This is a genomic window from Kocuria sp. PD6, assembly GCF_031844145.1.
GTDB classification, from domain to species: Bacteria; Actinomycetota; Actinomycetes; order Actinomycetales; family Micrococcaceae; genus Kocuria; species Kocuria marina.
Genome location: NZ_JAUZUS010000002.1, coordinates 115,121 through 230,463 on the forward strand (window position 1 = coordinate 115,121; position 115,343 = coordinate 230,463).

96 protein-coding genes, 2 tRNA genes and 2 pseudogenes (2 of these 100 running past the window's edge) are annotated in these 115,343 nt (G+C 68.1%); 42 read left to right on the forward strand and 58 right to left on the reverse strand.

The window, feature by feature from the left end; translation table 11 throughout:
- From Q9R22_RS02085 to Q9R22_RS02095, 3 genes are all read right to left on the reverse strand, one after another.
- Positions 1-530, reverse strand: partial view of a universal stress protein gene (locus Q9R22_RS02085; protein WP_131332120.1) — the 5' portion only. 466 nt of this gene lie to the left of the window's left edge; only the first 530 of its 996 coding nucleotides appear in the window; it begins with the start codon at positions 528-530; its stop codon lies beyond the left edge, outside the window.
- Between the two features lie 110 nt (positions 531-640).
- Entirely contained in the window at positions 641-2,032 is a 1,392-nt protein-coding gene (locus Q9R22_RS02090) for an MATE family efflux transporter (RefSeq protein ID WP_396415658.1), read from the reverse strand.
- Between the two features lie 155 nt (positions 2,033-2,187).
- Positions 2,188-2,544, reverse strand: a complete 357-nt coding sequence (locus tag Q9R22_RS02095) for a universal stress protein (protein WP_131332119.1) — start codon at positions 2,542-2,544, stop codon at positions 2,188-2,190.
- Positions 2,545-2,752: 208 nt separating this feature from the next.
- Here Q9R22_RS02095 and Q9R22_RS02100 point away from each other — a divergent pair, with 208 nt between their 5' ends.
- Genes Q9R22_RS02100 through Q9R22_RS02110 form a run of 3 tightly spaced genes read left to right on the forward strand, consistent with a single transcriptional unit; the run spans position 2,753 to position 5,907 of the window.
- Complete coding sequence (locus Q9R22_RS02100; protein WP_131332118.1) at positions 2,753-3,754, forward strand: tripartite tricarboxylate transporter substrate binding protein; 1,002 nt, start codon at positions 2,753-2,755, stop codon at positions 3,752-3,754.
- Positions 3,751-4,401 carry a tripartite tricarboxylate transporter TctB family protein gene (locus tag Q9R22_RS02105; RefSeq protein ID WP_242670549.1) on the forward strand — a complete coding sequence of 217 codons (651 nt, stop codon included), beginning with the start codon at positions 3,751-3,753 and terminating at the stop codon, positions 4,399-4,401. Before Q9R22_RS02100 ends, Q9R22_RS02105 begins: the two co-directional genes overlap by 4 nt.
- Positions 4,402-5,907 carry a tripartite tricarboxylate transporter permease gene (locus tag Q9R22_RS02110; protein ID WP_064846417.1) on the forward strand — a complete coding sequence of 502 codons (1,506 nt, stop codon included), beginning with the start codon at positions 4,402-4,404 and terminating at the stop codon, positions 5,905-5,907. It abuts the gene before it with no gap.
- Between the two features lie 159 nt (positions 5,908-6,066).
- Here Q9R22_RS02110 and Q9R22_RS02115 read toward each other — a convergent pair whose 3' ends face one another.
- A complete protein-coding gene (locus tag Q9R22_RS02115) occupies positions 6,067-7,524 on the reverse strand; it encodes a benzaldehyde dehydrogenase (RefSeq protein ID WP_131332117.1) in 1,458 nt (485 codons plus the stop codon).
- Positions 7,525-7,707: 183 nt separating this feature from the next.
- Entirely contained in the window at positions 7,708-8,991 is a 1,284-nt protein-coding gene (locus Q9R22_RS02120; RefSeq protein ID WP_131332116.1) for an MFS transporter, read from the reverse strand.
- Between the two features lie 147 nt (positions 8,992-9,138).
- Here Q9R22_RS02120 and Q9R22_RS02125 point away from each other — a divergent pair, with 147 nt between their 5' ends.
- Complete coding sequence (locus Q9R22_RS02125) at positions 9,139-10,377, forward strand: tripartite tricarboxylate transporter TctB family protein (RefSeq protein ID WP_131332115.1); 1,239 nt, start codon at positions 9,139-9,141, stop codon at positions 10,375-10,377.
- A gap of 39 nt (positions 10,378-10,416) precedes the next feature.
- Here the strand turns inward: Q9R22_RS02125 and Q9R22_RS02130 are convergent, their stop codons facing one another.
- Positions 10,417-11,727 carry a glycosyltransferase 87 family protein gene (locus tag Q9R22_RS02130; protein ID WP_131333835.1) on the reverse strand — a complete coding sequence of 437 codons (1,311 nt, stop codon included), beginning with the start codon at positions 11,725-11,727 and terminating at the stop codon, positions 10,417-10,419.
- A gap of 130 nt (positions 11,728-11,857) precedes the next feature.
- Positions 11,858-13,183 carry a glycosyltransferase family 87 protein gene (locus Q9R22_RS02135; protein WP_242670548.1) on the reverse strand — a complete coding sequence of 442 codons (1,326 nt, stop codon included), beginning with the start codon at positions 13,181-13,183 and terminating at the stop codon, positions 11,858-11,860.
- 294 nt (positions 13,184-13,477) lie between these two features.
- On the opposite strand from Q9R22_RS02135, the gene mptB reads away from it, so the two are divergent.
- On the forward strand, positions 13,478-15,040 hold the full coding sequence (gene mptB / locus Q9R22_RS02140) for a polyprenol phosphomannose-dependent alpha 1,6 mannosyltransferase MptB (protein ID WP_131332113.1): 1,563 nt from the start codon (positions 13,478-13,480) through the stop codon (positions 15,038-15,040).
- On the opposite strand, the gene Q9R22_RS02145 is transcribed toward mptB, so the two are convergent.
- Positions 15,037-15,420, reverse strand: a complete 384-nt coding sequence (locus Q9R22_RS02145) for an RNA-binding S4 domain-containing protein (RefSeq protein WP_068466774.1) — start codon at positions 15,418-15,420, stop codon at positions 15,037-15,039. The two genes, mptB and Q9R22_RS02145, sit on opposite strands and share 4 nt — an antisense overlap.
- A gap of 250 nt (positions 15,421-15,670) precedes the next feature.
- Here Q9R22_RS02145 and Q9R22_RS02150 point away from each other — a divergent pair, with 250 nt between their 5' ends.
- Positions 15,671-17,089, forward strand: a complete 1,419-nt coding sequence (locus Q9R22_RS02150; RefSeq protein ID WP_131332112.1) for a gamma-aminobutyraldehyde dehydrogenase — start codon at positions 15,671-15,673, stop codon at positions 17,087-17,089.
- A 31-nt stretch (positions 17,090-17,120) separates the two neighbouring features.
- Positions 17,121-17,915 carry a nuclear transport factor 2 family protein gene (locus tag Q9R22_RS02155; protein WP_064846409.1) on the forward strand — a complete coding sequence of 265 codons (795 nt, stop codon included), beginning with the start codon at positions 17,121-17,123 and terminating at the stop codon, positions 17,913-17,915.
- Between the two features lie 110 nt (positions 17,916-18,025).
- Here Q9R22_RS02155 and Q9R22_RS02160 read toward each other — a convergent pair whose 3' ends face one another.
- A complete protein-coding gene (locus tag Q9R22_RS02160) occupies positions 18,026-18,865 on the reverse strand; it encodes a hypothetical protein (RefSeq protein ID WP_242670547.1) in 840 nt (279 codons plus the stop codon).
- A 160-nt stretch (positions 18,866-19,025) separates the two neighbouring features.
- Entirely contained in the window at positions 19,026-19,409 is a 384-nt protein-coding gene (locus Q9R22_RS02165; RefSeq protein ID WP_131332111.1) for a hypothetical protein, read from the reverse strand.
- A gap of 108 nt (positions 19,410-19,517) precedes the next feature.
- Here Q9R22_RS02165 and Q9R22_RS02170 point away from each other — a divergent pair, with 108 nt between their 5' ends.
- Positions 19,518-20,390, forward strand: coding sequence for an NAD(P)-dependent oxidoreductase (locus Q9R22_RS02170; RefSeq protein ID WP_131332110.1), 873 nt, complete (start codon positions 19,518-19,520; stop codon positions 20,388-20,390).
- Between the two features lie 103 nt (positions 20,391-20,493).
- Here Q9R22_RS02170 and Q9R22_RS02175 read toward each other — a convergent pair whose 3' ends face one another.
- Positions 20,494-20,955, reverse strand: a complete 462-nt coding sequence (locus tag Q9R22_RS02175) for a MaoC family dehydratase (RefSeq protein WP_131332109.1) — start codon at positions 20,953-20,955, stop codon at positions 20,494-20,496.
- 186 nt (positions 20,956-21,141) lie between these two features.
- Between Q9R22_RS02175 and Q9R22_RS02180 the strand changes: the two genes are divergently transcribed.
- The 3 genes from Q9R22_RS02180 (at position 21,142) to Q9R22_RS02190 (ending at position 23,078) form a co-directional block, all read left to right on the forward strand.
- Positions 21,142-21,609 (forward strand): MarR family winged helix-turn-helix transcriptional regulator, encoded by a 468-nt coding sequence (locus Q9R22_RS02180; RefSeq protein WP_131332108.1) that lies wholly within the window; start codon positions 21,142-21,144, stop codon positions 21,607-21,609.
- 121 nt (positions 21,610-21,730) lie between these two features.
- On the forward strand, positions 21,731-22,693 hold the full coding sequence (locus tag Q9R22_RS02185; RefSeq protein ID WP_131332107.1) for a hypothetical protein: 963 nt from the start codon (positions 21,731-21,733) through the stop codon (positions 22,691-22,693).
- 193 nt (positions 22,694-22,886) lie between these two features.
- Positions 22,887-23,078, forward strand: coding sequence for a CsbD family protein (locus Q9R22_RS02190; protein ID WP_035965533.1), 192 nt, complete (start codon positions 22,887-22,889; stop codon positions 23,076-23,078).
- A 225-nt stretch (positions 23,079-23,303) separates the two neighbouring features.
- Here Q9R22_RS02190 and Q9R22_RS02195 read toward each other — a convergent pair whose 3' ends face one another.
- Complete coding sequence (locus Q9R22_RS02195; RefSeq protein ID WP_131332106.1) at positions 23,304-24,662, reverse strand: MFS transporter; 1,359 nt, start codon at positions 24,660-24,662, stop codon at positions 23,304-23,306.
- Between the two features lie 134 nt (positions 24,663-24,796).
- Between Q9R22_RS02195 and Q9R22_RS02200 the strand changes: the two genes are divergently transcribed.
- Together Q9R22_RS02200 and Q9R22_RS02205 are read left to right on the forward strand one after the other, a co-directional pair.
- The gene (locus Q9R22_RS02200; protein WP_311253989.1) at positions 24,797-25,120 is read left to right on the forward strand and encodes a putative quinol monooxygenase; all 324 of its coding nucleotides are present in this window, start codon (positions 24,797-24,799) and stop codon (positions 25,118-25,120) included.
- Between the two features lie 30 nt (positions 25,121-25,150).
- The gene (locus Q9R22_RS02205) at positions 25,151-26,098 is read left to right on the forward strand and encodes an N-acetylglucosamine kinase (RefSeq protein ID WP_242670546.1); all 948 of its coding nucleotides are present in this window, start codon (positions 25,151-25,153) and stop codon (positions 26,096-26,098) included.
- Positions 26,099-26,110: 12 nt separating this feature from the next.
- On the opposite strand, the gene Q9R22_RS02210 is transcribed toward Q9R22_RS02205, so the two are convergent.
- From Q9R22_RS02210 to Q9R22_RS02240, 7 genes are all read right to left on the reverse strand, one after another.
- A complete protein-coding gene (locus Q9R22_RS02210; RefSeq protein ID WP_311253990.1) occupies positions 26,111-27,286 on the reverse strand; it encodes an acyl-CoA dehydrogenase family protein in 1,176 nt (391 codons plus the stop codon).
- Complete coding sequence (locus tag Q9R22_RS02215; protein ID WP_311253991.1) at positions 27,283-28,458, reverse strand: CoA transferase; 1,176 nt, start codon at positions 28,456-28,458, stop codon at positions 27,283-27,285. Before Q9R22_RS02215 ends, Q9R22_RS02210 begins: the two co-directional genes overlap by 4 nt.
- A 130-nt stretch (positions 28,459-28,588) precedes the next feature.
- A complete protein-coding gene (locus tag Q9R22_RS02220; protein WP_311253992.1) occupies positions 28,589-29,185 on the reverse strand; it encodes a hypothetical protein in 597 nt (198 codons plus the stop codon).
- A gap of 50 nt (positions 29,186-29,235) precedes the next feature.
- The gene (locus Q9R22_RS02225; protein ID WP_311253993.1) at positions 29,236-30,483 is read right to left on the reverse strand and encodes an MFS transporter; all 1,248 of its coding nucleotides are present in this window, start codon (positions 30,481-30,483) and stop codon (positions 29,236-29,238) included.
- Positions 30,480-31,121 carry an RNA 2',3'-cyclic phosphodiesterase gene (gene thpR / locus Q9R22_RS02230; protein WP_311253994.1) on the reverse strand — a complete coding sequence of 214 codons (642 nt, stop codon included), beginning with the start codon at positions 31,119-31,121 and terminating at the stop codon, positions 30,480-30,482. Before thpR ends, Q9R22_RS02225 begins: the two co-directional genes overlap by 4 nt.
- Before the next feature lie 9 nt (positions 31,122-31,130).
- Entirely contained in the window at positions 31,131-31,643 is a 513-nt protein-coding gene (locus tag Q9R22_RS02235) for a metallophosphoesterase (protein ID WP_311253995.1), read from the reverse strand.
- Between the two features lie 16 nt (positions 31,644-31,659).
- A complete protein-coding gene (locus tag Q9R22_RS02240; RefSeq protein ID WP_311253996.1) occupies positions 31,660-33,036 on the reverse strand; it encodes an L-serine ammonia-lyase in 1,377 nt (458 codons plus the stop codon).
- Between the two features lie 616 nt (positions 33,037-33,652).
- Between Q9R22_RS02240 and Q9R22_RS02245 the strand changes: the two are divergent.
- Positions 33,653-34,744 (forward strand): annotated as a pseudogene (locus tag Q9R22_RS02245) (S8 family peptidase).
- 121 nt (positions 34,745-34,865) lie between these two features.
- Here Q9R22_RS02245 and Q9R22_RS02250 read toward each other — a convergent pair.
- Positions 34,866-36,941, reverse strand: a complete 2,076-nt coding sequence (locus Q9R22_RS02250; RefSeq protein WP_311253997.1) for a glycoside hydrolase family 15 protein — start codon at positions 36,939-36,941, stop codon at positions 34,866-34,868.
- Positions 36,942-37,201: 260 nt separating this feature from the next.
- Here Q9R22_RS02250 and Q9R22_RS02255 point away from each other — a divergent pair, with 260 nt between their 5' ends.
- Positions 37,202-39,997, forward strand: coding sequence for a hypothetical protein (locus Q9R22_RS02255; RefSeq protein WP_311253998.1), 2,796 nt, complete (start codon positions 37,202-37,204; stop codon positions 39,995-39,997).
- Positions 39,998-40,069: 72 nt separating this feature from the next.
- Here the strand turns inward: Q9R22_RS02255 and Q9R22_RS02260 are convergent, their stop codons facing one another.
- Positions 40,070-41,629 carry an AbgT family transporter gene (locus tag Q9R22_RS02260; protein WP_311253999.1) on the reverse strand — a complete coding sequence of 520 codons (1,560 nt, stop codon included), beginning with the start codon at positions 41,627-41,629 and terminating at the stop codon, positions 40,070-40,072.
- Positions 41,630-41,974: 345 nt separating this feature from the next.
- Here Q9R22_RS02260 and Q9R22_RS02265 point away from each other — a divergent pair, with 345 nt between their 5' ends.
- The gene (locus Q9R22_RS02265) at positions 41,975-43,348 is read left to right on the forward strand and encodes an amino acid permease (RefSeq protein WP_311254040.1); all 1,374 of its coding nucleotides are present in this window, start codon (positions 41,975-41,977) and stop codon (positions 43,346-43,348) included.
- 6 nt (positions 43,349-43,354) lie between these two features.
- Here Q9R22_RS02265 and Q9R22_RS02270 read toward each other — a convergent pair whose 3' ends face one another.
- The gene (locus tag Q9R22_RS02270; RefSeq protein ID WP_311254000.1) at positions 43,355-45,478 is read right to left on the reverse strand and encodes an AAA family ATPase; all 2,124 of its coding nucleotides are present in this window, start codon (positions 45,476-45,478) and stop codon (positions 43,355-43,357) included.
- 679 nt (positions 45,479-46,157) lie between these two features.
- On the opposite strand from Q9R22_RS02270, the gene Q9R22_RS02275 reads away from it, so the two are divergent.
- Genes Q9R22_RS02275 through nadC form a run of 4 tightly spaced genes read left to right on the forward strand, consistent with a single transcriptional unit; the run spans position 46,158 to position 50,852 of the window.
- Entirely contained in the window at positions 46,158-46,865 is a 708-nt protein-coding gene (locus tag Q9R22_RS02275; protein WP_131332094.1) for an NrtR DNA-binding winged helix domain-containing protein, read from the forward strand.
- Positions 46,862-48,193 (forward strand): quinolinate synthase NadA, encoded by a 1,332-nt coding sequence (nadA, locus tag Q9R22_RS02280; RefSeq protein WP_131332093.1) that lies wholly within the window; start codon positions 46,862-46,864, stop codon positions 48,191-48,193. The genes Q9R22_RS02275 and nadA overlap by 4 nt, the downstream gene beginning before the upstream one ends.
- Before the next feature lie 3 nt (positions 48,194-48,196).
- On the forward strand, positions 48,197-49,975 hold the full coding sequence (locus Q9R22_RS02285) for an L-aspartate oxidase (protein WP_131332092.1): 1,779 nt from the start codon (positions 48,197-48,199) through the stop codon (positions 49,973-49,975).
- A complete protein-coding gene (nadC, locus tag Q9R22_RS02290; protein ID WP_131332091.1) occupies positions 49,953-50,852 on the forward strand; it encodes a carboxylating nicotinate-nucleotide diphosphorylase in 900 nt (299 codons plus the stop codon). Before Q9R22_RS02285 ends, nadC begins: the two co-directional genes overlap by 23 nt.
- On the opposite strand, the gene Q9R22_RS02295 is transcribed toward nadC, so the two are convergent.
- Positions 50,849-51,181 (reverse strand): cupin domain-containing protein, encoded by a 333-nt coding sequence (locus Q9R22_RS02295; protein ID WP_131332090.1) that lies wholly within the window; start codon positions 51,179-51,181, stop codon positions 50,849-50,851. The genes nadC and Q9R22_RS02295 overlap by 4 nt on opposite strands.
- A gap of 44 nt (positions 51,182-51,225) precedes the next feature.
- Between Q9R22_RS02295 and Q9R22_RS02300 the strand changes: the two genes are divergently transcribed.
- Positions 51,226-52,689, forward strand: a complete 1,464-nt coding sequence (locus tag Q9R22_RS02300) for a cysteine desulfurase family protein (RefSeq protein WP_242670545.1) — start codon at positions 51,226-51,228, stop codon at positions 52,687-52,689.
- 96 nt (positions 52,690-52,785) lie between these two features.
- Here Q9R22_RS02300 and Q9R22_RS02305 read toward each other — a convergent pair whose 3' ends face one another.
- Together Q9R22_RS02305 and Q9R22_RS02310 are read right to left on the reverse strand one after the other, a co-directional pair.
- Positions 52,786-53,763: a D-glycerate dehydrogenase gene (locus Q9R22_RS02305; RefSeq protein ID WP_131332089.1), complete on the reverse strand. Its 978-nt coding sequence runs from the start codon at positions 53,761-53,763 to the stop codon at positions 52,786-52,788.
- A gap of 179 nt (positions 53,764-53,942) precedes the next feature.
- Positions 53,943-54,563 (reverse strand): superoxide dismutase, encoded by a 621-nt coding sequence (locus tag Q9R22_RS02310; protein ID WP_035962724.1) that lies wholly within the window; start codon positions 54,561-54,563, stop codon positions 53,943-53,945.
- A 162-nt stretch (positions 54,564-54,725) separates the two neighbouring features.
- Between Q9R22_RS02310 and Q9R22_RS02315 the strand changes: the two genes are divergently transcribed.
- Complete coding sequence (locus Q9R22_RS02315) at positions 54,726-55,355, forward strand: N-acetyltransferase (protein ID WP_131332088.1); 630 nt, start codon at positions 54,726-54,728, stop codon at positions 55,353-55,355.
- Between the two features lie 87 nt (positions 55,356-55,442).
- On the opposite strand, the gene Q9R22_RS02320 is transcribed toward Q9R22_RS02315, so the two are convergent.
- From Q9R22_RS02320 to Q9R22_RS02365, 10 genes are all read right to left on the reverse strand, one after another.
- Positions 55,443-56,051: a hypothetical protein gene (locus Q9R22_RS02320; RefSeq protein ID WP_131332087.1), complete on the reverse strand. Its 609-nt coding sequence runs from the start codon at positions 56,049-56,051 to the stop codon at positions 55,443-55,445.
- A 415-nt stretch (positions 56,052-56,466) separates the two neighbouring features.
- A complete protein-coding gene (locus Q9R22_RS02325; RefSeq protein WP_131332086.1) occupies positions 56,467-58,431 on the reverse strand; it encodes an amylosucrase in 1,965 nt (654 codons plus the stop codon).
- Between the two features lie 512 nt (positions 58,432-58,943).
- Complete coding sequence (locus tag Q9R22_RS02330; protein WP_085108219.1) at positions 58,944-59,930, reverse strand: ABC transporter substrate-binding protein; 987 nt, start codon at positions 59,928-59,930, stop codon at positions 58,944-58,946.
- Complete coding sequence (locus Q9R22_RS02335) at positions 59,927-60,604, reverse strand: ABC transporter permease (RefSeq protein WP_131332085.1); 678 nt, start codon at positions 60,602-60,604, stop codon at positions 59,927-59,929. Before Q9R22_RS02335 ends, Q9R22_RS02330 begins: the two co-directional genes overlap by 4 nt.
- A complete protein-coding gene (locus tag Q9R22_RS02340) occupies positions 60,601-61,404 on the reverse strand; it encodes an ABC transporter permease (protein WP_242670543.1) in 804 nt (267 codons plus the stop codon). Before Q9R22_RS02340 ends, Q9R22_RS02335 begins: the two co-directional genes overlap by 4 nt.
- Positions 61,401-62,567, reverse strand: coding sequence for an ABC transporter ATP-binding protein (locus Q9R22_RS02345; protein WP_131332084.1), 1,167 nt, complete (start codon positions 62,565-62,567; stop codon positions 61,401-61,403). The genes Q9R22_RS02340 and Q9R22_RS02345 overlap by 4 nt, the downstream gene beginning before the upstream one ends.
- Positions 62,568-62,595: 28 nt before the next feature.
- Positions 62,596-63,249, reverse strand: coding sequence for a DUF421 domain-containing protein (locus tag Q9R22_RS02350; RefSeq protein WP_165489759.1), 654 nt, complete (start codon positions 63,247-63,249; stop codon positions 62,596-62,598).
- Between the two features lie 3 nt (positions 63,250-63,252).
- A complete protein-coding gene (locus Q9R22_RS02355) occupies positions 63,253-65,217 on the reverse strand; it encodes an ABC transporter ATP-binding protein (protein WP_396415659.1) in 1,965 nt (654 codons plus the stop codon).
- Between the two features lie 29 nt (positions 65,218-65,246).
- Positions 65,247-65,732: a MarR family winged helix-turn-helix transcriptional regulator gene (locus Q9R22_RS02360; RefSeq protein WP_098053845.1), complete on the reverse strand. Its 486-nt coding sequence runs from the start codon at positions 65,730-65,732 to the stop codon at positions 65,247-65,249.
- A gap of 85 nt (positions 65,733-65,817) precedes the next feature.
- Positions 65,818-67,155, reverse strand: coding sequence for an MFS transporter (locus tag Q9R22_RS02365; RefSeq protein ID WP_165489758.1), 1,338 nt, complete (start codon positions 67,153-67,155; stop codon positions 65,818-65,820).
- 42 nt (positions 67,156-67,197) lie between these two features.
- Between Q9R22_RS02365 and Q9R22_RS02370 the strand changes: the two genes are divergently transcribed.
- Positions 67,198-67,890 (forward strand): hypothetical protein, encoded by a 693-nt coding sequence (locus tag Q9R22_RS02370; protein ID WP_311254001.1) that lies wholly within the window; start codon positions 67,198-67,200, stop codon positions 67,888-67,890.
- Positions 67,891-67,968: 78 nt separating this feature from the next.
- Here the strand turns inward: Q9R22_RS02370 and Q9R22_RS02375 are convergent, their stop codons facing one another.
- On the reverse strand, positions 67,969-68,307 hold the full coding sequence (locus Q9R22_RS02375; protein WP_131332081.1) for a hypothetical protein: 339 nt from the start codon (positions 68,305-68,307) through the stop codon (positions 67,969-67,971).
- A 146-nt stretch (positions 68,308-68,453) separates the two neighbouring features.
- Here Q9R22_RS02375 and Q9R22_RS02380 point away from each other — a divergent pair, with 146 nt between their 5' ends.
- The 4 genes and pseudogenes from Q9R22_RS02380 (at position 68,454) to Q9R22_RS02395 (ending at position 73,208) form a co-directional block, all read left to right on the forward strand.
- Entirely contained in the window at positions 68,454-69,284 is an 831-nt protein-coding gene (locus Q9R22_RS02380; RefSeq protein ID WP_131332080.1) for an aldo/keto reductase, read from the forward strand.
- 206 nt (positions 69,285-69,490) lie between these two features.
- Positions 69,491-71,002: pseudogene (locus Q9R22_RS02385) on the forward strand (peptide MFS transporter).
- Positions 71,003-71,248: 246 nt separating this feature from the next.
- Positions 71,249-72,757, forward strand: coding sequence for an APC family permease (locus Q9R22_RS02390; protein ID WP_311254002.1), 1,509 nt, complete (start codon positions 71,249-71,251; stop codon positions 72,755-72,757).
- Between the two features lie 40 nt (positions 72,758-72,797).
- Positions 72,798-73,208: a universal stress protein gene (locus tag Q9R22_RS02395; protein WP_311254003.1), complete on the forward strand. Its 411-nt coding sequence runs from the start codon at positions 72,798-72,800 to the stop codon at positions 73,206-73,208.
- Between the two features lie 147 nt (positions 73,209-73,355).
- On the opposite strand, the gene Q9R22_RS02400 is transcribed toward Q9R22_RS02395, so the two are convergent.
- The gene (locus tag Q9R22_RS02400; RefSeq protein ID WP_311254004.1) at positions 73,356-74,210 is read right to left on the reverse strand and encodes a phosphatase PAP2 family protein; all 855 of its coding nucleotides are present in this window, start codon (positions 74,208-74,210) and stop codon (positions 73,356-73,358) included.
- 337 nt (positions 74,211-74,547) lie between these two features.
- Here Q9R22_RS02400 and Q9R22_RS02405 point away from each other — a divergent pair, with 337 nt between their 5' ends.
- The 3 genes from Q9R22_RS02405 (at position 74,548) to Q9R22_RS02415 (ending at position 79,354) form a co-directional block, all read left to right on the forward strand.
- Positions 74,548-75,804: an ROK family transcriptional regulator gene (locus tag Q9R22_RS02405; RefSeq protein WP_311254005.1), complete on the forward strand. Its 1,257-nt coding sequence runs from the start codon at positions 74,548-74,550 to the stop codon at positions 75,802-75,804.
- Between the two features lie 255 nt (positions 75,805-76,059).
- Entirely contained in the window at positions 76,060-77,490 is a 1,431-nt protein-coding gene (locus tag Q9R22_RS02410) for a sugar porter family MFS transporter (protein ID WP_311254006.1), read from the forward strand.
- 202 nt (positions 77,491-77,692) lie between these two features.
- Positions 77,693-79,354, forward strand: a complete 1,662-nt coding sequence (locus Q9R22_RS02415) for a thiamine pyrophosphate-dependent enzyme (RefSeq protein WP_131332076.1) — start codon at positions 77,693-77,695, stop codon at positions 79,352-79,354.
- A gap of 92 nt (positions 79,355-79,446) precedes the next feature.
- Here the strand turns inward: Q9R22_RS02415 and Q9R22_RS02420 are convergent, their stop codons facing one another.
- Positions 79,447-80,703 carry an MFS transporter gene (locus Q9R22_RS02420; RefSeq protein WP_131332075.1) on the reverse strand — a complete coding sequence of 419 codons (1,257 nt, stop codon included), beginning with the start codon at positions 80,701-80,703 and terminating at the stop codon, positions 79,447-79,449.
- Positions 80,704-80,843: 140 nt separating this feature from the next.
- Between Q9R22_RS02420 and Q9R22_RS02425 the strand changes: the two genes are divergently transcribed.
- The gene (locus Q9R22_RS02425; protein ID WP_242670539.1) at positions 80,844-81,419 is read left to right on the forward strand and encodes a zinc-binding dehydrogenase; all 576 of its coding nucleotides are present in this window, start codon (positions 80,844-80,846) and stop codon (positions 81,417-81,419) included.
- Here the strand turns inward: Q9R22_RS02425 and Q9R22_RS02430 are convergent.
- Positions 81,403-82,077, reverse strand: coding sequence for a DedA family protein (locus tag Q9R22_RS02430; RefSeq protein ID WP_064845497.1), 675 nt, complete (start codon positions 82,075-82,077; stop codon positions 81,403-81,405). The genes Q9R22_RS02425 and Q9R22_RS02430 overlap by 17 nt on opposite strands.
- 133 nt (positions 82,078-82,210) lie before the next feature.
- The gene (lysX, locus tag Q9R22_RS02435; protein WP_131332074.1) at positions 82,211-85,540 is read right to left on the reverse strand and encodes a bifunctional lysylphosphatidylglycerol synthetase/lysine--tRNA ligase LysX; all 3,330 of its coding nucleotides are present in this window, start codon (positions 85,538-85,540) and stop codon (positions 82,211-82,213) included.
- Positions 85,541-85,694: 154 nt separating this feature from the next.
- Between lysX and Q9R22_RS02440 the strand changes: the two genes are divergently transcribed.
- Both Q9R22_RS02440 and Q9R22_RS02445 read left to right on the forward strand, forming a co-directional pair.
- Positions 85,695-86,849 carry an esterase family protein gene (locus tag Q9R22_RS02440; protein WP_131332073.1) on the forward strand — a complete coding sequence of 385 codons (1,155 nt, stop codon included), beginning with the start codon at positions 85,695-85,697 and terminating at the stop codon, positions 86,847-86,849.
- Positions 86,850-86,863: 14 nt separating this feature from the next.
- Positions 86,864-87,556 (forward strand): hypothetical protein, encoded by a 693-nt coding sequence (locus Q9R22_RS02445; RefSeq protein ID WP_131332072.1) that lies wholly within the window; start codon positions 86,864-86,866, stop codon positions 87,554-87,556.
- A 35-nt stretch (positions 87,557-87,591) separates the two neighbouring features.
- Here Q9R22_RS02445 and Q9R22_RS02450 read toward each other — a convergent pair whose 3' ends face one another.
- The 3 genes from Q9R22_RS02450 to Q9R22_RS02460 form a co-directional block, all read right to left on the reverse strand.
- Positions 87,592-88,842, reverse strand: coding sequence for an MFS transporter (locus Q9R22_RS02450; RefSeq protein WP_131332071.1), 1,251 nt, complete (start codon positions 88,840-88,842; stop codon positions 87,592-87,594).
- Between the two features lie 509 nt (positions 88,843-89,351).
- Positions 89,352-90,110 (reverse strand): rhomboid family intramembrane serine protease, encoded by a 759-nt coding sequence (locus Q9R22_RS02455; RefSeq protein WP_242670538.1) that lies wholly within the window; start codon positions 90,108-90,110, stop codon positions 89,352-89,354.
- 103 nt (positions 90,111-90,213) lie between these two features.
- Complete coding sequence (locus Q9R22_RS02460; RefSeq protein ID WP_064845494.1) at positions 90,214-90,759, reverse strand: peptidylprolyl isomerase; 546 nt, start codon at positions 90,757-90,759, stop codon at positions 90,214-90,216.
- A gap of 166 nt (positions 90,760-90,925) precedes the next feature.
- On the opposite strand from Q9R22_RS02460, the gene Q9R22_RS02465 reads away from it, so the two are divergent.
- Positions 90,926-91,831 (forward strand): hypothetical protein, encoded by a 906-nt coding sequence (locus Q9R22_RS02465; protein WP_131332070.1) that lies wholly within the window; start codon positions 90,926-90,928, stop codon positions 91,829-91,831.
- A gap of 158 nt (positions 91,832-91,989) precedes the next feature.
- Here Q9R22_RS02465 and Q9R22_RS02470 read toward each other — a convergent pair whose 3' ends face one another.
- From Q9R22_RS02470 to dnaA, 11 genes are all read right to left on the reverse strand, one after another.
- A complete protein-coding gene (locus Q9R22_RS02470; RefSeq protein WP_131332069.1) occupies positions 91,990-93,285 on the reverse strand; it encodes an Nramp family divalent metal transporter in 1,296 nt (431 codons plus the stop codon).
- Between the two features lie 262 nt (positions 93,286-93,547).
- A tRNA-Ala gene (locus tag Q9R22_RS02475) sits at positions 93,548-93,620 on the reverse strand.
- A 53-nt stretch (positions 93,621-93,673) separates the two neighbouring features.
- Positions 93,674-93,796, reverse strand: coding sequence for a hypothetical protein (locus tag Q9R22_RS02480; protein ID WP_255359867.1), 123 nt, complete (start codon positions 93,794-93,796; stop codon positions 93,674-93,676).
- A gap of 49 nt (positions 93,797-93,845) precedes the next feature.
- Positions 93,846-93,919 (reverse strand) — tRNA-Ile (locus Q9R22_RS02485).
- A 92-nt stretch (positions 93,920-94,011) separates the two neighbouring features.
- A complete protein-coding gene (locus Q9R22_RS02490) occupies positions 94,012-94,494 on the reverse strand; it encodes a DUF3566 domain-containing protein (RefSeq protein ID WP_035962792.1) in 483 nt (160 codons plus the stop codon).
- Positions 94,491-97,217 (reverse strand): DNA gyrase subunit A, encoded by a 2,727-nt coding sequence (gyrA, locus tag Q9R22_RS02495; RefSeq protein ID WP_131332068.1) that lies wholly within the window; start codon positions 97,215-97,217, stop codon positions 94,491-94,493. The genes Q9R22_RS02490 and gyrA overlap by 4 nt, the downstream gene beginning before the upstream one ends.
- A 74-nt stretch (positions 97,218-97,291) precedes the next feature.
- A complete protein-coding gene (gyrB, locus tag Q9R22_RS02500; RefSeq protein ID WP_131332067.1) occupies positions 97,292-99,361 on the reverse strand; it encodes a DNA topoisomerase (ATP-hydrolyzing) subunit B in 2,070 nt (689 codons plus the stop codon).
- Positions 99,362-99,600: 239 nt separating this feature from the next.
- The gene (locus Q9R22_RS02505; protein WP_064845489.1) at positions 99,601-100,194 is read right to left on the reverse strand and encodes a DUF721 domain-containing protein; all 594 of its coding nucleotides are present in this window, start codon (positions 100,192-100,194) and stop codon (positions 99,601-99,603) included.
- Positions 100,191-101,438 carry a DNA replication/repair protein RecF gene (gene recF, locus Q9R22_RS02510; RefSeq protein WP_131332066.1) on the reverse strand — a complete coding sequence of 416 codons (1,248 nt, stop codon included), beginning with the start codon at positions 101,436-101,438 and terminating at the stop codon, positions 100,191-100,193. The genes Q9R22_RS02505 and recF overlap by 4 nt, the downstream gene beginning before the upstream one ends.
- 4 nt (positions 101,439-101,442) lie before the next feature.
- Complete coding sequence (gene dnaN, locus Q9R22_RS02515) at positions 101,443-102,567, reverse strand: DNA polymerase III subunit beta (protein ID WP_064845488.1); 1,125 nt, start codon at positions 102,565-102,567, stop codon at positions 101,443-101,445.
- A gap of 599 nt (positions 102,568-103,166) precedes the next feature.
- Positions 103,167-104,795, reverse strand: a complete 1,629-nt coding sequence (dnaA, locus tag Q9R22_RS02520; protein WP_131332065.1) for a chromosomal replication initiator protein DnaA — start codon at positions 104,793-104,795, stop codon at positions 103,167-103,169.
- Between the two features lie 458 nt (positions 104,796-105,253).
- Between dnaA and rpmH the strand changes: the two genes are divergently transcribed.
- The 8 genes from rpmH to Q9R22_RS02560 all read left to right on the forward strand — a co-directional run bounded on the left by rpmH (position 105,254) and on the right by Q9R22_RS02560 (position 111,724).
- Positions 105,254-105,391, forward strand: a complete 138-nt coding sequence (gene rpmH / locus Q9R22_RS02525; protein ID WP_035962803.1) for a 50S ribosomal protein L34 — start codon at positions 105,254-105,256, stop codon at positions 105,389-105,391.
- Between the two features lie 28 nt (positions 105,392-105,419).
- The gene (gene rnpA, locus Q9R22_RS02530; protein WP_311254007.1) at positions 105,420-105,761 is read left to right on the forward strand and encodes a ribonuclease P protein component; all 342 of its coding nucleotides are present in this window, start codon (positions 105,420-105,422) and stop codon (positions 105,759-105,761) included.
- A gap of 67 nt (positions 105,762-105,828) precedes the next feature.
- Positions 105,829-106,266, forward strand: a complete 438-nt coding sequence (gene yidD, locus Q9R22_RS02535; protein ID WP_064845486.1) for a membrane protein insertion efficiency factor YidD — start codon at positions 105,829-105,831, stop codon at positions 106,264-106,266.
- Positions 106,263-107,243, forward strand: a complete 981-nt coding sequence (yidC, locus tag Q9R22_RS02540) for a membrane protein insertase YidC (RefSeq protein WP_311254008.1) — start codon at positions 106,263-106,265, stop codon at positions 107,241-107,243. The genes yidD and yidC overlap by 4 nt, the downstream gene beginning before the upstream one ends.
- Before the next feature lie 13 nt (positions 107,244-107,256).
- Positions 107,257-107,799: a R3H domain-containing nucleic acid-binding protein gene (locus Q9R22_RS02545; protein WP_206399046.1), complete on the forward strand. Its 543-nt coding sequence runs from the start codon at positions 107,257-107,259 to the stop codon at positions 107,797-107,799.
- A 137-nt stretch (positions 107,800-107,936) separates the two neighbouring features.
- A complete protein-coding gene (gene rsmG / locus Q9R22_RS02550) occupies positions 107,937-108,527 on the forward strand; it encodes a 16S rRNA (guanine(527)-N(7))-methyltransferase RsmG (RefSeq protein WP_311254041.1) in 591 nt (196 codons plus the stop codon).
- A 261-nt stretch (positions 108,528-108,788) separates the two neighbouring features.
- A complete protein-coding gene (locus tag Q9R22_RS02555) occupies positions 108,789-109,649 on the forward strand; it encodes a ParA family protein (RefSeq protein WP_396415660.1) in 861 nt (286 codons plus the stop codon).
- 824 nt (positions 109,650-110,473) lie between these two features.
- The gene (locus tag Q9R22_RS02560; RefSeq protein WP_242670706.1) at positions 110,474-111,724 is read left to right on the forward strand and encodes a ParB/RepB/Spo0J family partition protein; all 1,251 of its coding nucleotides are present in this window, start codon (positions 110,474-110,476) and stop codon (positions 111,722-111,724) included.
- Between the two features lie 156 nt (positions 111,725-111,880).
- Here the strand turns inward: Q9R22_RS02560 and Q9R22_RS02565 are convergent, their stop codons facing one another.
- The 4 genes from Q9R22_RS02565 to Q9R22_RS02580 all read right to left on the reverse strand — a co-directional run.
- Positions 111,881-113,059 (reverse strand): peptidoglycan-binding protein, encoded by a 1,179-nt coding sequence (locus tag Q9R22_RS02565; RefSeq protein ID WP_311254010.1) that lies wholly within the window; start codon positions 113,057-113,059, stop codon positions 111,881-111,883.
- A gap of 152 nt (positions 113,060-113,211) precedes the next feature.
- Positions 113,212-113,547, reverse strand: a complete 336-nt coding sequence (trxA, locus tag Q9R22_RS02570) for a thioredoxin (RefSeq protein ID WP_085107233.1) — start codon at positions 113,545-113,547, stop codon at positions 113,212-113,214.
- An 88-nt stretch (positions 113,548-113,635) separates the two neighbouring features.
- Complete coding sequence (gene trxB, locus Q9R22_RS02575; RefSeq protein WP_131333828.1) at positions 113,636-114,673, reverse strand: thioredoxin-disulfide reductase; 1,038 nt, start codon at positions 114,671-114,673, stop codon at positions 113,636-113,638.
- Positions 114,674-114,775: 102 nt separating this feature from the next.
- Positions 114,776-115,343, reverse strand: partial view of a hypothetical protein gene (locus Q9R22_RS02580; protein ID WP_131333827.1) — the 3' end only. Its footprint extends 1,313 nt past the window's final position; only the last 568 of its 1,881 coding nucleotides appear in the window; its start codon lies off the right edge, out of view; it ends in the stop codon at positions 114,776-114,778.

The following is a 115,343-nucleotide window of genomic DNA, read 5'->3' on the forward strand; positions in this document are numbered from 1 at the left end:
GCCTCGTCGTCGGAGACGCGCACGTCCTTGCCGTCCCGGCCCTCCTCGCGGGCGATTTCCGCGTCCGAGTCGTCCTCGTGGGTTCCGGGCGGGACCACGATCACGGGCACGGGGCTGTGGGCCGCCACGGCCGCGGAGACCGAGCCCAGCCGACCCCGCAGGGCATCGCCCTTGCCGCGCTTGCCCATGACCACCAGGCACGCGTCCTTGGCGGCGTGCAGGACGGCCCGAGCGGCGTCGCCCTCGCCCAGGACCTTGCGGATCTCGACGTCCGGGGCGTGGGAGCGGGCGTACTCCCCGGCGGCCTCGAGATGGGATTCGCTCTCCGCCTTCACGGCGTCGTGGAAGCGCTGTTCCAGGCCTGGATCCCCCACGACCGCGACGGGGAACGCGCACAACAGGCGCACCGGGACTTTGCGGGCGGCCGCCTCCGTGAGGGCACGGTCGAGGGCGCGCAGCGCGATCTCGGAACCATCAATACCCACCAGGACGGGAGCGTTGGACGAGGTGTTCAGAACGTCGTTGTTCATACCTCCAGGATAGTCTCCGCACCCTGCAACGGCGCGGTCCACCACGCGATTTCAGGCCTGTGACGACGCCGCACGGAGCCTCCTGGCGCCGGGCCGGCTCCGCGGGCCGCTCACGCCATCGCGAACATCCACCGGTCCCCGCGGATGCGCAGACCCAGGGTCACGGCACGGGCGCCCATGTACCCGCCCGCGTACGCAACCCAGAGCCACGCCGCGCCCGCGGTGCCGCTCCCACCCCGTTCGAGAACGAGCCACAACAGGGGCGCGTACACGACCAGGTTGATGACCCCGGCCAGGGCGAGATAGCGAGCGTCGCCGGCGCCGATCAGAACGCCGTCGAGCACGAACACGAATGCCGCGAGGGGCTGACCCACGGCCACGACGATCAACGCGACCCCGAAGATCACCTGGACGTCCCGCGACGAGGTGAAGAGGAAGCCCAGGTGCGGCCCGAGCAGACCCACGATCACGCCCGTGACCACGCCGAAGCCCAGACCCCACCGGATCAGTCGATGCATGAGCCTCCGGACATGTTCGCGTTCCGAGCGCCGTTGCAGGTCCCGGGCGCCGAGTTCCTTGCCCAGCAGCGCCTGGGCGGCGATGGCCAGGGCGTCCAGTGCGAAGGCCAGGAAGTTGAAGATCGTCATGGTCAGTTGGTAGGCCGCGAGGTTCTCGGCCCCCTGCGCCGTGGCCACCACCACGGTCACCAGGATCGCGGCGCGCAGGGACAGGGTGCGCAGCATGAGCCATGTCCCCACCGTGAGGTGCGTGCGCACCCCGGCCCAGGACGTCGCGAGGCTCACGCCGCGCCGTCGGAACTGCCGGGTGAGCATGATCAGGTACGTCACTGCCATGGCCCACTGCGTGATGCTCGTGCCGATCGCCGCGCCCGCGACGCCCAGCTGCGCGCCGTACACGAGCGCCACGTTCAGCCCCGCGTTCACGGCGGCGCCCACGCCCGCGATCACGAGCGGGGTGGTCGTGTCCTGCAGACCTCGCAGCACACCCACGGCGGCCAGCACGATCAGCATGGCCACGAGTCCGGGCAGGGACCACAGCGCGTACGACGTCGCGTGCTCCAGCACTTCGCCCTCCGCACCCAGGGCGCGCAGCAGGGGACGAACGGCCACGGCGCCCGCCGCGGCGAGCAGCACCCCGAGACCCGCGGCGGTCCACAGCCCGTCCCGACCCACGCGCAGGGCATCGGCGAGTCTGCCGCCACCCACGTGCCGGGCCACCGCGGGGGTGGTGCTGTAGGCCAGGAAGACCATGAGTCCCACGACCGTCTGCACCACCGTCGCGGCGATCCCTACCCCCGCGAGCTGCGCCGTGCCCAGGTGGCCGATGATCGCCGAGTCCGCTAGCAGGAACAGCGGCTCCGCGATCAGCGCTCCGAACGCCGGGACGGCGAGCGCGAGGATCTGGCGGTTCAGGCTCTTCCCGCCCGCGGTCTTGGACGGGGTCCCAGGATCCGACGGCGTTGCCGGACCCTCGGGCGTCACGGGCTCCTCGGAAGCTGCGGGGCCCCCGCGGTGGAGACCTCCGGGATCGGGCTCCGAGGGGCGGGCGTCTTGGGGCGCGCGGGGGTTCGGGTGTGAGCGGAAGGAAGGCACCGCACCAGGGTAAGGGGATCAGTCACCCGCCGAGGCGGGCAGGGTCAGCGTCCCGGAGCGGGTTTCACCGCGATCACGGGGACGGCGGATTCCAGGATGATCTGCTGCGCGGAAGAACCCAGGAAGATCTTGCCCGCGGGGGACCGCCGTCGGACCCCCACCACCACGGCGTCGATCTCCGCGCGGTTGGTGGCGTCCACCAGATCCCCCACGGCATTGCGGCTGCGGGCGGCGGCATGCTCCACGCTCGCGCGCTCATACGGGATCGCGGACAGATCCGGCTCGTTCCCGTCCACGGGGAACACCACGAGGTCGGTGTCGCGACGCCGGGCTTCCTGCACGGCGAAGTCGCGGGCGGCGTGACCGGCCGGAGTCTCGGCGGCGGCAAGGATGATGGCCATGGGTCCTCTTCTCTGTGCGCGATCCATCTGGGGGCAGGTTCCGGGGCGGGGCGAGATCACCCCCGGGCGGTGAACCGGTGCCGGCTCGGTGAATCCCGGGGTCCGCGTCGGTACCGCCTCCCACGTGGGGGTATGTGTATCCTCAGTCACACTTCTCGCGGCCCCGTGGGCGCGGGAATCCCCCTTACCGCGAATCCCGGGAGAATCCATGAGCTCCACCCACTCCCCCGACCGCCGCACGTTCCTGACCTACGGTCTCGGGGGACTCGTGGCCCTGGGGACCATCGGAACCGCGACGGCGGGGTCCATCGCATCGGCCTCCGGCGGCAACGACCTCCGTTCGTCGCTGACCATTATCGCCCCGGCGGCCGCGGGCGGCGGGTGGGACACCGTGGCCCGGGAGATGCAGCAGGCCCAACGGGCCAACGGCATCGTGAACAACACCCAGGTGGTGAACATCCCGGGTGCCGGCGGGACCATCGCGCTCGGGAACCTGGAGATCCTCTCCGGCAAGGCCAACAACCTCATGGTGGGTGGCACGGGTCAGTTGGCGGCCACCATCCAGTACGACTCCGCCACCACCTACGCGGACGTGAATCCCCTGGCCGTGGTGGTGGAGGAGTACGACGTGATCGTGGTCCCCGGCGATTCCCCGTACACGTCCCTGAAGGAACTCATGACGGCGTGGGCCAAGACCCCCGGCAAGGTCCCGTGGACCGGAGGCGGTTCCTTCGACCAGCTGGTCGTGACCGAGATGGCGATCAGTACCGGGTTGGCACCCAAGGACATGATCTACGTGTCCTCGGACGGCGGCGGTGAATCCACCCAGGCCCTGCTCAACGGCACGGCGGCCGCCGCGGCCAGCGGGTACCCGGATTCCATCGACCAGATCGAGTCCGGGCGGTTGCGGGCCCTGGGCATCGTGGCCCGCGGACCCGTGCCCGGGGTGGAGATCCCCACGACCGTGGAGCAGGGCTTCGACGTCACCCTGGCCAACTGGCGCTTGCTCGTGGCACCGGGTGGGATCACGCCGGAGGAGAAGACCGAGCTCGAGACCATCGTGCGGGAAACGATCGCCACACCGCAGTGGCGGGAGGCCATCGAACGCTTCAACTGGAACGAGAACGTGATCACGGGCGAGGAGCTCACCCGTTTCCTCGCGGACGAGAAGACCCGCATCCAGGGCCTCTACAAGGAGTTGGGACTGTGACATCACAGGTGACCGGGTCGACCCCGGCGTCCGCACCACCCCCGCAGGAGGCGCCGCCCTCCGCGCACCGGTCGCTGCTGTCCGAGCTGACCATGCCCTTGGTGCTCGCGGCTTTCGCGACGTACCTGCTGGTGGGCATGCTCAGCATGTCCGTCCCGGAGTCGGTGGACTTCCCCGGGCCCCGGTTCTTCCCGGCCGTGGTGACGGCCGTGATCTACGCCCTGGTGATCGTGGAGGTGCTCTCGATCCTGCGCCGCCGGTCCGCGGACCGTTCCCCTGGAGGCCACCCGACGACGTCGACGGGCAGCACCGCGCACACCTCCCCCGCCGATGACGACGCCGCACCCTCGGCGGACGATGCCGGCTACGAGTTCGTAGGTGCCTACGAGCCCGCCACGCCCCAATTCTCGTGGCGGTCCTTCGCCTGGGTGGTGGGCGGTTTCCTGGTGTTTGCACTACTGCTCGAGTTCCTGGGGTGGATCATCGGCGCCGCCGTACTGTTCTGGTGCGTGGCCCGCGGCTTCGGCTCCACCCGCCCGCTGTTCTCACTGGTCGTGGGGCTGACCGTGAGTTCCCTCGCGTACATCGCCTTCGACATGGCCCTGGGACTGTCCCTGCCCTCCGGCCTCCTGGGGGGTGGGTTCTAGATGGAGACCCTCTCGCTGTTGCTGGACGGTTTCGCCGGGGCGCTCACCCTGCAGAACCTCTTCTGGGTGGTGCTCGGATGCTTCCTGGGCACCGCCGTGGGTGTCATGCCCGGCCTGGGGTCCTCCATGGCCGTGGCGCTGCTGCTGCCCGTGACGTTCGCCCTGGATCCCACCGCGGCGTTCATCATGTTCTCCGGCGTGTATTTCGGCGGGCTGTTCGGGGATTCCACCATGGGCATCCTCATGAACACCCCGGGGCAGGCCTCGGCCATCGCGTCCACGTTCGAGGGCCACAAGATGGCGCTCACCGGCAGAGCCCCACAAGCGCTCGCCACGGCGGCCATCGGGGCGTTCATCGGTGGTTTCGTGGCGTCCGTGGTGGTCGTGTTCTTCGCACCCTTCCTGGCCGAGTTCTCCACCCAGTTCGGTCCGGCGGAGTTCTTCGCCCTGGCCCTGTTCGCGTTCGTGGCCACGTCCTCCGTGGTGACGGACTCCGCGGTCAAGGGTTTGCTGTCCCTCGCCCTGGGACTGGGGATCGCCGTGGTGGGTATCGACTCCGTGACCGGCATCCCGCGGTTCACCATGAACTCCCCCTACCTCTTCGACGGGATCTCCCTGGTGACCGTCACGGTCGCGGTGCTCGCGCTGGGTGAGGTGATCTATTTCGCCACGACCGCCCGGTTCCAGAGCCAGGGAAGGATGCTGAAGGCCCAGGGGCGGCCCTGGTTGAGCCGCAAGGAACTGCGGGAGGCCACCCCGGCATGGTTGCGCGGCACGGCCATCGGCTTGCCGTTCGGCGTGGTCCCGGCCGGCGGCGCGGAGATCCCCACGTTCCTGGCATTCGGCGCGGAACGCAAGCTGGATCGGCGTCGTCGCGACCCGCAATTCGGCAAGGGCGCCATTCGAGGTCTTGCCGCACCCGAGGCCGCGGGCAACGCCACCACCGGTATGGCCATGGGTGCGCTGCTCGCGCTGGGCCTGCCCATCTCCGCGACCGCCGCCATCATGCTCGCCGCGTTCCGGCAGTACGGGCTGCAACCGGGACCGCTGCTGTTCGAGCGCGCCCCTGATCTCGTGTGGGCGCTGTTGGCCAGCTTCTTCATCGCGATGATCGTGCTGCTGATCATCAACCTGCCGTTCGCGATGGTGTGGGCCAAGCTACTGCTCATCCCGCGCCCGTACCTGTACGCGGGCATCACGGTGTTCTGCGGCCTGGGCATCTACGCGACGTCCGGCTCCACCTTCGACCTGCTCATGCTCCTGGGCGTGGGACTCGTCGGCTTCTTGATGCGTATGCATGATTACCCGCTCGCGCCGCTGATCATCGGGATGGTCCTGGGTCCGCTCGCGGAGACGAGCCTGCGGGACGCCCTGATCAGCGCGGACGGTGACGCCTCGGTCCTGGTGAGCGGTCCGATCGTGCTCGTGCTCTACGGGGTCCTGGTGATCATCCTGCTCCTGACACTGCGCAGCAAAGTCACGAGCCGCACCCGCAGGGACGTCTGAGCCGACTCATCTCCGGGTAAACCCCACCCTCTCCCAAGTGCGGGTGCACTGATTTCGCTGAGCTAAAACACGCAAACCCCTCTCAGAGGGTGGTTCGCTGCTTTAGCTCAGCAAAATCACACGCCGTCGCGATCCTCGGAGCCGGGCGGGATTGCCCGATCAGAACGGGTACTGCGGGATCTCCGGGCTGAGGGTGACCCATTGCAGCTCGGTGAACGCCTCGACGTTGGCGTCCGCCCCACCGAAGTGCACGCCCGTGCCGGAGGCCTTCATCCCACCCATGGGGGCGGTGGCCTCGTCCATCACGGTCATCTCGTTGATGTGGATCTTCCCGGCCGTGACGCGGTCCGCGACCTTCATGGCCTCCCCCACCTCGCCCAGGATCGACAGGGACAGCGCGTACTCGGAGGCGTTGGCCAGCGCCACGGCCTCGTCCACGGAGGACACCGCGATCACGGGTGCCACCGGGCCGAAGATCTCCTGGTTCCACGCCGGCATCTCAGGGGTGAGATCAGTCAGCACCGTGGGGCGATAGAACAACCCGTCGTGGGTGGCACCCGCCCGGATGGTGGCGCCGGCGATCACCGATTCCTGGACCTTGGAGTCCACGGACTTCAGCTGCTTCTCGTCGATGATCGGGCCCAGGTGGACCTGTCCCTCGGAGGGGTCGCCCACCACGAGGGCGTCCGCCTTGTCCGCGAGTCGCTGGACGTATTCCTCGTAGACATCCCGGTGCACGATGTGCCGACCCGTGGTCATGCACACCTGACCCTGGTGGAAGAAGGTCCCCATAGCACCCACGCTCGCGGCCAGGTCCAGGTCGGCGGAGGGCAGCACGATCATCGCGTTGTTGCCACCGAGCTCCAGGTGCGTGCGCTTGAGATGCTGGGCACCGGCCGCGCCCACGTGCCGCCCCGCCTCGGTGGAACCCGTGAAGGACACGATCCGGACCTCGGGTGCGTCCACGGCGGCCGCACCGGCGTCCCCGCCGCCGGGCAGCACGTGCAGCACACCCTCGGGAAGCCCGGCCTCCTCGAAGATGCGTGCGATCAGCACTCCGCCGGTCACGGGCGTGCGCGGGTCCGGCTTGAGCAGCACCGCATTACCGAGCGCGAGCGCGGGTGCCACGGAACGGATCGAGAGGATCAGGGGGAAGTTGAACGGGGAGATCACCGACACCACCCCGGCGGGCAGACGCCGTGCGAGCGACCAGTGCGGGTCGTCCGAGGCCAGCACCTGGCCCTTCGCGTGCGTGGGCAGCGCGGACGCCTCGAAGCATTCCTGCGCGGCCACGTGGGCCTCCATCCCGGCCTTGGGCTGGATGGCGCCGGTCTCGCGCACGACCCAGTCCACGACCTCGGCAGCGTGCTCCTCGAACAACTGCCCCGCCCGGCGCAGCACGGCCGCGCGCTCGGTGGGCTTGAGCGCTGCCCAGGACTGCTGGGCCGACGACGCCGCGGACGCCGCCCGGTACACGTCCTCCGGCGTGGCCGCACCCACGTGACCCAGGACCGCTTCCGAGGCCGGGTTCAGCACCGTGATGGGCTCACCGGAACCCTCCGTCCACTCCCCGTCGAAGATCTTCCCGTCCCATCGGCCGTCCTCGAGAATCGCCATGTCCCTTACCTCCTGGTGTGCCACGTGATGGATCTCCATTGTGCGGGAGCCGGCCCCATCCAGACCACGGGCCGGGTGATATCCGCGGCCCGCGAACGGCATGGGAGTGAGCGGGCGACCCGAGGGTGCGCGAGCGGCGTCGTCGTCCCCGAAGACGAGCCCCCTCGAGGAAGGCGCAGACGGTCAGGGTTGCGGGTCGCGGGCGTCGTAGCGCATGAACCCGGGGAACATCCGCATGAGCAGCAGCACGAGCAGGAAGCAGATCACGGCACCCACCAGGGCGGCGAACCCTGGACCGAGCCACTGGCCGCCGGTGCCCATCGCGGCGTCGCCCAGGCGAGGGCCGCCCGCAACCACCACGATGAAGATGCCCTGGAGCCTGCCGCGCAGCGAGTCGGGGGTGGCCGCCTGCAGGATGGTGGTGCGGAACAGCATGGACACCGAGTCCATGACCCCCGCGGCCACGAGCACCAGGCAGGACATGACGAGGGGCCACGCGGTGTCCCGGCCCCAGCCGCCGGAGGCCACCAGGATCACCGCACCGAACGCCATGATGCACACGGCCCACGCGGCCACGGCGGCAGCACACCCGCGACCGTGGTGATTGATGCGAATAAATGTTCCCGAGAAGACTCCCGCGAGGACGGATCCCGACGCGAGCGCCGCGGTGAGCAGCCCCACCGTGAACTGGTCCCCGCCCAGCGCGGACGCCCCCAGCACGGGGAACAGCGCGCGGGGCATGGCGAAGATCATGGCGGCCAGGTCCAGCAGGAACGTCATGCGCAGGTTGGGGCGGGTGGCCAGGAACCGGAACCCCTCCACGACGGAACGGAAACCGGCCTTGCTCGTGGCGCCGTCCTCCCCGGGGATGGGCGGCAGGGGTGGCAGTTTGTACATGGCCCACAGGCTCACGGCGAAGCTCAGGGCGTCCACCGTGTAGGCCCACCGGAAACCCAGTCCGGCCACCGTGAGCGCGCCCAGCAGCGGGCCCACCATGAGGCACGAGCCCATGGTCAGTTGGAACAGGGCGTTGGCGGCGGGCAGTTGTCGCATGGGGACCAGGCGCGGGACGATCGCACCGCGCACGGGCTGGTTCAGTCCCTGCGCGAAGGAGTGCAGGGCCACGATGCCGTAGAGCACCGCGACGCTCGCAATGTCCAGCCACGCGTGCGCGGCCAACGCCACGGTCATGATGAACAGGCCGAACGTGGTCCACAGGCCCGCCGAACGCCGGTCGGTGGCGTCCCCGATGCTGCCCCCGTAGAGACCTGCGATGATCAGGGGCACGAGCGCGAAGAAGCCCACCATCCCCACGGCGAACGTGGATCCGGTCAGCTCGAACACTTCCAGGCTGATCGCGATCACGGTGAACTGGCTTCCGAGCATCGACAGCGTGGACCCGATCCACAGTCGCCGGAAGGCGGGGATGTCCCGCACGGGGGCGATGTCGAGCAGGAAACGGGCCACGGGTCGATCCTAGGGGCAGGTGGGGGTGCGCACCTCACCCGTCACGATGCAAGTACGGCCCGTGCGTCCCACCCCTGAGTCCTCGTGCGTGTCCCCCGCACCACATACCCTGGGAGCACCCTTTTCCCCGGGATCACAGGAGTCCTCATGCGCACACGCGAACAGCGCCGGGCCGCGCGGTCGGCCCGCGGTTGGCCGCGGTTGCGAGTGCACGCCGTGCGCAACGGGGTGGGAGCCGTGATCCTCGGGGCGCTTCTCCTGTGGGTAACCCACGGACCCTTCCGTTTCGAGAACTTCCCGGCCGGGGACGTGGCCTGGGTCTGGCGTGTGATCGCCCTGGTCGTGGCGGTAATGCTGCCCTACGTGCTTCTGACCATGGGCGTGTATCTACTGGTCGCCGGCTTTCTGGCGACCAATAGGGCGGCGTTGGCCGCCGGGCGCGCCCGCACCGTGGTGCTCGAGCCCGAGGACCCGGAGGATCCCCCGGTCACCACGCACCGACTCTCGGAGCACACTCCCCCGGGCGTGAAGATCCGGGCCCACACGGTGCACGGTTGTCGTCACGACAACCGCTACACCCGTGATCTCCTGGGTTTACTGCCCATTCAGTCGCCAGCGGCCCTCGCGCCCCTGGGGACGGGGATCGTGGCGCTCATCGCGGCCTCAATCTACTACTCCACGGGATACGCCGAACCCGCCGCCGTCCTGCTGCTGGGCGTGCTCTACCTCGGCTGGAAACTCTTCCGGGGTTGGCGCAGCCACCGCGTCTTCGCGGACACGCCGTGGCAGGCGCCGCGGGAAGTCGACACCGGTTCCGTCCCGCGTGTCACCCCGCTGCGGGACCAGGACACCGCACACCACCCCGTCACCCGGGTCTCCTACGTCACGGACGACGACGCCGCGGCGCCGCACGTACGGGAGCGAGCGGCGCCGTCGTCGTACGAGGTCGACGACCCGGAGGAGCCGTACGAGACCACCGACGAGCTGCCCGTGATCGAGAAGATCCGCGACCGGTATACCGAGCCCCGCCGGATGAGTGCGTCGCAGCGACGGTTGGCGGAGCGGGCGGAGCGCGAGGCGATCCGGCGGAGGCTCCCGCGCGTGGTCGAGGCCGAACGGGCGGACACGCACGCCACCGCCCCCCGGGTGGTACGTGATGCGCAGCGCACCGACCCGCGGGACGTCTATGAGACGGATCCGCAGGGGGAGGCCGCGGAGCAGGAACAGCAACGGCTCAACCAGAAGCGCTACGAGGACCACATGCAACGCCACCGCGACAAGCGGGAGGACCGGTTGCGCAATGCGGAGGCCCGGCAGCCCGAGGAGGCGCCCTCGCTGTGGGGGTACGCCAAGAACCGGCTCACGAGGCGCGGGGACGACTCCTAACGCTCAACGACCGCCACGGGGAGCTTCTCCGGCGTGTGGCTATCGTCGCGGGGATGACTTCTTATCTTCGGCGCTTGGCTCCTCCGCATTCAACACAGTGGCACCGGGCCGGGCCCCGGCCGCCGCGGGCGCACCCAGCTGCCAGATCCGCCGCACGGTCCAACCCAGGAGGATCACGAGCAGCACGTTACGCAGGGTCAGCACCCCGGCCATGACCGGGTTCGCGTGGATCAGCGGCGTGTAGAACAGCGGGTAGATCACGAACGTGGTCGCCGCGATGCCCAGGGTCAGTAAGGCCGGGATGCGCCACCGGACGCGATCGTGCAGCAGACCCACCATGATCACCGGGGCCAGCCAGATCATGAACTGCGGGGAGCCCACCTTGTTGAACACGATCAGCACGATGGTCAGCAGCAAGGATCCGGCGTGAACCAGGCGCGCCCTGTCCGCACCGCGCCGCAGTGCCCGGATGAGCAGCACCGCGGCAATGAGAACGGCCATGAGCAGCAGCGGCTGCATGAGGGAAGCCATGACCTCCACACCGGGACCGTAGACCTCGGTGGAGTTGATCGCGGTGTTGTCCGCGATCCGGGAGTCGGCGAGCCCCAGGACAGCGGCCCACACCCACGGCGTGGAGAACGTGGCCTCGAGCTGCATCCCGCGGGAGCCTTGGTTGAGCAGGAAGTCCGCGATCCGCTCGATCCCGCCGAGCACCAGCACGCCCAGCACCACGAACAGCGTGACCACCACGCCCGCCGTGATGATGCGCACGCGCTGTTTGAGCGCGATGACCATGGCCAGCAGCACCGCGGCCGGCCACACCTTGATCCACGTGGCGATGCTCAGCAGCGCCGATCCCACCACCGGATGGCGCACGGCGTAGAGCAGGCCGATGAACACGATCGGCGCCGCCACACCCTCCACACGCGCGAAGCTGAGGTACCCCAGGAACACGGTGAAGACGACCCACCACCACCCGGCCAGCACACCGCTGCGCGGGGCGCGGTGGAGGAGGAACCACATGGCCACGGCGTTCAACGCAGTGATCATGAGCGTCCACGCCAGAAGGTAGAGGTCGTAGCCCGCGATCCTCGGGAACATGATGGGCACCTGTGCGAGCACGGGGTAGACCCACGGGCTGACGGGACCCTGGTCGGGCGCGTTGTACCCGGCCATCGCCCATTCGCGATACTGCTCGGTGTCACTGAACGCCCACCCGTGCAGGAAGAACGTGGCCATCCAGCACAGGAAGTACACGTGCACCACCGCGAAGCCCACCCACACGGCGGCGGGGCGGTTCAGCCACTCCTGCGGACGACGGCGCTGCGGCCCGGGCCGCGCGCCCGTCACCGAGTGAGCGGCGTCGTCGGCAGAGGCAGCCTCGGGGTGCGCCGTGGCTCCGCCAGTGGGCGCCGCGGGGGCACCCGTGCGCGGCACCGAGGTGCGGTGGGCGTCCCAGGGGGCGGGAGCCGCGTCGTCATCAGGCGTGCGGGCCGGCAACCGGGCCTCCCTTCGCGGCGGAATTGGCGGGCCCGGTGGACCCCAGCCGGTACAGCCCGCGCGCGGACCACCACAGCAGGACCACGAGCAGCAGGTTGCGCAGGGTCAGCACGCCGGCCATGACGGGGTTGTTGTGGCTCAGCGCGGTGTAGAAGAGCGGGTAGACGAAGAACGTGGCGATCGCGATCAACACCGCGAGGAACGCCGGGGTGCGCCACACCTTCCAGTTGTGCACCAGGCCCACCGCGATCACGGGGCCCAGCCACACCATGAACTGGGGCGAGCCCACCTTGTTGAACACGATGAAGGCCGTGACCATGGTCAGCGAACCCGCGAGGAACAGGGCCGTGCGGTCCAGGGCACCGGCGTGCACGCCGCGACGCAGCCCGCGGGCGATCAGCACCACGACCACCACGGCGGCCACCACGAACAGCGGCTGCATGAGCCGGGACATCACGTCCGAGCCGGGGCCGCTGACCTGCATCGAGTTGATGTCCGTGTTCATGTACATGCGGGAATCACCCACGCCCAGCACCGAGAGCCACAGCCACGGGGTGCTGAACGTGGCCTCGAGCTGCATGCCACGGTCGCCCTGCTGGGTCATGAAGTCCGCGATCTGGCGCGGTGATCCGGACACGAACGCGGCCGCCGCGGCGAACAGCGTGACCAGGATCCCGGCGAGCAACACGGCGCCGCGGCGTCGTGCGGCGGTCAACAGGGCGATCACGACGGCGGCCGGCCAGACCTTGATCCACGTGGCCAGGCTGAGGATCGCGGAGGCCACGAACGGGCGGGACACCCCGTAGACCAGGCCCAGCAGCACGAGCGGGGCCGTGAGACCGTCCACGCGCGCAAAGCCCAGCCAGCCCATGAGCAGGATGAACACGAGCCACCACCAACCAGCGGGCAGGGCGGCGCGGTTACGACCCCAGTCGGTCAGCTTGCCCATGGCCACGGCGTTGAGCACCGCGATGATGAGCACCCACAGGAAGAAGTACGGGCCCGGGCCCGCGATGCCCGCGAGTCCCATGGGGATCTGCGCGAGCACGGGGTACACCCAGGGGCTGGGACCGTACGCGATGTTGCGGTCGTCGAAACCCGCTTCCGCCCACGCGCGGTAGATGTTGGTGTCGCTGAAGGCATTGCCCTGCAGCGAGACGATCAGGGCAAAAATCAGGAAGCCCACGTGCACCAGCAGGAACCCCACGAGCAGCGCGCCCGGTGTCATCAGACGATCCTGCGCGGCGCGGGGGAGCACGGCGTCCCGTGCCCGGGTGGCGGCCGTGAAATATCTCTCTGTGGGCACGGATGAGGTCCTTGTCCGAATGCGCGCGGGATTCTGTTCTGGTCCGGGGGTGTGCACTGGTCCTGTTCGGGGGCGTGCGGCGCCCGAGGGTCCCGGCGCCTCGGACATACCGGTTCCGATTCTATGGGGAACCACTCCGGGGACCGCATACGGCGCCATGATGCGCTCACCCCGCCCCCAGGGAACCCCCAGAACGCGCACTGTTCGAGTGCAAACCGTCCTGTAAAGTCAGGGGTCGGAGCCGCTGGACACCTCGGCTCGCCCACCACTGGTTGGCTGAGGGGGCTGGAATCCATGACCGCGACCGGTTCTCGCCCCTCTCCCGCGCACACCGGTTCCACCGCCAAGAATGATTCGCGCGCCCACATGGCGATCATCCAGGGCGTCATTGGTTCGCTCATGATGCTCGTGGGTTCCGTGGGGACCGGGTGGATCGCCAACGGCTCCCCCATGGTCCGGCACCCCCTGGTCATCGAACTGCGCGTGAACGTGTGGGGCGTGTACGGGTGCACCGTGCTGCTCACCGTGGGCGCCATGCTGCTCATCCGGTCGTGGTTGCGCCTCGGTCAACGCTTGCGGGGATGGCCGCACGGGTCGTTGCGCACCGTGATGATCGCCGTGATCGCATGGTCCCTGCCCCTGTTCCTCGCCGTTCCCATCTACTCGCGGGACGTGTACGCGTACATCGGTCAGGGCCGGTTGATGCTGGCCGGCAAGGACCCGTACGTGGAGGGGATCTCCTCGCTCGACAACTGGTTCATGCTGGGCGCGGATCCGGAATGGGCGGAGGCCCGCACCCCGTACGGCCCCTACTTCCTGTGGATCGCCGCCGGGGTCGTCCGGTTGACCAACGCCCAGCCGGACGCCTCCGTGATGCTGTTCCGGGCGGTGGCGTACGTGGGAGTGGTGCTGTGCATGATCTACGTGCCCAAGCTCGCGCGCCTGCACGGGATCAACGGGGCCCGGGCTCTCTGGATCGCCGTGGCCAACCCGCTGTTCCTCATCAGCTTCGTGGCCAGCGCCCACAACGACGCACTCATGGTGGGCCTCGCCGTGGCCGGCGTATACGCCGCGGCCACGAAATATCCCCTGATGGGCATACTTCTGGTCACGGGATCCATCGGGATCAAACCCATCACCATCCTGCTGCTGCCGTTCATCGGTCTGCTCTGGGCGGGCAAGGGTGCCTCGTGGCCGCGGCGGTTCGTCATCTGGGCGGCTACCGCGCTCCTCAGTTTCGGGATCCTCGCGGTGAGCGGTTACGCGGATAACCTCGGTCTGGGCTGGGCCTGGGCCCTGTTGGACCCCACCCCGGGGTACACGGGGTACTCGCCGTCCGGGTTCCTGGGACAACAGGTGGAGCGCGTGGGAAACTTCTTCGGCCAACCGGGGGACGCCCTCGCATCGGTGTTCCGTCAGGTGCTGCAGTACGCGGCCATCGCCCTGGTCCTCGTGCTGATGTTCGTGGGCGGGGACCGCAGGATCGTGCGGCGGATGGCCCTCGCGTTCTCCGCCGTGGTGCTGCTGTCCCCCATCATCCAGCCCTGGTACATCCTGTGGCTCATCCCCCTGCTGGCCGCGACTGGCATCAAGGACAACTGGCAGATCCGCATCCTGTACATCGTGATCACGTTCTTCGTGGTCTTCGGTGCCCAGGACCAGCTGTCCGTGTGGCCGTTCATCGACCTCAGCGTGAGCGTGTCCCAGGTGGCGTTCGTGATCACGGTGGCCTTCACGCTCTACCTGGCGCTGATCGATCCCCGCACCCGCACCCTGCTGACCCACGGTGGGTTCCGGGGCTGGGTGGATCCCGGCCCCCCTCAGGTGGCCGCGGGTACGACGGCGCACAAGGACTAACGCAGGCCCCTGAGCCTTTCGAGCTCGCGGCGGTCCTTCTTGGTGGGCCGCCCCGCCCCACGGTCCCTGCGGGCCACCGGCACGCTGAGTTCCGCGGGCCGCGGCGGGGAGTGGTCGATGTAGCACTGGGCCGCCGCGGGGGCGCCCACACGCTTGACGATGAGCTTGGTGACCTGGAACTCCTGCTGCCACCCCGGGCGGCGCACACTCACCCGATCCCCCACCCGCACCGGCTGGGCGGCCTTCACGGGGGCGCCGTTGAGCCGCACGTGTCCCGCGCGGCACGCGGTCGTGGCGGCCGAGCGGGTCTTGAACAACCGGACCGACCACAACCACACATCCAGACGGGCGCTACCGGGTTCGTTGGCTGGGGCGTTCATGGGGTCCACGGTACTCGGGGACGACGATGTCGCCCCCGCCTGCCCCCAGTGGGGTCAAGGGATCACCCGGGTCCTGAACCATCACCAAACCGTCCCTGTGCTGGTTTCGTCGCGCACACGGGAACCCCCGGCTCTTTGTGAGCAATCTCATACCTCGGTCGGTACGGTGGGAGTGGGGCTTCACAAGGACGTGAGCCCCGAAGCCTCTGCGAAAGACGCAGAGGCAGTTGAGAACGGGGGTTGAGCACTCATGCTCAAGAACTTCATCAACAACACCTATGTGGAATCCGCATCCGAGGAATCCTTCGACCTGGTCAACCCGGCTACCGGTGAGGTGACGGAACAGTCTCCCAACTCGAACGAGCAAGATGTGAATGCCGCGTACGAGGCAGCCGCTAAAGCATCGAAGACATGGGGGCGCATGACCCCCGGTGCGCGACAACTCGCCATGCTGCGCATCGCCGACGCCCTCGAAGCACGGGGGTCCGAACTCGTGGACGCGCAATCTCGCAACACGGGCCAACCCAAGTACCTGATCCAGTCCGAGGAAGTCGATGTCTCCGCGGACCAGATCCGCTTCTTCGCCGGCGCAGCCCGCTTGATGGAGGGCCTCGCGAGTGGCGAATACATGGAGGGTCTCAACTCCGTGATCCGCCGGGAACCGATCGGCGTGGTGGGCCAGGTGACGCCGTGGAACTATCCCCTCATGATGGCCGTCTGGAAAGTGGGGCCAGCCCTGGCCGCAGGCAACACCATCGTGTTGAAACCATCGGACACGACTCCGGAGTCGACACTGCTGTTCGCTGAAATCGCCTCGGAGTTCCTTCCTGAAGGCACCTTCAACATCGTCCTGGGCGATGCCAAGACCGGGGAAACGGTCGTGTCACACCGCACGGCGGGACTCGTCTCCATCACCGGCTCGATCCGAGCCGGTCTGGCTGTCGCCGCATCCGCAGCGAAGAACCTCACGCGCGCTCACTTGGAACTGGGCGGAAAGGCGCCCTGCGTGGTGTTCGGGGACGCGGACCTGGACTCCGCCGCCTCCACGCTCGCAGAAGCCGGTTTCTTCAACGCCGGCCAGGACTGCACCGCCTCCACCCGCATCCTCGTGGAGGGATCGGTCCGTGACGAGTTCCTGGAGAAGATCACCCAAGCCGCGAAGGACACGGCATTCGGCACCCCGGACAAGGAGGACATCCTCTACGGCCCGCTCAACAACGCCAAGCAGCTCGAACAGGTGTCCGGGTTCATCGATCGTTTGCCGGAGCACGCCACCGTGACCACGGGTGGCAAGCAGGCGGACGGGCCCGGCTTCTTCTTCGAGCCGACCATCGTGGCGGATCTCGAGCAGGAGGACGAGGCCATTCAGAATGAGATCTTCGGTCCCGTCATCACCGTCCAGACCTTCTCCACGGAGGAGCAGGCCGTGGAGATGGCGAACGGGGTGGAATACGGATTGGCGTCGTCCGTGTGGACCAAGGATCACGGCCGCGCGTTGCGGATGTCCCGCGATCTGGACTACGGCTGCGTATGGATCAACACCCACATCCCGTTGGTCGCCGAGATGCCCCACGGCGGCTTCAAGCACTCCGGCTACGGCAAGGACCTCTCCAAGTACGCCGTGGAGGAGTACACCCGCGTCAAGCACGTGATGAGCTCGTTGGACTGACGGCGGGAACGAACGAGGGAAGGAGCGCATCATGACCGACATTCGAGAACTCGTGCTCACCGCTGACCGCGAGCTGTTCACCGAACACGACCTGAGCACCCTGGACCGCAATTTCGCCGAGGACTACGTGGAGCATTCGCCGCTCGTGGCCAACGGTAAGGAAGGCCTGCGGGAGCTGGTCACCGACGCGGGCGAGGGTCTGAGGCACGACGTCGCGCGCGTAGTCGTGGACGAAAAGGCCGGTTTGGTCGCGCTGCACGGTGCCTATCCCGGGTTGGATCCGGACACCGTGTTCGTGGGGTTCGACATCTACCGCGTGGCCGACGGCAAGATCGTGGAGCACTGGGACGGCCTGGTGGATCAGACACCACCCAACGAGTCGGGCCACACCCAGCTGGACGGCCCCACGGAGGTGGACACATCCGCCGACACCGAGGCCAACAGGGAGTTCGTCAAGCGGGCCTGGGCTACGTTCTTACAGGGCCAGGACTACGACGCCGCGGGCGATTTCACGCGTTCGGACGGGCGGTTCACGCAGCACTCGGGTGACATCGCCGACGGTGTGCAGAACATGGTCGACTTCTTGAAACACCTCAAGGAGGACGGTTCTGCACTGACCTACGACACATTGCACCGCACGGTGGCTGACGGGAACTTCGTCCTGACGTTCTCGGAAGGATCCATCGCCGGTGACCGCCACTTCTTCTGCGAACTGTGGCGCATCGAGGACGGCGCGTGGGTCGAACTGTGGGACGCCATCGGACCGGTTCCGTCGGATGACGAACTGGCGCACCCGCACGGTGCGTTCACGTCGGTAGCGGACTGAACCTGACCGAGACGACCTGACAATGCAGTGGCCCCGTGGACGCGTGATGGCGTCCACGGGGCCACTGCCCGATCTGTTCCAGTGATCGAGGAGCACATCATTCGGGACCGTCAGCGCCCGGGCCCGCCGTGACCTCCGGCGTCCGCAGGGGCACCCGCTGAGGGAGCGGCGTCGTCGTGGGCATGGTCGTGACCCTTGTGGGGAACGTGTCCGTGCGCCTTCTCCTCCCGCGCCGGAGCCTCCGGTTTGCCCGTCACCACCGCGAGTTCCACCGACGTCTGCGGCAGGTCGATGGTCTTGGCCACTTCACCCTTGGTCAGATCCACCACGTGCAGTTTCTTGTTCTGCGCGTCGGTCACGTAGGCGCTCGAGCCGGCCACCTTGATCGCGGGGCCCGCCTCCTGCCAGTCCGCCTTCTCCTCCCACGGCTGGATCACGTCGGTCTTCCGGACCACCTTTCCGGACTCCACGTCGATCACGTTGAGCTTGCCGTCGTACGTGAGCACCAAAGCCTCACCCTCCGGCCCGCGGGCCAGCGAACGGAACCAGTAGGACGAGCCCAAGTCCACCAGCCGGTGCGACCCGTCCCGGGTGTCGAAGAGGGCCACACACGTGGGGCGCTCCTGCTCGGCATCCTCGTCCACCTTGTAGTCGCCCAGCACGATCGGCGACCTCTCCGAACCTGCGAGGTTGCCCGAGCGCGCGTAGGCGTCCGCCACGGCCACCTTGTGGAACGTCCCGTCCCGATAGATCACGGGCCCGTTCTCGCAACCCGCCATCACGGTGTCGGTGCTCGCTCCCGGCGCGGCCGCCGCCTCACCGTGCACGCCCGGGCAGTCCGTCGTCTCGGCCTTGACGGCGCCGTCCTTGCCAAGCACGCGCACGGTGTGCCGTTCATCCTCCGTGCCCTGGGTCGTGAACAGCGTGCCGTCGGTCAGCTCGAGCGCCACCCCGTGGTGCGGGTGGTGAGCATGACTGCGGGAGGCTCCATGACCTACCCCCGTGCATAACCCAATCAATGGCCGACATTCCCCGTCCGCGTCGAAGAAGAAATACGAATGAAGTACCGTACTATTTTCATGAGGGTGATCCTGCTAGACTGAATCCCCATCAATACACATGACAATGGACTTCACGAGGCGCGAGAAGTGAATAATGGATCACCTGGCCATTCTTATCGGTTCGATATTGCTTATCCTTCTGGCTGCTGGCCTCATTTACTTTTTCGGAAGTGTCTTTAAATCCGCACTGTTCGGCGGCTCCAACCGGCCATCCGACCCGGATGATCCACGCCGGCGCCGATGACCAAGCGCTCGAGACGCCGGATATTGGGGCGCGGCCCCGCAATGCACGTAATGCACGTAATGCAGTCATAAATATCCCACCCATAAGGGCTGGATGCACCCTCGGCACCTCCCATGGCGATAACCCACTGCCACCCAGTTCCACCAAATCAAAGATTGCATAGAATTTTCCCGGCAGTACGACGCCCATCCTCATTTCGGTATTTCTGTTCGAGGTAATTCGCCCCCACCCCTGGACGCCGGCGCCAGCATTCGGGGCATGATGGGACCAACCGTCACCGTCGCGAGGAGCCGCAGCATGAGCCCGTCACCGCACACCGTGGGAATCATCGGTCTCGGATCCATGGGCAAGCCCATGGCCGGGCACATCATCAGCGCCGGGCACGACGTGGTGGTTCTGCATCGCAGCCTCCACAAGGCCCCGGGGGCCCGCGCGGTGGACACGCCGCGGCACATGGCGCGCCAGTGCGACATCGTGATCCTGTTGGTGCCCGGCGCCCCGGAAATCGACGGCGTGCTGGAAGAACTCGCTGAGGGCGCCCGCGAGCGCGACGCCGACCACGACCGCCTGGTCCTGGCGATCAGCTCCACCGTCTCTCCCGTGGACATCACCCGCTGGCACCGGGACACCTCGGGTGTCGAGTTCGTGGACGCGCCCATAAGCGGCGGGGAGGCCGGGGCGATCCGCGGGGACCTGTCCGTCATGGTGGGCGGCGACGACGCCGCCGCCGGCCTGGTCTCGGACGTCCTGTCCTCGTGCGGTCGCCCCGTCCGCCTGGGGCCGCTGGGGGCCGGGCAGGTAGCGAAGGCGTGCAACCAGCTGATCTGCGCGGCGGAGATCGTGGCGATCTCCGAGGCCAGCGTCGTGGCCGAACGGGCCGGACTGGACCTGGCCACACTGCTGGACCTGCTCCAGGGCGGCTACGCGGGATCCACCATCCTGGCGGACAAGACTCCCAAGCTCGTGGGCCACGACTACTCGGTGTCCGCGCAGGCGGCCTTCGTGCACAAGGACGTCTCCGCGTACCTGGATGCCGCCCGCGCCACCGGAACCACGTCGGTGCTGGGCGGGCCCATCGCGGCCGCGGCGCAACAGCTCATCGACGCGGGACTGGGCGAGCAGGACTCCGCGGTGTTCCAGAAGTGGATCGCGGACAGAACCGAGAAGTGAACGACCTGGGACCCACCCCTGAGAACACCTGTGCCCCGATAATGCACGCCACAGCGTCGTAGCGTGCATTATCGGGGCAGGAATGTAGTGAGGGCCCTGAACCCTACTTGTAGAACCGGCTCAGGAAGCGCGCCACCACCGCGGGGCGCTCCTCCCCCTCGATCTCGATCGTCGCATCCGCCACGAGGTGCAGGCCGTTGCCCTTGACCTCCGAGACTTCCGCGATGGTCACGGTCATCCGGATGCGTGCGCCCACCTTCGCCGGTGAGGTGAAACGGACCTTGTCCACGCCGTAGCTGACCTTGGTCTTCACGTCGGACACGTCGAAGAGCTCGGACCACATGGGGATCAGCAGCGACAGGGTCAGGAACCCGTGTGCGATGGGCCCACCGAACGGACCGTCCGCGGCCTTCTCCGGATCGGCGTGAATCCACTGGTGGTCATCGGTGGCGTCCGCGAACAGGTTCACCTGGTCCTGGGTGATCTCGCGCCGCTCGGAGTAGCCCAAATCCTTCCCTGCGAGCTCGGCCACCTCGTCGAACAGAACAACGGTCTTGGCGGTCATGACATGTTCCCTCTGGGGTTCTGCTCCGGCGGTGATGGGCGTCACCACATGTTTCTTTCATGGGACCGATTTAATTGATATTGCCAACGGTTAAGATTATCCACGACGATCCTTCGGCGGACGGTCCCACCCCCGCCCACCGCACGGAGCACGTCACGACACGACACGACACCCAGGAGCAGCGACATGACCACCCCCCTTCCGCAGGACGCCCTTGGCCTGGCGCCGGACCTGAGGGCGAGTGATCTCGCATCCGAACCGGTGTTCCTCATGGCCCGCGCGAGTTCCCTGGGCTCCGCGTCCGCCAACCGGGCCCTGGGGGAACTGGACCTGAAGGTGCGCCACTACTCGGCCCTGTCCCTCGTGTGTTCGGACCTGCACCCGTCCCAGCGGGAGCTGAGCAGGTACCTGGTCCTGGACCCCAGCCAGATCGTGCTGATCGTGGATTCCCTCGAGCGTCGCGGGGCCGTGGTGCGGCGCACCGATCCCAATGATCGCCGCTCCAAGTTGATCGAGCCCACGGACGAGGGCCGCGAGCTCTACCGGCGTGCGCGCGCCGCGGTGGACCACTGCACGGACGGGACACTGGCACCCCTGAGCGAGGACGAACGGGCCACCTTGTTGGACTTGCTGCAGCGCGTGGCACTGGGCTGAGCGCACCGTCATACGGCCCCGCCCGCCCCGGGATTCCGGGTGTTCACGCCCGCGAACACGTATCATGGAACCAGCACACTCGACTCCCCCGCGCTCCCCCTACCGATCGAGGTCACGCACCATGCGCTCCGCCGCCCCCGCCACCTTTTCCGCCCTCTGCGCCATGCTGCTGCTCACCGGTTGCGGTTCCGGCGGCGACGCAGGGGGCGACGACACCGCGAACAGTACCGCAGCGACGTCGTCCACCGCGACCGAACAGCCCAGCGCGACACCCACGCCCACCCAGCCGCCAGAGCTGATCGGCGGGGGCACCACCCTGTTCCCCGAGCGCCGGTTCGTGGCGCTCTACGGACACCCGGGCACCCCGGGGCTGGGCGCGCTGGGTGAGCAGGGGCCGGAGGAATCCGCCGAGCGGGCGATCGAGCTGGCCAAGCAGTACGAGCCCTACAGCCAGGAGAAAGTGATCCCGGCGTTCGAGATCATCGCGACCACCGCCTCCTCCGACCCGGGACCGGACGGCGACTTCTCCAGCGAGGCTCCCGTGGAGCGCCTCATGCCGTACATCGAGGCCGCGCAGAAGCACGGGATCTACGTGGTCCTGGACCTGCAACCCGGCCGCTCGGACTTCCTGTCCCAGGCCAAGCGGTACGAGGAACTGCTGAAGCGCCCCAACGTGGGCCTGGCCCTGGACCCCGAGTGGCGGCTGGGGCCCGGGCAGTACCCGCTGCAGCAGATCGGGTCCGTGAGCGCTCAGGAGATCAACGAGACCACGCAGTGGCTCGCCCGGCTCACGACCGAGAACGGCCTGCCCCAGAAGACCCTGATCCTGCACCAGTTCTCCATGCCCATGATCCAGAACCGTGAGGCCATCACGACGGACCACCCCGAGCTCGCGTTCCTCCTGCACGCGGACGGACACGGCACCCCGGATCTGAAGATGTCCACGTGGGACGCTCTGCAGCACGAGCTGCCCCGGGGGATCCGCATGGCGTGGAAGAACTTCTACGACGAGGACACCCCCACGTTCACCCCCAAGCAGACCTTCGAGCTGACGCCCAAGCCGTGGTTCGTGTCCTACCAGTGAGCCGCTCGGGCTGGCGGAGTTTTTGGTTCGGCAGACACCGCGGTTCCGGTGACTCGCCCGGGCCGGCAGGCCCGCCACTCCCGAGGTTTTGAAGCGGGTGCTCCCAGGAAATTGTTCCGCGCCATGTCTTCCCCCGGCCGGGATGTCGGGTCTAGATTATGAGGACCTGTTCGCTCCACGGAAGGAAGTGCCTATGGGACTCGGTGACAAGATCAGTAATGCTGCGGAGAAGGCTTCCGGTTCCGCCAAGGAAAAGCTTGGTGACGCCACGGACAACGCAGATCTGCAAGCTGAGGGTGCCGGGGAGAAAGCTTCCGGTGGCGCCAAGCAGTCCGTGGAGAACATCAAAGACGCCGGCAAGAATCTGAAGGACGGGCTGGGCTGAGATCCGCACCCGCCACCTTTCGACCGGAGGGCCCTCGTCGTGAACACGACGGGGGCCTTTCGTCTGCCCGCCCCACCGCCGGCAACGGCGCCTGTCGTGCACTCCGCCCCACCACCCCCGCATCGCTTCCCGCCCCACTACCCCTGCATTAGTGGAGCAAAAGCAGCTTCGTGGCGCCGAATCCTGCTTCTACTCAGATAAAGCAGGGGCTGCAGTGGGTCCGGATCACCGCACCGCGAACCGCTTGCGCGCGATCAGCAGGCACACCAGGGATAGGGCCGCCACCACCGCGTAGTAGATGCTCGGTGAGGTCAGAGAGCCGGTGGAGCTCACGAGCCACGCGAGCACGAGGGGTGCGAATCCCCCGAACACCGTGACGCCCAGGTTGTAGGCCACGGACATCCCCGTGGTGCGGATCTGCGTGGGGAACATGTCGGTGAGCAGCGCGGGCATGGGGCCGAAGTACAGGGCCATGATCACGCCCAGCACCGCTTGCACCACGGTTAGGGTGGCCACCGTCGGAGCCGCGACCAACCACAGGAACAGCGGGTACACCACCACGATGCCCACCGCGGAGGCCACGAGCATGACCCGGGCAGGTCCCACGCGGTCCGCGAGGTGCCCCACGAACGGGGAGCCCACCAGGGTCACCGCGCCGGCCACCACACCGCCCAGGTACGCGGCCCACGAGGGCAGGTCAAAGTTCTGGATCGAGTACGTGGGCATGAACAGGATCGTGTACACGGACATGGACGCCAGGCCCACCACACCTGCGGCCGTGAGCCACCGGCCGGCGGAGTGGACGATGGTCTGCGCGAGGGGACCGCGCCCGAGGGGCGGGCGGGGCGGCGTCGTCGTACCCGTGTTCTCCGAGGACGACGACGCCGCTCGCGCACGCTCGTCCTGCAACGCCCGGAAGTCCGGGGTCTCATCCATGCGCAAGCGGATGTAGAGGCCCACGGGGCCGATGAGCAGGCCGAAGAGGTAGGGGATGCGCCAGCCCCACGAGTACAGCGCGTCGTGGCTCAGCAGGGTGTGCAGCGCGAACCCGAAACCCGAGGCCATCAGGATCGCAAGGCCCTGGGTCGCCACTTGCCACGACCCGTAGAAGGCGCGCTTGTCTGGGGCGTTCTCGATCAGGAACGCGGTGGCCGTGCCGAACTCGCCACCGGCGGAGAAGCCCTGGATCAGGCGGGCGAGCAGGATGAGCAGCGCTGCCGCGGGGCCGATGACCGCCGCCGTGGGGGCGAGCAGCATGATGAGCGTGCCGAGCATCATCAGGGCAATCGTGATGGTCAGGGCCGGGCGGCGACCGTGGCGGTCCGCGTAGGAGCCCAGCACCAGGGCACCGAGCGGGCGGATCAGGTACGACAGCGCGAACGTACCGAACGTCAGCAGGGTGCCCGTGACCTGTCCGATCGAATCCGACTCGAAGAACAGCGCGGAAATCACGACCGCGAGGGACGAGTAGACGATGATGTCGAACCACTCGAGCGCGTTACCGATCGAGGACGCGACCACGGCGCGGCGAGCGGTGACACGCTGCTCGTGCGTGACGGGCAGATGGGTAGGTGCGCTACTCATGTCTGCACACTAGCCCACGGGTCGCTCCTCCCGCGGCCGCCGTGACGCCGCATGACGGCGAGCCGCCGACTTATACTGGGGCACGGCATGGAACCGGCACGGGACGTGTCACACCCCAGGACAGGAGCAGTGCAATGATCTTCATCGTGGTCAAGTTCGAGGTCAAGGACGAGTACGCCGAGCGTTGGCCCGAGATCGTCGCGGACTTCACTGCCGCGACCCGCCAGGAGCCGGGCAACAAGTGGTTCGACTGGTCCCGCAGCCTGGACAACCCCAACGAGTACGTGCTCGTGGAGGCCTTCGAGGACGACGCCGCCGAGGCCCACGTGAAGTCCGAGCACTTCACCGCCATGACCGAGAAGTTCCCGCCGTACCTCGTCCGCACCCCGCGTATCATCTCCCGCCAGATCGACGGTAATGGCTGGGATGAGATGGGTGAAGTCACCGTCGAGGGCTGAGGCATTGAGGACCGGGGAACCCGTAAACCCGTGAACCGGTTCCTCGTGGGCCTGGACATCGGCGGATCCCACACCCGCGGCGTACTGTTCCGCGGGGACTCCCCGGTGCGCGAAGCTCGTTCCGGCAGCGCGAACGTGCAGAACGTCAGCCGGGAGCGGGCCGCCCAGTCACTGCGGGAGATCTTCGCCCGCTTGGAACCGCCACCCGGCACCACGGTTCTCGCCGGCGCCGGCGGTGTGGACACCCCGCACGACGCCGCTGCGCTGACGCAGCTCATTCGCTCCGTGGCTGAGGCCGCAGCGGGCGCTGGCCCGGCGTCGGAGACGCCCGTGATCGCGGTGCATGACACCCGCCTGATCCTCGCCGCGGGCGGACACACCGAGGGCATCGCGGCGATCGCGGGAACCGGTTCCGTGGCGTGGGGTGTGAACGCTTCCGGCCACGGGACCCGCGCCGGGGGCTGGGGCTACCTGCTCGGCGACGAGGGCAGCGGGTACTGGCTCGGCCGGGAAGCGGTACGCCATGTGCTGCGGGACGCGCAGCACAGGGGAGCGAGCGACGAGACCCCCGCAGAGGACGACCGGTTCGCTCGGGCCGTGTTGGGACACGCCGGGGTCGACACGCCCACCGAGCTGATCGCGGCGTTCCACGACCGCCCCGACCGCACCCACTGGGCCGGTCTGGCCCGCACGGTGATCGAGCTGGCCCCGCACGACGACGCCGCTCGCGAGTTGGTCTCGGCGGCCGCCGCGCACCTCGCGGAGCTGATCATCACCGTGGCCAGGAACCTGGGCGAGCCCCTCCCCGTAGTGATGGGAGGCGGGCTCGCAACCACCTCGGTGGGCGTGGAGCTCAGGGAACGCCTGGGCGATCATGGACTGCGGGTCACGCTGTTGGACCGGGAACCCGTGCTGGGAGCACCCCTGCTCGCCCGCGCCACGGGGCTGTGGGACGGGCGAGCGGGTCGGGCGGGCTGAACACCCACGGGATCAGCGGAAGGCCGCCTCCCCGGTGAGCTGCTGGCCCAGGATGAGGACGTGCACCTCATCCGTGCCCTCGTATGTGCGCACGGATTCCAGGTTGTTGGCGTGGCGCAGCGGGGAGTAGTCGAGGGTGACGCCGTTGCCGCCCAGGATCGTGCGGGCCTCGCGGGCAATCTTGATGGCCTCGCGGCAGTTGTTGAGCTTGCCCACTGAGATCTGGTGGTGCTGCAGTGTGCCGGCGTCCTTGAGGCGGCCGATCTGCAGCGCGAGCAGGAAGCCCTTGTCGATCTCGAGTGCCATGTCCGCGAGCTTCTGCTGCGTGAGCTGGTACCCGGCCAGCGGGCGATCGAACTGCATGCGCTCCTGGGAATACTTCAGGGCCACCTCGAACGAGTCGCGGGCGGCGCCCATGGCACCCCAGATGATCCCGTACCGGGCTTCGTTGAGACACGAGAACGGGCCGCGTAGCCCCTTGGCCTCGGGTAGCAGAGCGGATGCGGGAAGTCGCACGTCCGTGAGTTCGATCTCGCACTGGATCGAGGCCCGCATGGACAGCTTGGGCTGGATGGGCGTGGCCTTGAAGCCCGGGGTGTCGGTGGGCACCACGAAACCGCGTATGCCCTCGTCCGTCTGGGCCCAGATGACGGCCACCTTGGCCACGGTCGCCAGGCCGATCCACCGCTTGGCGCCGGAGATGACCCAGTCCTCGCCGTCGCGGCGCGCGAACGTCTTCATGGAACCGGGGTCGGAACCCGCGGTGGGCTCGGTGAGCCCGAAGCACCCGATGGCCTCACCGGCGGCCATGCGCGGGAGCCACTCCTGCTTCTGCTCCTCGGAGCCCCACTTGTAGATGGCGCTCATGGCCAGGGAGCCCTGCACGGACACGAACGTGCGCAGACCGGAATCCCCGGCTTCCAGCTCGGCGCCGGCCAGGCCGTATTCCACGGCGGAACGGCCCGCGCAGCCGTATCCCTTCAGGTGCATACCCAGCAGGCCCAGCTTGGCCATCTCCGGGACGATCTCCAGGGGGAAGACCGCTTTCTCGTACCACTCGGCGATGTTGGGGCGGATGGTGGCGTCCACGAACTCCCGCACGGTGGATCGCAGAGCGATCTCTTCCTCGTTCAGCAGGGAGTCGAAGCCCACCAGGTCCATGACGTTGACGGTGTTCTGTTGGCTCATGTCCTCACTGTACGGTGACGGGGTTCACGGAGCCACGCCACAATCGTTTCCGTGTCCTGCCCGAGCTGCGGCGGGGCGACCGTGGGGGATTCCAGGGGTGGGGTCCAGCGGGCCGGATGACGGAACTGCCGTCCCACGGTCCTGCCCTCCCGATCCTGGACGTCCACCGTGGGTTCCAGTCCGAGGTCCTCGGCCAGCGTGACGCCCTCGCCGATCCCGGCGACCTTGCCCGCAGGCACCCCTTCCTCGGTCAGCGCTTCCTGCCACTCGCGGGCGGTCCGGGCGGACAGCGCCTCCTCCAGAAGCGGCACGAGGTCGTCGCGGTGGGCCACGCGCGCCGAGTTCGTGGCGAACCGTTCGTCGTCCGCGACGTCGGGGATGCTCAGCACGGCCGTGAATCTGCGGAACTGCCCGTCGTTGCCCACGGTCACCGCGAGGGGCGCGTCCGCGCAGTGCAACAACTGGTAGGGGACGATGGACGGGTGGGCATTGCCCATGCGCTCGGGGACCTTACCGGCACCCAGGTACGCCTGGCCCTGGTTGACGAGGGCACCCTGCAGACTCGAGAGCAGACTGACGTCGATGTGCGCGCCGCGGCCCGTGCGGTGTCGCGCTTCGAGGGCCGCGAGCGCGCCGATCGTGGCGTCCTTGGCGGTCAGGACGTCCACCAGGGCCACGCCCACCTTGGTGGGCTCGCCGCCCGCGGCGCCCGTGATGCTCATGAGCCCACCCACGGCCTGGACCAGGAAGTCGTAACCGGCCAGGTGGGCGCCCTCGGCGGTGCCGAAACCGGACACGGACACGTAGACCACGCCGGGGTTCTCGCGCGAGATCTCCTCGTAGCCCAGGCCGAGCTTGGCCATCCCGCCGGGCTTGAAGTTCTCCACGACCACGTCCGCGCGCAGGGCGAGTTCGCGCGCGAGTTCCCGCCCGTCCTCGTCCCGCAGGTCCAGGCACACGGATTCCTTGTTGCGGTTCACGGACTCGAAGTACGTGGCACCGGTCTCGGAATAGGGCGGACCCCACGCGCGCGTGTCGTCACCGGTGTCCGGGCGCTCGACCTTGATCACGCGGGCACCGAGGTCCGCGAGCGTCATGGTGCACAGCGGCCCCGCGAGCACGCGCGAGAAATCGGCCACGAGCACACCGTCCAGGGGCAGCGCTTCGGTCACGGGGTCCTCCTCGGATCGACGATGTCCTCCACTCTAGGTGCGCCGCCGCGGCCGCGGCCCGACGACGTCGCTACGCCTCCGGGTCGCCGCCCGCCGCACGTCCACGGGCGACGACGCTCGGCCGGGCGCGCTACCCGTCCAGTTCCCCCTGCGCCGCCCTTGTCAGGGTGGCCGTGAGCATGTCCAGTCCGGCGAGCATGTCCTGATCCGATGTGAACTCGTACTCGTTGTGGGTGATGCCCTTGTGGGAGTGCTCGCCGAGCACCTCGAACTCGTACTTGCGCGCACCCCACGTGGCGTGGACCAGGCTGCCCATCATGGACGGCGTGAACCGGCAGCCCTCCTCGTTTAACCAGTTCACCACGCACAGGTTGTCCGTCAGTTCCGTCTCCCCGGACGGCGCCGCTCGGTACAGCTCCGGGCACACGGTCGCCCCGGCAAGCACGCCGTAGGCGCCGTCGAACCGGCCGGCCCTGGGCTGGGAGTCCAGATGCGAGCCGACCATCACGTACGGGGCGCCCGGACACAGCTCGAAGAGGCCGAACTCGTTACCGATCGCGTCGTAGTACACCGTGGCACCGCGCGCGATCAACCACCCGACGAACCACTGCCGATTGAGCCCGTCCGCGGTGGTCGCCGCTTGGCACTCCACTCCCCCGGACTCGAGCCCGCGGTTGCGGGACATCCGCCGGAAATCCCGCAGGAGCGCCTGATGCAGTGCGGACATGAACCCTCCTGAGCCATGAACCAGTTGCGGCCACGGTAGGCACGGTCACATCACGAACGGTCCGCGCGGCGGTCCCCCCACGCCTTCTCCGCACCGCTGGCCAAGAGCACCCCGCAGCACATCCACACCGCGGTGGCCGGGCCCAGGGGTGCCGCGAAGACACCCGCAACCAGGGGGAGGATCACCTGCCCCAGGCGATTACCCGTCAACCGGACCGCCAGGGCGGAGCCGCGCCAGTTGCCCGGGACGGACGTGGTGATCATGGTCATGGTGAGTGGCTGACCCAGACCCAACAGGAATCCGCCCACGGCCAGGAAGAACGCCGCGACCCAGAAGTTCCCCAGCACGAGCGGTGGGATGACCAGCGTGATGCCGGCCCCGAACAAACATGTCAGCAGCAGACCCCGCCGCGAGAACCGCTGGGACAACCACGGCAGGAGCAACCGGGAGGCAATGGATGCGAAACCCCGGACGCCGAGCAACAGACCCACGACCGCGGGAGCCACACCGGCCTCCTCCCCGATGACCGGCAGGAACGCGGTGAGGATGTCGAGCATCGCGAGCAGGGACAATGCGGCGAGCATGTGGGACGCCACCCGTGGCACCCTGAGCACCCGAGCGATGGTGGGTTTGTCGGCTGATTCGGAACGCGCCGCAGTACCGGAGGCCGCGCGGGGCGGGGCGGCGTCCCCCGCGGGTGTCCCGGCGCGCAGGAGCAACAGCGGAACGGCCGCGAGCGAGATCGCGGCACCGATCCACAGTGCCTGGTTCACGTCCGCGAGGCGCTCCGGGGAGGTCGCGGACGAGCTGTGCCCCACGAGCCAACCGCCCAGGGCGGGGCCGATCATCTGCCCCGCGGAGAACGCTGCGGTGAACCACCCGAACCCCTTGTCCAGGTCCCGGTCCGCGGCGTAACGGGCGATCGCCGTCTGACCCCCGATCGTGAAGCTCAGGTGCCCCATGCCCAGCACGGCGCTCGCGGCCACGACCGCCCACACCGTGGGTGACAGCGCCAGCAGCGCCCCACCGGCGACCAGCAGAAACACCCCGGAAAGGGTCAGCACGCGCAATTGCCGGGTGCGGTCCGAGTACCGCCCGAGCCACACCGCGGTGAGCAGCGGGACCAGGGCGTACGCGGCCGTGGTCAACCCGATCGTGATCGAGTCCGCGTGCAGCGCGAGCAGTTTGTAGGACGTGACCGGTCGCAACAGGTTCACGGTGGCCTGGGTCAACACCCCGCACGCCACGAGCAGCCACAACCACGCGCCGGCGCGTGCCCCACGAACCGAATCAGTCAACGGCAGCCTTCCTCAGGCATACGCCCAGGGGCGTCCGAGGCGACGCGCTCCGACAGCCGGAATCGTTGCACGGTGCGGTGCAGGGCACCACCGCTGCGGCCCTCGCCAAGCTCTGAGGACACCAGGGAGAGCTCGCTGACGGTCCACGCGGGCCCCTCGTACACGGACAGCGCGTGCACTACATGCGCGAGCTCGGGCCCGGGGCGCGCCACGGTGCGTGAACTGCGGCGTCGTTCGCGAGCCTTGCGCGTGCGCTCGGCACGGGACATGCGCGCGACCGTGAGGTGGGCGCGCTGTCTTGCGCGCTCCTCAGGGTCCAGCGAGCACGCGTGCATGAGCTCCACGAGCGCGTCCGAGGCACCACCCACGCCCATCCACAGGGTTGTGCCGGAGAAGGATCCCGCGCCTCGCAAGCACACAGTGAGCGGTGCGTGGTCCCGGGCGACGTCGCTCAGCAGCTCCTCGAGCTCCGGCACCGCAGCCTCGGGTTGCTCGCCGTAGAACGCAAGGGTGACGTGCCACTGCTCGGGGTCGCCCCAGCGCAATGCGGTGCCGGTGAGTTCACGGACCTCACGCAATGCACCGACCAGGTGCTCACGTGCGGCCCGGGTGGGGTGAACAGCCGCGAACAGCCTCATGCGCCCACCCTAGACGGTGCGCGGCGGTAACCGGACCAGCTCCACGCTCGTGAGGGCACCCGCGTCAGCGACCGCGCGCATGTACGTGCAGTGTGGTTGGCGCCGCCGGTCGGTGGGGCTGCCGGGGTTGAGCAAGCGCATCCCGGAGGGCGCCACGGTGTCCCACGGGATGTGGCTATGGCCGAAGACCAGGACGTCGATGTCCGGGAACGCCCGGTCCATACGCCGCTCCCGTCCGCTTGAGGCGCCGGTCTCGTGCGTCATGGCGAACCGCACCCCCTCGAGTTCCCAGTATGCGGTTTCAGGCATGCGTTCGCGTAACTCGGGGCCGTCGTTGTTGCCCCACACCGCGATCAGCTTCCGGGAGCGCTGCTCAAGGGCCTCGAACGTGGCCAGGTCCACCCAGTCACCGGCGTGGAGCACCACGTCCGCGGCGTCGACCTCGCGCCACACCTGGTCCGGGAGGGCCTTGGCCCGCTTCGGCAGGTGGGTGTCCGCGAGGAGGAGGATCGAGGTGCTCACGCCCCCATTGTGCCCGTCAGCACTCGATCACGTTGACCGCGAGGCCGCCGCGCGAGGTCTCCTTGTACTTGATCTTCATGTCCGCGCCGGTCTCCCGCATGGTCTTGACCACTTGATCCAGGGAGACCTTGTGGGTCCCGTCCCCCTGCATGGACAGCCGGGCGGAGTTGATGGCCTTGACGCTCGCGATCGCGTTGCGCTCGATGCACGGGATCTGCACGAGCCCGCCCACGGGGTCGCACGTGAGCCCGAGGTTGTGCTCGACCCCCATTTCCGCGGCGCACTCCACCTGCCGCGGGCTCCCGCCCAGCACGGCGCACAGGCCGGCGGCCGCCATGGAACACGCCGATCCCACCTCGCCCTGGCAACCCACCTCGGCGCCGGAGATCGAGGCGTTCTCCTTGATCACGATCCCGATCGCCGCGGCGGTGAGCAGGAAGTCGACGATCTTGTCGTCGCACACGTCCACCATGAACCGCGTGTAGAAATGCAGCACCGCGGGGATGATCCCCGCCGCACCGTTCGTGGGGGCGGTCACGATCCGCCCGCCGGACGCGTTCTCCTCGTTGACCGCGAGCGCGTACAGGTTGACCCAGTCCATGCCGTAGAGGGGGTCGTTGCCGGGTTCCTTGGCGAGCAGACGCTTGCGCATCTCCGGCGCACGACGGCGCACCTTCAGTCCCCCGGGCAGGGTCTTCTCCTCGCGCGTGCACCCGTTCTCCACACATTCCTGCATTACGGACCAGATGTGCAGCAGCTGCTCCCGGGTCTGTTCCGCGGGCCGCCACGACAGCTCGTTCGCGGCCATGATCTGGGCGATGTTCAGACCCTCGGTCTCGCAGATGGCCAACAATTCATCACCCGTGCTGAACGGGTAGGCCACGGGGGTGCTGTCCGCGACCACCTTGTCCGCACCGCTCGCGGACTCGTCCACCACGAAACCGCCGCCCACGGAGTAGTAGATCCGTTCGCGGATGACCTCGCCGGCGGCGTCGTAGGCGGTGAAGCTCATCCCGTTGGGGTGGGTGGGCAGGGACTTCCTGCGGTGCATGATCACGTCATGGGAACGGTCGAAGGTCACGGGGTGTGTGCCCCCGAGCAGCAGTTGCCCTTTCTCTCCCGCGAGCGCGACCTTCTGGTCCGCGAGGTCCGTGTCCACGGTCTCGGGGTCCTCGCCCATGAGCCCCAGCACCACGGCCTTGTCCGATCCGTGGCCCCACCCGGTGGCCCCCAAGGAGCCGAAGAGCTGGGAGTGGACCCGGGTCACGGACTCCAGCAGGGCGTCGGCGGCGAGCCCGGCCACGAAGAGCCGTGCGGCCCGCATGGGCCCCACCGTGTGGGAGGACGACGGTCCGATACCCACCGAGAACAAATCCAGAGCACTGAGTGCCACGTCGCGGTCTCCCCACTGTCGGGCTCCGGGAAGCGGCCTGGTGGGGCCGTGCGGAGCCGGGCGGCCGCGCGACGCGGATGGGTCGCGCGGAACACACCCAAGGTACGTGAGTCTCACATAGTGGGCAACTGTCGAAGGGGTGAGGAGCCCATGACGAGCGCGGCCGAGCCGCCGAATAAATAGGTGACACGTGTTTTTGAGAGTCTGGCTGTTTGGCCATTGTTCACTTGATAACGATCCGATTACGGTGAAATCGCATTCGAGAACCCGGCCTGGACGTGCGGAAACGGTCGTTCATGCGGTACTGGGATGCGCCCTCTGTCCCGTCGCCCCCGTTTCTCGTGCACGGGAAACGGCACTTTCTCGTCACTCTGGTCGTTCACGAAATCCACGGGCTCGTTTCCTCGGATCTCGGTTGACCACCGAACGAAGGATTCCCTCCATGAGCAAGAGAAACGCATTCCTCGCCACGGCCGCCGCGGCCGCTGTCGTCCTGGGCACGGTCTCCCCGGGCATCGCGGCACCCGCCAACACCCCGGCGGAAAACGCGTCCGCGCAGAACTCCATCAACCAGGGGGCCAAGGTCCTGGACGTGTCCGGCGGCGAGTACGTGGTCATGCTGGAACTGTCGGCCGCCAGCAAGGCGCCCGCCGGTCCGGCGAGCAGGGCGGCCCGCACGGCCGTGGCCAAGGCCACCCAGAAGCAGGTGGACAAGTGGCAGTCCAAGGGCGACAAGGTCAAGCAGCAGTTCAACACCATCGGTGGTTTCACCGCTGACCTGAGCCCCGCCCAGGTCAAGACCCTCAACGCGGACCCGGGCGTGGCGGTCGTGGAGAAGAACAAGACCGTCAAGGCCACCGCGTCCCAGTCCAACGCCACGTGGGGCCTGGACCGCTCCGACCAGAAGGACCTGCCGCTCAACGGGACCTACAACTACTCGGCCACCGGCGCGGGTGTCACGACCTACGTGATCGACACGGGCGTGCGCGCCACCCACTCCCAGTTCCGCGGCCGGGTCTCCCCCGGTGTGACCGCGATCGACGACGGTTACGGCAGCGGCGACTGCAACGGTCACGGCACCCACGTGGCCGGCACCGTGGGTGGGTCCACCTAGGGCGTGGCCAAGTCCACGAACATCATGCCCGTGCGCGTGCTGGGCTGTGACGGCATCGGCTCCACCGCCGGCATCGTGGCGGGCATGGACTGGGTCTCCTCCACCGTCAACGGTCCGGCCGTGGCCAACATGAGCCTGGGCGGTGGGGTCTCCACCGCCATGGACAGCGCGATCAACCGGATGATCAGCGCCGGCGTGGTGCCCCTCGTGGCCGCGGGCAATGACGCGAACAACGCGTGCAACTACTCCCCGGCCCGCGCGAGCGCCGCCATCACGGTGGGCTCCACGGATCGCCGCGACCAGCTCTCGAGCTTCTCGAACTGGGGCTCCTGTGTGGACATCCTGGCCCCGGGCACGGACATCACCTCGGCCTGGCCGTCCAGTGACTCCGCGACCAATACGATCTCCGGGACCTCTATGGCCACCCCGCACGTGGCGGGCACGGCGGCGCTGTACCTCGAGCAACACCCGAACGCCGGCGTGGCGGAGGTGGAGCGCGCGCTCAAGTCCAGCGCGATCCCCGGCACGATCGACAACGTGCACGGTTCGGCGAACCTCATGCTGAACACCTCGCTGCTCACCGGGGCTCGCTGACTCTCAGCCCGAGCCGATCGGCGTGAGCCGGCTCCAAACCTGAGCCGATCGTTCCGGGCCGCTCGACCCTGAGCCACCCCTGGTGGGCAGCTCCGCCCGAGGCCGCTCGGCCCGACTCCCCTCAGGAGTCGCGCTGAGCGGCCTCCAGCGCGTCCGCGGCGCGGATCAGTCCCAAGTGACTGAACGCCTGGGGGAAGTTGCCCGCCAGACGGTGCTGAGCGACGTCGTACTCCTCGGAGAGCAGACCCAGGTCCGAGGCGAAACCCACGGTGGTGCGCATCAACCGCTGGGCGTCCTCAATGCGCCCGGAGCGCGCGTACTGCTCCACGAGCCAGAACGTGCAGATCAGGAACGGGCACTCCCGCCCGGACAGCCCGTCCATGGACGTACCCGCGTCGGTGGTGCGGTAGCGCCACACCTGCCCCTCCTCGCCCTGCAACTCGTGCTCGATCCGCCCCACGGTGCGCAGCATCGCGGGGTGGTCGGGCGCGATGAACCCGGTCTGCGGAAGTTGCAGGAGGGAGGCGTCCACCTCCGTGTTGTCGTAGGTCTGGGTGAAGTACCCGAGGTCCCGGTTGTACCCCTTGTCCCAGATCTCGCGGTGCAAACGATCGCGCATCTCTTTCCAGTGCGCCACGTCCCCCGTGAGCCCGTGTTCGGTCACGGCCCGGATGCCCTCGTTGAACGCGGCCCACATCATCACGCGGCCGTGCGTGAAGAAATGCGTGTCCCCGCGCATCTCCCAGATCCCGTTGTCCGGCTCGTCCATGCGCAGCTCACAAAAGCCCAACAGGTTGCACTGCAGACCCCACGAGTAGTCGTTCTCCTCCACCCCGTTGTCCCGCAGGGTGGCCAGGGCCATCATGACCTCGCCCGCAACATCCGCCTGGTACTGCGCCACCGCGCCGTTACCGATCCGCACGGGCCGCGAATTCTCGTAGCCGCTGAGGTGATCCAGCTCCCGTTCAGCGAGGTCCCGGCGCCCGTCCACGCCGTACATGATCTGCAGTTGTTGCGGGTCCCCGGCCACGGCGCGCAGCAACCAGTCACGCCACAGCAGCGCACCGTGCGTGTGCCGGTGTTCCACAAGGACCTCGATGGTCAGGGCGGCGTCCCGCAACCACGTGAAGCGGTAGTCCCAGTTGCGCTCGCCCCCGAAGTCCTCGGGCAACGCCGCGGTCGCCGCCGCCACGATCCCGCCGGTGCGGGCGTGGGTGAGTCCGCGCAACACGAGCAGGGAACGGGAGACCGCGCCGTCGAACTCGCCGCGGGACTCCACGTCCGAGGCCCAGCCGCGCCAGAAGTCCTCCGTGGCCCGTTGGGCGCTGTCCGGGTCCGCGGGGACGGGCAGCTCTTCGTACGAGTGGCTCCACGTGAGCACCCAGTCCATGCCCTCGCCCTCGTGCAGCGTGAACCGGCCACGGTGTCCCCGGCGGATCCCCTCCATCACCCGGATGTCGCTGCCGGGATCGTGCTCACGGTGCAGCACCTCCACGGGATTGCCCTCCGCGTCTTCCTCGTACGGCTCCAGGTCCGGGCCCGTGAGCAGCAGGGCGTCCGGGCCGGCCACGGCCAGCAGCCCGTGGTCCGCGCGAGACGTACTGAGCGCGATGCGCGCGGAGATCTCCCGTAGAAGCTTTTTGAAGTCCGGGCGCCGGCCGTGCCGCTCGCCGGCTGTCACCGTTTCCGGGTTCGACGCCGCACGGCCAGGTTCCTCGGACGCGCCCACCGGGTGGGGTTCGGTGGCGGAATCCCCCAACCGCGCCTCATCCGGGTGCCGGGGGCGTTGGTTGCCCAGTTGCACACGGCGCACCCACGGGATGACCTTGCCGTAGTCGAAGCGGAACCGCAGATCGTGCTCCACCTCCGCGGTGCCCTCGAAGCACTTCACGCGCCGCACCAGATCCGCGTGGTCGTCACTGGGCGGCAGGAAGTCGGTCACGCGCACCCGTCCGGTGGGCGTCCGCCACTCGGTCTCCAGCACGAAGGTGTCCGGGACGTAGCGACGGGAGACCACGTGTCCGTCCACGGCGCTGAGTTTCCAGTGCCCGTTGCTCTCGTCCCCCAGCAGGGCGCAGAACACGGCGGGTGAATCGAAGCGCGGGAAGCACAACCAGTCCACGCTTCCGTCCCGGGACACCAACGGCCCGGTCTGCAGGTCCGCGAGCAGTGCGTAGTCCTCCAGAGGGGTACTCATGGGCCCATTCCATCATTACGGTCACGGGCCCCGTCCCTCGGTGATGTGCGGGGCCGGATGATGACGCCGCACCGAACACGCCCCGCCGCCGTCCCGGTACTCCTCGCCGGAGCCCCGTGCGCACACGTCAAATATTGACTTATTCACGAACCTGTCCCCCGATCGAATAGCCCGGCGCTTTCCGTACGCATTCTTCTGGTATCCAGGAATTGCCCAGGTGGGTTCTTGGGCTTTCATCGCGTGATTCTGGGGAGAAACGAATGCCTTCATCGGCGCACGACCCGGCGGGCAAGGCCCGCGAACCGGGTCCCGACGACACCGAAGAATTGTCCGCAACCACATCACCGGGAACCGCGCGGCATGACCCCGGAGTCCAGCATGACCTCGACGCTCAGCACGACGCCGCTGCTGCCCGGGGTGCGGGCCACCGGCCCCCGGCGGCGCTGCCCACGATGACCGCGCGACACTGGTGGGTTCCCGTGCTCGCGGGCGTGGGCGGCTACGTGGGAACCGTGGTGGGCATCGTGATCGCCCTGGTGTTGAGCATCCTGGGGCTCGCCCTCCAGGGGGACTCGGACGGGGGATCCACGACCGACCGCCTTAACGAGGAGATCAGCAACGCCACGGGCCTGGACACCGACACCTCCGGGCTGCGCTGGATCCTGTCCGTCCCGTTCCAGCTCGCGGCCATGGCGGCCCTGGTCCCGCTGCGGCTCATCCTCAGCTTCGGGGGCGAGGGAGCCTCCGCCGGGATCACCGTCCCCCAGTACTTCGCCCTGGCGTGCGGGATCCTCACCGCGTGGCTCATCGCACGCAAGCTCTCCACCCGCATGCGCGTGGAGACCCGCGGGGTGCAGTGGCTCATGGCCGCCGTGAGCGGACTGACGTGGGCCGCGCTGGCGCTGGTCGTCACCGCCCTCACGGTGCTGCGCCTGGACGTGCCGTTCTTCGCCTCGGACATCCGCGTGCGCCTCACGGCCCTGGGCGGGGGCCTCTTCCCGGTCCTGTTCCTCGTGGGCCTGCTGAGCGTGGCGGCCGCCCTGAACGCGCGCCCCACCCAAGTCTCCCCGGGACGCATCGTGGTCGGCGCCGAACGTTCGACCCCCGGCGTGCTGCAGGTGCTGCGGCCCATCGCCGTCCAGTTCTCGGTGTTCGGCACCGTGGCCGGACTCGGGCTGCTGATCTACGCGTTCGTCGAGGGTGGCGCCCCCGCCGGCTTCTCCGCCCTGTTCTGGTTGCCGATCGCGGTGGGCTGGCTATTCGTCCTCTCGCTGCTGTCCGCGCTCACAGCGGGCGGGGCGGCGACGTCGCTCACCGGACTGACCGGGCGCTCCGACGCGTTCTACCTGTGGTCGGAAGGTACCGTCCCCGTGTGGGCCGTGGTGCTGTGCATCCTGCTGGCCCTCGTGTCCGCGGTGTGTGCGGCCATCACGTGGGCGCACGTGCGTCCCCTGGACGAGCGTGTGGCGCGCACCCCGCTGGCGTGGACGGTGCTGCCCGTCACCTACTTCCTGCTGGGCCTGCTGGCCCTGTGGTTGCTGCGCGTGGGCGGATATGCCTCCGGGGGCATGGTCGGCTCGAGCAACGCGGTGTTCAGCCTGCGGCCGGCCGGCTGGACGTGTCTCGTGTTCTTGGTGTGGGGCGTGATCATCGAACTGCTCGCCCGCTTGGTGGTGCCCGCGTTCATGCACACCCTGCCGCGCCGGGTGACCCGCGGACTGCGCGGTTCGGAGCGCTCCCGGGGCCGGGCGGCCGTGGTGGCCTCCGCGGCCGCCATGGGTGGCGCGGGACTCGCGGGTGCGGGACTCGCCGGGGTCGGCACCCGGGCGACGCCCGCTCCGGAAGCCCCCGCAACGACGTCGTCAGCGCAGCACCCGAGCGCCGAACCGACGGCGACGACGGCCCTGCAGGACGCGACTGCGGCCTACTCCGGACCGCACGCCGGGAGCGGCGACGAGACCCGGGTGCTGCCGAGCTACGACGATCCCGGGGCGACCACGCGCATGCCGGCGCAGCGCGCCCCCATGGACCCCGCGACGAAGAAGCGGATCCGGTTGATCGCGATCATCGTGGGCACCCTGATCCTGCTGGCCGTGCTCGCGACCGTGGTGTTCTCCGTGCTGAGCCGCACCGTGTTCGGCCCGGACAACCAAGCCGAGGACCTGCTGCGCTCCGTTACGGATGGCAACGCCACCCACGCCGCGGAGATCGCGAATCCCAACGTCAGCAGCGGCCAGCGCGCCCTGCTCACCGACGACGTCTACGGCGCGGCGCAGAACCGGATCTCCTCGTACGAGATCAAGGACACGACCATCGACGGGGACCGCGCCACGGTCAACGCGACCGTGACCCAGGACGGCGTCACCACGCCCGTGGCGCTGCCCATGGTCAGTGACTCCCGGAACGGCCTGTTCAAGTCGTGGCGCGTGGACGAGAGCGCGGGGGTGCCTCTCTACCAGGCGCTCACCGTGGAGGTGCCCGCGGGAGTCGGTGAGCTCGACGTCAACGGGAAGAAGGTGTCCGTGGACACGCAGGGCCAGCCCCACACCGTGGAGTACACGGTGCTGCCCGGTGACTACGCCGTGGGTGTGAGCTCCTCGAGCAAGTACGTGACGTACGGCGGGAACCAGGTGGCGGAGATCCGCGCCGGTTCGCCGTCCTCCGCGCCCGTGATGTCCTTCCAGCCGTCCTTCACGCCCGCCCTGGAGGAGGACCTGACCAAGCAGCTCAACGCGACCCTGGACAGGTGCGCCCAGAGCACGGAGTTCGAGCCCGAGGGCTGCCCGTTCGGGTACTCGATCTACGGTGACGACGAGGACTACCGCAATCCCCAGTGGAGCATCCAGCGCTACCCCACCTACTCGGTGTCCTCGTACGGGAACCAGGCGACCTTCACGACCGACCGCTCCGGCGAGGTGCGGCTGGACTACCAGTACAACGAGGAGTACGACGACGAGCCCGCCGACTGGACTGACCGGGACACCACCTCGAGCGTCTCCGGTTACGGGACCGTGAGCGTGTCCGGGGACGAGCTCACGATCAACGCCAACGACTGAGCAGTGACCGTGCGCCCCTTCCCACACGTTGGGAAGGGGGCGCCGTTCACGCACGGGCCGATATGCCGGGCCTCAGAGGTCCTGCGGGCCCAGCGGCAGACCCAGCAGGTACCACACGATGAACAGCAGGAACCAGCCGATGAGCATGGCGATCGAGACCGGCAGCACCAGGGAGATGAGCGTGCCCACGCCCGCTTCCTTCTGGTAGCGGCGCAGGTACCCGAGGACCAGGGCGAAGTACGGGCTCACGGGGCTGATCACATTGGTGGGGGAATCCCCGATCCGGAACAACGCCTGGGTCATCTCCGGTGAGACGTCGAGCAGCATGAGCATGGGCACCATCACCGGGGCCAGCAGGGTCCACTGCGCCGAGCCCGAGGTGATGAGCAGGTTCATCACGGCCACGATCGCCACGATCCCTGTGAACGTGAGGATGGGGTGCAGTCCCAGCGAGCCGATGAAGTCCGCGCCGTAGATCGCCAGGACGGGACCGATCCCGGACCACTGGAAGTACGCGGTGAACTGGGCCGCGGCGAAGAACAGCACCAGCACGGGGGTCACGGTGGTCAGTCCCGTGGCCATGGCCTCGGGGATCTGTCGCGCCTCGGTCATGGTCCCGGCGGCCCGTCCGTAGATCCAGCCGACGACGGCGAACATCACCGCGATCACGATGCCCACGTTGAGCAGCAGCGGGGACATCAGCACGGAACCGTCCTCCGCGCGCAGGGGTGAGCCGGGGATCAGCAGGACCGCGAGATAGATCACGAGCATGATCGCGAACGCGATGCCGGCGTTGCGCAGACCCCGCTTCTCGCGGGGCTTCAGGCGCATGTCCTCGAAGTCCCCCATGTTCTGCTGCTTGGTATCCGTGTCCTCCTCGAGCGCCGCACCGCGTTTGGCGAGCACGGTCTCCGTGACCAGGGTGATGATCGCCGCGAGCACGAGCGACGACACGAAGGTGAAGAAGTAATTGGAGACCGGGGTGACGATCACGCTGTCGTCGATCAGCCCCGCGGCGGCGGTGGTGATGCCACCCAGGAGGGCGTCCGACGCCGTCGGCAACAGGGACGCGTTGAAGCCCGCCGCGACCGAGCAGAACGCCACCACGAGCCCCACGACCGGGGACCGGCCGGCGGCCTTGAACGCGAGCGCACCCAGGGGGATCAGCACCACGTACATCGCGTCCGAGGCGATGGACCCCATGATGCCCGTGAGTGCCAGGACGAAGGTCAGCCACTTGGGACCCACGCGGGACACCGAGCCGCGCAGCGCCGCGGAGAGCATTCCGGAATGTTCGGCCACGGCCACGCCCAACAGGATCACGACCACGAGCCCCAGGGGCGGGAACTCCACGAAGTTCGTGACCGCTTCCGCGACCATCTTGCGCAGCCCGTCCGGGGCCAACAGGTTGGTGACCGCCACCGTCTCGCCCGTGGCGGGGTTGACCGCGCTGAGTCCCACGGCGGAGAGGATCCAGCTGAGCAGGATCACGACCCCCGCGAGCAGGAGGAACAGCCAGAACGGGTCGGGAAGCTTGTTGCCCACCCACTCGATCCAGTTCAGGACCCGGAGCAGACCACCGGTCCCCTTCTGTGTGCCGTGCGAGCGGGCACGGGGCGTGGACGAGGACATCTCTGGTTCCGTTCTGCCGGCGGAGTCGTGCTGCGCCCAACGTACGCAATCGCGGGGCCATGACACGTGATTACGGCGCAGCAGTGGTGACGTGGCGCACCTTTGTCACCGATACACCGACGTCCTGTTCCGCCGGCGCACCTGCATCCTGGCGCGCACCCCGTTCATCCTCGCCCCACGAGCCGGGGCGGGTACGCGCCCGGTGTAATCTCCTAGAGGCCCGGATCCGGCCGCCCCTGGTGCGCGGTGCCCCGGCCACCACCTGGTAACCCTCGAGAAGGACCGCCCGTGAGCGAATTCCCCGCCGCCCTCAAACGCGGACTGACCGTGCGCCACATCCGCTTCATGGCCCTCGGCTCGGCGATCGGGACGGGGCTGTTCTACGGCTCGGCCTCGGCCATCCAGACCGCGGGCCCCGCGGTGCTGTTCGCGTACATCGTGGGCGGGGCCGTGGTGTTCCTGGTGATGCGTGCGCTCGGTGAGATGGCCGTGCTCCACCCCGTCTCGGGGTCCTTCGGTCAGTACGCCGGCCGCTACCTGGGTCCCCTGGCCGGTTTCATCACAGGGTGGACGTTCGTGTTCGAGATGGCGATCGTGGCCCTCGCGGACGTCACGGCGTTCGGCATCTACATGCAGTTCTGGTTCCCGGACACACCCCAGTGGATCTGGGTGCTGGCCATCGTGCTGCTGATCACCGGGCTGAACCTTCTCAACGTCAAGATCTTCGGTGAGCTGGAGTTCTGGCTCTCGGTCGTGAAGGTCACGGCCATCATCCTCATGATCGTGGGCGGTTTCGCGATCCTGCTCTTCGGCTTCGCCGTCCCCTCCGACACCCCGCCCGGGCTGCACAACCTGGTGGATCACGGCGGTCTCTTCCCCAACGGGTTCACGAGTCTGCTGCTGTCCTTCTCCGTGGTGATGTTCGCGTTCGGCGGGATCGAGACCATCGGCATCACCGCCGGTGAGGCCCGGATCCCCGCCAAGACCATCCCCGCCGCGATCAACACGGTGCCCGTGCGGATCCTGCTGTTCTACGTGCTGACCCTGTTCGTGCTCATGAGCCTCTTCCCGTGGAACGAGGTCACCGGCGAGGTCAGCCCCTTCGTGCAGATCTTCGACTCCCTGGGCATCCCGTTCGCACCCCACATCCTCAACGCGGTGATCATCACCGCGGCGATCTCCGCGATCAACTCGGACATCTTCGGTTCCGGGCGCATGGTCTACGGGCTCGCGCAGCAGGGTCACGCGCCGCGCGCGTTCACCCATGTGGGCCGCAGCGGCGTGCCCACCCTCACCGTGGCGCTCATGGCCGTGGTGCTGTTGATCGGTGTGGTGCTCAACGCGGTGATCCCGGAGAACGTGTTCCTGATCATCGCGTCCCTGGCCACGTTCGCGACCGTGTGGGTGTGGATCATGATCCTGGTCTCCCACCTGGGCATGTCCCGCGAGCGCGCCCGCGCCGGCGCCCCGCACAGTTCCTACCCCCTGCCCGGCGGTCGCGTGAGCACGTACGCGGCACTCGCGTTCATGGCGTTCGTGATCGTGCTGCTCGCCTTCACCCCGGACACCCGCATCGCCCTGAGCGCCGGGCTCGCGTGGCTCGTCATCATGACGGCGGTGTTCTTCGCGTTCGTGCGCGGCAAGGGCCGCGAGCGCACGGTCCTGCCCGACGACGCCGCTGCGGTCACCACGGATCCCGTGGCCACCGGTTCCAGGTAACCCGGTTCAGCCGGCCGGGTCGATCAGTGGGCGGATCACCACGCCCGCTTCCGCGGCCGACTCCGGTCCGGCGGAGGCGGGCTCACCCCGCCACCACGCCGTGAACTCCCGGGCGGTGAACACCGGCTTGCCCCACTTCGCGGCGTTCTTGGCCTTGTTCGACTGCGAGCCGTCCTCCGCGGTGACCAGGACGTCGCAGCGGGTCTTGGTCACGTTGGCCACCGGCTGCAGCCCACGCTCCACGGCCATGTCCTCGAGGTCCTCCCGGTAGACCTCCCGCCCGTCGGGGCCGATCACCGTTCCGGTGAAACAGATCCGCGCACCCGGCACCAGGACGGCCTCGATCCCCCGAGCCGCATCGGCCGACCCGTCCAGGATGTACTCACCCGTGTGCTCCTCCACGGCGCGCACCACCGCGAGGCTCTGCGCGGAGAGCCGCCCGCGCTCCCCGGCCTCCCGCAACTTCTCGGCGAGTACCGCACCCGGGTGCCCCGCGGTATCCGCACTGCACCGCACGGTGAACCCGGTGACACCGTCCGGCCGGGGCATGAGATAGCCCGGCCGGTCCTGAGCTTCGGGGAACGGATCGGCCAGTCCCTCCGCGACGCCCGACGAAGCCGCGATCTCACGCACCGCGCGGGCCCGTTCGAGCGCCGTCGCCGCCCCGAGACCGCGGCGCTGCTGGGCGGAGACCCGCCCCGCGGCGACGTCGTACCCCAGGGGCATGTGCGTGACGTACCCCGTGCGTTTGAGCTCGTGATCGAGGTACCCGAGCTGGCGGTCGATGTCCGCACCCACGGGCACGCGACCCGCGAGGTGCGGGGCGAGCGCGGCCCACGCGTCCGTGAGCAGGGGCGCGAGCTGGACCTGGCCCGCGGTGATCCCGTATGCGCTGCGCGCGTCCCCCATGTCCCGCGTGGGGTTGACCAGGGTGCTCAGCTCCAGGCCGTCGGCGAACGTGCCCCCGGTCAGGTCCACCACCACATTGTCGAGCGTCTGCCCCTGGCTCTTGTGGATGGTCACCGCCCACGCGAGACGGAACGGCAGCTGCGTGTACGTCCCGATCACGTCGTGGCGCAGCGTTCCGTGTTCGACGGCGGGCCGCGTCACCTCCCACAGGTTGGGTTCGACCTTGGCCAGGTGACCGTCGGGGAGCTCGATGTACACGATGAGCTCGCCGTCCTCCCAGAAGTGGTCGGCCACCTTGGCGATCGTGCCGTTGACCCACCGGTCGGAGGGATCGTTGGTGAGCATCATGACCTGCGCGCCGCGTTTGAACACGAGCTCCCGGTCCACGGGGATCTCGAACCCGTCCAGCTGCCCCGTGAGGATCGCGGAGTGGTGCACGGCCGGCTCGGGGATCTGCTCGAGCATCCCGCGGTTGCGGGACGTGGCCATCCGGTTGGTCGTGGTCAGGGTCAGCCAGAACTCGTCGATGGGCGGGGTGAAGTCCGGGTCGGTGCGGGCGTTGAGCTCCCGGCGGGCCTCCTCGAGCAGCGCACCCTCCCGCACGGCATTGAGGATGTCCACGAGACGGTCGTCCCCGAGCTGACGGAACACTGTGGTCAGTTCCACCGTGGCGAAGTCGTCCCGGTGGTAGGTGTCCGCGGAGAAGAAGTACGGGGTGGAGTAGCGGGTCGCGAAGTACTCGCGTTCGTGATCTGTGACCACGGGCGGCAACTGGTAGAGGTCCCCCACCAACACCAGCTGCACACCGCCGTACTTGCGCCCGGGTTTGGGGCCGAAACGTTCCAGGGCGGCCACGAGGCAGTCGAAGAGATCCGCACGGACCATGGACGCCTCGTCCACGATCAGCGTGTGCAACTCGCGCAGGGTGGCCGCGAACCGGCCGGGGTAGTACCGCCCGCGCCGCACCTCCTCCGGGGACATCCCCGGGGCCAACGAGAGCAACCGGTGGATCGTGTACCCGCCCACGTTCAACGCCGCGATACCCGTGGGTGCCACGACCACCACGTTGCGCCGGGTGTGGGCCATGAACTCCCGGATCAGGGTGGACTTACCGGTCCCGGCCTTGCCCGTGAGGAACACGCTCTCCCCGTGGTGCAGACGCTGCAGGGCTTCCCGGAACTCGCCGGTGAGAACCAACTCGGAGGGATTGGTTGCGTTCACCCGGGCATATCCTTTCCATGCGGCGGTGCACGTGTGACCCTACCGCGCCCACTGCGGGGTCCGGCCTCCCCGCCCTGAATGAGGCTGACCAGCGGCACCCACCATCAGCAACACCCACCACCGGCCACATCCATCACCCGCGAGTCCGAGGACGGTCCACCCGTGAGCACCCAGCACACATCCCAGTCCCACGGCCCCGGGACGGACGTGCTCGCCGTGGACTTCGCGGCACGGATCACCGCCGCCGTGGTGGCCAACGGCGGAATGGTTGTTGAAGCAGTCCGCTACGGTCGCGAGATCCTCTCCCGGGCCGGCGTCGAACACTCGGACCTGGACGCCAGCTACGGCGCGGTGGGGCCACCTCCAACGCGACGGACTCGACGGCCGTGGGGGACGACGGCAACCGCGACGGCACACGGTAGCAGGCATCCCGAGCGTTCGACCCCTCGCCCCGACGGCGTCGGCGACGGCGCGCGGCAAGCCGGGCCCGCCGACACACTCCCGCACCCGATGGTCTCCTGGCATCCCCGGGGAACGGGACCCCCGCTCGGTGGACCGCCCTGCTCCCTGCTGGGTGAAGCATCCCGTCGCACTTATGGTCATAACGACTTTAGCAAGTTAGAGTCATCTTGACACTAACGATCCGGCCCCGCGGGGCGTCGAAGACCGGGGAGCCGCCATGACCGATCAGCGCGTGCTGCTGGCCGTGTCCACGGTGATCTTCACGGTCCGCCCCACGGGCGAGAACAGTGCCCACGAGCTGTGGTTACCCCTGGTCCGCCGGATTCGCGATCCCTACCGCGGCATGTGGGCTTTGCCGGGCGGTCCATTGCGATCCACTGAAGATCTCGAGGACTCCGCCCTGCGCAGCCTCACCCTGACCACCGGGTTGGCCCCCACCCACCTGGAACAACTGGCCACGTTCGGCGGGCTGACCCGCTCCGCCGGGGCCGAAGAACGCCAGGTCACCGTGGTCTACTGGGCCTCCCTCCCGCCACAAGAGGCCGCGATGGGCGAGAACGACCTCAACGTCACGTGGCTGCGCGTCACCGACCTGCCGGACCTCGCGTTCGACCACTCACTCATCGTGGCCCACGCCCTGGAACACCTGCGCGGTCGCATCGCCGAGCCAACCGTGGCCCGGGCGTTCCTGCCGGAGACGTTCACGATCGCGGCCCTGCGCGAGGTGCACGAAGCCATCATCAGCAAAGCCCTGGATCCCCCCAATTTCCGGCGCCACGTCCTGTCCTCCGGCCAGCTCCGAGACACCGGCGAGCGCCTCGCCGGCGCCCGGCACCGCCCTCCCACGCTGTACCGCTTCGCGGCGGCCGAACCGCCCGGACTCTTCCGCCCATCCCCGTCAAACCGTACCGAGGAGACCCCATGACCTCCGTGGCCACCCGACTCACGCTGCTACCCACCCGCCCATCCGGCACCGCGGCGACCCTTGAGGGCGGTTCGTGCAACGCCGCTCTCACCCAGGACCCGTGGGAGTTCCCCGCCCCGCTCTCGGCGGGTTACGGCCCGGGTGCTTCCCAGGACGACGCCGCTCCGGCCGGCTCCCCCGCGCAGCCCACCATTCCGCAGCGCTACCGGGATGCCTCCCCCGAGGAACTGGACGCCATGATCACGGCGGCCAAGAAGACTCTGGGTGAGCGCGCCGTCGTCATGGGGCACTTCTACCAGCGGGACGAAGTGGTCAACCACGCGGACTTCATCGGTGATTCGTTCCAGCTCGCGCAGCAGGCCAAGGCGCACCCGGAGGCGGAAGCCATCGTGTTCTGCGGTGTGCACTTCATGGCCGAGACGGCGGACATCCTCTCCCGGGGCGGCCAGTCCGTGATCCTTCCCAATCCCGCTGCGGGGTGCTCCATGGCGGACATGGCGGACGCGGATTCCGTGGAGGAGTGCTGGGCGGATCTCATGGACGTGTTCGGCCCCCACGCCACGGACGCCCACGGCCGGACGATCATGGGCGAGGACGGCGAGCCGCTCGCCTCCGTGATCCCCGTGACCTACATGAACTCGTCCGCCGCGCTCAAGGCGTTCTGCGGTCGCAACGGCGGAATCGTGTGCACGTCCTCGAACGCGCGGACCGTGCTGGACTGGGCCTTCGGCCGCGGCCAGCGCGTGCTGTTCTTCCCGGACCAGCACCTGGGTCGCAACACCGCCAAGGCCATGGGTGTGCCGCTGGAGCACATGCCCCTGTGGGATCCCCGCAGGGAGCTGGGCGGCAACACCGCGCAGGTCCTCCAGGATTCCCGCGTGATCCTGTGGCACGGCTTCTGCTCCGTCCACAAGCGCTTCACCGTGGGCCAGATCGAGAAGGCCCGCGCGGAATACCCCGGCTGCACCGTGATCGTGCACCCCGAGTCCCCCATGGAGGTCGTGGACGCCGCCGATTCCTCGGGCTCCACCGACCACATCCGCAAGGCCGTGGAGGCCGCGGAGCCGGGGCAGACGTTCGCGATCGGTACCGAGATCAACATGGTCAACCGTTTGGCCGCGGAGCATCCCGAGCACACGATCTTCTGCCTGGATCCCGTGATCTGCCCGTGCTCCACGATGTACCGCATCCACCCGGGCTACCTCGCGTGGGTCCTGGAGGAACTCGTGGCCGGTCGCGTGATCAATCAGGTGTCCGTGGCCGAGGACGTCGCACGGGAGGCGTCCGTAGCTCTCGAACGCATGCTCGCCGCCGTCCCGAGGGCGTGAGGCATGACTGACGTCCTGGTCATCGGCACCGGGGTCGCCGGTCTCAGCGCGGCCTTGTCCGCGGCGGAGGCCGGTGCCCGCGTCACCGTGGCCACCAAGGCCGCACTCACCCACACCGCGACCGATCGCGCCCAAGGTGGGATGGCCGCGATGACCGGCTCCCTCCCCGGCGGAAACCCCGCGGATTCGGTACGGCTGCACGTCCAGGACACCCTGGTGGCTGGTGCGGGCTTGTGTGATCCGCTGGTGGTGCACGGGGTCATCCGGGACTCCGCCGCGGCTGTTCGCGACCTCACAGACCACGGCGTCGCCTTCGACCACGTGGCCGGCCCCGACTCCCCGTGGGTGCAGGGCCTGGAGGCTGCGCACAGCATCTCGCGCATCCTGCATGCCGGGGGCGACGCCACGGGACACGCGATCCAGGAGGCCCTGTCCGCTCGGACACGCGAGATGGCCCACGGGGGACATATCCGTCTGCGCGAATACACACTGGTCACGGACGTCATCGTGGTCGGTGACCGGGTCGTGGGCTGCACCGTCCGCCCGGTTCTCCACGGCGGAGAACTGGGCGACGAGGAGTTCCTCCCCGCGGACCACGTGGTGCTCGCCACGGGTGGCGCGGGTCAGCTGTATCCGTGGACGACCAATCCCCAGGTGGCCACCGGGGACGGCATCGCACTGGCCCTGCGCGCCGGTGCCCAGGTGCGTGACCTGGAGTTCTTCCAGTTCCACCCCACCGCAATGGCCGCTCCGGGTTCGTTCCTGATCTCCGAGGCGGTCCGCGGTGAGGGAGCGGTACTGCGCGATCAGCACGGCCACCGCTTCATGACCGATGTGGACCCCCGCGCGGAACTCGCTCCCCGGGACGTGGTGGCGCGCGCGGTCTTCGCGGCGCGCACGGCATCCGACGGTGGCGCCGCATACCTGGACTGCTCCACGATCCCCGTCCCGCCCGGGCTGACCCGCGCCGAGTTCCTGGCCCGCCGGTTCCCGTCCATCCACGCCGAACTCGCGAGGCGAGGCATCGACTGGTCCACCGAGTGGGTCCCCGTGAGCCCCGCCGCGCACTACCTCATGGGTGGCATCGCCACCGATGCGCTGGGCCGCACCACTGTTCCCGGACTGTGGGCCGCCGGGGAATGTGCCCGCACCGGCATGCACGGGGCCAACCGCCTGGCCTCGAATTCCCTGCTGGAAGCCACGGTCCTCGGCCGCAGGATCGGCGAACTGCTCGCCGGTCCGGGGGAACCCGCGGACGCGTCGCCCGTGGCCCTCTGCAGCGAACCGGAACCGCGCGTGCTCGATGAGGCAACGGCCCACGTCCAGCCCCGCCTGGCAGACCGAAACGACCCGCTGCTCAGCACCAGGCCGTATTCCACGGGAAGGGAACCGTCCCCGACGGACTCGGCCGGCGCCGAACCGTTCTCCCGCGCAGGCCTGCAGCAAGCCATGTGGCAGGGCGCCGGGGTGTTCCGCACCGCCGAGGGCCTCAAACGGGCGAAGGCGCGGCTGGAAGGCTGGCTCGCGGCGTCGTCGTCGGACGAGGAGGATACGGCGGCGGCCCCTGGAACCCTGGCTGAAGCGGAGGACCGGAACCTCCTGACCGTGGGGCACGCGCTCGTATGCGCCTCGTTGGCTCGCACCGAATCCCGCGGGGCCCATCAGCGCGTGGACCACCCGGCCACCGACCCCCGCCTGGCCACGAGCACCGCATGGATCGCCTCCGGATCCGCAGCACCCACCCCCGAAAGGACAGACCATGCTGACGCGCTCAGCCGTTGAAGTCGTGATTCGTGCGAGCCTGGCCGAGGATGCGCCGTGGGGTGACATCACCTCCGAGCTCGTGATCCCTGCCGCGGCGACCGCCACCACCACGATCACCTCGCGGGAAGCAGGAATTTTCGCGGGAGAAGAGATCATCCGGACCGGCTTCGCCACGGCGGACTCGGGCCTGGAGGTCACGCTCCACGTATGCGATGGTGACCCGCTGACCCCCGGAACCGCCATCGCGACCATCACCGGCCCGGCGCGACCACTGCTGAGCGCCGAACGCACCGTGCTGAACCTCGTGCAGCGGATGTCCGGGATCGCGACGCTCACCGCCCGGTACGTGGCCGAGGTCGAGAAGGCCGTGGCAGAGGTGGAACGCGCCAACAACCTGCCCGCCGGGACCATCACGCGCACCCGCGTGACCGACACCCGCAAGACCACCCCCGGACTACGAGCGCTGGAGAAGCACGCGGTGACGTGCGGCGGCGGCAACAATCATCGATTCGGCCTCTCGGACGCCGTGATGCTCAAGGACAACCACCTGGCCGTGCTCACCGCGGACGGTACCTCCGTGACCCACGCGCTGCGCGAACTGCGCAAGAAGCTGCCGCACACCACGCACGTTGAGGTTGAGGTGGACCGGCTCGATCAGATCGAGGACGTCCTGGCCGGCGGGGTGGACACCATCATGCTGGACAACTTCGCCCACTCGGACCTGATCAGCGGCGTGGCCGTGGTGGACGGTCGCGCCATCGTGGAGGCGTCCGGTGGCATCACGCTGGAGACCATCGGCAGGGTGGCCTCCACCGGCGTGGATGTCATCTCCGTGGGCGCGCTCACCCATTCGGTGCGCGCATTGGACCTGGGTCTGGACGTGGCCGTGGACTAGCCCTTGTTCACGAGCGTCAGCAGCACCACGGAGTCCTCGGGCGCGTGCAGAGAGTGACGCTGCTGCGGGATCACGGCGTACTGGGCAGGACCGAGCTGCACGGATTCGTCGCCGGCGACGAGCTCCACCCGGCCCGTGATCACCTGGATCGTGGCCTCGCCCGGGTTCTCGTGTTCCTTGAGGTCCTGGCCCTCGGCCAGCGCGATCATGGTCTGCTGCAGCGTGTGCTCGCGGCCGCCGTTGAGGTGGTGGGCGGAACGCCCGCTGGACGCCTCGCGCGCCTCGGTGAGCATGTCCTGGGCAATGGTGGTCAGCGTGTTTTCTTCCATGGTTCATCTTTACAGTCCGGCTCATCGCCCGTCACGGGCACGACATGTCCGTCATCACGAGAGGTCACATCATGATCTACCTGGATCACGCGGCGACCACCGCCCCGCGCCGCGAAGTGCTCGAGGCCATGTGGCCGTGGTTGACCGGCGGGTTCGGTAACGCGTCCAGTCATCACGAGCGCGGCCAGCGCGCCGCCCGCGCCCTCGAGGACGCCCGCCAGCGCGTTGCCGCGGTCCTCGGGGCCCGCCCGGGTGAGATCATCTTCACCTCCGGCGGTACCGAGGCGGACAACCTGGCGGTCAAGGGCATCGCCCTGGCCCGCCGGGAGCGGCAGCCTTCGCGTCACCGCGTGCTGGTCAGCGCCATCGAGCACGACGCCGTCCTGGAATCCGCCCGCGCACTCGCCCGGCACGACGGTTTCGAGACGCTCGAACTGCCCGTCGATCCCTCCGGTGCGCTCTCCCCCGACACCTTCCGCGCCGCCCTCGTGTCCGACGACGCCGCTCGCACCCTCCCCGACCGTGCCGCCCCTTCCCGCGGCGTCGCCTCCCATGCCCCTCCCGGGAGCAGCAGCGCCTCCGATCCGACCACCGTGGCCGTGGCGTCGGTGATGCTCGCCAACAACGAGGTGGGGACCGTCCAGGACATCCGCGCCCTGGCGGAGATCGCGGCGGAGTACGGGGTTCCACTGCACACGGACGCCGTGCAAGCGACCGGCACTCTGCCGCTGAACGTCGAAGACCTGGGAGTGGCCGCGCTGACGCTGGCGGGACACAAGATCGGCACGCCGCCAGGGATCGGCCTGCTGTGGCTCAAGCGCGGCACCCCGCTGCGCCCGCTGCTGAACGGCGGCGGTCACGAGCGCGGGCGCCGTTCAGGAACCTCCACCGTGGCCGGCGCCGTGAGCCTGGCGGTGGCGCTGGAGCTGGCCGAGCGAGAACGGGTGGCCTACGCGGCCCGCTCGACAGCCCTGCGTGACCGACTGATCTCGGGCATCCTGAACTCCGTACCGGACGCAATCCTGACCGGCCAGGATCCTCGGAACGTTGTGGGCGGCCTCGGCAATGGCGGTGCCACCCCGGCCACTCCGGACGGCCCGGCTGCGTCCGCGGAACCGGCCGTTTCCGTCGACCCGCCAGCCTCGATCACCTCCGACGGCCTCATCCCGCCGGCCGGCCGTGCGACAGCAACCGTCGGAGCGACGTCGGGACGGAACGGGATCACGCGACTACCGACCAACGCGTCCTTCTGCTTCCCGGGCGTCAATGGCGAAACCGTCCTGGTGGACCTCCAGAACCTGGGGGTGCTCGTGTCCTCGGGCTCGGCGTGCGCGGCCGGTTCCAGCGAGCCCTCCCACGTGCTCACGGCCCTGGGGATCCCCGCGGAGCTCGCCACCACGTCGGTGCGGTTCAGCCTGGGCCGCGAGACGACCGAGGCCCACGTGGACAGCGCCGTCCGCGCCACCGCGCAAGTGATTGCCCACCTCCGCGGCGAGCACGCACTTTGACCGGTGTTCCCACCCGCGGCCACACCGATGTCGGCGTGACGCAGGGCCGCTCGTGGTGAGTTCACGCTCCGCGCGACGCCCCGAGGGGGCGGGACGCTACGGCGTCACCTCGTACGGCGGCTTCTCACCGCGGGCCATGGCCACGGCGTTCTCCGCGGCCTTGCGAGCCATCCCCGCCCGTGAGCTCACTTCTGCGGAGCCCACGTGCGGCAGCAAGAACGCGTTGGGCAGATCGGCCAGCCCGTCCGCGAGCTCGGGTTCGTTCTCGAACACGTCCAGACCGGCCGCGAAGATCTCCCCATCCCGCAGCGCCGAAACCAATGCATTTTCATCAACCACGGGGCCGCGGGCGGTGTTCACGAGCACCGCGGTGGACTTCATCCGCCGCAACACGTCCGCGTCGACCAGGTGCGTGGTGTCCTCGGTGAGCGGGACGTGCAGCGAGAGGTAGTCACTCGTCTCGACCAGTTCGTCCCACGGCACCTGGCGCACCCGCCCGGCCAGGTCGTCCAGCTCGTCGTCGGAGACCGCGCGGTCCTCGGGCGGGCGCTGCGTGAAGATCACCGTCATGTCGAAACCCAGTGCCCTGCGGGCCACGGCCTTACCGATCCTGCCCATGCCCGCAATCCCCAGGGTGGCCCCGGTGACGTCCTGACCGACCAGCAGTTTGGGCCCGATCCCCGTGAACTTCCCGTCCCGCAGGTACTCGGCGGCCTCGTGGGCACGCCGCGCGGCGCCGAGCAGGAGCAACACGGCGGTGTTGGCGGTCGCGTCATTGAGGACGTCCGGAGTGTTGCCCACGGCGATCCCGTGTTCGGCGGCCGCCGCGACGTCGATGTTGTTGTACCCCACCGCGTAGTTCGCGATCCCCCGGATCCGCGCCTCGCTCAGCAGCTCTGAGTCGAACCGGTCGGAGACCTGCGAGACCACCACGTCGTACTCGCCACCGGTCACTGCCTCGCGCAGTTCGTCCGCGCTCATCCCGTCCCGGATCTCGACGTCGCCCGCGTCCTCCAGGATGGACGGCCCCGGTTCGGGGATCTCACGGGTGACCAGGAAACGCGGTGTCTTCATGAACTCTCCTCGGGTACGACACGCACCGACTCATGCGGCACGGACCGGGCGGGCGGGCGTGGGAGGTGGGGAGCGGCGTCGGCGGCGGCCGCCCGGAGGAACACGAAACCCCGCGCGGCCACGAGAACTGCCGTGCGGGGTTCCGAGGCACCCCGTGGGGTGCGGACTTCACATTCGGATCAGATGAGGGACTTGGCGCCGCCGCGAGCCTTCTCGAAGCGCTCGGCCACGTCCGCCCAGTTGACGATGTTCCAGAACGCCTTGACGTAGTCGGCCTTCACGTTCTGGTAGTCCAGGTAGAAGGCGTGCTCCCACATGTCCAGCTGCAGCAGCGGGATGGTGGCCACGGGCACACCGTTCTGCTGGTCGTACATCTGCTCGATCACCAGGTTGCCGGCGATGGGCTCGTACGCCAGGATGGCCCAGCCGGAGCCCTGGATGGTGGTGGCCACCGCGGTGAACTGGTCACGGAAGGCGTCGAAGGAACCGAAGAAGTTGTCGATCGCCGCGGCGAGCTCGCCCTCGGGCTTGTCGCCACCCTCCGGGGAGAGGTTCTTCCAGAAGATGGAGTGGTTAATGTGGCCGCCCAGGTTGAACTGGAGGTCCTTGGAGAGCTTGGCGGCACCGGCGGCGTCGCCGTTGGCGCGGGCCTCCTCCATCTTCTCGAGCGCGGTGTTGGCACCGGTCACGTAGGTGTTGTGGTGCTTGTCGTGGTGCAGCTGCATGATCTGGGCCGAGATGTGCGGCTCGAGCGCTGCGTAGTCGTAGGGAAGATCGGGGAGAGTGAACTTTTCAGCCACGGTGAATCATCCTTCCTTTGCGGGTGCGTGATGCTTCAACTGTCCGTCGCTGCGGTTCGGCGGGTCAAGGACGTTCAGCCACTAGCGTATGTTTCACGGAGCCCGTCATCTTCCGTCACAACCGGTGCGTTGCCGCCCGGGCCGTGACCTATCCTCGGGCCCATGTCCACCCCCGATACCGCCCTGGAGGTCACCGCGACCGCGACCGGTTCCGGCGGCGCCACCGCGAGCGCCCACGCGCCGTCGGCGGCCCGAACCGGCGAGGGCGACCCCGCGGGCCTCGAGATCGCGCGCGCGCAGGCTGTGCACGCGCAGGGCATCGTGAACCTGCGGGACCGTCTGGCGCGGTGGTTGCAGGGCCGGGGCATCGACCAGTGGCGCGAGGGCGAGTTCGACCCCGCCGAGGTGCGCCGCGAGATCGACCGCGGCGAGTGGTGGGTCGTGGAATCCCCGGTGCAGCCCGGCCTGATCCTGGCGAGCATCCGTGTGATCTGGGCGGATCCTGAGATCTGGGGCGAGCAGCCGGAGCCCGCCGGTTACACCCACGGGGTCGCGGTGGACCGCTCGCTCGCGGGCACCGGCACGGGTGCCCGGCTGATCCGCACCGCAGAACGGGTGATCGTCGAGTCCGGACGGAGCGTCTCCCGCCTGGACTGCGATGACGACAACCCGGTGCTCAAGCGTTTCTACACGGGTCTGGGCTACACGCCCCGCGGTGCCGTGGATTTCGCCGTCCCCCGGTTGGATTACCGGGTCACGGTCATGCGCATGGAGCGCCGCCTCAGCCCGTAATCCGGTGCCCACGCGCGCCGCGGGACACCCCCCGTTGGTCCCGGTGGCGTCCGCGCAGCTCTCAGTAGTAAGCGCGTTTCGAGCGGTTCACGCGCGTTGCGCGCGTCGCCGCCCCGTGGCCTTGCGGTGCGTTCCCGCGTGCCTGCCGTGGGCAGCAGCCCGCACGCCGTGGCCGGTGCCGCGAGAGGGATGCTCGGTCGACGACGTCGCCAGCTCGCCCGGCTGCCCCGCGGCCAGATCCCGCCGCATGCGTTCCAGCCCCTGGGCAAGTCGGCGATGGGCCATCATCCGGGCCCACGGGCGCTTCCACCACAACCCCCCGCGCAGTCGGAAATCCGCGCGCAGCTGGACGGTCACCCCCGAGCTCGTGGGCTGCCACGTGTACTCCAAGATCATGTCCGCGAACCCCTTGGTGGTGCGCAGCATGAGCGATTCACCGGGCACGCGGTCCGCGACGATCATGACGTAGTCGAACGTGAACGGCCCCACCGGAGCGTCGAACTCGATTGCCGAGCCCACGGGCAGTTGATCGTCCGGGGACGTGGGCCACGTGACGTGGATCCCGAACCATCGGCCCATCCCCCTGGGCCTGCCCAGGGCCAGATCGAACTCCTGGGCGGTGACCGCCACGTCCTGCTCCACGAGCAGCGAGAATCCGTGGTCGGTGGAATCGACCTCGGAGATGCGAACAGACATGTTTCCCCCTTGGTGCGTGCTTCCCCCCATGGCGTTCGTCCCACCGAACACCAACTACACGCGAGTAACTTACGACGCTCAGTCTGATGCAAAGACGACAAGCCGTCACTCCGCCGGGGGAAGTGTGACGCGTCCACAAGAGGTGGAGAAAAGTTATCCACAGGGGTGGAAAAGTCTGTGCACAATTCGAACACAGTTTCGACGCACACACCCTGGGCAGGCGCGGTAACGGCAGAAAACGACGCATGACCAGGGTAAATACCGAACAAGCGTCTGGCCAACCGGGTCGAATGACAGTCGTGTGACTTATCCACTCCTGTGGAGAAACGTTGTGGATAACGCTCACTGCCCGCTTATCTGCGTTGAGTTACCCCCTTTTAGGGGGCAGTTATGTGACGCTGTGATTTCCGCGGTGTCAGGAGGTGGGAATCACGCGCAGCCACCGAAAACCGTGAGCCTCCACCAGGATCCCCCCGCGCAGGTCCACCCGCTCGTTCTCGTGCAGCATGGTCGCCGAGGGCAGGAAACCACTCAGCGTCTCACCCGTGACGAACTGGGGCCAGTCGCTGAAGTTCGCCAGGCACAGCACCACGCTGTGCTCGCCGGGACGTTGATAGCCCAGGACATGGCGGTTGTGCGTGATGAACGGGATGAGCGCGGTGCCCTCGAACTCCGGGGTGGCACGGCGCACCGAGATCATCCCCCGGATCCCGCCGAAGATCCGCCCCTGCACCGAGAACAGGTCGTGGCGGCGTTCGTAGTCGTCGCGGGGGTAGCGCGGGCGATGGACCCAGCGGGCGTCGTCCGCGGCGTCCGGGTTTTCGTCCCAATGGACGTCGTTGCGCTGACCCACCTCGTCACCCAGGTAAAGCAGGGGGACTCCGCCGGTGCTCATGGCCAGCGAATGCGCCAGCAGGATCCGGTCCACGGCCGGACCCGGCTCGGTCTCCAGACCCAACAGGGACGCGGTGGTGCCGCAGATCCGGCAATCGCCCGTGCGGGGGTTGCCCTGGAACGCCACGCCGTGCGCGAAGCTACCGGGGTGGCGCCCGGTGTAGAAGGCGTTAAGGAAGCGGCGGTGGTCGTGGCCATCGACACCCAGGCGAGCGGCGTCGTCGTCGGAGAACGTCCACCCGATGTCGTCATGGCCGCGCACGTAGTTGACCCACGCGGTGCCCGCTGGCGTCTCGTGACGTTCGGCGAGCGCGGCGGAGAGCAGGGAGACATCCCGGGTGGCCATGGCCTCCCATGTGAGGGCCATCTGCAGGGGGTTGTAGGACAGCGCACACTGGTCCGGCTGAACGTAGCGGATGACCTCGTCCGGGTGGACGATCGCCTCCGACTTGAACTCCACGGCCGGGGCGGCCAGGGCCGTCACGGCGTTGAACGCGCGCAGCAGATCGTGGACCTGTGGCTGGGACTCGCACGAGGTGCCGAGTTGCTTCCAGATGAACGCCACGGCGTCCAGGCGCAGCACCTGGGCCCCCTGGTTGGCCAGGAACAGCATTTCCGCGGCCATGGCGTGGAAGACGTGTGGGTTGGAGTAGTTGAGGTCCCACTGGAAGCGGTGGAACGTGGTCCATACCCACCGGGGATCCGGGTCGTAGGGGCTCGCGTCCCGTCCCGCCGGCGTGCTGTCCACGCGCGTAAACACCCCGGGGTGGTCGTCCGGGAAGATCTCCCGCGCGGTGCGCTCGAACTCGTCCGGCACGGTGCGCTCCGAGTACATCCAGTAGAAGCGTTCGTAGAACGGGTCCCCGGCGGCCGCGGCCCGGGCCCACTCATGCTCGTTGGAGGTGTGGTTGAACACGAAGTCCAGCACCAGGGCGATCCCCTGGGCCCGCAGTTCGGCCGCCAGGTCCGCGAGCTCCGCCATGGTCCCCAGCTCCGGGTCCACCCGGCGGTAGGAGGACACCGCGTACCCCCCGTCCGAGTTGCCGGCGGGGCTCTCGTAGAGGGGCATGAGGTGCAGGTAGGTCAGCCCGAGTTCTTCGAAGTACGGGATCTTCTCCCGGATCCCCGCGAGGTCCCCGCCGTAGCGGTCCACGTAACACACCCCGCCCACGGCCTCCCGGGACGTGAACCACGGCAGTTGGTCCTCGCGGCGGCGGTCCAGGTCCTTGAGGTCCCGGGGGCGCTGCACATAGGCCTCCCACGCGGTGAGGACGGCGCGGGTCACGGTGTCCCAGATACCGAGCCCGGGTCCGTAGACCGCGTGCAAGGAGGTGATCAGACGGTCCAGCTGACGGCTGAGCCGGCCAAGGAAGACGGTGCGTTCCTCGGGGGTCGCGCGCGTATCCAGCGCGAGATGCTCCCGCACCGATTCGAGTACGTGTTCGCGATCGGTGGTGTCCCGGGGGATCGAGGGTTCGGACAGCACGGGAATGCCTCCTCGGTTGACGCACGTCACGTGCGTGGGGAGTCATGGTGCCCGGGATCCCCCTTGATGCCGAGCTCGGATCGACCGCCTCCGCGTTCCCGCGGGCCGGTTGCGTCCAGGATACGGGCGCGGTTGCACTCGACGCTCAGGTGACGTCCGCGTGACTCGTCCCCGCACCCCGTATTCACCCCACAGGTTGTGCACAGAGTTATCCACAAGTGTGGAAACCATGGCGCGTTCCCGGGTGGGCCACGTGGGGCGATACCTCTGAAACCCCAGGTCAGAGCGATATGACGCGAATCCCCAGCGGGTGTGGACAAGCCTGTGCAGAACCGCGCACACGGCCGTGGAGAACGCGCTCGGCCGGACGCGGATGAACGGAACATGACGAACGCCCGGTGCTTCCCCATGCGGGGAGCACCGGGCGTTCCCACCCCGTGGGGTGGATTCCGGACGTCACCAGGTGACCCTGACGGCGGTTCGTCGGCCGGCGTCGCTGCGGGTGTCGCGGATCAGGAGGCCTTCTCGTACCCGTGGTCGGAGAGCCACTGCTTGGCGGCGTCCGCGGGGTTCTGCTGCTGGTCCCCGCTGACCTTGCGGTTGAGGTCGATCAGGTCCTGGGTGGTCAGCTTGGTGGAGAACTCGTTCAGCGCGTCCACCGCGTTCTGCGGCAAGCGGTCCGGGGCGGTGAGCGGGAGCACCTGCTGGGCGATGAAGTTGTTCTTGGGGTCCTCGAGCACCGTGAGGTGCTGGTCCTGGATGGCCGGGGTGGTGGTGAAGATGTCCGCCACCTGGGCGTCGTCCTGGGTCAGGGCCTGCACGGTGAGGGGGCCGCCGCCGTCGTTGATGGGCTGGAAGGATTTGAAGGAGCAGTCGTACTTCTGCTTCAACCCGTCCACGCCGTAGGCGCGTTCCTGGAACTCCGGCGGGCCAGCCATGATCAGGTCCCCGCACACCGAGGAGAGGTCCTCGATGGACGTCAGACCGTACTTCTCCGCGGTGGCCTGTGTGACCACCAGGGCGTCCTTGTTCTCCGCGCGGGAGGGGTCGAGCACCGAGAGCTGCTGGCCCTCCAACGCGGAAGGCAGTGCCTTCATGATGTCCTCGGCGGAGGCCGCGGTGGCGTCCTTGTCCGCGAAGAGCAACAGGTTCCCGGAGTAGTCCGGGACCACGTCCACGGAACCGTCCTTGACGGCACCCACGTAGGCCTCGCGCGCGCCGATGCCCGGCTTGGTCTCCACCGTGACGCCCGCGTCCCGCAGCACCCCGGCGTAGAGCTCGGCGATGACCTGCGACTCGGGGAAATCCGCAGAGCCCACGGTGACGGCGTCCGAGGAGCCGCCTGAGGCGGCGTCGCCCGAGTTCTCCGCGAGCGGGTCGGAACCGCCGCCGCACGCGGTGAGGGCGAACACGGCCGTGGCGGTCATGGCCGCCCACGCGGCGGGGCGGAGGGCACGGCGCGCAGCGCGCGTGCGCTGCGTAGAGGGGGACGGTGTCATGGTCGATCTCCTGCCAGTCTGAGGCCCGGCGACGTCACCAGGCGTTGTACGAGAGCGAGTACTGCATCCGCGGCCAGTGCGAGCACGGCCACGAGTACCACGGACGCGAGCATGCGCGCGTAGTCGCGCACCGCGAGCCCGTCGATCAGATAGCGGCCCAGACCGCCCAGGTTGATGTACGCCACGATGGTCACGGTCGCGAGCACCTGCAACGCGGCATTGCGGATCCCGCCCAGGATCACCGGCAGCGCCACGGGGATCTCCACGCGCGTGAGTACCTGACCCTCGGTCATGCCCATGGAACGGGCGGCGTCCACGAGCGCCGGGGAGACCGCGGCGACCCCCGAGTACGTGCCCGAAAGGATGGGCGGGATGGCCAGCAGCACGAGCGCCAGGATGGGGGGCATGAGCCCCAGCCCCATGAGCAGCGTGAACAGGCTCAGCAGACCCAGGGTGGGCAGCGAGCGCAATGCGCCGGCCAGGCCCACGATCACGCCGCCGCCGCGGCGTGTGTGGCCCACCCACAGGCCCAGGGGCATGGCGATCGCGAGCGCGATCCCCATGGTCAGCACGCTGTAGCCCACGTGTTCGAGCAAACGCTGCGGGATCCCGGTGGCTCCGCTCCAGTTGGCGGGGTCGGTCAGGAACTGCGCGGCTTCCGAGAACAGGTTCACGCGCAATCACCCCGGGCTTCCACCGCGGCGACGGCGCCCGCGCCGCCGGGCGCACCGGCCACGGAATCGCGGCCCTCGGGGTCCCCGCCCCCGGGCCGGTCGACTCGGCCGTTAGCGCTGTCGTGCCGCGCCGCGCCGGCACGACGCCGCTCGCGCGCCGTCGTGGTCCCCGTACGCTGCCAGCGGGTCAGGACATGGCCGAGTAGACGCAAGAGCTGATCCAGCACGATCGCGATCAGCACGGTGGCCACGATGCCCACCACGATCTCCGAGACGATTGAGCGGCGCAGCCCGTCCGTGAACAGGGTGCCCAGGGACTGGATGCCGATCACGGCGCCCACGGAGACCATGGAGATGTTGGAGACCGTGGCCACGCGCAGCCCCGCGATCATCACGGGCACCGCCAGCGGCAGTTCCACCCCGAAGAAGCGGCGCACGGGTTTGTACCCCAGCGAGGTGGCGGCCTGGAGGACATCTCGGTCCAGGGACTCGAACGCGTCCACGCACGAGCGCACCAGGATTGCGATCACGTACAGGGTCAGCGCCACGATCACGTTGACCACGGACGTGATGCCCGTGCCCAGGATCAGCGGCAGGACCACGAACAGGGTCAGCGAGGGGATCGTGTACAGCAGTGACGAGCCCGTGACGAACACCGGGCGCAACCAGCGTCTGCTCGTGGCCAACCGCGCAAGCGGGACGCTGACCAGCAGGCCCACGACCACGGGCACGATGGACTGGATCAGATGCGCGCCGGCGAGGTCCAGGACCGTGGACCAGTTGTTCGACAGCCAGTTCACGAGCGTTCCGACCTGTCGTAGCGCGCCGAGCGCTGCTCTTCGATCGTGCGCATCACGTCTTCGCCGGGCACTACGCCCGCCACGGAGCCGTCGCGGTGCACGGCCACGGCCTGCCCGGACGGGGAGGACAGGGCGGCGTCGAGCGCGGTGCGCAACGACCCGCCGTCGTGCCACAGGGTCCCTCCCACACGCAGTTCCTCGCGCGCGGCCGGTTCTCCGGACGCCGTCACGGGCAGCCAGCCCAGCGGGTGGCGGCGCTCGTCCACCGCGAGCACCCAGTCCGACGACGACACCGCCCCCGCCGCCTGCCACGGCGCGGGGTCCTCGCTGCCGGGGCCCACCAGGAAGCGCTCGCCGGTGTCCACGACCAGGACCGTGACGGGCTGCAGTGCCACGGAGGCGTTGTCGAAGCTCAGCGAACGGAACCCGCGGTCACGGCCGATGAAGTCCGCGACGAAGTCGTCCGCGGGGGCTCGCAGCAGTTCCTCCGGGGTCGCGTACTGCGCGAGCCTGCCCCCGCGCGCGAACACGGCCACGCGGTTGCCCAGCAGGATCGCCTCGTCGATGTCGTGGGTCACGAAGATGATGGTGCGGTGCAACCGCTTCTGCAGGTCCAACAATTCGCTCTGCAGGTCCTGGCGCACCACGGGGTCCACGGCGGAGAACGGTTCGTCCATGAGCAGGATGGGCGGATCCGAGGCCAGCGCACGTGCCACGCCCACGCGTTGTTGCTGACCTCCGGACAACTGCGCCGGGTACCGGGTGGCCACGGACTCGTCCAATCCCACCGAGCCCAGCAACTGCCGGGCGTGCGCGCGGGACTCCCGTTTGGACACCCCGTTCAGCCGGGGGACCGTGGCGATGTTGTCCTCCACGGTCTTGTGGGGCAGCAGACCCGATTGCTGCATCACGTACCCCATGGAGCGGCGCAGCTTGGCGGCCGGGATGCTCGCGACGTCCTGACCGTTGACCTCCACCGTCCCCGAGGAGGGCTCCACCATGCGGTTGAGCATCCGCAGGGACGTGGTCTTGCCGCAGCCGGATGGGCCCACGAACACCGTGAGGGAACCCGCGGGAACGTCCAGGTCCAAGTTATCCACCGCGGCCGTACCGTCCGAATAGACTTTGCTCACCCCGCGGTAGCGGATCGCCAGATCGGTCATGGGGCCGTATCCCTTCGTAGCCGTGGTTTCATCCTAACGGCGCAAAACCATCGGTGAGCGGACCATTTCCAGATTCGTGACGGTTCACCCGGTGGAGCCGCGTGGTGTTCCCCCCTGCGTCCTCGGTCAGGAACTCCTCCGGGATCCGGTCCGCCCCGGCCACGTCCGCGAGGATCCGGCGGTCGATGGGAACCCCCCGGCGCAGCACACTGATCCCGCCCCCGGGTTCGTGCAGCACGCACGCCACCTCGCGGTAGGAGCGCACCCCCGCCCGACGCAGTGCCCCGTTGAGTTCGGAATGCGTGATGTGGGCGCGACGCAGGGCGTGCTCGTCCACGCGGTCACCGATCATGAGCAGGCGGGCGGGTGAATTGAACACGCGCTGCCACCGAGCCCGCGTGCCCAGGTGGCCGAACACCACTTCCAGCAAGAACAGGGTGCCCAGTCCCAGCACACCGCTCATGAGTGTCGGCGGGTGCCCCAGGATCACGCGCCCCGCCACGGCACCCAGCATCACAGTGATCACCACGTCGAACGTGGACATGGCCGTGAGCACCCGCTGGCCGAAGATCCGCACAAAGACGAGGAATGCCACGTAGATCCCCACCGCGGAGAGCACCACCACGATCGCATGGGCGGACGTGATCCCCAGTTCGGCACCCAGACCCTCCCAGGACGGCATGCCTCAGCCCCGGCCCGTGCCGCGTTCCAGCGACGCCGACGACGCCGGCCCGGCGCCTTCCTTGGGCCGGGCGGCGTCATCGAGCTGGGTAGCGGCGTCGTCATTGCGGCCCGCCGCGAACTGCGTGGCGTGCAGCTCCGCGTAGCGGCCAGCGCGTGCGAGCAGTTCCTCGTGGGAACCGCGCTCCACGATTCGGCCGGCCTCGATCACGAGGATCTGGTCCGCCTGGCGGATCGTGGACAGCCGGTGCGCGATGACCACGGCGGTGCGCCCGGACATCGCCTCGTCGAGTGCCGCCTGCACGTAGGCCTCGTTCGTGGAGTCCAGGGCGGAGGTCGCCTCGTCCAGGATCACCACGCGGGGTTGGGCCAACAGCAAGCGAGCGATCGTGAGGCGCTGGCGCTCCCCACCCGAGAGCCGGTAGCCACGCTCCCCCACCACGGTGTCCAGACCGTCCGGGAGGGATTCGATCACGTGCCGCAACCGAGCGCGCTCCAGGGCGTTCCACAGCTCGGCGTCCGTGACCCCCTCCCGGGCCACACCGAGGTTCGCGCGGATCGTGTCGTGGAACAAGTGCCCGTCCTGCATGACCATTCCCACGGAGCGGCGGAGGGATTCAAAGGTCGTGTCCCGCACGTCCTGGCCGCCGAGCCGGACCGCGCCCGAGTCGACGTCGTACAACCGCGCGACCAACTGCGCGATCGTGGACTTCCCGGCCCCGGAGGACCCCACAAGGGCCACGGTATGGCCGGGTTCCGCCCGGAAGTCGATGTCGTGCAGGACTTCCTCGCCGCCGCGCGAATCCAGGACGGCCACGTCCTCGAGGGACGCGAGCGAGACCTTGTCCGCAGAGGGGTAGGAGAAGCGCACGTGATCGAACTCCACGGCCACGGGCCCCTCGGGCAGGGCACGCGCCTCGGGGCTCTCGGTGATGAGAGGCTTGATGTCCAGGACCTCGAACACGCGCTCGAAGCTGACCACCGCGCTCATGATGTCCATGTGGGCGTTCGCCAACATGGTCAATGGGGTATACAACCTGGTCAGAAGCATGCCCAGGGCCACGACCGATCCCGCGTCCAGGTGGCCCAGAAGGGCCTGCGCTCCGCCCACGCCGTACACGAGCGCCAGTGCGAGGGCGGAGACCAGGGTCAGGGCGGTGACGAACGTGGTCTGCAACATGGTCGCGCGGATCCCGATTCCCCGGACGTCGTTCGCGCGGGCGGCGAACTCCCGCGATTCCTGTGCGGGATCGCTGTAGAGCTTGACCAGGGTGGCGCCACCGGCGGAGAACCGCTCGGTCATCCGCGTGGACATCTGGGCGTTGTATTGGGCGGAGCGACGCTGCAACGCGGCCAACCGGCCACCCATGGCCCGGGCGGGGATCAGGAAGATGGGCAACAGCAGCAGGGACAGCGCGGTGACCTGCCACGAGATGGTGACCATGACCCCTACGGTCAGCACCAGGGACACCACGTTGGACACCACACCCGACAGGGTCCCGGCGAACGCGCGCTGCGCGCCGATCACGTCCGTGTTCAGCCGGGACACGAGAGCCCCGGTGCGCGTGCGGGTGAAGAAGGCGAGCGGCATGGTCTGCACGTGGTCGTACACGGCGGTGCGCAGATCGTAGATGAGCCCTTCACCGATCCGTGAGGACTGCCACCTGTTCAGCAGGGACAGTCCAGCGTCCGTGATGGCTACCGCCGCGATGGCCACCGCGAGCCACACCACCACGGAGACGTCGTGCCCGCCGGTGATCGCATTGACCACCCGCCCGGCCAGTACGGGCGTGACCACACCCAGAACGGCCAGGGCCACCGACACCAGGACGAACGCCAGGATCGCGTGGCGGTGGGGACGCGCGAACGTGATGATGCGTCGCACGGTTTCACCGCTGATCTTGCGGCCCTTGTTCTCCTGCCCCTTCATGGTCCGCCACATGGCCATGTGGGCGCTCTGCATACTCACGCTCGCAACTGTATCCCCGGGTCAGGGAATCACGCGGGGCAGTCCAGCCCCATGGCACCGCGGGTATTGGAGCCGCGGTTGAGGGCGCGGCCGATCTCACTGAGTTGGCCCACCTGTTCGGGGGCCAGTCGGTCGAAGACGATTTCCCGCACATGACGCACGTGGGCCGGAGCAGCCTCACGCAAACGTTCGAGTCCCACGGGGGTGATCTCCGCGATCACCACGCGGCGGTCGTCCTGACGGCCCGCGCGAGTGACCAGCCCGTCTTTCTCCATCCGCGCGACGATTCGCGAGAGCCGGGACTGGGACGTGTTCGTGGCCGTGGCCAGAGCGGACATCTTGTGCCGGTGGTCCGGGGCTTCGGACAGCATGGCGAGCACCAGGTATTCCGCGAGTGACATGTCCTCCTCGCTGCGCAACTGCCCCTCCACGGCACCCGGCAGGCGGAACATGATGGAGACGAGCGCGAGCCACGCTTCCCGCTCGTCCTCTGACAGCCACTTGGTCTCTTCCATACTCACGAGTGTAGTGAGCATATATTGACGCAGCAAATATTTCGCGTATCTAAGGACCTGGGTGACCCCGCCCCACGCCGACCGCTCAGGCACCCAGCGTGCGACGCCGCCCCGCGAGGGCGATGAACACGCCCTGTGCCAGGGCCACCCCGACCATCACGAGCAGCGGTGCGGTCCAGGATCCGGAGGCGTCCTTCAACAACCCGATCATCACGGGGCCGAGCGCGGCGAAGAGATACCCCACGCTCTGCGCCATGGAGGACAGGGCCGCAGCCCGGTGGTAGTCCGTGGTGCGCAGCCCGAACAGGGCCATGGCCAGCACGATCGCCCCGCCGGTGCAGAACCCGATGAACAGCGCCCACAACAGGGACAGGGAGGGGACGAACAGCAGACCCAGCAGACCGATCACCGCTGAGGCAGCGAACACCGCACCCAGACCGGACTGCGCCCGGAGCCGGGGGATCATGAACGCGGCGAAGAGAGTCCCCGCGAGTCCGCACGCCTGGAACGCGAAGTGGTACCACCCGGTCTGGACCGGGGTGGCGCCGTTGGAGATCTGGATCGCCGGCAGCCACGTGACCATCGTGTAGTAGACGGTGGACTGCAGCCCCATGTACACGGTCACCTGCCAGGCCAGGGCGGAGCCCAGCGGGAGCCGGGCCCGGGAACGTGCAACGGACGCGGTGACGGCCGAGGGAGCCGCCGGTGCGGCGTCGTCGTCCGCTCCTGAACCCGGAGACGGCGAACCGGGCGCCGTCGCATCGGGGGCCGCCGGGCTGGGGGCCGCAGCCCGGGGAGCGGCAGTGCCCGAGCCCACCCGGGAGGCCACCCCCAGGATCCACGGCAGGAAGACGGCCACGCCGATGATCGCCACGGCCGCCCAGATCCCGAGCGCGAACCGCCAGCCGGACGGGGCGACGTCCGCGATGGGGACCACCACACCGGAGGCGAGCGCCGCGGTCAGCGCCGTGACCGCTTGGTACACACCCGGCATGGGGCCGATCCGGCGCGGCCAGTCACGTTTGATCAAGGACGGGATGAGCACGTTGAGCACCGCGATCGCCGCGCCCAGCAGTCCCGTGCCCACCCAGATCAGCCCGGGCCCGGGAACCGAGCGGGCCACGATGCCCGCCGCGAGGACCACAAGGGCGAGACCCAGGACCCGTTCGAGCCGGAGTGCCTCCGCGAGTCGCGGCGCGAAGGGCGAGATCACGGCGAACGCCACGAGCGGCAGGCTCACGAGCAGCGACGCCTGCGACGCGCTCAATCCCACCTCGTGTTCGATCTGCGGCAGCACCGGGCCCACCGCGGTGATCCCCGCCCGCAGGTTGGCCCCCAGCAGGAGCACGCCGACCAACAGCAGCCCCGCGCGGGGCGCACGGGCGGACACGGAACGCTCGGGGCGTGAATTGACTACGGGCACGGGCCATCTCTCCTGGACGTCCTTGCCACCATAATGGGAGGCATGGACACCCACGACACCTGGCCCGCGCCCGTGACCGTTGACGACCGCGCGTTCGATGCCGCCGCCATGCGCCACTTGGGCCGCGCACCCGCGTCGGACGACGCCGCAGGGAGCGGTTCCGCGGGTACCGGCACCGGGGCCCCGGGGGCCGATCCCGACCTCTCCGCCAAGCCCACCCTGCGCGAGAAGCTCACGGCCTCCCTGCTGCTCGTAATCCCCCTGGTCTCCGCGCTCGTGGTGGTGCTCAGCGCCATCCGGTACACGGACACCCGCAACGGGTTGTGGCTCGGGGTCATCGCGGTGGTGCTCGTCCTGGCCGCGCTGTCCTGGGTGTCCGTGCTGCGGCGCAGCTTCGCGAGGGCCCAGCGCGACCTGTCCGTACGACTGCCGGGCGTCGTCGGCCACGGTGTGGGCATCGTACGCGAGCTGGACGTGGAGTCCCCCTTCGACGATAACGGCGTCTCGGACACCGTGACCGCCCACCTCATCCTGCGCGTGAACCCCACGCAGGGCCCGGCGTTCACCGCCGTGCTGGACGCGGTCTACGCACTGGCTGACGCCGAGAAGCTCACCGTGGGATCGCACGGGCCGGTGCGCTACCTGCGCTCGGACCCGGAGAACACGGTGGGGATCGAAACCCGGTTGCCCGAACTGACGGTGCAGCAGATCTACCGTGCCGCGGCCATGAACTGACCGCGGGGCAGGGTCCCATACCGCGCCGTTGTCATCAGCTCCGGTGCTGCGGAACGACGGCACACTGCCGGGGCAGGGTCATTGGCGGGAACCCTCGTGTGCGTCCCGGACCCACTCCTCGTCCCGGCGCAGGGACGACGAACCCGCGGGAGACGATCCGGCGGGCGGGACCGCCGCGTGCTGCTCGGTGTCCGCCTCGGGCTCCACGACCACCCGGGTGCCGGCACCGCGGGCACGGGACGAGGAATCGGGAACGTTCGTGACGCTCACGGTCACCACGTTCAGGGCGATACCCAGGAGGAAGAAGATCCAGGCGGCCACGGCCACCGAGGCCAGGGCGAACAGCAGACCGATGAGCAGGAGACCCACGGACGTGAGGTAAGCGGGGGATTTGACGCGCCGGAAGTTGAACTTCATGTCCCCTATTTGATCATGTTTCCCCCCGCCCGCGCCCCGCGCGGGATCCGGCCCCGGCCAGGGACTTCACCGAGAACTTAACGGCTTGTCAGATCCGCGGCGCAGCAGTTCACTGGGAGTAGTTGTCGCAGAAAGGATCCACCAGGATGTCCAAGAACCAAACACTTCAGTTCAACGACGGCCACTCCATCCCGCAGCTCGGCTTTGGCGTGTGGCAGGTGGAGTCCGATGTTGCGGAGGACGTGGTGGCCAAGGCCCTGCAGGTGGGCTTCCGCCACATCGACACCGCCGAGATCTACGGCAACGAGGAGGGCGTGGGTCGCGCGATCGCCAAGAGCGGCATCCCCCGCGAGGAGCTCTTCGTGACCACCAAGCTGTGGAACGACAACCAGGGCCACGACTCCGCCCTCCAGGCCATCGACGCGTCCCTCGAACGCCTCGGCCTGGACTACGTGGACCTCTACCTCATCCACTGGTCGCAGCCGAAGAAGGGCAAGTACCTGGAGACCTGGAAGGCGTTCCAGGAGATCAAGGACTCCGGCAAGGCACGCTCCATCGGCGTCTCCAACTTCACGGAGAAGGCCCTGCAGGACGTCGTGGACACCGGGGTGGTCCCCACCGTGCACCAGATCGAGCTGCACCCCTCCTTCAACCAGCAGCACATGCGCGAGATGGGTGCCCGCAACGGCATTCTCACAGAGGCGTGGTCCCCGCTGGGCCAGGGCAAGGCGGAGCTGCAGGACGAGACCATCGGTGAGATCGCCCGCGCCCACGACGCCACCCCCGCGCAGGTCATCATCGCGTGGCACCTGGCCCTGGGCAACGTGGTGTTCCCCAAGTCCGTAACCCCGGAGCGCATCCAGCAGAACTGGGACGCCCAGCAGGTCACCCTCACAACGGAGGAGATCGAGGAGATCAACGGCCTCACCCGCGAGGACGGTCGACTGGGCTCGGACCCGGCTGACTTCAACGACTGACCGGGTGACCGCCCACGACCCAGCCGCCGCCCACCCGAGGTGACGCGGCGCCGTCGGCGCCCGCGTCCGGCGCTCACGCCTGACGCGCTGACCACGCCGTTCGGCGCGGAGCAATGGCCCCGGGACTCTGACAGGAGGACCCGGGGCCGTTCCCGTGGTGCGTCGCAGGCCCGGGCACCCAGCCCCGGGGTGCATCATGGACTGTGATGAGTCAGAACAGCCCGGACGGCAGCCGCGCGCACACCGCGGCGGCCACACCCCAGCCAGCCATCGACCCGCACAACCCTGCGGGCAGGAAAACCTTCTTCGGCCAGCCCGGAATGCTGGCCAACCTCTTCTCGGTGGAGATGTGGGAGCGCTTCTCCTTCTAGGGCATGCAGGCCCTGGTCCTGTACTACATGTACTACGCCGTCTCGGACGGCGGTCTGGGCATCGACAAGGGCGTGGCCGCCGGGATCGTGGGTGCCTACGGCGGCACCGTGTACCTGTGCTCCATCCTGGGCGGCTGGATCGCGGACCGACTGCTGGGCTCCGAGCGCAGCATGCTCGCCTCGGCGGTGCTCATCATGGCGGGCCACATCGCCCTGGCCCTGATTCCGAGCGTTCTCGGCCTGACCATCGGCCTGCTGTGCATCGCTGTGGGCTCCGGCGGTCTGAAGACCACGTGCGTGAACCTCGTGGGAACCCTCTACGAGCGTGACGACCCCCGCCGTGACGCGGGTTTCTCCATCTACTACATGGGTGTGAACATTGGTGGCCTGTTCGGCCCCCTGCTCACCGGCTTCGCGTGGGCCAAGTGGGGCTTCCACATGGGCTTCGGTCTTGCCGCGATCTTCATGGCTTTCGGCCTGGTGCAGTACACCCTCACCCGCAAGGGTCTGCCCGCCACGGTGCACACCGTGGCCAAGCCGCTGCCCCGCTCGCAGTACGGCAAGTGGATCGGCATCGTCCTGGCGGCCGTGGTGCTCGTGGTGGTGCTGCTGCTCACCGGCGTCCTCAACCCCGGGAACCTCTCCAACGCCGTGATCCTCGTGGTGGTGGTCTCCGCCGTGGCGCTGTTCGTGACCATGCTGCGTGACAAGGAGCTCTCCCCGGACGAGCACTCCCGGGTGATTGCGTTCATCCCCCTGTTCATTGCCACCGCGGCATTCTTCTCTCTGTTCCAGCAGCAGTTCACCGTGCTCGCCATCTATGCGGACACCCGGCTGAACCTCACCCTGTGGGGCTTCGATTTCAAGCCCTCGCTGACCCAGTCCATCAACCCTGTGTTCATCGTCCTGCTGGGCATGGTGTTCGCGGCAGCATGGACCAAGCTGGGCACCCGCCAGCCGAGCACCCCCGTGAAGTTCGGTGTGGCGCTGCTGCTGATCGGCGTGGCGTTCCTCACCTTCGTGACGCAGGCGCACACGCCGTCCGTGTTCATCGGGTGGATCGTGCTCGTGCTGTTCTTCGCCACCCTGGGCGAGCCGTTCCTCTCCCCGGTGGGTCTGTCCCTGGCCACCAAGCTCGCGCCGCGGAAGTTCCCCGTACAGATGATCGCGCTGTACAACCTCTCCGTGGCCCTGGGCACCGCGTTGTCGGGCTCGCTCGCGGAGTTCTACTCCGCAGACAACGAGGTGGGGTACTTCGGCACCATGGGCGCGATCACCGTCGTGCTCGGCGTCGTGATGCTCCTCGCGTCCAAGCCCATCCTGAAGCTGATGCGCGGCATTCGCTGAGTTCACCCTTCCCTGGGCATGCGCCCCGTATCCGCAGCGGCGGGTGCGGGGCGCGTCGTCGTACCGGACGACGACGCCGCCCGTGCCCTTCCCCGGCACGGCTCGCCGCGCCGGATCCTCCGGTGCTCCCACCACCCGGACCGCATCCTTTATGGTTACCTGTACGCATGAGCCGCGGGTCACATCCATGTCATCGGAAACCGGTGCCAGTCAGCGGCTGCACGAGGCCGATCCGCGGAGGAAACCATGAGCGATTCACCAGCGTCGAAGGATGTCACCTCGTCATCCACGGCGAACAGTCGGACACCGGGCGCATCCGGCGCCGCCGGGGCACCCGCGTCCTCGGGGGGCGGGCATGAGCTGAAGCGGGTCATGGGTCCGGGATTGTTGCTCCTGTTCATCGTGGGCGACATCCTGGGCACGGGCGTCTACGCGCTGACCGGCAACATCGCCGGTGAGATCGGCGGCGCCGCGTGGGCACCCATTCTCATCGCGTTCGTGGTGGCCACGATCACCGCGTTCTCCTACCTGGAACTCGTGACCAAGTACCCCGGGGCCTCGGGTGCGGCGCTCTACACGCACAAGGCGTTCGGGATCCACTTCCTCACGTTTCTCGTGACGTTCGCCGTGCTGTGCTCGGGACTGACCTCCGCCGCCACGGCATCCAGCACCGTGGCCTCCAACTTCGCCAAGGGTTTCCACCTGGACGTGGGCCCGCTGGGAATCACCATCGTGGCCGTGGCCTTCCTGGCGATCCTCGCGCTGGTCAACCTGCGCGGGGTGTCCGAATCGGTCAAGCTCAACGTGGTGCTCACGTGCATCGAACTCACCGGCCTGCTGATCGTGATCCTGGTCGGGTTCTGGGCCGCGGCCCAGGGCAACGCGGACTTCAGCCGCACGGTGATCTTCGAGACCTCGGACGACAAGGGCATGTTCCTGGGCCTGACCGCCGTCACGTCCCTCGCGTTCTTCTCCTTCGTGGGCTTCGAGGACTCGGTCAACATGGTCGAGGAGACCAAGGACCCCACGCGCAACTTCCCGCGCGTGATGCTGCTGGGCCTTTGCATCACCGGCGTGATCTACGTGCTGGTGTCCGTGTTCACGGTGGCGATCGTGCCCATAGGTGAACTGGGACAGTCCACGACCCCGCTGCTGGACGTGGTGCGCATCGGTGCCCCAGGTCTGCCGATCGACACCATCTACCCGTTCCTCACCATCTTCGCGGTGGCGAACACGGCGCTGATCAACATGCTCATGGCCTCCCGACTGCTGTACGGCATGGCACGGCAGGGCGTGATCCCGGGCTTCCTGGGTAAGGTGCTCCCCGGGCGCCGCACCCCCTGGACCGCGATCATCTTCACCACCGTGCTGGGCATAGTGCTCATCATCCTGGTGAACAACGCGATGGGTAAGGGCACCGCCGCGGCACTGGGCGGCACCACGGCGCTGTTGTTGCTCGCGGTGTTCACCGTGGTCAACGTGGCCGCCGTGATCCTGCGCCGCGACCGCTCCCAGGAGGGTCACGACTACTTCCACGCCCCGCGCGTCCTGCCCTACCTGGGCGCCATCACGTGCGCGTTCCTGCTGGGGCCGTGGGCGCAAGACGTCATCGAGTACCAGATCGCGCTCGTCCTGATCGCCCTGGGCCTGGCCCTGTGGTTGCTGAACTTCCTGTACGCCCGCCTGTTCACGGGTCGCCGCACCCGCTTCCAGCACCCCGAGGACCTCGCCAACCTCGAGGACGTGGACCGCTGAGTCCACCCCCCACCCACCCGCTCACGGACCCGGAGACGTCATGAACATCGTTGTCGGATACTTACCCACCCCCGCCGGCCGGGCCGCCCTGCGCGCCGGGATCACTGAGGCCACCCTGCGTTCGACGGACCTCGTGGTGGTCCAGGGCCATCACACCAAGCGCTGGGGACGGCACACCGGCCCCGAGGACACCGAAGCCGCCGTAAAAGAGGACCGCGCCGCGCTCGACGAGAGCGGCGTGTCCTACGAGCTGGTCCCCGTGGCGCACGACGCCGATCCGGCGGACGTCATCCTCGAGGCCACCGATCGCGACCGGACCGCTCTGCTCGTGATCGGGACCCGCCGGCGCACCCCGGTGGGCAAGTTGATCATGGCCCCCACCACGCAGCGGCTGCTGCTCGAGGCCGGGTGCCCTGTGCTGTGCGTGAAGGCGGGGTACGACGCCGCCTGAGCGAGCGACGTCGACAGTTTCCCGTCACGCGCCAGCGGCCCTGACGGGGAGAGACCACGCGAGCACCAATCATCGCCCCGTGGAACGGCGGGCCGGACCCCCAAGGTCCGGCCCGCCGTCGTCGGTGGGACGTGACGGAAAGAGCGCTCAGGCCGCGCGGTCGGTGCGCTCGTCGTGCTGCGCGGCGCCGTCCAGCGCGGTGCTGCCCCGCGCGGGCCGGTACGACGGCGCGGGCGCGGTTGCCGTCGCGGAGCCGGCGCGACGCGTAGTCGCGGGTGTCGGCTGGGACACCCCGGCCTGACGCCACGAGAACCCGAACGCGAGAGCGGGCACCACTTTGTTGGCCAGGGCGCACCCGGCCATGACCCCGGCCCAGGCCACGGGCACGGCGGCCAGGACGTCCAACGGGTAGTGCGCGCCCGAGTACATACGGGCAGCCCCCACGATCACCACGGCCAGCGTGCCGAACAGCGCGATCCGACGCCGTGAGGAACGGCGGGAGGCCACGAGACCCATGGCCAGCGCGATCGCCACGACCGCACCCGTGTGCGAGGACGGGAAGGACATGGAGCCGGTGACCGGTGCGAGGGCCTCCCCGCTCAGGAACGTGGGACGCGGCCGCTCCACGAACACCTTGACCAGACCCACGGCACCCCACCCGGCGAGGCCGGTGATCCCGAAACCGGTGGCGTCGAGGGGGCGGCGTCTGAGGACGGCCAGCCACCCGATGACGGCGGCGATGATCAACACCACCGCGCCGTTGGACAGTGCGTACTGCACCGCGGTGGCCACCGCGTCCAGAAGAACGTTGCGATGCTGGGAGAGCCCCTCGAGCAACGCGGTCTCCCCGTGGGTGATCTGCGGTGACAACACCACCAGACGCCCAAGGGTTGCCGTCAGCAACACCGTGACCAAGGGAACGGCCACTCGGTGACGCAACTGCGGCAACCGCCACGGGGACCCGCCCGGCGAGGGGGAAGTGTGCTGCGCCGGATAGGTCATGTGTCAATGGTGACACGAGACACTCAACGATTCCTGAAGTGGGCGTGTCGCACGCGGTGTGGCGTGTGTGATGCGAAGTTCCGGGGTATTCCAGGGTCGGCATCGCTGCGCGGGCGCACCGTGCCCCGCGGGCTGGGAACGGGGTTTCACGTGAAACACCCAGTCCAAAGACACCTTTTTTCGCTTGGATGCTTCGTTTGGTATGTGCTCCGCGGGGACGAATAGTCCGTTCACATGCGTCTTCCTGGCGCGGACACCTCTCGGGACGCCTAAAAGTTCATCCCCCGAACACTGACTACACTCAGCCCTCAAGAAACATTCGCGAAGGGAAGAGACGATGGCGTCCACACCCCCACCCCCGCGCTCCACGCGAGAGTCTCGGGCGCAGGTCGGCCCGCCCTCCACACACCCGCCCTCGCCGCAGCCTGCCTCCGCGCAACTGACCGCCCCGGGGTCTCAGGCGGCACTGCGCCTGGCCAATCGCCGCAGGGTCGTGGACGCGGTGCGCGAGCTGGGTGCGGCGACCCAGGCGAGCATCGCGCGGGAGACGGCCCTGGCGCCGTCGACGGTCTCGTCCATCGTCCACGAGCTCACCGCGTGCGACCTGCTCGCCATGGAACCCGAGCACGGCGGGCGGCGCGGGCAGCGCGTGCACTTCAGCGAGAGCGCCGGCTACCTGGTGGGAGTGGACGTGGGCCACCGCCACGCGAGCGTGGCCGTGGCGGACCTGAACCTGGACGTCCGCGCGCAGCGGCGCATCGACCTCCCGGCCGGGCACCGCGCCGAGGACGTACTGACCGGGGCGCGAGAGATCCTCGACGAGTTGCGGACCTCGCTCGACGTTCCTGCCCAGCGCATCCTGGGCGCGGGGCTCACCCTTCCCGCACCCGTGGACGCCGAGTGCCGCGGCCTCGGTTCGGGGGCCATCCTCCCGGCGTGGGCCGGGCTGGACCTGCGAGCGCTGGCCACCGGGACGCTGGGCTGTCCCACCGTGGTGGAGAACGACGCGAACGCCGGGGCCGTGGCCGAGCACGCGCTCGGTGCGGGGCGTGGGACGGCCCACATGGCCTACCTCAAGCTCTCGCACGGCGTGGGTGCCGGGTTGATCCTGGGCGGCGGGCTGTACCGCGGGGCCACCGGGTCCGCGGGCGAGATCGGCCACGTGACGCTCGACGAACGCGCGGGGCTGTGCAGGTGCGGCAACCGAGGGTGCCTCGAGACCTTCGTGTCCTCCCAGACCGTGCTGGACGTCGTGGCCTCCTCGGGTCGGCGCGTGGAATCCGTGGGTGACGTGGTCCGGGAGGCGCTGGCCGGCGATCCCGGATGCACCCGGGTGATCACGGACACCGGGCGGTTGATCGGCGGTGCCGTGGCCCAGCTGTGCAATGCGTTCAACCCGGAACTCATGGTCGTGGGCGGGGAGCTCGCGCGCGCCGAGGACCTGCTGCTCGATCCCGTGCGGGACGCGGTGCAGCGCTACGCGGTGCGCGGTTGTGTGTCCGGGCTGCGGATCGTCACCGCGCAGCTCGGGGCTCGGGCGCACCTCATGGGTGCGCTCATCCGTGCGCGGGCCGAGACGTCCCTCCCCGTGTAGGACATCCGGGGCGCGCTGAGCGCCGCAAACGACACGCGCGGAATTTGTCTTCGACTCATGGACAATTTGTGACCTGGGTCCTACCCTGGGTTCACTGTCCTTCCCCGGTAGCCGCCCTCCCTGGTCCCACGAGCTGGTTCCAGGAGACGAAAATCCGCCTCGTACGGGCCCCTCGACCGGTACATCCCCGGAACGGACGGCATGATCCCCGGGAGCGGGAAGCGTTGAATTTCGGTACAGCAAGGGAGCTGCGGGATGAGCAATCCAGCGCAAGCACACTCGCCGGAGCGTCATCAGACGAACACCGGCGCGGTCATTCGCATCACCACCGTGGCCGCGTTCGGCGGCCTCCTCTTCGGGTACGACTCCGCCGTGATCAACGGTGCGGTCTCCTCCATCCAGTCCACGTTCGACGTGGGTCCGGGGCCCCTGGGCTTCGCGGTGGCCGCGGCCCTCCTGGGCGCCGCCGTGGGTGCGTTCTTCGGTTCCCGCATCGCGGACCGCACGGGGCGCATCCCCATCATGAAGATCGCGGCACTGCTGTTCCTGCTCTCGGCGATCGGCTGCGGTTTCACGCAGTCCATCGAATGGCTCGTGTTCTGGCGGGTCGTGGGCGGTATCGGCGTAGGTGTGGCGTCCGTGATCGCACCGGCGTACATCGCGGAGGTCTCCCCCGCACACCTGCGCGGACGCCTGGGCTCCCTGCAGCAGATGGGTATCGTGCTGGGCATCTTCCTGTCCCTGCTCATCGACGCCCTGCTCGCCCACGGGGCCGGTGGCGCCGCCAACGAGATGTGGTTCGGGCTGGCCGCGTGGCGCTGGATGTTCCTGGTCATGGCCGTACCCGCCGCGCTGTACGGCATCGGCGCGTTCCTGATCCCCGAGTCGCCGCGCTACCTGGTCTCGGTGGGTCGTCCGGACGAGGCGCGCGCCGTCCTCTCCCGGATCCACGGTGACGACGCCGTGGACGCCCGCGTTTCCAAGATCCGCAGCACCGTGGACGACGAACGCAAGCCCCGCTTCGCGGACCTGCGCGGTTCCATGGCCGGGCTCAAGCCCGTGGTGTGGGTGGGCATCGGCCTGGCCGCCCTGCAGCAGTTCGTGGGCATCAACGTGATCTTCTACTACTCCAACGTGTTGTGGGAGTCAGTGGGCTTCAAGGAGTCCGATTCGTTCACCATCTCCGTGGCCACCTCCGTGGTCAACGTGGTGGTGACCATCGTGGCCATCTTCCTGGTGGACCGGATCGGGCGCCGACCGCTGCTGCTCCTGGGCTCCGCCGGCATGGCCCTGTCCCTGGGTGTAATGTCCGTGGTGTTCGCGACTGCCACCAAGGTCATGGTGGACGGCCAGCTCACCCCCGAGCTCGGCCCCGTGGCCGGACCCGTGGCGCTGATCGCCGCCAACCTGTTCGTCGTGTTCTTCGGTGTCTCGTGGGGTCCGCTCATGTGGGTCCTGCTCGGTGAGATGTTCCCCAACCGCATCCGCGGCGCGGCGCTGGCTGTGGCCGGTGCGGTGCAGTGGATCGCCAACTGGGCCGTGACCGTCTCCTTCCCCTTACTGTCCAACTTCTCGCTGGGACTGACCTATGGCATCTACGCGTTCTTCGCGCTGGTGTCCCTGGTCTTCACCATCAAGATGGTGCGGGAGACCAACAACGTGGAACTCGAGGACATGCACGCCTGATCCCACTCTCCCCGTCCCGATGCCCCGGTACGCGTTACACGCGCACCGGGGCATCGTCACACCGGGTTCACGGCCGTGATAACAGCTCGTCGCAATACCGGTAGGGGTCCGGTGTTCGGGTATTTTCAAGACAGATTTGCCGCTGCCCGGGCATCGGGGCCCGGGAAGCACGACACATTCAACGGCGAAAAGAGGGCCTCCCATGACGCAGCACACCGACTCTTCGACCTCAGGACGCAAGTCCGCGGGCCACGTGATCGTGGATTCCCTCGCGGCGCACGGGGTCGAGCGCGCCTACGTGGTTCCCGGCGAGAGTTACCTGGACGTCCTGGACGGGCTCTACGACTCCCCCATCGACACTGTGGTGTGCCGTCAGGAGGGTGGCGCCGCGTACATGGCGGAAGCGGACGGGAAGATGAACGACGTCCCGGGCGTGGCCATGGTGACCCGTGGTCCCGGCGCAGCCAACGCGCACGTGGGCCTGCACACCGCGTGGCAGGACTCCACGCCCATGGTGTTGTTCGTGGGACTCATCCCGTTCGAGCACCGTGAGAAGGAAGCGTTCCAGGAGTTCGACCCGCATCAGTGGTTCGCCTCCGGGGCCAAACGCGTGATGGTCCTGGACCACGCGGAGCGGGCCTCCGAGTACGTGGCCGAGGCCATGTTCGCCGCGCGTTCCGGGCGTCCGGGGCCCGTGGTGGTGGGCCTGCCCGAGGACATCATCACCCGGCAAATCGAACCCACGGTGCACCCGGAGATCCCGGTGGCCGGCGGCGGGATGACTGTGGAGGACTGGAAGGCCCTCGAGTCCGCGCTCAAGGAGTCCCAGAAGCCCCTGTTCGTCTTCGGTGGTAACGATTGGACCCCGCAGGGCGCGCAGCATTTCACCGCGTGGCTCGAGGAACACCACATCCCCGCCGCCGCGGAGTGGCGCTGCGAGGGCACCGTCCCGTTCGACTCCCCCTCGTACGTGGGACCCATCGGTTACGGCCGCCCCAAGCCCACCCACGATCTGCTGGAGGAGACCGACCTGCTGGTGTTCGTGGGCACGGTCCCCGGTGATGTGATCACCAACGGCTTCCTGGTGCGCCAGGACTGGACCAAGAAGAACTTCATCGTGACCATGGACCCCTCCATGCGCGGGCGTTCCGGCGCGGTGACCTACCAGATCGTGGCCAAGCCGGACGTGTTCGTGCGTGACCTGGTGCGCATGAACCTGCCCGTCTCGGACGTGTGGCGGAAGTGGTGCGCGCGGATGCGTCAGCAGCAGGTGGATTTCTCCACCCCCAAGGACGCCTCCCCCGCGGACGGCCCGGCCTCGATGGACACCATGATGGCGAACCTCGTTGCGACCCTCCCCGAGGACGCCATGGTCACCTTCGGTGCGGGCGAGCACACCAACTGGGCCCACCGCTACTTCCCCACGAACGGCTACGCGTCCATGATCTCCGCGCGCAACGGCTCCATGGGTTACTCGATCCCCTCCGCTGTGGCGGCGTCCCTGAACTACCCCGGCCGCCGCGTGATCTCGATCGCCGGGGACGGCGAGTTCCTCATGAACGGCCAGGAACTCGCGACCGCCGCGCAGTACGGCGCCACTCCCCTGGTCATCGTGATGGACAACCAGGAGTACGGCACCATCCGTACCCACCAGGAACAGCACTACCCGGGTCACGTCTCCGGGACCCAGCTGAAAAACCCGGACTTCGCGGCCATGGCCACGGCGTTCCACGGTTTCGGCGTGCGTGTGGAGCGCGAGTCCGAGATCCCCGGGGCCCTTGAGCAGGCCTATAAGGCGATCGACGAGGACCACACGTTCGCGTTGATCCACCTGGTCGTCCAGCAGCGCAACAAGGCATACTGACCCGATATAAATACTCGTCACGACGCCGCGTCGCCCGTCCACAGGGAGGGGCATCGCGGCGTCGTCGTCCGTTCAGGACACGCGCGCGAGGATCACCGCAAGGGGTGGGCGGCCTGATCCCGGTACATCCGCCCGACGACGACCGCGACCACGCCGAGCGTGGGGGTCAGCAGTGCGACGCCCCAGAAGATCGCTTCCGGTGACAGCAACTGCGAGACGGGTCCGGCCACGGCCATGGAGATGGGCATGAGGGACAGCGAGACGAAGAAGTCCAGAGACGAGATCCGCCCCAGCATGTGCCCGGGCACCCGCCGTTGCAGGAGCGTGCCCCAGATGACCTGACCCGCGCCACCCGTGGCCCCGAAGATGCACAGCGCCGCCGCCATGACCCACCACGAGTCGGTGCCACCCACTAGACCGAACGGCAGGGTGCCGAAACCCCACAGCCAGACCATGGTCGTGAGGTACTTGCGGGGCAGTTGCACTGATGCCATGATGCTCGAGCCCACGGCCGTGGACACGCCGTACAGCCCCAGCATGGCGCCGTAACTCGCGAGCGATCCGCCCAGCCGGTCCACCACCAGGAACGGGACGAGCACCTCGAGCGGGCCGATGAACAGGAACACCGCGCTCATGGCCCACAAGAGCGTCCACAGCAACCACGGGGTGCGCACGCAGTACCGGAATCCGTCCACAAGATCGCGAAGGACGGAGGGCCGGGCGGTGTCCACCGCAGGGATCGGTCCGGTGACCTCGCGCTCCGGGATCCGTAACCGCAGCATGAAGGACAGCGCGATCGCGTGGCACACCGCGATCGCCAGGACGGACGCCCCCGGGAGGGCCAGGCCCGTGAGGACCCCGCCCACCGCGGGCCCGGCCGCGATCTGCAGCAGGGGGCGGGCCGTGCCCTCCACGCCGTTGGCCGCGAGCAGCTGATCGGGCGGCAGGATCCTGGGCAGGGCCGCGGAGTAGGCGGGGTAGAAGAACCCCACGGCGCCGGCGAAGACGAACGCGGCGAGCGCGAGGTGCCACAGCGCGAGGGTGTCGGTCCAGGTGAGGATCACGATGGTCAACGCCGTGACCAGGTTGGTGACCTCCACGCACCGCAGGATCAGCCCCAGGGGCAGGCGGTCCGCAGTGACCCCGCCGAGCAGCACGAAGCACACCATGCCCACCGCGCCGGCGGCCGTGACGAGGGACAGTTGCACCGCGGAACCCCCGAGCGCCATGACCCGCGCCACGAGGGCCACGGCCCACAACCCGGAGCCGAAGACGCTCATGCACATGGCCACGGCGAGCACCGTGTACGCACGTGACGAGAACGGCCGCAGGGCCCGAGGAAGTTTCACCCGCACAGGTTACCGGTACGTTGTCACGGGGACCACACCGGTGCCATACGGTGAGGACGGAAGCCTGTCCGTCCCCGCCGTGGAGGAGTCATCGTGCGCGCAACCCATGTCCTCGAGAAGGGGACCATCCTGACCGAGCAGTGACCGGCCCCGGAGGCCACGCGGGCCCGTGCGTGATCATGGGTGCGGGCTCCGCGGGCCTGTTCTTCCTCCAGGACGCGCTGCGCCGGGGCTTCGAGCAGGTGATCGTCTCGGACAAGCAGGAATCACGCTTGCGGATCGCCCGGGAGCTGGGGGCGCACACGGTCCGGGTCCCGGACGAGGAACTGGCCTCCGTAGTCTCGGAACTCACGGACAATAACGGTGCGGATCTGGTGATCGAGGCCGTGGGCTCGGACGCGCTGCGCGCGGAGGCGGTGAGGATCGTGGCCCACCGCGGGATCGTGGGCTGGTTCGGACTGTACGAGAGTTTCGAGCCCGCTCCCGTCCCGATCTTCGAGACCTTCCGCAAGTGCGTGCGACTGCAGGCCTCCGTGGCCGCCCAGTCCGAGCCCGGTCTCGTATCCTTCCACAAGGCCGTGCGCCGCATCCACGACGGCGAGGTGACCGTGGACTACTGCCTGGGCCCCGTGTACCCGTTCGAGGAGGCCGGCGAGGTGCTGCGGATCGTCGAACGCGGCGGGGACGGCCACGTCAAGTTCACGATCGTCCCGTAGCACTCTCCTGCGGTCCCCGGTCCCGGAACCCCTTGAGGATCTGCAGGGCCACCGGGATCACCGAGATCACCACGATCAGGATCGCGATCAGGTCCACGTGGTCACGGATCAGCGGGATCCCGCCCAGCAGGGACCCGGCCACCACCATGATGGTCACCCACAGGAAGCCACCCAGAACGTTCCACCCCACGAAGCGGCGGTACGGGTGGCGCGCCGTGCCCGCCACGAGCGGAACGTACGTGCGGATGATCGGGACGAAGCGCGCGAGCACGATCGCCCTGCCGCCGTAGCGCAGGAAGAAGTCCTCCGTGCGGTTGAGGTAGGAGGTCTTCAGGAATCGGGCGTCGTCGGAGAAGAAGCGCCGGCCGAACCGGTTACCCAGGAAGTAGCCCACCTGGTCTCCCGCGACCGCCGCGATGAACGGTACCAGGATCATGAGCCACAGCGGGACCTGCAACGCCTCGTGCAGCAGTCCGCCCGTGAACAGCAGGGAGTCCCCGGGCAGGAACGGGAACAACAGCCCCGATTCCACGAACACCATCAGGGTGGTCCCGGCGAGCGCCCACGGCCCCAGCTGCTCGAGCAGTTGGGCGGGATCGCCTAGCGGTGGCAGCTGCGGGATCAGCGTTCCCGCGGTGTGCAGCAGTTCAAGCGTCATGGTGACCCAGTCTTCTCCTCGTGGGCCGGGTGCCGCGCACCACGGTCCTGTTCCTCCCCGGACGACGGCGCTCGCCCGGGGTAGCTCGTTCGTCCCGCGGGTGTGCCCACAACCGGGGTCGCGCGGGGCGCGATCACGGCTGCTGCGGCTTCACGAACGGGAAACTCAGGACGTCGCGGATGGTCGTGGCGGTCATGAGCATGACCAACCGGTCCAGCCCGATCCCCATGCCACCGGCCGGGGGCATGCCCACCTCCAGGGCGTCCAGGAAATCATTGTCCACCTGCATGGCCTCGAGGTCCCCCGCGGCGGCCTTGAGCGACTGCTCCGTGAGCCGGTGGCGCTGGACCACCGGGTCGGTCAGCTCGGAGTACGCCGTACCGAGTTCCATGCCGTTGACCACCAGGTCCCAGCGTTCCACGAGCCCGCCCTCGGAGCGGTGGGGTGCGGTCAGCGGGGAGGTCTCCTCCGGAAAGTCGCAGTAAAACGTGGGGAACACGGTGTGCGGTTCCACGAGCTCCTCATAGAGGCTCTCGAGCACCGCCCCGGGGCCCATGCCCGGACCGATCTCCACGTCGTGCTGCTCGGCCACTGCGAGCAGGGTCTCGAAGTTCGACTCGATCGAGATCCGCCGTCCCACCGCCTTGCTCACCGCATCCGTCACGGCGATCACGGGCCACGGCCCGGACACGTCGGTCAGCACGGGCGTGGCCTCGGTGTCGTGCACGCCGTACAGGGGCAGCACCTGGGTACCGTGCAACGCCTGGGCCACCGTCTTGATCATCGTCTCGGTCAGCTCGCGCATGACCGTGTAATCCGCGAACGGGTGGTACACCTCGAGCGCGGTGAACTCCGGGTTGTGGGTCGCGTCCGCGCCCTCGTTGCGGAAGTTGCGGGCCACCTCGAAGATGGGCCCGCTGCCCGCCACGAGCAGTCGCTTGAGGTACAGCTCGGGTGCGATCCGCAGCGTGAGGTCCATCCCGTACGCGTTGATGTACGTGCGGAACGGGCGCGCCGAGGCCCCACCGTGCACCGTGTTCAGCACCGGTGTCTCGACCTCGCGGTAGCCTTGCCCGGTCAACACGCGGCGCACGGTGTCCACCGCGAGCGAGCGCTGACGCAACAGGTCCATCCTGCGCGGGTGCACCAGGAGGTCCATGGAACGCTTGCGCAGCCGCTGTTCTGGGTTCTCGAAACTGCCGAACGGGACGGGCTGCAGCGCCTTCGCGGCCATCGTCACCCGCTCGGCGAGCACGGACTCCGTGCCGGTGCGGGACACACCCCAGTGCCCGTCCACCACCACGAGATCACCCACGTCCACGTTGGGCCGGATCGCCGCCCAGGACGCGTCCACGCGCTCGCGGTCCACGAGCACCTGCACGGTCGCGCCGCCGTCGGTCAGGTCCAGGAAGCTCACGCCTCCGAAGTCGCGGAACCTGCGGACGCGCCCGCTCGCGCGCACGGCCGACGACGCCGCGGCGTCGCCCCGGCGCGCGAGCACCGCAGCGAGGGGCTCGGCCTCCGCGAGACCCACGGGGTACGGGTCGATCCCCGCGTGGGCCAGGGCACGCGCGTGCCGCATGCGGTGGCGGGTCTGCTGCGAGCGCTTGGGGGCCAGGGCGCGCATGGGTGCGGGTCCGTGGTCGATCGCGCGCACCGCGGCGAGTGTTTCGGCGTCGAGCTGCGGCTGCGACCCCGTGCGCACGAACACCGCGGGCAGGAACCCCTCCACCTGGGCCGTGGCGGCCGCCATGCGGGGCAGGGACAAGAAGCCGTCGAAGCACGCGTAGCGGGGTACCCACTCGGGCAGGTACTTGGCGTTGGCCCGGTACAGGCTCTCGAGCTGGAAGAACCGGTCCATGAAACCCAGCACCGAGGAGTTGAAGCGGGTGACCACACCGGCACCGAGCTTCTCGGAGTCCTCGAAGACCCCGCGGAACATCGCGAAGTTCAAGGAGACCTCGCGGATCCCGTGGGACGCCCCGTAGTCCATGAGCTCCGAGACCATCAGTTCCGTGGTGCCGTTCGGCGCCTGGGGGCTGCGCCGCATCACGTCCAGGGACAGTCCGCGCCGACCCCACGGGACGAACGAGAGCAGGCCCAGCGCCGCGCCGTCGCGATCGCGGGCAATGACGAGCATGCAGCGACCGTCCGCCGGGTCCCCCCAGCGGTTGAGCGCCATGGAGAACCCGCGGTCCGGTTCGTTCCCGCGCCACTCGTCCGCGAGCCGCCCCATGCGCTCGAGCTCCTGCGGGTCGAGGTCCTCGTGCCGGGCGATCTCCACCGTGAGCCCGGCCCGGCGGGCATGCCGCACCGCCCGGCGCACCGCGGTCATCGAGGAGTTGGCCAGGGAGAAGCGGTCGGGATGCAGGACGGCCTCGTCCCCCATGACCAATACGCTCATTCCCTGAGAGGCATACACCCGTGCACCCCGTTCGGAGGCCGAGGTGACGGCCGGGAGTAGGCCGTAGTGATGCGTGCGCGCGAGCCAGCGTTCCACGGCGTTCGTCCACGCCGCGGGGTCCCCCACCGGGTCACCGGAGGCGATCGCCACCTGACCCACCACCCGGAAGGTGACGCATGCGCGTCCGTCCACGGAGAAGACCGAGATCTTGTCGCGGCGGGTCGCGAAGTACCCCAGGGAGTCCTCGTCACCGTACTGCGCGAGCAGCGAGCGCACCGCGATCTCGTCCCCGGGCCGCCACGACGCGGCACGGGAGGACGAGCGCAGGAAGATCAGCACCGCGAGCACGATCGTCAGGGCCAACAACACGGAGGTCAGTTCGGGGAGCCACGGCGGGACCGTGCCGTGGAAGTGTCGCCGGGGGCCCGCCCAGCCGAGGCTGCGCACGAGGGCTTGGGCGAGGACGTTCCAGTCGTCGATCGCCGAGTTCGTCGTGACCAGTAGCACCGCGTGGGTGGCCATGATCGTCAGGACCACACCGCCCACGAGGGTCCCCAGGGCGGCCATCGCACCGCGCGGGGCCGTGCGCGCGGGGAACGCCGGGCGCAACCACCACAGCAGGCACAGCGCGGCGATGCCCACCACGATGGCCACGACGTCCAGGGTCACGAACACCACGGAGGGGATGGGCCCGTGATTGGGGACCTCGGGACCCATGGCCCGCAGGACCTCCTGGAACACGGACCACAGCACACCTACGATCTGGGTGATCGCGACCGTGGCCAGCGCGATGCGCTTGCGGCGCACGAGCGCACCGGTGAGCAACCCGAGCACCACCACGGAGACGAGCGAGGGCGCCACGGGGATGTTGAGGGTCCCGAAGAGCAGGGTGGGCAGCGGATTGATGCGCACCACCCAATGCAGCAGGAGCAGGACCACCCCCACGAGGGTGGCCACGGCGAAGACCCACGTGAGGATCCTCGCCCACCGCCGTTGCGTCGGCGTGGTGGTGCTGAGCTCGGGCACACGGCAACCGTGCGCGAGCTGGGCGTCAACCATCAACTTCCCCTTACGGGCCCGGCGAGCGTCGCGCGCGGCGCCGATGTACCTATGCTGTTTTTCCGTACGGCTACCCATCGGTTATGTCTTATTCCGCCGGGCTTCGTACTGCACACAAGATACGTGGGGAATCTCTGGAAACGAGCAATTCGCAATGGCGTTCTTCGAGCTGAACGGGTGGCCCCTGTTCATCATCACCGTGATCTTGGCCTTCCTGGCGCTGGCATTCACCGTCGTGGTGCTGCCACGGCAACGCCGGCCGGGAATCCTCAAGTACGTGATGCAATTTGTGTGCGTGGCGCTCGTGTCCCTGTTGGTGCTGGTGGGGATCTTCCTCAAGATGAACATGGACAACCAGTGGTATTCCAGTTGGGGGGACCTACTCTCCGGCGGTGGCGGCCAGGTGGCCGTCACGGATGTGGGTGCCACCGCCGCGGCGGCCAAGCCCATCAAGGACCTGCCGCACCGGGCGTTCAACGCCATGCAGACGAACCCCACGCAGAACGCGTTCTTCGGGTCCCAGATGGATCCCAACAACACGTCAGGGCAGTGGGTGAATCTGAAGATTCACGGACCGCAATCCGGCATCACGCAGGAAGCCACCGTCTGGTTGCCGCCGTCCTACATGACACAACCGCAGCGGGCGTATCCGGTGATCACCGCTTTCACCGGTTTCCCCGGGGACGTGAAGACCTATACCAAGGCCATGGACATCGCCCAGCACATTCGTTCGCGGGTCAACAGCGGCGCCATGCGGGAAGCCATCGTGGTGATCCCGAACGTTTATCCCGGTAACAACGACACCGAATGCGTGGACAGCAACAACGGTCAGTGGGAGAGCTATGTGAGCAAGGACGTGGTCTCGTGGATCCGCGGCAATCTGCGGGTGTCCACGGACCGGGAAGCCTGGAGCACGTTGGGCTACAGCGCCGGTGGTTGGTGCTCGTCCATGTTCGCCGTGCGTCACCCGGACGTCTGGGCCAGCAGCGTGAACCTGGCCGGGTACTTCGCCCCCACGTACAGCAAGGGCCAGCAGTGGAAGACCACGGATCCTCGCTCCTACGACCTGGCCTCGGTCGTGGCCCGGGACAAACCGGACGTGAAGATCTGGTTCTTCTCCGGCGGTGAGGACACCATCTCGGTCGACGCGGTGCGCAAGTTCGCGGCGTCGGTGTCCCCGCCCACGACCCTGGTGTCCAACATCTCACAGAGCGGCGGTCACCGCGTGGCGCTGTGGGAGGCTCAGCTGGATCCGTCCCTCGAGTGGCTCGGCCGCACGTCCCCGGCCTTCGCGCCCGTGAGCGCCTGACCGGCACGGCGTAGATGAACACCCAGGAATACGCGCTCAGCGTCCTACTCACGGCCCTGGGTGGTTTCGACCCCGCGCCCATGCTCATCCTCGCGGCAGCTTTGGGCGCGGGGATCCGGAAACGGCACATCATGGGCTCCGCCGCGGTGCTGCTGGGTGGCACCGCCGCGTGGGGCATGACCCTGACCCTGCTCGTGGGTCCCGGTCTGAAGCGCGTGAACTGGTGGGAACTCATCCGCCACGGCAGCATCTCGGCGTGGATCGAACTGGTCCTCGCCCTGGCCATCGGCGGCTACGCCGTGTGGCGGGTGGTGGCGGCGCGGCGCTCCCGGGGCCGCGACACCCCCGAGGAGAAGCCCGCCACGAGTCCGTGGGCCCTGTACGTGACCGCGGTGATCTTCGTGGGCATCGTGATCTTCGATCTCCCGTTCGACGTGCACGTGGCCACCGGCGCCTCACAACCCCCGTCCCACGCGGTGGCCGGATGGATCGCGTGGTCCCTCATCAGTCAGTTCCCCCTGACACTTCTGATGCTACTGACGATCCTGGGGAAACAGCAGCGGTTTTCCCGGGTCATGCGCAGGGCGTGGGCCGCCGTGTCCCCGTGGGTCAACCGGCTGGTCACCGCGGTGCTGGGCCTCGCGGCGCTGCTCATGCTCCTGGACGCCGGGGAGTTCCTGCTGGTGGGCCACTTCCTGGTCCAGTAAGGCGCGCCAGGTGTCCGCGGAGCGCGGGTGGGGCGTCAGATGGCCTGTTGCGAGGCCGTCACCGGGAGGCCGGCCTTGAGCCGACGCCGCCGGTCCGCCTTCTGGCGCTTGACACCCGCGAGCGCGAGGAGACCTCCGATCACGGCCAGCGCGGCCGCCACGAGGGCCGGGGAGCGGTAGCCGAAACCGGCGGAGATCACCGCACCACCCAGCAGGGCCCCGATCGAGTTGGCCACATTGAACGCCGCGTGGTTGAGCGATGCGCCCATGAGCTGGGCGGGCCCCGCCGCCGTGATGAGCCAGCTCTGGATGCTGGGCATGATGAACGAGTTGGCCAGTGCCATGAGGAACCCGGCCACGAAGATCCCCACGGGGGATCCCGCGAGCGCCCCCACGAGCAACAGTGCCGCGGTGAGGGCCGGGAAACCCACGGCCATGGTGCGCCGGGCACTGCGGTCCGCGCTGATCCCGCCCAGGATGTTGCCCAGGGTCATGCCGATTCCCACGACCGCGAGCAACCACGGGATGCCGGCGCCGGACAGCCCCGCCAGCTCACGGCTCATCTGGGTCAGGTAGCTGTAGATCGCGAAGAACCCGCCGAAACCGATCCCCGCGATCCCCATGACGATCCACACCTGCGGTAGCCGGAACGCCCGCAGTTCACGGCGCCGGTTCGCTCCGACCACCCGGTCCTGGTGGGGGACGGTCAGCCACACGCCGATCGCAGTGACCGCGAAGACCACGGCCACCACGACGTATGCCATACGCCAGCCGTAGGCCTGACCGACCGCCGTCATCACGGGGACACCTACGACGTTGGCGACCGTGAGCCCCGATAAAGCAAGTGCCACACCCTTGGCCTGGTTCCCCGGACCCATCACGGTGGCGGCCACGAGGGACGCCAGACCGAAGTATGCGCCATGGGGAATACCCGCGAGGAACCGCATCACCAGGAGGGACTCGAACGTGGGCACGATTGCAGAGGCGAGGTTGCCCATGAGCAGTGCCGCGGCCATCACGAGCAGCATCGTGGTGCGGGAGGATTTCGCGGCGAAGAAGGAGATGACCGGGGCCCCGACCACGACACCTATGGCATACGCGCTCACGAGCCACCCGGCGCGTGCGATCCCGGTCTCGGAGGACACACCGTAGAGATCGGGCAGGAGGTTCTGGGCGATCTGGGGCAACAGTCCCATGGACGCGAATTCCGTGCAGCCGATGCCGAAACCGCCCAGAGCCAGGGCGAACAGCGCGAGTCTGCGACGGGCGGGGGTCAACTGGGACATGGACGCGCGACCTTTCGAGGATTCGCAGGTGGGGCTCCCCAGAGGGATGCGGGTGAGTGGCCGGAGAGGCCGTGGCGATCGGTCCGTGGCCTATGACAGCGCACCGCGCAGGCGCTCGTAGCGGGTGAACCGCGCGGGCGGACCATTCGGGCAGCACCCGGGCGGGCACAGAAACACCGCAACACGGTGCACGCGCGATTTATTCACGAGCCCGCGCACGTGTGGGTGAGGTCACGATCGTGAACTGTCCCCACCCCGTGTACGAAAGTTATCCACAGGTGTGGAGAACCTTGTGCATATCGCGATCGACATGTCCCCTACGGGGCAGTCCTAGCGCGCTGTCGCGGTATCCACAGGGGTGTTCACAGTTGTGGAATTACACATCTGTAAGTTGTTAACAGGTGTGGACAACCCCTGTGGACAGCCATTGGGACGCCCGGATCAGAGCGCGATCCCCGACCCGGATCCGGCGGAACGGGAGAGCTTTCCCTGCTTGCGGCCGGGCCCGGTCAGAGTCGGCGACGCAGCCCCGGCAGCATGGCGAGCGCCACGAGACCACCGGCGATCAACCCGCCCACGTGCGCCTGCCAGGCGATGCCGCCCACCAGGAAACCGAAAGCCAGGTTGATCGCGATCAACACCGCGATGGGCGTGATGTTGTTCTTGAAGTGGCGCATGAACACGAACATGGCGCCGAAGAGCCCGAAGACGCCGCCGGACGCCCCGATGACGAGCACCCACGGATTACCGAGCAACAGCACTCCCACGGATCCGCCCAGCACGGACACCACGAACAGGACGGCCATCCGCCAGGTCCCCAGCAGCGGCTCGAGCATCCGACCGAAGAGATAGAGCGTGTACATGTTGAGCAGTAGGTGCAGTGGCGAGGGCAGCGCGTGGACGAAACCGCTCGTGAGCATCCGCCACGGCTGGGTGTCCGTGAGCGAGGGAGCGTATCCCAGGATGCTCGTCAGGCTGTAGGGCGTGAACAGGCTCGTGAGCCACTGCAGGCCCCACATGACCACGCAGATCCCGATGAGCGTCCACGTCACGGGCATGCCCCCGACGCGCTGGGGGCTGCGACGACGGCGCGGCGCAGCGCCGTCGTACCCGCCGCGTGGCGCGCCACCCGGGTGGGCGGACTGCTGACCGTGGACGTACTGCCCGTACCGCGGGGCGGGAACGGGCGCGCCGCTCCACGGGGCGGGACCGTCCGGGGCGCCGGCGGGCCGTCCGTAATCCGGCGGGTCGTCGGGGTGGTGGGTCATGGTCATCCTCCGGGAGTGGGCGGGGCGGCTGGACGGGGCTCGAATACGGACGAAGCCCACCCGGGGACCGGGTGGGCTTCGTGCCGGGCGTGAAAGCTGCGGGTCAGAGCTTCTCGATGTCGATGGAGGTGATCACGCAGTCCTCCACGGGACGGTCCTGGCCGCCGGTGCGCACGTTGTTGAGCTCGTCCACGACCTTCTTGGACTCGTCGTCCGCGACCTCACCGAAGATGGTGTGCTTGCCCTGCAGCCACGTGGTGGGCGCGGTGGTGATGAAGAACTGGGAGCCGTTGGTGCCGCGGCCGTTGCGGGTACCGGCGTTGGCCATGGCCAGCATGTACGGGGCATTGAAGTTCAGTTCGGGGCTGATCTCGTCGTCGAAGTTGTAGCCCGGGCCGCCGATGCCCTGGCCCAGCGGGTCCCCGCCCTGGATCATGAAGTCCTTGATGATGCGGTGGAAGACGACGTCCTTGTAGAGCGGGCCGTTCTGCTTCTCACCCGTGCGGGGGTCCGCCCATTCCTGGGTGCCGTCCGAGAGACCCACGAAGTTCTTGACCGTCTTGGGCGCGTGGTTGCCGAAAAGGTCCACCACGATGTCCCCGTGGTTGGTGTGGATGGTGGCCTTGTGCGTGGCGATAGCGGAAGTCATGATTCACATTGTGGCACGGCGTCCTCGGGGCCGACAGAACGCTCCCGAGGTGTTCAGCGCACAGTGAAAAGGGCTGGGGTGTCACTTTTCCCCGGGAATCCCGGGGTTGTCAGACCGTATGCTGAAGGTGGAGATTTTACGGTCACCACTGTAGGAGGGACACACAATGAGCTTGTTCAAGAGCAAGGCCCAGAAGCAGACCGAGCACGCCCGGAAGAACGCCGAGTCCAAGGTCGTCAGCGCTGGGGACTGGCTCTCCAGCGAGATCGGTGAGCTCGGGGAGAAGTTGCAGCACGGCGTGCAGGCGGGTGCGTCCGCCCTCGCGAGCGGTGTGGAGGCCACGGGCCCCTACGTCCAGGACGGTCTGGGCAAGGCGCAGAACCTCGGTGAGGACATCAAGCACCGCGGCGAGAAGGCCAAGACCGCCGGTGCCGCTGCCGCCGCCCCCCTGGCCGCGAAGGCCGCCAAAAAGACCGCCGAGGGCCGTGCCATGGCGCAGGACAAGTACTCCGGTGCCGTGGCCGCGCTGGCCTCCAAGGTCGCCCACGCGGACACCTCGGACCAGTTCGACGCCCTCGTGGCCAAGCTGACCGGTGACAAGAAGACCGTCAAGCGCATCCAGAAGGCCGCGAAGAACTCGGCCAAGGAATACGCCAAGCAGCAGAAGAAGGCCCAGGGTGGCCACAAGGGTCTGCTGCTCCTCGGTCTCCTCGCCGCCGGTGGCGTGGCCGGTGTGGCCGCGTGGCGCGCGTCCCGCCCGGTGCAGGACCCCTGGAAGACCCCCGTCACGGCCTCCCCGCGTGTATCGGCTTCCCCGGTCAACACGAACTCCACGGTCGCCGCCGGCACCGGTGTGAAGGTGGACGACGTCAAGGACCCCACCTCCTCCGCCCAGAAGGCGGGCACCGCGTCCCAGGCCGCCCACCGCGCCTCGGACAGCGTGAAGTCCGTGGCCGAGGACGCCAAGCAGACCGTGAACGAGGTCAAGGAGCAGATCAAGGGCTCCAAGACGGACGACATGGGCACCCCGGACAACCGCTCCAAGCACAACCCGGGCGATCCCAAGCACTGAGCCGGTTCTCGCGCGTCGACCGCGCGTGACCCGCACGACGACGGCGCCGCATCCCTTCGGGGGTGTGGCGCCGTCGTCGTACCGGAATGAACACACGAACCCGTGCGTGGCGAGCGCACGGGCCGTGCAGGGAGACCCTCGGCCCCGTGCGGTGGGACTCAGGAGAAGATGTCGGAGACCGTGTCCCACATCTGGTAGACGCCCAGGATGATGAACAGCACGGCGCAGACCACTAGGACCGCATTGGTGAACACACCGTTGCGCCAGCGCTTGGGCGTGCGGGACGTGTTGAGCAGTCCCAGCAGCGTGACCGCCAGGAACGGCATGAACAGCGCCCCGAGCACGCCGTAGAGCAGGATGAGGAACACGGGCCGGTCCAACAGGAGCAGGAGCATGGGCGGGAACGTGAGCCACAGCAGGTAGAACTTGAAGTACTTCCCGCCGTTGCGGGTGTCCGGGTGGCCGCTGGGCTTCTTGCGGATGTTGCCCCAGTAGTCCGCGAACATGAGGGACACCCCGGACCACACACCCACCACGGAGGAGAACGAGGCCGCCCAGAACCCCACGAGGAACGCGATGCCGATGACGTCCCCGTAGCGGTCGCGCAGCACCCGGTCCAGATCCAGCAGGCCCTTGTCCCCGGCGCTGATGGCGTAGCCGGCGGAGTAGAGGACCTCGGCACCCACCACGAGCATCGCGAGCACGAAGATACCGGTCACGGTGTAGGCCACGGTGTTGTCGAGCTGCATCACGCGCATCCACCGCGGTTGGTGCCAGCCCTTCTCCCGCAGCCAGTAACCGTAAGCCGCGAGGGTGATCGTGCCGCCCACGCCGCCGGCCAACGCGAGCGTGTACACCACACCGCCCTGCGGGATCACGGGGATCAGCCCGGTAAGCATCTGAGGGATGTTGGGCAGGGTGATGATCGCGAGCCCCACCATGACCAGGAACATGATCCCCACCATGGCCGCGGTGATCTTCTCGATCACCGCGTAGCGCCCCGCCCACACGATCACGAACCCGATCAGGCCCATGAGGATGGCCCACGCCCATAGGGGCAGGATGGGGAACAGCGCGGCGAGCGGCAGGGCGGAGGAGGACATGGCCGTGGCGCCGTACACGAATCCCCAGATCAGGATGTACGGACCGAAGTACCAGGACGTCCACCGGCCCAGGGAGCGCCAACCCTCGAAAATGGTGCGCCCGCTCGCGAGCGAGTACCGACCGGCGCCCTCCACGAGCACAATCTTCATGATCGTGCCCGCGATGACCGCCCACAACAGGGTGTAGCCGTAGCGGGAGCCGGCGGTCAGCGTGGCCACCATGTCCGCGGCACCCACGCCCGTGGCCGCCACCACGAGACCGGGACCGATCAGCTGCCACCGTTTGACCTTCTCCAACGACTCATCGGGGTCGATGGACGGAAGGGGTTGCAGCAGGGTCTTGTCGCGCATCGGGGGGCTCCACACTTCGGGCATGAATCAGGTCACAGTTGTGCTCATGCAGTCTTTCACGCCGGGTGCGCCACACTCCTTCGGTGGCGAAGTATGGCTGGTGTGTCCCCGCCGAGGACCGGGGACGCGCACGCCAGGCCGGGGACAGGAGGAACCGGGCCAGGACGAACCGGATGAGAGCGGATGAGCACGGACCAGGAACAGGCCCGGCACGAAGGAACCCCCGGGGACCGGCGCTGCGGTCCCCGGGGGTTCTCGGGTGTGGAGCCTAGGAGATTCGAACTCCTGACATCCGCCTTGCAAAGGCGGCGCTCTACCAACTGAGCTAAGGCCCCGTGTTCAATTGTGGTGCTGATCCTGCAGAACGCGGATCGCGGTACCGGGACGGTCAGTCCACGGGGTCCACGGCCGAATTCCACGCCTCTCGTTTGGCTTCCGCCTCGCGCCAAGACTTGAAGGCTGCCACGGACAAGCCGGCCAGTGCGGCCAGGGCTGCGATTCGTGCCTTCATGGGGACCCTCCGAACGAGATCATCTCGTGGTTGGCGGGAATTCGATGGGTGGGCGTACCAGGAATTGAACCTGGGACCTCTTCGTTATCAGCGAAGCGCTCTAACCGTCTGAGCTATACGCCCTCAGCGTGCACCGCCAGAATTGTCCTCTGATCGGCCACGCCAAGACTTTACCGGAGTTTCATCCGCCGCACAAAATCGGGCGGACCGCGGGATCAGTCGTCGGTCAGGGTCACCCCGATGCCACCGATCAGGGACGCCGCGATGTTGTACACGAGCGCCCCGAGCACAGACAGCACGGTCAGCAGGATGACGTTGACCACGGAGATGATCGTGGCGAACAGGGCCACGTTGCCGAGCGAGAGGAACCGCTTGATGTCCGCTCCCCCGGCGCTGCCGCCGAGCATGGACAGCAGTTCGTTGATGCCGTCGAACAACCCGGTGAGGCTCAGCACGATCCACAGCACCAGGGACGCCACGACCGTGATGATCCCGAGCGCCACGGAGAGCAGGAAGGCCAGCTTGAGCACGGACCACGTGTCCACCTTGGACACCACGAGCCGTGCGCGGCGCACCTTGGCCCGGGGGGCGGGTCGCACGAGTCCCTTGCCGGAGCTCTTGGCGCTCTGCGGGGACGGCTTCTGGGGGGAAGAAGTCTTCACGGGCTGGCCCGCCTTCGAGGCTGAGCTCGCGCTCATGCGTCACCTCCGTTGTCGTTGTGCTCCAACGCTACTGCATCGTCGTCACCGACCGGCGCAGCGGCGTCGGCACCGTCCTGGCCCGCGGGGACGTCCGCGGTCGTGGCTTCGGGGGAGTCCGTCGTGGAGCCGGGGGCGACGTCGCTCGGCCCGGTGGCCTCGGCGGCATCCTCCTCCGCGACCTCCTTCTCGATCTCCCGCTCGGCGTTGCGGGCGACCCCCACGATGGCGTCGTTGGGACCCGGCTTGGCGAAGATCACACCCATCGTGTCACGGCCGCGGGCGGGGACCTCGCTCACGTTGGAGCGCACGACCTTGCCGCTCTCCATGACCACGAGCACCTCGTCGTTCTCGCCCACGATCAGCCCGCCCACCTGGCCACCGCGGACCTCGGCGAGTTTGGCAACCTTGATGCCCAGGCCACCACGGCCCTGCACGCGGTACTCCTGGACGCTCGTGCGCTTGGCGTAGCCGCCCTCGGTCACCACGAACACGTAGGAGTCGTCGCTGACCACGTTGGCGGAGAGCAACTCGTCCCCGGGGCGGAACTTCATGCCCGTGACACCGGAGGTCGCGCGACCCATGGGGCGCAGGGCGTCGTCGTCAGCGGTGAACCGCAGGGACTGGCCCAGGCGCGAGATCAGCATGACGTCGTCGTCGGTGTTCACGAGCATGGCCGAGACCAACTCGTCGTTCTCGCGCAGGTTGATCGCGATCACGCCTGCGGAACGATTGGTGTCGTAGTCCGTGAGCCGCGACTTCTTGATCAACCCGTTGCGGGTCGCGAGCACGAGGTACGGGGCGTCCTGGTAGGAGTGCAGCTCCATGACCTGGGCGATGCGTTCCTCGGGCTGGAACTCCATGAGGTTGGCCACGTGCTGGCCCTTGGCGTCCCGGCCGGCCTCCACGAACTCGTAGGCTTTGACGCGGTAGACGCGCCCGAGGGTCGTGAAGAACAGGATCCAGTTGTGGGTGCTCGTCACGAAGAAGTGCTCCACGACGTCGTCGCCGCGCAACTGCGCGCCCTTGATGCCGCGGCCACCTCGGTGCTGAGCGCGGTACTCGTCCGCGCGGGTTCGCTTGACATAGCCGTCGCGCGTGATGGTCACGACCACCTGCTCCTGCGGGATGAGGTCCTCCATGGAGACGTCCCCGTCGAAGCCGTAGAGCACCTCGGTGCGGCGGTCGTCACCGTAGTGGTCCACGATGCCCTGCAGTTCCTCCGAGATAATCTCGCGCTGACGCTCCTCGGACGCGATGATCGACTCGTACTCGGCGATCAACCGCTGCAGCTCGGCGTGCCGGTCCTGGATCTTCTGCCGTTCGAGCGCGGCCAGGCGGCGCAACTGCATGTTGAGGATCGCCTGGGCCTGGGCCTCGTCGATCTCGAGCAGCTCCATAAGCCCGGTGCGTGCCTGCTCCACGGTGGGCGAGCGCCGGATCAGGGCGATGACCTCGTCCAGGGCGTCCAGGGCCTTGAGCAGGCCGATCAGGATGTGCGCTTCCTCCTGCGCCTGCTTGAGGCGGTACGTGGTGCGCCGGACGATGACTTCCATCTGGTGGGTGACCCAGTGGTGCACGAACGCGTCCAGGGAGAGCGTCCGGGGCACCCCGTCCACGAGCGCGAGCATGTTCGCGGAGAAGTTCTCCTGCAACTGCGTGTGCTTGTAGAGGTTGTTGAGCACGACCTTGGGTACGGCGTCCCGCTTGAGCACGATCACCAACCGCTGACCCGTGCGCCCCGAGGTCTCGTCGCGCATGTCGGCGATGCCCTGGACCCGCCCTTCCTTGACGAGGTCCGCGATCTTGATGGCCAGGTTGTCCGGGTTGACCTGGTACGGCAGCTCCGTGACCACGAGGCACGTGCGGTTGTGGATCTCCTCCACACTGACCACCGCGCGCTGCGTGATGGAACCACGACCGGTGCGGTAGGCCTGTTCGATGCCCTTGTGGCCGAGGATCTGCGCCCCGGAGGGGAAGTCCGGACCCTTGATTCGCTTGATGAGTTCTTCGAGCAGGGTCTCGCGGTCCACGTGCGGGTTCTTGAGGTACCACTGCACGCCGTCCGCGACCTCGCGCAGGTTGTGCGGGGGGATGTTGGTGGCCATGCCCACCGCGATGCCGGAGGAGCCATTGACCAGCAGGTTGGGGAACCGCGCGGGCAGCACCACGGGTTCCTGCTGCTTGCCGTCGTAGTTGTCCTGGAAGTCCACGGTGTCCTCGTGGATGCCCTGGACCATCTCCATGGCCAGAGGCGCCATCTTGGTCTCGGTGTACCGGGGGGCCGCAGCGCCGTCGTTACCGGGGGAACCGAAGTTGCCCTGCCCCAGCGCGAGCGGGTAGCGCATGATCCAGTCCTGGATCAGTCGCACCAGGGCGTCGTAGATCGCGGAGTCACCGTGCGGGTGGTAGTTGCCCATCACGTCGCCCACCACGCGCGCGCACTTGTTGAACGAACGATCGGGGCGGTAACCGCCGTCGTACATTGTGTAGAGCACCCGCCGGTGCACGGGCTTGAGACCGTCCCGCACGTCCGGCAGCGCGCGCCCCACAATCACCGCCATGGCGTAGTCCAGGTAGGAGCGCTGCATCTCCGTCTGGAGATCGATCTGCTCCACGCGGTCGCCCGTGATCGCCACCTCGTCGGTCACGACGCCGTCGCCGGCCTCGGGTGCGCCCTGCGGGTCCACGGGGCCGTTGCCGTCCTGCGTCTCGTCACTCATGGGTTGCTGTTTCCTTCTCTCGTTCCCGGGATCATCGTTCATACTCGCGCCGGAATATTCCGGGCGTCACATGATCAGATGTCCAGGAAGCGGATGTCCTTCGCGTTCTGCTGGATGAACTCGCGGCGGGACTCCACGTCCTCGCCCATGAGGACCGAGAACACCTGGTCCGCCGCGGCGGCGTCGTCCATGGTGACCTGCAGCAGCGTGCGGTGCTCCGGGTCCATGGTGGTCTCCCACAGCTCGGTGTAGTCCATCTCGCCCAGACCCTTGTAGCGCTGGATGCCGTTGTCCTTGGGCAGCCGGCGGTTCTCCGCGAGACCCTTGGCCAGGGCGGCATCGCGCTCCGCGTCCGAGAACACGTAGTCGTGCGGCGCGTTGGACCACTTGATGCGATACAGCGGCGGCTGCGCGAGGTACACGTACCCGTGCTCGATGAGCGGACGCATGAACCGGAACAGCAGCGTGAGCAGCAGGGTGGTGATGTGCTGACCGTCCACGTCCGCGTCCGCCATGAGCACGATCTTGTGGTAGCGGGCCTTCTCGATGTCGAAGTCGTCACCGATCCCCGCGCCGAAGGCTGTGATCATGGACTGCACTTCCGCGTTGGACAGCGCCCGGTCCAACCGGGCCCGCTCCACGTTGAGGATCTTCCCGCGCAGCGGCAGGATCGCCTGGTGCGCGGGATCGCGGCCCTGCACGGCGGAACCGCCCGCGGAGTCACCCTCCACGATGTAGATCTCGGAGACCGTGGGGTCCTTGGACGAGCAGTCCTTGAGCTTGCCCGGCATGCCCCCGGACTCCAGCAAGCCCTTGCGTCGTGTGGTCTCGCGTGCCTTACGCGCGGCCAACCGCGCCTGGGACGCGTAGATCGCCTTGCGAATGATGTCCTTGGCCGGGTTGGGGTTGCGCTCCAACCACGCCCCGAACAGGTCGAACATCTCGCGCTGAACGAAGGTCTTGGCCTCCGAGTTGCCTAGCTTGGTCTTGGTCTGCCCCTCGAACTGGGGTTCCGCGAGCTTGATCGAGATCACCGCGGTGAGCCCCTCGCGCACGTCCTCGCCCGTGAGGTTGTCGTCCTTGTCGCGCAGCAGCCTGTTCTCCCGCGCGTAGCGGTTGATGAGCGTGGTCAGCGCGGTGCGGAAGCCCTCCTCGTGGGTGCCGCCCTCATGGGTGTTGATGGTGTTGGCGTACGTGTGCACGGACTCGTTGAACGCCGTGGTCCACTGCATGGCCAGCTCCAGGGACATCTTCTTGTCCGGGTCGTCCACCTCGAGCGAGATGACGTCGTCGTGGATCAGATCGACCTTCTTGGCCGAATTCAGGAACGTGACGTAGTCCAGCAACCCGTGCTCGTAGCAGTAGACCACCCGGCGGGCGCCCGCGTGGGCGTGGACAGCGGCGTCGTCCGCGCCGGCCGTCCCTCCGTCCTGTCCCTCGACCGGACCGGAGGCGTCCACGGGGGACTCCCCCGCGATCTCCTCGCCGGTCTCGTCCGTGACGCGCTCGTCCGTGAGCGTGATCCGCAGACCCTTGTTGAGGAACGCCATCTGCTGGAACCGCGCCCGCAGGGTCTCAAAATCGAAGTCCACGGTCTCGAAGATCTCGGGGTCCGGGTAGAAGACCTGGGTGGTCCCGGTCTCGTCCGTCTGCTCGCCGCGTGCGAGCTCACCCTGGGGGTGGCCGCCGTTCGCGAAGCTCATCCGCCAGACGTAGCCCTGCCGACGGACTTCGGTGTCCACACGCCGGGACAGGGCGTTGACCACCGAGATGCCCACGCCGTGCAGACCGCCGGACACGGCGTAGCCACCGCCGCCGAACTTGCCACCGGCGTGCAGGATGGTCATCACGACCTCCACGGTGGGCTTGCCCTCCGTGGGGTGCATGTCCACCGGGATGCCGCGGCCGTTGTCGCTCACGCGCACGCCGCCGTCCGACTGGAGGGTCACCTCGATGTGGTCGCAGTACCCCGCGAGCGCCTCGTCCACCGAGTTGTCGACCACCTCGTAGACCAGGTGGTGCAGGCCGCGGGGGCCAGTGGAACCGATGTACATCCCCGGGCGCTTCCTGACCGCCTCGAGGCCTTCCAGAACGGTGATGTCGCTCGCTCCGTACTCGTGCTGTAGGGGATCCTCTGTAGCCACGGGGTCTCCGGTCCTCCTGCGTAATCGATGGCGATCATCACCCGACCCATATGAATACAGCCGATGAGACGGCTCGCGGCTCATCGGCTGGCGGGACGGAAAGATCTTTGGCTTCCCATTCTACCGCATGAAGCGCTGGACGGCCCGCAGACGCCCCGGAGCCCCGCCGCGCTGGGTGGACCCATTTTCGGGGTGCGGTGCGCCTCGCGCGCTTCTGGCGCGTTTTTGACGATTTCAGCTCACCCGTAGGTGTCCCGCGGCCCCCTGCCCTGCACCGACCAGCGCCCCCGTTTCCAGCTCGGCCCCACGGGACCGTGGATCTCGAGCCGCGTGACGATCCCCTCCCCCAGCTTGTCCGAGAACTTCCTGATGATCTGGGGTTGGATCAACCGCAGCTGGGTCGCGTAGGCCGTGGAGTCGCAGCGCACGCGCACCACGGTGTCCTCGAAACTCTCGGGCCACGTGTGCTCAGCGTTGCGCGCACCCACGAGGGACGGCCAGTCCGCGAGCACACTGCTCACGTTCACGGGCGTCTTCCAGCCCCTGTGGGTCATCAGCGCGTCCACCACGGTGGACAGCGCTCGGGGGTCCCGCGCGGAACGCCCCGGTCCCGAGAAGCCCCCGAGCTGCCGCGGATCCACGCCGTAGCGGTCCCGCGCGCGCAATGCCGGGGAGCCCGTTCCCTCCTCCATGGCCGTGCCGAAGGCGCGCATGTTCTTGGCCGCGGCCGCCTTGGACAGGGGCGTGTCCCCGCGGTCGCGGGCGGCCTTCCGGGCCCGTTGCAGGGCCACGGCCGCCGCGTCCACGACGTCGCGATGCACGGGCTCGCTCACGGCTGCTCCGCCTGGGGAGCGTTCTGGTTCCCGCCGGACCCGGGCTCGGGTCCGGACTCGGGCTCGGGCTCGGCCGACGACGCTGCGCGGTTCCATACCGCCCCCGGCTCCACCTCGATCACCGTGGGCGAGTCCTCGAGCAGCGCCGCGGGTAGGTCCTCGTCCACCGCGGCGGTCACGAGCACCTGCTCGGCCTGCCGCACGAGCTCGGCCAGGCGGCGTCGACGGCGCGCGTCCAGTTCCGCGAACACGTCGTCCAGGATCAGCACGGGCGCCGAACCCCGGGCCGGATCGTCGGCGAGGTGGACATACCACGAGCCCAGGCGGAGGGCCAGGGCCGTGGACCAGGTCTCCCCGTGAGACGCGTAGCCCCTGGCGGGGGTGTCGCCCAGCCGGATCACGAGGTCGTCCCGATGCGGTCCCACCAGGGTGATCCCGCGATCCCGCTCATGACGTGCCATGCGCTCGAAAGCATTCATCATGAGCTCGTAGAGGTCCGTGACCGAGAAGTGTTCGAGCGCTTCCTGATCGGCACCGGGTGCCACGGACGAGCTCTCGTAGCCCAGGGACACGTGCTTGGGTCCGTCCGTGAGCTGTTGGTATGCCCGGTCCACCTCGGGATCCAAAGCCTTGAGCAACTGCAACCGCGCACCCATCACGGCCGCGCCGGCGCGCGCGAGCTGGTCGTTCCACACCGCGAGCGTCGCACGATCCGAGTCCGAGAACCCCCGGGAGCGCCGCGCCGATTTCAGCAGGGCGTTGCGCTGCTTCAGCGCCCGGTCGTAGTCCGAGCGCGCGGCACCGAGCACCGGCCGCATGGCCGTGGCGAGATCGTCCAGGAACCGCCGCCGGTGGGACGGATCCCCCTTGACCAGGGTCAGGTCCTCCGGGGAGAACAACACGGTGTGCAGGGTCCCCAGGGCCTCACGGGCGCGGACCGGGGCCGCCCGGTTGATCCGCACGCGATTGGCCCGCGCGGCGTTGAGTTCGTACTCGAGGACCGTGCGCTGTCCCCCGCGGTTGACGCGTACCCGGATGATCGCCTGGTCCGATCCCGTGGTGATGAGCGGTCCGTTGCCCGAGACGCGGTGGGAGCCCAGGGTCGCGGCCCAGTCGATCGCCTCCACGATGTTGGTCTTGCCCACACCGTTGGGTCCCACGAACACCGTGAGACCCGGGGCAAGTGGGAGGTCCAGACCGGGGTAGGTCCGGAAGTTGGCGAGCGACAGGTGGTCTACGAACACACGATCACTGGTTGGGCAGACGCACCGGCATGAGCAGGTACTTGTAGTCCACGCTGTCCTCGCCGTCGGGCTCGCTCTGGGCCGAGAGCACGGCCGGCTTCGGAGGGGCCGTGAACGAGAACCGGACGTAGTCGGAGTCGAACGCGTGCAGTCCCTCGGAGAGGTAGGTGGGGTTGAAGGCCACGGTGATGTCGTCCCCGTTGAGCTGGGCGTCCAGAATTTCGGACGCTTGGGCGTCCTCCCCGGTTCCCGCGTCGAGCGCGACCCGGGACTCGCTGAACGCGAGCCGCACGGGGGTGTTGCGTTCGGCTACGAGGGACACGCGGCGCACCGCTTCCACGAGTTCCGAGGTCTTCACCACGGCGGTGATCGGTGTGTGATCCGGGAACAGCGAGCGGATCTTGGGGTACTCGCCGTCGATCAGCAGGCTCGTGGTGCGTCGTCCGCCGGATTCGAATCCCACGAGTTCCGTGTTCTGAGCGAGCGCGATGTTCACGTCCCCGGAGGATCCCAGGGTCTTGGCGATGTCGTTGAGCGTCTTGGCCTTGATCAGGGCCGCCGTGGAGATCGTGGGATCGGAGGGCCGCCAGGTCAGTTCCCGCATGGCCAGCCGGTAGCGGTCGGTGGCCAGCAGGGTCATCTTCTCGCCCTCGATCTCCATGCGGATACCCGTGAGGATCGGCAGGGTGTCGTCCTTGGACGCCGCGATGTTGACCTGTGCCACGGCGTGCGCGAACTCGTCCCCGGCCACGACGCCGGACAGGTCCGGCAGTCCGGGCAGCTGGGGGTAGTCGTCCACGGGCATGGCCGCGAGGTTGAATTTGGCGGAACGGCACGTGAGGGTGACCTTGCCGCCGTCGGCCTCGAGCTGCACGGGAGCGGAGGGCAGCGAGCGGCAGATGTCCGCGAGCAGACGACCGGAGACCAGGGTGGTGCCCTCCTCGAGGACGTCCGCGCTGATGGTCAGGCGCGCGGAGATCTCGTAGTCGAAGCTTGCGATGGACAGCGAACCGTTCTCCGCCTTGATGAGCAGTCCGGACAACAGGGGGACGGGAGGCCGCGGTGACAGCGAACGGGCAGTCCAGGTGACTGCTTCAGCCAGTACGTCGCGCTCGACCGAGAACTTCACGGGGTGCCCCTCTTTGGTTCGGAACCGAAGTGTTTTGTCTGCATGGTATCCGGCTGCGGGGACGTCATCCGAACCCCCGGATCGTCAGGTTCGGACAGGATCCGCCCGTGGCGGTTCCTGGATTCTTGTAATTACAGAGATCCCGGGGACCCGTTCGGCCGGGAAGAACCGGATTTTTGTTATTCGGTCGATCTTTTCTTAAGGGGTAGAAGTGTTAATAACCCCTGTGGACTCTGTGGATAACTGCCTGTTCCTCAGGAATCCTGCGGTTCGAGGGTGTTGATCCGGTGTGGACGATTGTGGATTGCCTTGTGCGTGCCGAGTGCACAACTTCCGCGTGATTCCGCGGATTCCACAGGCTCGCCCACCGGTACGCGGCGGTTGTCCACCACCTGTTCTGCGTTGTCCACAGATTTTTCCACACGGCGCTGAACAGGACTGTGCACAGCGCGTCCACACCCCCGAATTTTCCTGTGCACCGTGGGCGGCGAAAGCAGTGGATCTGCAGGCTCGGCCTGTGGACGAATCACAAGAAGAACGGGCCCCCGGAACCGTGTTCCGAGGGCCCGTCTCCGGGTGTCGCGTGATCGGGGCGGGTCTTAGCCCTCGCGCGATTGTTGTTTGATCCGGTTGGTCAGCTCCGTGACCTGATCGAAGATCTGTCGGCGTTCGGCCATGAGCGTGCGGATCTTACGGTCCGCGTGCATGACCGTGGTGTGGTCCCGCCCGCCCAGTTCCTGACCGATCTTGGGCAGGGACATGTCCGTGAGTTCCCGCAACAGGTACATGCCGATCTGGCGCGCGGTCACCAGGGTGCGCGTGCGGGACTTGGACTTCAGCTCGTCCAGGGTGATGTTGAAGAACGCGGCGGTCTGTCCCAGGATCGAGGCCGCGGTGATCTCCTGTCCCCCGTCGTCGGTGATCAGATCCTTCAGCACGAGCTCTGCGAGCGGGAGATCCACCGGTTGCTTGTTGAGGGACGCGAAGGCCGTGACCCGGATCAACGCCCCTTCCAGTTCGCGGATGTTGGTGGAGATGTGGGAGGCGATGTACTCCATGACATCGTCCGGGGCGTCCATCCCCTCGCTGATCGCCTTCTTACGCAGGATCGCGATCCGGGTCTCGAGCTCGGGCGGCTGCACGTCCGTGATCAGTCCCCACTCGAAGCGGGAGCGCATCCGCTCGGCGAAGCCCGTGAGCTGTTTGGGCGGCATGTCCGAGGTGATCACGATCTGCTTCTCGTGATTGTGCAGCGCGTTGAAGGTGTGGAAGAACTCCTCCTGCGTGTGCTCCTTGCCCGCGAGGAACTGGATGTCATCGATCAGCAGCAGGTCCACGTTGCGGTAGATGCCCTTGAAGGACGAGCCCTCGTCGTCGCGGATGGAGTTGATGAAGTCGTTGGTGAACTCCTCCGAGTTCACGTACCGTACGCGCAGTTTGGGGTAGAGCCGCTTGGCGTAGTGCCCGATCGCGTGCAGCAGGTGGGTCTTGCCGAGACCCGAATCCCCGTAGATGAACAGCGGGTTATATGCCTTGGCGGGGGTCTCTGCGACCGCGAAGGCTGCGGCGTGGGCGAACCGGTTCGACTGGCCGATCACGAAGGAGTCGAAGACGTACTTGGGGTTCAGTCGGGCGGAACTGTCCCATTCCGAATCCGCCGGGCTGGTGTCCGAACCGTTGCCGGTGCTGAGCACCTCGCGCTGTTGCGGCACCGGGGGCGCGGCTTCGGGTAGGCGGCGCGGGGGCAGATCGTCGTACTCGCCGGCGCCGTCGCCGGGCTCGGTGGTTGCCAGGCCGGCCGGGGAGCGCGGGACGCTCTCGCCCGACGGCGCATCGCGGCCGGGAGCGGGCTGGAAGGACCCGGGCGTACGTTCGGCTTCGAGCTCGTTGAGCGAGGGGATGGTGCGGTCGGAGGACCGCGCGTCGGTCGCGGCGCGCGTGGTGGGCGGCTGGACCTCGAGCTCGGGGTCCACGACGAATGCCACGAGCGTGTCCGCTCCCAGGACCCGGCCCACGCTCTCGTCCAGGATCTCGGACATGGGGCGGTTCTGCAGGAATTCCCGCGTGGCCTCACTCGGGACCGCGATCAGCAGCGTGGTGCCCATCAGGCCGCGGGGTTCACACACCGCGATGGTCCCGCGTGCCCGTCCCGTGACCCGCGGGTTCTCGTTCATGACGCGGACGCACTCTGCCCATTGCTCGAGCAAAGCCCTGTTGTCCTGCTGCATGAACGACTCCTGACGTGAGATACGGGGAAGCCCCAGTTTTCCACAGACTTGTACACAGCGGTGGATAACCTCGTGGGGGCGGCCGCAAACCTCAGCCTAGAGCATGGTTCCGGGCTCGTCATAGCCCGTTGGAGCCGGTGCACAGAACTACAACTGTGTAGTTCCCACCTGGGGATAACTCGCTCCGGCGGGGTGTGATCCGGCGCTTTTCCACATGCTCCCGGGAGGCGGTGTACACACTTGTGGAGGGACGCGGCCGCCCGTCTGGCAACCCACCGGACCGCCGATCGTAGTGTGCGGCAATTTGACCGGTGTGGCCCTTTTGACTACTGTGAATCAGTCTTGTGCGTGTAGGATTGCGATTTCTGCGCGTCCGCATGCCCCCAAATACGTACCGCGTGCGTCCCCTGTGATCCGTCGCAGTTGGCGCGCCGTTGTCCAACCTCGTGGAGTGACTAATGCCCAAGCGGACTTTCCAGCCCAACAACCGCCGCCGCTCTCGCAAGCACGGCTTCCGTGCTCGCATGCGCACCCGTGCCGGCCGCGCCATCATCGGTGCCCGCCGCAGCAAGGGCCGCGCCAGCCTGTCGGCCTAACTCATCGTCAACTCGCGAGGTTCGCATCGTGCTGCCCACCAGGCATCGGATGCGGACCTCGGCGCAGTTCTCAGACACCGTACGTTCCGGCGCCCGCAGTGGCCGCCGGAACGTCGTCGTATCCGTGCGAAGCACCACGGAGCAGGCGTCCCGCGTGGGGTTCATCGTCTCCAAGGCGGTGGGCAACGCCGTGGTCAGGAACAAGGTTAAGCGCCGCCTGCGTGAACTCGCTGCCGTGACCGTCCGCGAACACCCGGCCGGGCTCGACGTCGTCGTCCGTGCTTTGCCCGCGGCCGCCGCGGCAGGGTGGGACGAACTGGGGCGTGACTACCACGACGCCCTGCACGCCGCGCTGCGCAAGGCGCGATGACCTCCCCGTTGCGTACGCGGCGGATGCCGTAACGTTGCTTGTACAGAGTCGAGAAGGAGGCCCGCACGTGACATCACGTCCGTCTCCCGAGCAACTCCTCGCGCGCGCGCCGCACGAATACAACCCCGGCGGTGGCCTCGTGCGCACCATGAAGCATCTTCCGCAGAATCTTTGCATCGCCCTGCTCAAGCTCTACCGCACGATCGTCTCCCCACTGTACGGAGACGTGTGCCGGTATTTCCCCTCCTGTTCCGCATACGCGCTGGAGGCGTTCACCGTGCACGGCGCGGTGCGCGGACTGGGACTGAGCGTCAGACGTCTGCTGCGCTGCCACCCGTGGGCGGCCGGCGGGATCGATAGAGTCCCGAGCGGCGGTCGGGAGTTCCCCTCCGTGGCCTCGACCCCCAAAATCGTTCTGCTCAACCACCCGACCCTCGTGCGCGACCACGTGCACGACTGCCCGGCCCGTGACGACCACGCGGCTCAAGGAGCCAACGCTCGATGAACTTCTTCGACATCATTCTCTTCCCCTTCAGGTGGATCGTCTCCGCCGTGCTGTGGGTGTTCCACGAACTGTTCACCACCCTCGGGATGGATCCGGCCTCCGGTGTCACCTGGGTGCTGTGCATCGTGGGCCTGACCCTGGTCATGCGTACACTGACCATCCCGCTGTTCCTCAAGCAGATCAAGTCCATGCGCGGCATGCAGGAACTGCAACCGGAGATGGCCAAGCTGCAGGCCAAGTACAAGGGCAAGAAGGACCAGCTCTCCCGCCAGGCCATGGCCGAGGAGCAGATGGCCCTGTACAAGGAACACGGTTCCAACCCGTTCGCGGCGTGCCTGCCGATCATCGTGCAGATGCCCATCTTCTTCGCGCTGTTCCAGGTGCTGCGTTCGGTCCCGCAGGCCGCCCAGAACAACGAGTCCATCCACGTCCTCACGCCGCAGCTGGTCCACCAGTTCAACGACTCCACGATCTTCGGCGCTCCCCTGTTCTCCACCCTGATGCAGCCGGGTACGGGCAACCACACGGCCACCATCGTGCTGGCGATCGTCATGATCGTGGCCATGTGTGCCACGCAGTTCATCACGCAGAAGCAGCTGACCGCGCGCAACATGAGCGATGCCGCCAAGGAATCGCCCATGTACCGCCAGCAGCAGATGATGCTCTACCTGTTCCCGCTCATCTTCGCGATCGGTGGCATCAACTTCCCGCTGGGTGTGCTCATCTACTGGACAGTCTCGAACCTGTGGTCCATGGGCCAGCAGTGGTGGGTCATCCGCAACAACCCCACCAAGGGGTCCCAGGCGGAGCGTGAACTCAACGAACGCCGTGCGGCCAAGGGTCTGCCCCCGGTGGGCATGACCAAGAAGGAACACGAGGAGAAGCTCGAGGAGCAGCGTGAACGCGCGGCGGCGGGCCAGCGTCAGCAGCCCGTGTCCAAGAAGCGCCAGAAGCAACAGGCTAAGAAGAACGGCTGAGAGGTCGCACCCGATGAACGACATCGACGAACAGCAGCAGCTGCCCTCGCAGGACGCGTCCTCCGACGCGCAGACCTCCGAGCTCTCCCCCCTCGAGGAGGAGGGTGAGATCGCCGCGGACTACATCGAGGAGCTCCTCGACACCGCGGACATCGACGGCGACATCGACATCGAGGTCCGGGACGGCCGCACGTACGTCTCCGTGGTCGCGGAGGACGGTGACGACTCCCCTCTGCGAGAGCTCGTGGGCGAGAACGGCGAGACGGTCGAGGCGCTGCAGGAACTCGCGCGGCTGTGTGTCCTCAGCGCCACGCAGCGGCGCAGCCGGTTGATCTTGGACATCGCGGGGCACCGTGACGAGAGAGCCTCGGAGCTGCGCGAGATGGCGCAGGACGCCGTGGCCAAGGTCGAGTCCGAGGGCGGCAGCGTGCACCTGCCCCCGCTATCCCCGTACGAGCGCAAGATCGTCCACGACGCCGTCGCGGACGCCGGTCTGGTCTCGGAGTCCGAGGGCGACGGCGCCGGGCGCCACATCGTGGTCTCGGCGGCTCAGTGACCGTGTCGCGTTCCACCCCGCACCCCGCCGCGTCCGGGCAGGATACGAACGGGTCGGGCGCCGAGGGCGCGTCGCGTCCCGCTCCCGAGCCCCAGCCAGCCCCTGAGCTCGGTGAGCACGAGGCCGCGGCGCGCACGATCTTCGGTGACCGCCTCGACCTGGCGCGGCGCTACACGGAGCACCTGGCGTCCTCGGGCATCGTCCGTGGACTGATCGGTCCCCGTGAGGCCCCGCGATTGTGGGAACGTCACGTACTCAACTGCGCGGTGGTGGAGAGCCTGATCGCGCGGAACGCTCACGTCGCGGACGTGGGCTCGGGGGCCGGCCTTCCCGGCCTGTGCCTCGCGATCGCCCGGCCCGATCTGTCCATCACGTTGATCGAGCCGCTGGAGCGCCGTGTCGCGTGGCTCGAGGAGATCGTGGCGGATCTCGGCCTGGACAACGTCCGTGTGCTGCGGGCGCGCGCCGAACAGGCGAAGAACCAGGTGGGCCCGGTGGATGTGGTCACGGCCCGAGCCGTCTCCGCGCTCATCGGTTTGGTGGACATCACCCTGCCGCTGTTGAAGGGTTCCGGTGAGCTGCTCGCGCTCAAGGGACGCTCCGCCCAGGACGAGCTGCGCAAGGCGAGTAAGAAGTTCAATCGTTTCGGGGTCCGGTCCTCGGAGGTCGTGACCGTGGGCGAGGACCTCCTGGAGGAACCCACCACGGTGGTTCGGCTCGTGTTGTGACTCCGTCGTTGCCGGTGCGGCCTTGTCGATAAGCTATTAGGAGCACCGCACCAGTCACGGAAGGGACAGTCGATGACCGAGCCGGAACGGCCCACCGCAGGACGTACCCGTGGACACGACTTCGGACCGCCGCCTGATCCAATTTCGCAAACAAAAAGAGTTGTTCCTGATCGCGGACGCCATGTTTCACGTGAAACAAACGGTCAGGCAGGAGTCACGGCACAAGACGCGGTGGCGGATACCGCCCTGGGGAGGAAACTCGTGGAAGAGAACAAGCGCCGTGCCAAGCTCAAAAACGTGCACCTGGACCGCCCCGAGAGCACGCGCTACATCACCATCAGCAATCAGAAAGGTGGTGTGGGGAAGACCAGTACGTCGGTCAACCTGGCCGTGGCGCTCGCGCAGCAGGGCCAGAACGTGATGGTCGTGGACAACGATCCGCAGGGCAACGCGTCCACCGCACTCGGGATTCCCCACGGTGTGGATGCGGACTCCGTCTATGACGTGCTCATCGACGAGGTGCCGGTGGCCGAGGTGGTCAAGGAGTCCCCCGAGGTGTCCAACCTGTGGGTCCTCCCGGCGACCATCGACCTTGCCGGTGCCGAGATCGAGCTCGTGTCCGTGGTGGCTCGTGAACAGCGATTGCAGCGGGCTCTGGCGGAATACGCGACGTCGCGCGAGGAGCAAGGGCTCCCCCGCCTCGACTACGTGTTCATCGACTGCCCGCCCAGTCTCGGTCTGCTCACGATCAACGCGTTCGTCGCGGCGACGGAGGTACTGATCCCCATCCAGTGCGAGTACTACGCGCTCGAAGGGCTGAGCCAGCTGCTCAACAACATCGCCATGATCCAGAAGCACTTGAATCCGAATCTCGTGGTGTCCTCCATCCTGCTGACGATGTACGACGGGCGGACGAACCTGGCGTCGCAGGTGGCCGACGAAGTCCGGCAGCACTTCCCCCGGGAGGTCATGGAGACCATGATCCCGCGGTCGGTTCGTGTCTCGGAGGCACCGAGTTATCAGCAGAGCGTCATCACCTACGACCCCAGTTCCACCGGAGCGCTGTCGTACCTGGAGGCTGCGGCGGAACTGGCCAGCCGCGGATCCGGTGCGGCCGAGTAGGCATCTCCGATACCGCGAACAATGCAGCCCCTGTCTGCGTAGTTGGAGCTGGCGGGCGCCAGGTCGCAAAACGCTGCGCTAATAGATCTTTCCATCATGACCCGGATGTTTCACGTGAAACATCGGGGCAATCTGATGTCAGGCGCGCGGTTACCGCCGGTGAATGGGTCATATGAACGATCCGTTCTTGACTACGATGGATACACCATCACCACCGGGAGGAATTCATCGTGGCAGAACGACGTCGTGGTCTCGGGCGCGGTTTAGGCGCTCTCATCCCCAGCGGGGACGCCCAGGAGCAAACGACACCGCCGGCGGTCGACCCTGGGGAGACCGCAAGTAGTGGCAAGCAGTCCTCTCGAAGCGGCGCGACGGAGACCCCCGGTCGGAGCTCGTCTCGTATAGCAGGTACTGCCAAGGGGGTACGGGCCACCCCCGCCTTGAAGTCTGCCGACGAGGATCGCCAGGAGGCAACTCCACGGGCGACGGCAACCCCCAAGAAGACCGCGACGAAGAGCAACAAGACCGAGGCATCAGGCGCCGACGCTGAGGCAGCTGGTAAGAAAGCCGGCCCGACCGGTGACGGCAATAGAATTGGAACCTCAGTGCGTCGGTCGTCGCGATCGACTAAAACGGGGGAAGCGGGCTCCGAAAAGGGTGCGGGCACTAGGCCGGACGCGGCCAAGTCTAAGACGCAGGTGAGTACGACCAAAAACGACGCCAATGCCGCCGGGTCACGCTCCGACGATGTTTCACGTGAAACATCCGATTCCCCGAAGGCTCCGGCATCACGTGGAAGCAAGTCACCACGGACCCGGAGGGACATGGGCCAGGCCCTACGCAGTACAACGAATGTGCGCCGCCCGGTGGACATGTTCTTCCTGCCATCGAGTGGTGACGAAGAAACTGATGCGGAAAACGCTGACGACTTTTCGCGTGCCGACGAAATCCGTGACTCTTCGCGGTCCGGAGAGGTGACCTCCTCGAGTACAGCGGATGGGACGCACCAGGAGACCGTGAGCAATACACCCATGAATGCCGGTCAGGGGAACCAGAAGGTAAAATCCGGCTCTGCCGACGTTTCACGTGAAACATCGGCCCAATCTTCTACCACGCGGAACATAGCGCCTCCTTCCGTCTCCGCCGATGGCGCTGCGGACACCGTCGGAGAGCATATCCCCACGGCGGATGTCACCGCGTCACAGCGGGGGGTCGTGCCTCTCGAACACTCTGCCCAGGAAGACCTGCAGAGCGTCCCCGGAGCCACCTTCGCGGAGATCTCGGTCACGGACATCCACCCCAACCGCAAACAGCCGCGCCAGAACTTCGATGAGGACGAGCTCGCCGAGCTCGCCTTCTCGGTGAAGGAACTCGGTGTCCTGCAGCCCATCGTCGTGCGTCCCAGTCATGAGGGGGGAGAGCAGCAGTACGAGCTCGTCATGGGCGAACGGCGTTGGCGAGCCGTTCAGGAGGCCGGTCTGGCCGTCATCCCGGCCATCATCCGGGATACAGCGGACGATGATCTTCTGCGGGACGCCCTGCTGGAAAACCTGCACCGGGCTCAGCTCAACCCCCTTGAAGAAGCCGCCGCGTACCAGCAGCTCATGGAGGAGTTCGGGGCCACTCAGGAGCAGCTCTCGGAACGGATCGGACGCTCCCGGCCGCAGATCTCCAACACCCTGCGCCTCCTCCGACTCCCGGCGCTCGTGCAGCGTCGCGTGGCCGCGGGGGTACTGAGCTCGGGACATGCGCGTGCACTGTTGGCGCTGACGGATCCCGCCGAGATGGAGCGGGCCGCCCAGCGGATCGTGGCGGAGGGGCTGTCAGTGCGCGCCACCGAGGAGCTCGTCGCCCTCTCCGACGGTCTCAAGCGACACTCGACCAAGCGGAAGACCCCCGCAACCCGCCACGATGACCGACTGGGTTACATCGCAGATGCCTTCTCCGACAAGTTGGACACGAGCGTGAAGATCCAGCTCGGTGCGCGCAAGGGCAAAATGACGATCGAGTTCGCATCGGTCGAGGACCTCAACCGCATCATCGACGTGCTGGACCCCAAGCTGGACGCGAACTGAGCTTTCGCACCCACGAATAAGGGCCGCGATGTTTCACGTGAAACATCGCGGCCCTTATTCCATCACCTCAACAGATCAGCCGGGCGATCGAGTGTCAGCAGCAAGGCGATCAGCCTTGTCTCCAACGAATCGCCATCGCCCCATGATGAGGTGCGTTCAGCCGTCCCTACGGTAATAGTCCTGGATGTCGGTCAGGCTCATGGTTCCCGTGGCGGTGGGTTCCGGAGTGGACGCCAGGACGCGCTGGAGGCCACACAGAAGCGCCTCCGCCAAACGGGCGCGGTACTCACCGCTCCGCAGTCGGGAGGCCTCATCCTCGTTCGAAAGGTATCCCAGATCGACCCACGCCGCCGCGGTGCGGACCTCACGGAGTGCGCTCCACTGCCGCGCATGGCTCCCCAGGTCCAGGGCACCCGTGCGGGCCACCAGCTCACGCAGGATCATGTCCGACGCGAGCTGACCCACGGGGGAGTACGCCTGACGCGTATCCGGTGCACCCCAGAAGAAGGTGGCCACACCCTGGGCCAGGGGCGAGGAGTTCCAATCACACTGCAGAGTGAGCACAAGGGCGTCGTCGGGGAGGACCTCGGGGACCTCTGGGACGCTCCCGTCCGAGTCCTCCGGTCCAGCACTTGACGTTGAAGCGCCGGCGGCTTGGGCTGCTGCGATCACGGGCTTGGCGCCTACCGCGCGGAGAAGGTCGCGGGTGCGCTGCGCGACGTCGAGGGTGATAGCATCCTGATCCGCGGCGAACGAATCCGGGGCCCCAGCTGGGGACACCTGAGGACCGGCACCGGAGGGCACCAGGAGCACCAGGCGATCACGGAGGGCCTCCTGGAGGCTCTCCAGCCGGTGGTGATCTCGTAGGGAGAAGGCCTTGGCCGAGGTGATCTTCTTGCGCACGCGAGCCAGTCCGGAGAGGGTATCGAGACCCACGGTGCCGTCACTCGGGACACCCAGGCTGTGTTGGAGTTCCTTCACGGCGTACTCGGTCTGGCGGTTGAACACCGCATCCAGGTGCCCGTAGTAGAAACCCAACAGCGAAAGGTTGTCCTGCAGCTCCTCGACGTCGTCGCCGTGCAACGGGGCCACCTCGTCGAAGAACAGTGGACGGTCACCCAGCCTGTACTGAGCGTCGTTGAGTGCTGCCTCGGTCTCCGGACCGACCACGCCGTCCACAATGAGCCCCTTGCGCTGCTGGAACACCCGCACGGCGTGGTCCACACGGTCATCGAAGATCGTGGGGTCCGGCACGCTGTCGCCGGCCAGGGGTAGGTCTTCGCCCCCTGCCCTGACGAGGCGTTCCCTGAGACCCGTGATGCGGCGGTCGGTCATACCGTGTCTGAGCGCGGCTCCGGGGGTGGATTGCGGCACGTGGTCTCCCTGGGGTCGGCGAGCCACTCCCACGGTGTGGTTCGCACACTGCAATTGGGTTCGAGAAAACCCGGGCCCGCACACGTAAGTGATGCGGGCCCGGGTCGGATGTGTCACGCGGAGGGGTTGAGGTAGTCCCCGAACTCCTTCTCGAGCGCGGACTTGGGCTTGGCACCGATCGAGGTCTTGGCGACCTCGCCGTTCGCGAAGAGGTACACCGCGGGGATCGACGTGATGCCGTACTGGGAGGCGATCGCGGGGTTGTCGTCCACGTTGACCTTCACCACGTCCACGTGATCCGCGTGCTCCGCGGCGATCGCGTCCAGGACGGGTCCGAGTTGGCGGCACGGACCGCACCACTCGGCCCAGAAGTCCACGATGGTGGGCTTGGAGTTCTCGAGCACCTCGGCCTTGAAGTTGGCGTCGGTGACGTCCTTTGCAGAGCTCATGTGTGGTTCCTTTCGATGGGTTTCCCCGCTCGGTCGCCGAATCGTTCCGGCGGTTCCGGGCTGGAGTGGGTTGTCGGGTGGGTTCGGATCAGCTGTCGAGGGCCGCGAGGTAGTGCTCCACGTCCACCGCGGCAACACAGCCCGAGCCCGCGGCGGTGATCGCCTGGCGGTAGGTCGCGTCCACAACGTCGCCGGCGGCGAAGACACCGGCCAGCGAGGTCGTGGAGCTGCGACCGTCCACGGCGATCGTGTTGTCCACCGTCAACTCGAGCTGATCCTTCACGAGTCCTACGCGGGGGTCCGAGCCGATGGCCACGAACAGACCGGTCACGGCCAGCTCAGAGGCCTCACCCGTGACGGTGTCCTCCAGGGCCAGGGACTCCACCTTGTCCGCGCCCTGGATCCCCGTGACCTTGGTGTTCCAGAGGATCTCGATCTTGGGGTCGTCGAACGCGCGCTGCTGCATGATCTCGGACGCACGGAACCGGTCCCGGCGGTGGATCAGGGTCACCTTGTCCGCGAACTTGGTCAGGAACGTGGCCTCCTCGATCGCGGAGTCACCGCCGCCCACCACCGCGATGTTCTGCTTCTTGAAGAAGAACCCGTCGCACGTGGCACACCACGACACACCGTGGCCGGAGAGCCGTTCCTCGTCCTCGAGACCGAGCTTGCGGTACTCGGAACCGGTGGAGATGATGACCGCGCGGGCGCGCAGCACGGTCCCGTCCTCCATGGTCACGGTCTTGATCTCTCCGTCGAGTTCCGCGGAGACGACGTCCTCGTAGCGGATGTCCGCCCCGAAGCGCTCGGCCTGCTGCTGCATGTTGTTCATCAGGTCTGGGCCCATGATGCCGTCGATGAACCCCGGGTAGTTCTCCACGTCCGTGGTGTTCATGAGTTCACCACCGGCGGTCACGGACCCGGCCAGCACCACGGGGTTGAGGTTTGCGCGCGCCGTATAGATGGCGGCGGTGTACCCCGCGGGACCGGAACCCACGATGACGACGTCGTGAACGGCGTCGTCCGCGGAGGTGGTGCGGGCGTCCTCAGACGCAGCGGAGGCCTCCGCCGCGCCGCCGACCTTGAGGTTCACAGCATTCGCGAAAATGCCGGGCTGATTGCTCACTGGTACGAAACCTTTCCACGAGTCACCGCGTGTGCGGATGTCAACTACACCCAAGAACGTGGGGAGTACCGCCAGATATTCCGTTCGGCGGCGTCACCGGGTTCAGCGCACGGACAGTTCGCTGATCCGCAAGCCGTACGGGTAGCCGCCGATGGGATTGTTCAGTCGCGGCAATTCGTTCCACACCACCAGGACGTACCGGTGCGGGTCGTTCTGCGCGGCCTCGGAGAGCGGGACGCTGACCTGCGGCCCGGTGAACGAGCCCGTGCCCACTTGTTGCGCGCCGTCGAGCGACGGGCTGTCCGAGACGTACACCGTGAACTGTCCGCCGGTGCCACCGTCCTGCTGGATCGTGAGTTCCCGGACGGGTGCGGGGTCCTGCAGCTGCGCGGCGAGTCCCACGTACTGGACTAGGTTCCCGAACTGGGAGTTCGAGAAACCGTAGCTCAGCCACGAGGTCCCCGGGTTGCCGTCCGTGGCCTGGCCCAGCGTGGCGTCCGTGTCGGTCATGAAGTTCGGGTCCTGGGTCACCCGCGTGACCGTCCCGACCTGCGGTGTGGCGGCCGGGCTCGGCGTGTTCGACGCCGCGGGGGAGCCCGCGGGCCCGCTCGGCGCTGCGTTCTCCTGCGGGGCCCCGCCCTGTCCGAACTGCCCGGTAAGCGCACCGAGC

Bases quoted from the DNA above. Each gene is read 5' to 3' on its own strand.
- Q9R22_RS02095 (WP_131332119.1), bottom strand. From the start codon at position 2,544: ATGGCCATCATCCTTGCCGCCGCCGAGACTCCGGCCGGTCACGCCGCC.
- Q9R22_RS02100 (WP_131332118.1), top strand. From the start codon at position 2,753: ATGAGCTCCACCCACTCCCCCGACCGCCGCACGTTCCTGACCTACGGT.
- Q9R22_RS02110 (WP_064846417.1), top strand. From the start codon at position 4,402: ATGGAGACCCTCTCGCTGTTGCTGGACGGTTTCGCCGGGGCGCTCACC.
- Q9R22_RS02115 (WP_131332117.1), bottom strand. From the start codon at position 7,524: ATGGCGATTCTCGAGGACGGCCGATGGGACGGGAAGATCTTCGACGGG.
- Q9R22_RS02125 (WP_131332115.1), top strand. From the start codon at position 9,139: ATGCGCACACGCGAACAGCGCCGGGCCGCGCGGTCGGCCCGCGGTTGG.
- mptB (WP_131332113.1), top strand. From the start codon at position 13,478: ATGACCGCGACCGGTTCTCGCCCCTCTCCCGCGCACACCGGTTCCACC.
- Q9R22_RS02145 (WP_068466774.1), bottom strand. From the start codon at position 15,420: ATGAACGCCCCAGCCAACGAACCCGGTAGCGCCCGTCTGGATGTGTGG.
- Q9R22_RS02150 (WP_131332112.1), top strand. From the start codon at position 15,671: ATGCTCAAGAACTTCATCAACAACACCTATGTGGAATCCGCATCCGAG.
- Q9R22_RS02155 (WP_064846409.1), top strand. From the start codon at position 17,121: ATGACCGACATTCGAGAACTCGTGCTCACCGCTGACCGCGAGCTGTTC.
- Q9R22_RS02165 (WP_131332111.1), bottom strand. From the start codon at position 19,409: ATGGGCGTCGTACTGCCGGGAAAATTCTATGCAATCTTTGATTTGGTG.
- Q9R22_RS02170 (WP_131332110.1), top strand. From the start codon at position 19,518: ATGAGCCCGTCACCGCACACCGTGGGAATCATCGGTCTCGGATCCATG.
- Q9R22_RS02175 (WP_131332109.1), bottom strand. From the start codon at position 20,955: ATGACCGCCAAGACCGTTGTTCTGTTCGACGAGGTGGCCGAGCTCGCA.
- Q9R22_RS02180 (WP_131332108.1), top strand. From the start codon at position 21,142: ATGACCACCCCCCTTCCGCAGGACGCCCTTGGCCTGGCGCCGGACCTG.
- Q9R22_RS02185 (WP_131332107.1), top strand. From the start codon at position 21,731: ATGCGCTCCGCCGCCCCCGCCACCTTTTCCGCCCTCTGCGCCATGCTG.
- Q9R22_RS02190 (WP_035965533.1), top strand. From the start codon at position 22,887: ATGGGACTCGGTGACAAGATCAGTAATGCTGCGGAGAAGGCTTCCGGT.
- Q9R22_RS02195 (WP_131332106.1), bottom strand. From the start codon at position 24,662: ATGAGTAGCGCACCTACCCATCTGCCCGTCACGCACGAGCAGCGTGTC.
- Q9R22_RS02200 (WP_311253989.1), top strand. From the start codon at position 24,797: ATGATCTTCATCGTGGTCAAGTTCGAGGTCAAGGACGAGTACGCCGAG.
- Q9R22_RS02210 (WP_311253990.1), bottom strand. From the start codon at position 27,286: ATGAGCCAACAGAACACCGTCAACGTCATGGACCTGGTGGGCTTCGAC.
- Q9R22_RS02220 (WP_311253992.1), bottom strand. From the start codon at position 29,185: ATGTCCGCACTGCATCAGGCGCTCCTGCGGGATTTCCGGCGGATGTCC.
- thpR (WP_311253994.1), bottom strand. From the start codon at position 31,121: ATGAGGCTGTTCGCGGCTGTTCACCCCACCCGGGCCGCACGTGAGCAC.
- Q9R22_RS02250 (WP_311253997.1), bottom strand. From the start codon at position 36,941: ATGAGTACCCCTCTGGAGGACTACGCACTGCTCGCGGACCTGCAGACC.
- Q9R22_RS02255 (WP_311253998.1), top strand. From the start codon at position 37,202: ATGCCTTCATCGGCGCACGACCCGGCGGGCAAGGCCCGCGAACCGGGT.
- Q9R22_RS02260 (WP_311253999.1), bottom strand. From the start codon at position 41,629: ATGTCCTCGTCCACGCCCCGTGCCCGCTCGCACGGCACACAGAAGGGG.
- Q9R22_RS02265 (WP_311254040.1), top strand. From the start codon at position 41,975: ATGGCCCTCGGCTCGGCGATCGGGACGGGGCTGTTCTACGGCTCGGCC.
- Q9R22_RS02275 (WP_131332094.1), top strand. From the start codon at position 46,158: ATGACCGATCAGCGCGTGCTGCTGGCCGTGTCCACGGTGATCTTCACG.
- nadA (WP_131332093.1), top strand. From the start codon at position 46,862: ATGACCTCCGTGGCCACCCGACTCACGCTGCTACCCACCCGCCCATCC.
- Q9R22_RS02285 (WP_131332092.1), top strand. From the start codon at position 48,197: ATGACTGACGTCCTGGTCATCGGCACCGGGGTCGCCGGTCTCAGCGCG.
- nadC (WP_131332091.1), top strand. From the start codon at position 49,953: ATGCTGACGCGCTCAGCCGTTGAAGTCGTGATTCGTGCGAGCCTGGCC.
- Q9R22_RS02295 (WP_131332090.1), bottom strand. From the start codon at position 51,181: ATGGAAGAAAACACGCTGACCACCATTGCCCAGGACATGCTCACCGAG.
- Q9R22_RS02300 (WP_242670545.1), top strand. From the start codon at position 51,226: ATGTCCGTCATCACGAGAGGTCACATCATGATCTACCTGGATCACGCG.
- Q9R22_RS02305 (WP_131332089.1), bottom strand. From the start codon at position 53,763: ATGAAGACACCGCGTTTCCTGGTCACCCGTGAGATCCCCGAACCGGGG.
- Q9R22_RS02315 (WP_131332088.1), top strand. From the start codon at position 54,726: ATGTCCACCCCCGATACCGCCCTGGAGGTCACCGCGACCGCGACCGGT.
- Q9R22_RS02320 (WP_131332087.1), bottom strand. From the start codon at position 56,051: ATGTCTGTTCGCATCTCCGAGGTCGATTCCACCGACCACGGATTCTCG.
- Q9R22_RS02330 (WP_085108219.1), bottom strand. From the start codon at position 59,930: ATGACACCGTCCCCCTCTACGCAGCGCACGCGCGCTGCGCGCCGTGCC.
- Q9R22_RS02345 (WP_131332084.1), bottom strand. From the start codon at position 62,567: ATGACCGATCTGGCGATCCGCTACCGCGGGGTGAGCAAAGTCTATTCG.
- Q9R22_RS02350 (WP_165489759.1), bottom strand. From the start codon at position 63,249: ATGCCGTCCTGGGAGGGTCTGGGTGCCGAACTGGGGATCACGTCCGCC.
- Q9R22_RS02360 (WP_098053845.1), bottom strand. From the start codon at position 65,732: ATGGAAGAGACCAAGTGGCTGTCAGAGGACGAGCGGGAAGCGTGGCTC.
- Q9R22_RS02370 (WP_311254001.1), top strand. From the start codon at position 67,198: ATGGACACCCACGACACCTGGCCCGCGCCCGTGACCGTTGACGACCGC.
- Q9R22_RS02375 (WP_131332081.1), bottom strand. From the start codon at position 68,307: ATGAAGTTCAACTTCCGGCGCGTCAAATCCCCCGCTTACCTCACGTCC.
- Q9R22_RS02380 (WP_131332080.1), top strand. From the start codon at position 68,454: ATGTCCAAGAACCAAACACTTCAGTTCAACGACGGCCACTCCATCCCG.
- Q9R22_RS02390 (WP_311254002.1), top strand. From the start codon at position 71,249: ATGAGCGATTCACCAGCGTCGAAGGATGTCACCTCGTCATCCACGGCG.
- Q9R22_RS02395 (WP_311254003.1), top strand. From the start codon at position 72,798: ATGAACATCGTTGTCGGATACTTACCCACCCCCGCCGGCCGGGCCGCC.
- Q9R22_RS02400 (WP_311254004.1), bottom strand. From the start codon at position 74,210: ATGACCTATCCGGCGCAGCACACTTCCCCCTCGCCGGGCGGGTCCCCG.
- Q9R22_RS02405 (WP_311254005.1), top strand. From the start codon at position 74,548: ATGGCGTCCACACCCCCACCCCCGCGCTCCACGCGAGAGTCTCGGGCG.
- Q9R22_RS02410 (WP_311254006.1), top strand. From the start codon at position 76,060: ATGAGCAATCCAGCGCAAGCACACTCGCCGGAGCGTCATCAGACGAAC.
- Q9R22_RS02415 (WP_131332076.1), top strand. From the start codon at position 77,693: ATGACGCAGCACACCGACTCTTCGACCTCAGGACGCAAGTCCGCGGGC.
- Q9R22_RS02430 (WP_064845497.1), bottom strand. From the start codon at position 82,077: ATGACGCTTGAACTGCTGCACACCGCGGGAACGCTGATCCCGCAGCTG.
- lysX (WP_131332074.1), bottom strand. From the start codon at position 85,540: ATGGTTGACGCCCAGCTCGCGCACGGTTGCCGTGTGCCCGAGCTCAGC.
- Q9R22_RS02440 (WP_131332073.1), top strand. From the start codon at position 85,695: ATGGCGTTCTTCGAGCTGAACGGGTGGCCCCTGTTCATCATCACCGTG.
- Q9R22_RS02445 (WP_131332072.1), top strand. From the start codon at position 86,864: ATGAACACCCAGGAATACGCGCTCAGCGTCCTACTCACGGCCCTGGGT.
- Q9R22_RS02450 (WP_131332071.1), bottom strand. From the start codon at position 88,842: ATGTCCCAGTTGACCCCCGCCCGTCGCAGACTCGCGCTGTTCGCCCTG.
- Q9R22_RS02455 (WP_242670538.1), bottom strand. From the start codon at position 90,110: ATGACCCACCACCCCGACGACCCGCCGGATTACGGACGGCCCGCCGGC.
- Q9R22_RS02460 (WP_064845494.1), bottom strand. From the start codon at position 90,759: ATGACTTCCGCTATCGCCACGCACAAGGCCACCATCCACACCAACCAC.
- Q9R22_RS02465 (WP_131332070.1), top strand. From the start codon at position 90,926: ATGAGCTTGTTCAAGAGCAAGGCCCAGAAGCAGACCGAGCACGCCCGG.
- Q9R22_RS02470 (WP_131332069.1), bottom strand. From the start codon at position 93,285: ATGCGCGACAAGACCCTGCTGCAACCCCTTCCGTCCATCGACCCCGAT.
- Q9R22_RS02480 (WP_255359867.1), bottom strand. From the start codon at position 93,796: ATGAAGGCACGAATCGCAGCCCTGGCCGCACTGGCCGGCTTGTCCGTG.
- Q9R22_RS02490 (WP_035962792.1), bottom strand. From the start codon at position 94,494: ATGAGCGCGAGCTCAGCCTCGAAGGCGGGCCAGCCCGTGAAGACTTCT.
- gyrA (WP_131332068.1), bottom strand. From the start codon at position 97,217: ATGAGTGACGAGACGCAGGACGGCAACGGCCCCGTGGACCCGCAGGGC.
- dnaA (WP_131332065.1), bottom strand. From the start codon at position 104,795: ATGCAGCAGGACAACAGGGCTTTGCTCGAGCAATGGGCAGAGTGCGTC.
- rpmH (WP_035962803.1), top strand. From the start codon at position 105,254: ATGCCCAAGCGGACTTTCCAGCCCAACAACCGCCGCCGCTCTCGCAAG.
- yidC (WP_311254008.1), top strand. From the start codon at position 106,263: ATGAACTTCTTCGACATCATTCTCTTCCCCTTCAGGTGGATCGTCTCC.
- Q9R22_RS02545 (WP_206399046.1), top strand. From the start codon at position 107,257: ATGAACGACATCGACGAACAGCAGCAGCTGCCCTCGCAGGACGCGTCC.
- Q9R22_RS02560 (WP_242670706.1), top strand. From the start codon at position 110,474: ATGGGCCAGGCCCTACGCAGTACAACGAATGTGCGCCGCCCGGTGGAC.
- Q9R22_RS02565 (WP_311254010.1), bottom strand. From the start codon at position 113,059: ATGACCGACCGCCGCATCACGGGTCTCAGGGAACGCCTCGTCAGGGCA.
- trxA (WP_085107233.1), bottom strand. From the start codon at position 113,547: ATGAGCTCTGCAAAGGACGTCACCGACGCCAACTTCAAGGCCGAGGTG.